A 115,343-nucleotide genomic window follows, 5' to 3' on the forward strand; every position below is an offset into this window, starting at 1 on the left:
TTTATTTTATAATTGAAACTCTAAATCTCTCTATATGCATTGCTAAATATGCAACTTCATCTTCTGATATAGTCGGAATCTCTAAAGTTCTACAGATTATTTTTTTTGTCTCTTCTGCAATTTCATATGATACCCCATATTTTTCTTTTATAATATCAATCAAATCATTTTTTATCGGTGTATCAGTAATTATTCTTTCTATGGCAAATCTTATATGAGTTAGGAACCTTGCATAATCTAAAGATCTTCTATCTATTTCTATATTTAATCTATCTTCAACATGCTCAATTATAGAATTACTTAAAAAGCTATATTTTATAGTATTAGATAACTTTCCATTATTTCTGGCTGAATGAATATGTAAGGCAATAAATCCTTTTTCTCCTTCAGGTATATCTAATTTTAATTCCTCACTTATTCTATTTGCCAATCTACTAGCCATTTCAAACTCTTTATTATATAAGGTTTCTATTTCTACTAAGAAAGGATTTTGTATCTCTTCGTTATCTTCTAGCCTTTTTATTGCATAAAATAAATGATCTACTAATCCTACATGAATATTCTCATTAAGATCCTCTCCCAATTCATCCGTTATTTCAGCAATTACCTCTTCAACTAATGCAATTAATTTTGTATCTACCCTATTTAAGATTTCTTTAAAATTTCTTTGATTTTCCTTATCTTCAATTATGAACACCTTCTCTACTGAAGTCCCTTTTTTTATAATATCTCCTGTTTTTTTGCCAAATCCTATTCCTTTTTGAAAAAGTATCTTTTCCTTTCCTTTTTCCCTTACAAGTAATATGTTGTTATTAAAAGATTTCACTACAGTTGTATTTCTATTTAATATAATCTCTTTCATAAACACCTTCCTCTTATCACGTATAATAATTAATATTATTTTTCTAATATCTTAAAAAAGGTTATATGATCCTTCCAGGCCCCATTTATAAATAAGTATTTTTCATTTAACCCAATTTTTTCAAACCCACATCCATTAAGTACGGCTTTTGATTTTTCATTATTTGTTAAAACAGAAGCTTCTAATCTATGCAACTCTAACTCATCTCTTGCATAATCTATAACTAATCTTAATGCTTCTTTCATGTACCCTCTACCTTGAAAGTCCTTATCAATAGAGTATCCTATTATTCCACTTTTAAAAACTCCATAAACTATATTAGATATCTTAATCTTACCAATTAGTTTTTCACCTATATATATTCCAAAGTCTATTCCAGTACCACTCATTAGATGTTTATAACCTTCTAATAAAATATCTCTTTGAACCTCATATGTGTAAAAGTTATTATCCCTACTTGGCTCAAAATTACTTAAATGATCTTTATTTCTTATGTTATATTCTAATAAAGCTTCTGCACAATCAGGAGTCAAATTTCTTACAGTTACATTTTCTCCAACTAAATTAATTAGGAAACTCCTTTGAGTATTGTTATACTCATTTCTATTTATTCCAAAGCTTAATTCATCTAAAAATACTCCATTAGAAAAAAGATTTTCAGTAAATATCCCTTCTAATGTAAATCCTAAATCTAAAAATACTTTATAATCAATATTTTCATCTACTAAAACATTGGTCTTATATATATTTATATCTTTAAATATAGCTCTTAATATACTTTCTACAGTTTCTTTTAATAACTCATATTTATTTTCTTTATAAAACTTTAGTTTAACGGTACATTTTTTATTGTCCTTATCTAGCTCAACTATAGTAAATCTTCCTATAAATATATTATTTTTATCTTTTATAATATAATCGCTAAATGTCCCTTTAACTAAATCTATACTTATTCCTCTGTTTTCGCTCATAACAAAATCTCCTAAGTTGTATATATTCATACCAATAATTATATTATAACGATAAACGTACATTATGCACAACATATTATATTCGACTAATTAATCAATATTCGAAATTGAATTAATGTTCATTATTACAAATAAACTTTCATATAATTAATTACTATTAAGTATCTTAGGAGTTTATATGCTTATTTTAAAGCTTTTCAAAAAAAATAGAAATAATAATAAAAAGAATAGTGTAAAAAGTTTTTTTAAGTTTTTTCTAATACTATCATTAACCCTACTAGTCTGTAAATTATTTTTAAATTGTAGATCACAAGCAAATAGTTCAAACCATTCAAATATTAATAATATAAAAATAATTTCTGAGGAAAGTTTAGTTAAAGAAATTAAAAATGTCAATAAAATAATTCCTCTAGAAGTAGAACTTTCAAAAACGGTAACAATAGATAAAAGTTGGGGCGAACTTAAAATATTAAAGAAATATAAAAGAATAAGATTCTTTGCTAACTGCTCATATTCTATAGATTTATCCCAAATTACTACTGACGATATAAACATTGATAATAAAAATAAAGAACTAAATATAATATTAACTAAGCCTGAAATCTTTAGCATTAATATTAATAGAAAAAAAACAGAGTATGAAGAATCCTCTAATGGTTTACTTAGATTTGGAGAAATAAAATTAACTTCTGAAGAGTTCGATTTAATTCAAGAAGAAGTGAATAAAGGTTTTGAGGAAACTATGAAAAGTGATGAAATATATAATAAGGTTATCTCTAACACTAAAATTTCTTTAGAAAAACTATTAGATCAAATAACAGAAGACAAAATGAATATCAACATATCTTTTAAATAAATATAGCTTATTTTCTTTATAGATGTATAATATATTTAAATAATTTATACAATTAAATTTATAAAGGAGTGATAAAATGAAGAGAATAGTTTTAGCAGGTGGATGCTTTTGGGGAGTAGAAGAATTTCTATCTAGATTAAATGGTGTAGTATCTACAGAAGTAGGATATGCAAATGGAAGAACTGAAAATCCAACTTATGAGGATGTATGCAATAAAAATACTTATTTTGCTGAAGCTTGTTTAGTTGAATATGATGAAAACAAAACATCATTGGAACATATATTAAATGAATATTGGTCAATAATTGACCCCACTGTATTAAATAGACAAGGACCAGACGTCGGAAGTCAATATAGAACAGGCATGTATTATTTAGATGAAAATGACTTGGATACACTTCTTAAAAGCAAGGAAGAAGAACAAAAAAATATGATAAAAAAATTGTTACAGAGGTAAAACCGTTAGTTAATTATTATAAAGCTGAAGAGTATCATCAAAAATATTTAAAGAAAAATCCAAATGGATATTGTCATATAAAATTATAGTAGGAATATAGTAACAAATAAAACAATAAAAAAACTCAGCTAGAGCTGAGTTTTTTTATTGTTTTATAGAGTAAGAATTATAAAAATTTAAGTTTAGAAAAATACCCCTTGTTAAATTTTTACACCATATTATTTATCATTAATTTTTTATTATATTTGCCCTCATCTTATCTGTAGCTTCTTGTAATGATGTTTGCCAATCTTTAACTGATTTATCTCCAGTCATTACTGAATCAACTGTACCAACATATATATCAGAATATGTTAATCCTTCTACTGGTTCAGTTGCTGCAAAAACTCCAAGTAAAGCTTTAGCACCGTTATCATACATCTTTAATAACTCAACTTGTAATGGCTCTAAATATTGATTTGCAATTTCCATAGATCCCTTAACAGGAACAACTCCCTTAGCATTTTCAGCTATAATCTTAACTGCTTCATCACTATAGATATAAGCCATAAACTCTTCAGCTAATTCTTTATTTTTAGCATCTTTTGGAATATACATTTGTTCTATAAAGCTTACAGAATATTGGTCTCCACCATCCTTAAATGCTGGATAAGCCATGAATCCCCATTCAAAGCCATCTGCCTTTGGAGCATCCTTCATTTCATCTGGTAACCAAGTTCCATTTGGTATAAATAACGCTTTATTATCTAAAACTAACTGTTGATTATTTTTAAAACTTTGATTATTAGCATTTGCTACAACTGTTGGATCTAAGTAATCCTTAAGTTTTCCTACTGTTTCTAATGCTTTAGTTGCTGGTTCAGAAGTCCAGAAACCTTCTTTATAATTCATAGCATCCTTAAATGCCTCTTCTCCACCTGCTGCTGCAAGCATTGGTGGAATCATACAATCTAAATAACCAGCAGTTGGATATGACCATAATGATATTCCATCAGCCTTTGCCTTGTCACCTAAAGCAAACATTTGATCCCAAGTCTTTGGAAGCTCGTACCCTTTTTCAGCAAATAAAGTTTTATTATAGAATAAACCTGTTGGACTATAGAATAATGGCAATAAATATGTCTTTCCATCTCCATATGGATTTGTAGCATAGCTATCTGTAAATCCAGGTAGTAATTTATCCTTTACTGTTACATCTTCTCCTGGAACTTTCATATTTAGTACATTTGATAAATCCTGTAATCCTTGTTCCTTAGTAAATGTTTCAGTTAATGCATCTGGTCTTCCAGTTGCTAAATATATAAAGTCCGGAACATTTCCTGCTTGAATTTGAGGACGAATAACTTCTTCTATATTAGAAGCAACTGTTAATTCAACGGTTACGCCTTCATGGGATTTTTCAAAGTTTTCCTTTAATTTTTCCCAATAAACCTTTCCATATCCACCTTCAAAAGCAGCAATTTTTAAAGTCTTTGTTTCACCAGCAGAGGCTCCTGTACTATCTCCTTTTCCTCCACATCCAGTTAAGCTAGTCATTACCATAAGTGAGCTTAATAATAAGGCTAATGTTCTCTTTTTCATTACATTTCCTCCCTTTCCCCTTTTTAATATACCAATTAATAATTTATATTTTAATTCTATTACTTTGTAAACGTTATTTATATAATATTTTTGCTTATTATTTTATTAATATTGCTTATATTCTCAATATTGTTTTATTGATACTTTTTATTATAGATATATAGTTCTCCTAGAATCCCTGCCATACCTATAAATATTATTAATAATCCTAAATAACCATTAATGGTATTACCTTTAATAACCAAAAACATGGATAGAAAAAATATCACAGTTAAAATTATATTTTTTACCATCTTGCTTCCTCCTTTAAGGATGTGATAAAAACTTTAGCAGAAAATCAACCTACTCATCATTCACATTCAATTTAATATTATTTTATATCAATCCATTTTATTTCTGCAGGATCTAATTCCATAACAATTAATTTACCTTCGCCATCATAAATATTTGATGTTTGCTTTTCATTAGAATTATTTATAACCGCATATCTATTTGATTCCAAATAAGCCGATACTTCGCAATAAGGATTATCTGAATACCATCTCTTCATTTCACTTTCTTTATTTGCTGCATAATAACAAGCTCTTGTTAGAATACGTGTGTTTTGAATTGAATATGGTAATCCAGCTATATATACAGTACGACCTTTTCCATAACTATTTGCAGCCATTAATAAATCGCCATTTGTGTACTTTATTATTTCAGTTGATTCTTTTACTGAATAAATATTTTTTTGACCTTCTCCAAAGTTTAACTCTTCAAATATATCTTCTGTTATAAAATGCTTATCCAACTCTTGCTTGAAGTATTTATCTGTACTTAATGAGAATCCTAATTCCTTATCTATTCCTAAAGCATCTGAAAGTTGGAAGTAATGTCCTCCATTTAGTACAGCAGAAGGCTCTCCAATTCCTATGAATCCTCCGCCGTTATATATCCACTCTCTAATTTTAGTAACAATTTCCTCATCAAGCCATTTTTCTCCACCACTAAATGCAGTGCCTGCATCTCCAGCATTTATAATTACATCAATGCCATCTGGAACTCCTTGATTTTTTATATCATCAAAACTTATAAAGCTTACATCTACACTCATACCACTTAAAGATTCTATCACTCCTAGATATGAATATATTTGCTTATACCATAGGGCATGTGCAACCATATGTGTTTGCCATGTACGTAATTTACCCCAACAATTAAGAACTGCAACTTTTAATCCGCAATGAGGCTTATTTCCATTTATAGTATCATATATTTCTCTAAATTCATTGCATACACTCTCTATATAATCAACAAAATTAGGGAACTTATATGCTAATGATAAATATCCTCCATATCCTATTCTATCTACTGGTTTTCTCATTATTGCACGTCTAGCTGTTATCCAGTTTTCTCTAGCTTCTATAGTAGGATCATTTCCTTCATAAAATGTATCTGGGAAAAAGTATGGTAGAAAACGTCCTTCAGTATATTTAACCCCTGGAATATCTGATATCATTCTAAGAGTAGCACCGCTACCAACAGATCCAACTACTGCATCTAATCCTATATTCTCAAAATATTTACCATAAGGCTCTGTTCCTATCCAGTTATCACCAAGGAACATCATTGCTTCTCTTCCATGTTCATGAGTAATATCAACAAGCTTTTTAACATTATTAGCTACGAATTCTTGTTGAAAATCCATGTAATCTAAGAACTTTTTGCTTGGAACTCTAAATGAACTATTGTAGTATCCTTGGTCTATAATATCCTCTGGTCTTAGCTTATATCCCTTTACTTTTTCAAACTCTCTTAAGGCCTCAGCACTTACACTTGAACTATATCCAAACCAATCAACATACTTTTCCTTTGCTCTATCATTAAATACTAATGTAAAGTGATAAAAAAATGTTGTGAATCTAACTACATCAGTTTCAGGATGCTCATCTAACCATTTATGCATTGCCTCAAAAATATACTTGTTTGTCTTTGGTTTTCTTGCATCAAATGGCATTTCATGAGGTCTATCTCCCCAATTATTAGTTATATGATTATACATTTGGGTAGGATCCCATATGCAATATGCTAAGAATGATACTGTGTATTCATGCCAGGCTTTTGCATCATTTATTATTACTTCTTGTGTTTCTTCGTTATAGCTCCATTTATTTAAATCAACAACTTCTCCAGTTGTCCTATCTATTACTTCCCAAAATTCTTTAACATCATGATAAGAATCCGGCTTTACTTGCTGATCAAAATATCCTTCCATTATTTTTATTACTAATGTTTCACTAGTAGCTAAATGATGCTTAGTCATTAAATAAGTTTGTTGTAATTCTTCCATATTTTGCTCTGCCCACTTATTATCACCACGTGCAACAAAATAAGTAGAATATATCTTTTCTGCTAATCCCTTTATTTCTCTTGGTAGCTTAAATCCATCACAATCACGTATTGCATCTGCCCCCCACTTTTCTGCTATCTCCATTGTCTCTTTTATAAAATTATCATCCGTTGGAATTGTAACTCTCCCTTTATTCATTTTTGTCCTCCTCTATTATTCTTTTATTCCGCCTACTGTCATACCTTCTGTAAGTTTCTTTTGAACTAATATATATAAAATTATTGTTGGAATCATAACTATAACTAAACCAGCATATAGAGCTCCGTAATCAGTTGCTGTTTTTTGAACTTGCATTAAATTTATTAATCCTAATGGTAATGTTTTTGCTTTATTAGGAAGCATAGTTAGTGCAATTATATATTCGTTCCAAAAAGCTAAGAAATTAAATAATATAACTGTTATGATACTAGGCTTGGCCATTGGCATTATAACGTGAATTAAAGTTTTTAAATTACTACATCCATCTACGTAAGCTGCCTCTTCATATGCCTTAGGTAATGATTTAAAAAATGTCATAAGTAAGTATATAGTGAAAGGTAAAGCTGTTGATGCATAAATAATACTAACTACTATTCTGCTATCTAAAAATACTGTCATACTTGCTGGTATTGCAAAGATATTTCTTACTAACTTTTCTCCATCTAATACCAATAAGAATATAGGTACAACAATATAATTTACATTTATAAATAATCCAGCTGAAAATAGTAAATTTAATACCTTTTTGCTTTTAAATTCAAATCTTGATAAAACATAGGCTGCAGGTATAGATACAACCAATAAAATTATTAACGCTAGTCCAGTTACTATTACTGAATTAATAAAATATTCACCCATGTTTGCTTCAATAAATGCTTTACGGAAATTTTCTAAGTAAAATCCTTTTGGTAATGCCCATGGATTACCATAAAACTCCGATTTATGCTTAAATGATGCTAATACAGCCCATCCCAAAGGAATTAATATGCTTAAAGCAAATATAGTTAAACATAAATAAGTAAAAATTTTCATTAACTTTTCTGTTGATGCCTTTTTATATGATTTTTCCATATCAATCCCTCCTTAGAATTCTATTACATCTCTTTTTGTTGCTTTACTTATTACTAGTGATAATCCAAAAGAGAAAATAAATATTATTACTCCTATAGCCATACCGTACCCATATGATGAGTTAGAATACGCCTGCTTGTACATATAACTTAGGAAAACTTCTGATGATCCATCAGGTCCACCAGCAGTCATAACCTTTACAAATAAGAAGCTTAAATTTATTGTACTGATTATAAAGAATGTTAAAGTAGTTCTTATAACATTCCAAATTAAAGGTAATGTTATTTGTAAAAATTGATTCCATCTTGATGCCCCTTCTAATTCTGCTGCTTCATAAAGGCTTTCCGGAATACTACTCATACTTGCCATATACATTACCATATAATAACCTACTGCTTGCCATATCATTGCAATAGCTATACACCATATAACTACCTTTTGATCACCAAGCCACATTCGTTTTAAATTTTCTAAACCGAGCGAACCAAGACTTGCATTTATTATCCCTTTTTCAGGATCTAAAATTGCTGAAAATATAGCTGATATAACTACAACTGATAAAATATTAGGAAAATAGAAAACTACTCTGAAGAAATTTTTGAATTTAGTATCTTTTCTAGTTAATACTGCGGCTGAAGCTATTGCTAAAATCATAGTTACAACCGTTACTATTACTAATAGAAATATTGTATTTTGAAACGCTTTAATAAAATTGCTATCTTTAAATAATATTGTAAAGTTGTCCAATCCTACAAATTTCTTGTTATTTGATAATCCCCCCCATTTAAATAATGACATCCAGAATACATTTATAGTTGGAATTACCATGAATAATATAAAAAGTATTAGTGCCGGGATTACTGAAAATCCTATAAACACTTTATTTACAGTGCTTTTCTTGCGCATTTTTATAATTCCTCCCCTCATTTCTCTCTCTACATATATTTATTCTACCTTCATGAAACCTTTTACACAATAATATTGTTGCTCAGTTTTATTGTAATATTGCTATCTAAATATTATTAAAAATTTATATATATTGTGTTATAATAAATAAAACAATATGTAGATTGGAGGTGTATCATGGGTAATACAAGATATTTAATCAATAAAAAGAACTATGATCCAAATTATGAACTACTTTATATCAGTAAATCAAAATTTGAAAACGATTGGCATAGCACAGCTCATTTTCATCCATTCACAGAAATATTTTTTATAACTGATGGAAAAGGAGCCTTTCATTTAGATGATGCTATTGTTAATGTTAATAAATGGGACCTAATTGTAATTAATCCCAACTGTTTACATACAGAAAAATCATCTTTATCAGATTCCCCTTTAGAATATATCGTTCTCGGGGTAGACAACCTGTTGTTAAATTTTCCTGAATCCTATAGTTTGACTAATAATGAACAACAAATTAATCTATATAAAATAATGAACTTTTCTAAAGATAAAGATTTGATACTTAATTACTTTAATCAATTAATTAATGAAGTAGAAAATAAAGAATTTAATTATGAACATGCATGTAAAAGTATCTTAACACTATTCATAACTCACATCATACGCAGCACAACATCGCTACAATTTATAGAAGAATCTCAAGAAAAATTAAACTTAGAATGTGTAAAAATAAAAAATTATATTGATTCCCACTATGCTCAAAATATAACTTTAGACTTTTTATCTGATTTGTCTTATATGAATAAATTTCATTTAGTTCATACATTCACTAAACATATAGGGGTTTCTCCTATAAACTATGTTATAAACAAGCGTATTCAGGAAGCTAAAAATTTACTAGCCACTACTAGCTATTCAATTAGAGATATTGCTTCCATCGTTGGCTTTGGAAACTCCTCTTACTTCAGCCAAATGTTTAAAAAAGTAACTGGAATTTCTCCTAAAAGTTATAGAGTAAAAAATTCAAAAGATAAAGATATTTAAAAATTCAGGAGTAAGATTCATTATAAAAAATAACAAATCTTACTCCTGAATTTTAAATATTTATTACTTAAATTTTATATAATACAATAAAATACTAGCTTTATTTAAATGATATAAAACAATTTTATTTAACCGCTAGTTCTTTCGTCTTTCACATAACTTATATATCAATTAAATTTCACCTATAATAGATTTTATAACTTCTCCACCAAGGATCATACCTGCAACTGGAGGAACAAATGATATACTTCCTGGTATTTGTCTTTTAATTGCACATTTTTTAGTACCACCTGTACAAACACAACCAGTCTTACAAGTAACCACATCTTCATCTTTCGGTCTTCTTGGCTTTTCTTCTGAATACACAACTTTAAGATTTTTCACACCTTTTTTTCTTAATTCATATCTCATAACCTTAGCTAAAGGACAAACTTTCGTATCATATATGTCAGCAACTTTAAATTGTGTTGGATCAAGCTTGTTTCCTGTTCCCATTGATGCAATTATGTTAATATTCTTTTCGTAGCAGTACTTTGCTAAAGCTATTTTAGCAGATACAGTATCAATTGCATCTATTACATAATCAACATCATCAGGAATTAATTCTGCCAAATTCTCTGGAGTAACAAATACTTGGTGAGTAATAACATTACACTTTCTATTAATAGTAAGTATTCTTTCTTTCATAACTTCAACTTTTACTTTGCTTATAGTTCCATATGTAGCATGTATTTGTCTATTTAAATTAGTTAAGCAAACAGTATCATCATCAACTAATATTAAGGTTCCAACTCCAGCTCTTGTTAACGCTTCAACAGCAAAGCTTCCTACTCCACCAACTCCAAATACCATTACTTTTGAATTTTTTAGTTTTTCTAGTCCATCATTTCCTATAAGTAATTCTGTTCTAGATAATGGATGTTGTAACATTCACTTCTCTCCTTTTTATATCTTATGTATATTTCACCAAAGAATAATTTTAATTTATATCTTATTTTAGACTATTATTTATTTATATACAATAATATTATTTTCCATATAATAAAAATAGTATAACTTAACATAATTTCTAATAATAAAATTATATGTTTTATTTAAACGAATTTTATTATATGATAATATAAGTTATAAATTGCAAGACTATTTAATAATGAAAGAATAAAAAAATGAAAAAGTAAAAGAATTAAGGTTATTTTGCTACGCAAAAATTAAATTATAAGTGCGAAGTACTTTATATTCAAAGATCTACCAAGGATTTTCACCTTAATTTGTTCATTACTTCATTATTTCATTTCTTAATTATTTTGCTTTGCAAATATATTTCAAGGAGGTTAGTCATGATTTTAGGAATTATAAGTGCAATGGCTGAGGAATTAGAATTACTTCTAAAAGATATGTCTATTGAAGAAGAAACAAAGAAAGCAAATATGACTTTTTATAAAGGAACTCTAGGGGATAAAAATATAATTGCAGTTGTTTGTGGTATTGGTAAGGTAAATGCTGCTATTTGTACTCAAATATTAATATCTGAATATAGAGTATCTTCTATAATAAATGTAGGAGTTGCAGGCGGAATTGGTAAAGATATTTATCCTGGAGATGTTGTTGTTGGAACAGACTTAGTTCAACATGATATGGATACAACTGTATTTGGTGATCCCCATGGTCAAATTCCAAGGTTAGATACTTTTTCTTTTAAATGCGACGATAAATTAGTTAACGCTGCTTTAGCTGCATGTGAAGATATTAAAGAAATTAATACATTCTCTGGTAGAATCGTATCTGGAGATCAATTTATATCAAGTGTTGAAAAAATTCAATGGTTTGAAAAGGAATTTAATGCAATATCTTGTGAAATGGAAGGTGCAAGTATTGCCCATGTATGTTATTTAAATAATATTCCATGTGTTGTTATTAGATCAATATCTGATAATGCTAATAATGGAGCTCATATGGATTATGAAAAGTTTATTCCTATAGCAGTTAGAAATTCAACTATAATTTTAAAGAGTATGTTAGAAAAACTATAATAAAATAAAACAGATAGGCAATGGAATTTAATAGTCTATCTGTTTTCATTTTATTATAGAGATTTAATTTTAGGATATAAGCTTTTATCTTCTTTCTCTATTCTATTTTCTAATAGTTTCAATACTTTTTTGCTTTCTATCAAAAATTTATCTTTATCATTTAATATCTTATTTTTAGTATTAAATTGATTTTTAAACTCAGTAAATATTATGTGAATACTTCCCATTTCTTCGCTATATTCTTTAGATATATTTCTTAAATTAGTATTACTACTATTAATTAATTCTGGATACAAAAACTTGTCCTCTGTTTTCATATGAATATTTAACTTTCCAGCAAGTGTGTTTATATCCCAAACTAATTCATCCAAACTATCTTCCATATTTCTTATGCTTAAAATGCTATTAATTTTTTTTAATAATCCTTTTATATCTAAATGTTGTCTTTCTAGGTTATCTATATTCATATATGTAACTCCTATCCTTACTTTTATCTATTTTTAACTTAACTAAATTATAAAACAAACTTGTCCCATTTTATGTGATTGAAGTCACAATTTTACTTATTATAAAAACTAACATAATAGCAAAACATTATAAATAGAATAAATTTTTTATAACCACTAAATAAATAAAAACATACGCAAATAAAATGCATATGTCTTTATTTATCATATAATTATTTGAAATAATTTTGATGTTAGAAAGATTTGAATATATCTTTTTTTGCACCACAAACTGGGCAGTTTTCTACATTATCTCCAATTTCAGTGAATCCACAAATTGGACATACATAAATAGTTTCATCACTTATATCTTTTTGTTGCTTAGCCATATCTTGAGCGTCTTTAAACATTTTAGCATGTATTTTTTCTGCTTCTAAAGCATAATGGAAAGATCTTTGAGCATCACTTTCATTTTGGAATTTTGCAGTTTCTAAATAAACAGGGTACATTTGATCTATTTCGTGTAATTCACCATCGATTGCACCTTGTAGGTTTTCAACTATATTTGTATGACCAAATATAGCTCCAGCTGCAACTGTTTTATCTCCCAACTGCTCATTTAATACATTAAAGTGATTCTTAGCATGACACCATTCTGCATACGCAATTCCTCTAAAAAGTCTTGCTATATTTGGATAACCATCCTTTTCAGCTGAGTCACCCCAAATTGTGTAACGCATATGAGCCATACTTTCTCCACCATATGCCGAACTTAAAAAATCTACTGTCATTGCATTTTTTACTGACATAATTTAAACACATCCCTTCTACTAAATAACATTATTATTATTCCAAATATACAAATAATAATTCATTAAAGTCTTTTAAATATAATAATAAATGCATTTGATGCCCAATTATAAACTATGTCCTCCCCCCTAAAATTATACATATAACTATATAAAAATATTTCGAATCTATATTAATTAATCAATTTTATGGTATTGCGTTCTTAGGCCTTTATATAAACATATTTCTAAATTCAGCTTTTTATTTTCATAAAAAAAGAGTTATAAGCTTAGATATAATCATTTTAATCTTTATATCTTAGATTTTTATAACTCTTTTATCTTATTCTTTAATTAACTTTATATTTATAATGATACTTTTTTTATTCTTTTCTTAATATTTTATTCTAGTAAACCCTAAAATTTATGAATAAAAAGTCCACTTCTAGGCTTTGGCTCAAACCATGTTGATTTTGGAGGCATTATCCTTCCGCTATCTGCTATATCCATAATATCATCAGTAGTCGTAGCATACATAGAAAAACTAACTTTCATATCTGTATCTGCTCTTCTTTCTAGTTCTCTTAATCCTCTAATTCCTCCAACAAATTTAATTCTTTTAGATTTTCTTGGATCATCTATTCCTAATATCGGTTTTAAAAGATTATTTTGAAGTATTGAAACATCTAGTTGATCTACTGGATCATCTGGATTAAATATTCCATTTCTAGCTTCTAGCAAATACCATTGTTTTTCTAAATACATTCCAAAAGTATGCTTTTCTTTTGGTTTAACTTGTTCATTACTTTTAGTAACTATAAAATTTTCACTTACCTTATTTAAAAACTCTTCTTTTGAAAGTCCATTTAAATCTTTAACAGTTCTATTATAGTCCAATACCTCTAACTCGCTATCTGGATATGAAATTGATAAGAAATAATTGAATTCCTCGTCTCCAGTATACTCTTCATTCTCTGCCCTCTTTATATGTCCAACCTTTACTGCTGATGCTGATCTATGATGTCCATCAGCAATATACAAATATTCTACAGATTTAAATAATTCACTTATTTTATTTACTATACATTCATCCTCTATGATCCATACAGTATGTGATACTCCATCTTCTGACTTAAAATCATAGACTGGCTCTTTTTTCATCCATTCATTTATTATATTTGAAATATTTTTGTTTGCCCTATAAGTTAAAAATATAGGACCTGTATGAGCCTCACATTTATAAACATGATTAATTCTATCAATTTCTTTATCTTCTCTTGTTAGCTCATGCTTTTTTATTATATTGTTAGTATAATCATCTATTGAAGCACAACCAACAAGTCCAACTTGACTTCTTCCCTTCATAACTTGTCTATAAATATAAAATTTAGGTTTTTCATCCTCTATATAATATCCCTTTTCAATCATTTTATCTAAATTTTCTTTTGCTTTTTCATAAACCCTATCATCATATGCATCAATATCATTTGGTAAGTCTATCTCAGCTTTATCTACATGTAAAAATGAATAAGGATTACCTTTTACCATCTCTCTAGCTTCATCACTATCCATTACATCATACGGAAGTGCTGCTATTTTATTTGCTAATTCTTTTATAGGTCTTATACCTTTAAAAGGTCTTATGACTGCCATTAAAATTCCTCCTAAATCTATCGCCTAGCTAAAAAACTCCTGTATAACTGAAACTACCTCTTCTCCAATTCTATCTTGTGCTTCCATTGTTGATGCACCAATATGTGGAGTACAGCTAACTCTTGGATGATTAACTAATGCTTCATTTGTATTTGGTTCTACTGCAAACACGTCTATCCCTGCTCCTGCAATTTTACCGCTATCTAATGCTTCTAATAGAGCTTTTTCATCTACTACTTTCCCTCTTGCACAATTTATTATATAAGCCCCATCTTTCATAAGCTCTAACTCTTCTTTTCTAATTAAAGATCCATTTTCTTTATCATAAGGAACATGTAAGGAAATAAAATCTGATTTTTTAAGTAGATCATTTAATTCTAAAAATTCATATTTTATATCATCTTGCTTACCAAATACATCATTATAAACTACATTCATACCTAGAGCTGTAGCTTTATTAGCAAGTGCCTTACCTATTCTACCCATACCTATTATTCCTAATGTTTTACCCCCAAGTTCAATTCCCTCATACTTCTTCTTATTCCATTCACCATTTCTCATAGTGTAATTTGAAGTTCCAACAAATCTTGCTACAGCAAACATATGAGCTAGTGCTAACTCTGCAACAGAGTCTGAACTTGCATTTGGAGTATTTTTAACTGTTATTCCTTTTTCATGAGCTGTATATATATCTATATTATCTATTCCGACCCCAGCTCTTATTATAAGTTTTAATTTTCCGCCTGAAGCTTTTTCTAATACATCTTTAGTTACTTTTGTTGCAGACCTTACTACTAAAGCTTCGAAATCTTTAAGCTTCTCTCCTAAAACTTCTTTATCATAATGTTCATCTATAACTTCAAAACCTAATTCTAATAATTTATTAATTGCATTTTCCTGCAAACCATCACTTACTAATATTCTGAACATCTCTTTGCCCCCTGTTCTCATTGCTCATAATTATTATAAATTACAAATTAAAACTTAATGATATATATTATTTTCCCGATTTTTATATCATTAATAATGACTAATTCATCATAGCCATTATATTCACACTTTATAATTATTACTCTAACCCCAAAATTTCATTTATATTTCTTAAAAGCTCATTTACATCTTCCATTTGGCAATCTGCCATATGAGCTATTCTAAATGTTTTATCTTTTAAACTTCCATATCCATTTGATATTTGAAATCCTCTTTTACCTAATTCTTTATTTAATGCAGAAACATCTATGCCTCTATTGTTCTTAACAGTAGTTAAAGTATTAGATAAATAATTTTCATCAGGGAAAATTTCAAAATATTTTTTTGCCCATTCCCTAACAACTTTAGCCATTTCTATATGCCTTTTAAATCTATTTTCTAGACCTTCTTTATTTAATATATAATCTAATTGATAATCAAGTGCATACATATGTGGTATAGATGGTGTTGATGGATATTGGTAATCCTTCTTTTGAATATATTTATATAAAGATAATAAATCTAAATAAAATCCTCTATTTGGTACCTTTTCTGCTCTTTCCTTTGCTTTATTTGAAAAAGTACATATTGCCATACCTGGTGGCAATCCAATTGCTTTTTGAGTTGAAGTTAAGCAAATGTCTATTCCCCATTTATCAACTTCAATTTTTGTTCCTGCAGCAGAACTAACTGTATCTACTATAAAAACTACATCTGGATATTTCTTTACAACTTTACCAATACTTTCAATTGGATTCATTACCCCTGTAGATGTTTCATTATGAGTTACTGCCACTAAATCATATTTACCTGTTGCTAATGCTTCATCAACCATTTCAGGCTTAATTGCTTTTCCCATTTCTACTTCAAATAAGTCAGCAGGAACGTTATTCGAGGTTGCCATTTCATACCATCTCTTTCCGAATGCCCCAACGGAAAATACAGCAGCCCTCTTTGCTGTACAGCATCTTATAGCTCCCTCCATAAGTCCACTACCTGATGTAGTTGAAAGTAGTATTTCACTTTCTGTGAAAAACAACTTTTTTAAGTTATTACTAATTCTTCTTTGAAGCTCTGAAGCTTCTTTGCTTCTATGACCAATCATAGGCTTTGCCATCTGTTCTAAAACATCTGGTCTTACCTCAACTGGCCCAGGAATAAATAGCTTTTTATGCATCGTTCCACTCCCCCATATAATCTTTATTTTTATTGCTTATTTAATTATTGTTAATTTTACTACTTTTTTACACCATTAACAACTATTTTATTAATCTTTTTATAATAATATTGCTTTGTAGACATAATGCTACTACAATCACTTTTCAATTATTAAAATAATAATTTTTATTATCATATTATGCAATAATAATATTTTTAAACACTATTTTTATTAATAAAATAGGTTATAGCATCATTTATATTCTCTAAAAATGCTATAACCTATAATTTAAATTATATTTATTATGTAAAATATGTAGCAACTATTCTTTTTAAGCCTTTTGTTCATTCTTTAATAAATCTCTTATTTCTGTTAACAGTTCTTGTTCCACTGTTAATTTTTTCTCTTTTTCCTCTTCTTCTTTTTTAGCTTCCTCTTCACTCTTACTATTTAATTTTTTAACTATTTTTATAAATATAAATATTGATAGTGCTATGATTAAAAAATCAACTATATTTTGAATAAACAATCCATAATTCAATGTGACTGGATCACTTCCACCTTCTCCTGGCTTTAATACATATGCAAGCTCTGAAAAGTTAACTCCTCCAGTAATAAGTCCAATTGGCGGCATTATAATATCCTTAACTAATGATGAAACTATTTTATTAAAAGCTCCACCTATAATTACCCCAATTGCTAGATCTAATACATTTCCTTTCATCGCAAAGTCTTTAAATTCACTTATAAACTTCTTTCCTTTTTCCTTCATCTAATCAGTCCCTTCATAATAATTGTCAAATGTTAGAATCGACTCCGTTTCCCTACAATATTTTACACACATACATTGTCCCAAATGCCTAGGACACTTATAGCATAGACATCCTTTATCATCACCATTACAACCCCTTTTATACTCTGGACAATAGTTGCAATTTATTCCATTACCTGCTGGCATAACAATCCCCCCATTAAAATTAATTTATATTTATTTTATCACATGAGTCAATATATAGGCTTAGTAATATTTTGCAAATCAAAAAAATAAAAAAATGAAGGAATAAAAAAATTATAGTAACGAATTTTTACAACCTCCATATACTGATCTCATAAGAGGCTTTTCACTCATAATAGATTGAAAAAAACTTCTAACTCCCATCTATATAAACTTTTGGGAACTATAAGTTCCCTCTCTCATTAAAATAAAAGAGATTCAATTAAAACTGAATCTCTTTCACTTTTATAAAAACATTTGAAATATTACTAAAAATATAACACCAGGAACTCCTAAAAATCCTGCTATCAATGCTGTTATTGCATTTATTCCTATAGAAAATCCAAAATAAGAACCTACAATATTTGTTAGGTATAATAAAACTATTCCTATAACACCATTTATTAAGACTTTTAATGGCCATTTCAAAAATTTTATTAATAAATATAATAAAACTAGCCCTATTAACCCATATAAAATAATATTTAAATCCATATAAATTCCCTCCGATTAATATTATGTATTATCCAACAATAATATTAATTTATTAATATATTAATTTATTCTTTTTAATTCTCTTTTTTTAGCCATAGTTATTAAGTAATTGTATCTAGTCTTGGCCACATCTTCTGCATGGATAGCTAATTCAATTAACTGAGGATCACTTACTGAATTGAATAGTGATCTCGCTACTTCCATTTCTGTTATAGCATCTTTTATAGCACTTAATAATTCTAAGTCGTCCTCACTGTACTCTGTCCTATTTCTTTCTGCACTTTGCATTAATAAATCTAAAATTACCCTCTTATCCATTATTATCCTCCCAAATAATTTATATATTAAATTATTATCCAATTTTTAACATAAATATTCAGGGATAATTAATTTTTCTTACATTAATGGTGCAAAAACTCTTAATATAGCAGTTATAAATTTATTTGACCATTTAATTCTATGGCAATCTTCTATTGTTATTAACTTACAAACTTCTAATGTTTCCATAAAATCATTTTTAATTTCCATCAATGATTTTGTTTTATAAAGTAGAACCCCACATTCAAAATGCAAATAAAGACTTCTATAATCCATATTTATAGTTCCTACAACACCTATTTCATCATCTGATACAAATGTCTTAGAATGTATAAATCCAGGTGTATACTCATATATCTTTACTCCTGCTTCAATAAGCTGAGCATAATATGCTCTTGTAACCATATGAACATACCACTTATCTTCTATATGTGGAGTAACTATTATAACCTCTACACCACTTTTCGCTGCTAAAGTTAAAGCAGTTACTAATTCATTGTCAACTATTAAATATGGAGTGTTTATATAAACATATTCTTTTGCTTTATTTATAATATTTAAGTATACATTTTCTCCTACTGTTTCATCATCAAGAGGGCTATCACCATAAGGTTGAACATATCCATCCCCCTTAAACTCCTTATCGTAATTTACATATGGCTTATATTTTTCATAGTCTTCTTTTTGACCACAATTAAATTGCCATGATTCAAGGAACATCATAGTTAAATTCCAGACAGCCTCTCCTCTTATCATAATCGAAGAATCTTTCCAATGACCAAATCTAACTATTTCATTTATATATTCATCAGCTAAATTTATACCACCTGTAAATGCAGTATGACCATCTATTATTGTAATTTTTCTATGATCTCTATTGTTCATTATAACTGATAAAAATGGTACAAATGGATTAAATGATAAACATCTTATTCCCTTTTGTCTTAATTTTTCATCATACTTATACGGAAGGGTTCTTAAGCATCCCATGTCATCATATATTAATCTTACATCTACGCCTTCTTTTACTTTTTCCTCTAGTATTTCTAATATACTATCCCACATTACTCCTTCTTGAATTATAAAATATTCCATAAAGATATAATGTTTTGCTTTTTTTAATTCTTCCTTTAGTTTTTCAAAAAAATCCTCTCCAGGTGATAAATATTTCGTGGTAGTATTCTTATATATAGGGCTTGCTGCATACTTATTTAAATATTTTACTTGGTTTGCAACACCCTTATCCTCTTTTTCAATCTCATTAAGTATATCTCTATCTTGAGTTAATAATTTAGCAGTTTCATTATGTATATTAATCATTTTTGCCCTAAATTTCTTAGTGGTTTTTCTTAATCCAAATAGTAAATAGAACAATCCACCAAATACAGGAACTAACAATACTGGTATAGTCCATGCAAGCTTGTATGATGGATTATCCTTAGTACTAACAATATAAATAACTGCAAATATACTTATTAGAGAAAATAATACATATAGATATACAAAAGATTCTGTAAGCTTCCATATAGCGAAAATAAGAATTGCTAATTGAAGACAAATAAGAAGTCCAATAATTGCCATTCTACTAAATAGAAATTTTAATATTTTACTCATATATCCACCTTTCAGTTATATTTATATCTCTTTTCTACCTTCTAGTGCCTTTGAAAGCGTTACTTCATCAGCATACTCCAAGTCTCCTCCTACCGGTATTCCTGATGCAATTCTAGTAACTTTAATATCTAAAGGCTTCAAAATTCTTGATATGTACATTGCTGTTGCTTCCCCTTCGATATTAGGATTTGTTGCTATTATTACTTCTTTAACATCAGCACTCATTCTAGCAACTAATTCTCTTATTCTTATATCTTGTGGGCCTCTTCCTTGCATCGGTGATAAATTCCCATGCAATACATGATATGCTCCATTATATTCTTTAACTTTTTCCATAGTCATTATATCTTTAGGCTGTTCTACAACGCAAATTATATCCTTGTCTCTACTTGGATTAGAACATATTGAACAAGGATCCTTGTCTGTAAAATTACCACATATTGAACAATACTTTATTGTTCCTCTTGCCTTAACTAAAGCATCTGCAAATTCTTTAACTTCATCTTCTGGAAGATTTAATACATGCAATGCTAATCTTTGAGCCGTCTTTTGCCCAACACTAGGTAGTTTGGCAAATTCCTCAATAAGCTTCTCTATAGCAACTGGATAAAAATCCATAAAATCATCCTTTCTGTAATTTGAATATATAAAAAGGCGAAATAAATTCGCCCTTTATGTCTTAACTATAATTATGAATTGTTTATAACTAATTAAACATCAATTGTTAATTTATGATTTTTAATTAAAAAGCTAAAAACAATATAAATTATTATTTATTAGAAAAGTCCTGGTATATTCATTCCACCAGTTAATTTCCCCATCTTATTTGCGCTTTCTTCTTCTGCTTTTCTTAATGCTTCATTTACTGCACTAAGAACTAAATCTTCTAGCATTTCAACATCATCTGCATCAACTACTTCTGGTTTTATGTTAATTGAAACTACTTCTTTTTTACCATTTGCTTTTACAACTACAGCACCACCACCAACTGAAGCTTCAAACTCCTTAGTTTCAAGGTCCTTTTGCATTTGCTCCATATCTTTTTGAAGTTTTTGCGCTTGCTTCATTAGGTTGTTCATATTTCCTCCACCAAATCCGCCTGGAAATCCTCCTCTTGCCATAAAAACATCCTCCTTTTATAAAAATCTATTCTTTATTATATAGTATTTTTATTTATTTTACTATATTAAAGCTACTATTTGTATTAATTTTCATTCTTATTATTCTTATTTTTTATTTCGTTTATGTGCATATATTATAACTTACTTTTATTCATCTAAAATATCTACCATATCAGATCCTAAAGTTTCTAAAAGCATATCAGCAGTAGATTTTTCATTGTTTGATACTTCTTCAACTTCAAACGCAATTTTTATATCTTCTCTAAAAATTTCAGCTAATACTTCTTGAATTATAGCCCTATATTCTGGCTTTTCTAATCTATCTTTATTAAATTTAAATTGATCTTCATATTCAATAGTTAAAACACCATTTTTACATTCAACTGGCTTTCCAGTAAGCATTGATGCATATACTATCATAGCCCTTCTTGCTTTAAACCTTTCTAAAATATCCTTCCATGATCTTTGAATATCATTTAAAGTTACCTTAGAATTTTCATTTGCTACAATATCATTACTTCTAAGCTTTGGTTGTTCTCTATTAGGTTTATTAGTAACAACTTCTTTTTTTGAATCGCCCTTATTAGTAGATGCTGCACTTACTACTTTAAGACTACCATTTTTTAATCCTTCTTCAAGCTTATTTATTCTAGTTAAAATGACCTCATTTGAAGTATCATATTCTATTTTGCACATTTTAATAACAGCTAATTCTAAATATAATCTAGCTTGCTTGCTTACCTTTGCATTAGATTCAGTTTCTTGAAGAATTCTTATATATCTCATTACTTCTTCTGCTCTAATTTTGCCAGCTTGCTCTTTTATTAGAGCTATATTTTCCTCTGACATATCTAATACTTCTTCAGGATTATTAGTAACTTTAGCCATTAATATATTTCTATAATGAGCTATTAAATCTTTAATAAATAGATAAATATCTTTTCCTGCATAAACAACTTCATCTATTATACCAATTGATTTTTCTACATTTCTTTGTATTACAGAATTAGTAAGATTAAATAAATGATCATTTGTAACAAGCCCAAGCATATTTATAAGAACATCATATTCTACTGCTCCATTTCCCATTGATATAGCTTGATCCAATATGCTTAAGGCATCTCTCATAGCCCCATCTGATACTCTTGCGATTAAATTTAAACTTTTATCATCTGCAAGAGCATTTTGCTCATTAACTATTTTTCTAAGACGTTCCGTAATTTCATTATTATTTATTCTTTTAAAGTCAAATCTTTGACACCTGGAAAGAATAGTAATAGGAAGTTTTTGAGGATCTGTTGTTGCCAAAATAAATATTACGTTATTTGGAGGCTCTTCTAAGGTCTTTAAAAATGCATTAACAGCACCAGTAGATAACATATGAACCTCATCCATTATATAAACCTTAAATCTAGCTTCTTGAGGAGGATATTTTACATCATCTATAATATCTCTAATTTTATCAACACCATTGTTAGAAGCTGCATCTAATTCAGTAACATCAATTGCTAAACCATCATTTATTTTTCTGCACATCTCGCATTCATTACATGGTTCCCCATCTTTTAAATCTAAACAATTTAAAGCCTTAGCAAATACTTTAGCTGTTGTTGTTTTCCCTGTTCCTCTTGTTCCACAAAAAAGATATGCATGAGCAATTCTGTCATTTAATATTTGATTTTTAACTGTTGTTGTTATATGTTCCTGACCAACAATATCGTAAAAGTTTTGTGGTCTCCATTCTCTATATAAAGCTGTATATCCCATAAAATCATTCCTTAAATTTAATTATTTACTTATATTATAAACTAAAGATGAAAATTAATGAAGGATTGAAAGTTTTAATTTCAAATCCTTCATATTTATTTTTTCAACATGCAAGTCCTGCAATAAAAACTTTCATTTTACTTTTCTACAATCACTCCCATGACATAACTTACAAATGTTGTAATTATTTTTCGTTAAACATTAAACAAACCCATCTTCTTCTAATTTCCACATTATTTTTTCTTTACATAACCTTAAATTAAATAATCTAAATAAATTACTTTTATAATGAATCTTTTATTATGCTCAGTAATATCTATTAACAGATTTAAAAAATAGGTTAAAGTAAATCATATTAACTTACCCTTATGGTATAATATAACTTGTTCATCCCTTGGGGTGAAATTAAGATATAGAGGTGAACCTATGACAACAAATTTTATATCAAAAACAGATAAATTATTTAAAGATACATTAAATGATATTCTTACAAGTGGAGTAAGTACAGAAGGTCATAAAGTAAGACCAAAATATAAAGATGGTACTCCTGCACACACAATATATATAAATCAAGTTGTGGAAAAGTATGATATCTCTAAAGGTGAATTTCCTATTACTACACTAAGACCTGTTGCATGGAAATCAGGCATTAAAGAAATTTTATGGATATATCAAAAAGCTTCAAATGAACTATCAGTACTTGAAGAAATGGGAATTACTTGGTGGGGAGATTGGGAAGTTAATGGTACAGGAACAATTGGTCAAAGATATGGTGCTACTGTAAAAAAATATGATTTAATGAATAAGCTATTAGATGGATTAAAAAATGAGCCTTATACTAGAAGACATATTATAGACTTATATCAATATGCAGACTTTGAAGAAACACCAGGATTAAACCCTTGTGCATTTCTTACTGTTTGGTCTGTTAGAGATAAGTATCTTGATGTAACACTTCATCAAAGAAGCTCAGACTATTGTACAGCTGGACATATAAATAAAACTCAATATGTTGCTTTAATGATGATGGTAGCAAGACATGTTGGCCTAAAGCCTGGAGTGTTTATGCACGTTGTAGATAATTTACATATTTATGATAGACATGTAGAACAAGCAAAAGAATTAATAGAAAGAACTCCTAGTGATAAACAACCTAAATTAATACTTAAAGAAGGTAAAACAAATTTCTATGACTTTACTATTGATGATTTTGAAATGGTGGATTACGAGCCAGTTAAACCACAACTAAAATTTGAATTGGGGATATAATATTATGATAAGTTTAATAGTTGCCATGGATAAAAATAATGGCATTGGAAATAAAAATAAGCTACTTGCTCATATTTCTGAAGACTTAAGGTATTTTAAAAGAGTAACTGATGGTAATACAATAGTTATGGGATATAACACTTATATGTCATTACCTAAAAGGCCATTACCTAATAGAAGGAATATTGTTCTTACTACTAAAGACATAAAATTAGAAGGTGCTGTAGTAGTTAATTCTATAGAGGAATTATTAAAATTATTAAATACTGAAGAAGAAACATTTATATGTGGTGGTTCTAGTATATATAATCAAATGCTTCCATATGCAGATAAGCTTTATATAACTCATATTTTTGATGAATTTGAAGCTGATACATATTTTCCAGAAATTACAGATGAGTGGGAAATATCAGAAAGCTTCTGTCATAAAGAAAATATAAATCATAAGCATCCTCATATATTTACGATTTATACAAAAAGCCTTGATTAAAATAAATTTTACATTTATAAATCCATCTTTTAAAATAAATAGTTATTTACTCAAATAATTATAACTATATTATGAAATAAAGATAAAGAAAACGAGGGTATCCCATAAGGAATGCCCTCGCTTTCTTTGTCCTATTGTATGTTAATCCTATTGAAGAGTAACCTTTGATTAAATAAATATTCTATGTAATACTTAAACATTTATTTTCTACCTTTTACATTAAAAAAACCCTTCTTTTGGTTAGAAAGGCCTAAAATTAAAACCGTGCACCTAGCTTTGACAGTAATCTATAAGCGTTACTATGTAGTTAGCTCTGACAAGATTGATCCATATCACACGCAGTAATCGCTTATCGCTGCTTCCTTCCGGACCTGACGAGGTTCACGCACTTACGTCGTATGGGACCTTGCCATCAACACCACTTGCATAGGCAGACCCTACAGATTAAAGCCTAGGCTAGGAATTCAACCCCGCTATAGCGGATTGCGGGTTACAGGGCACCGCTGACTCCCCATCTAGCACGGCTATGGCGGAGAGAAGGGGATTTGAACCCCTGATAGAGTTTCCCCTATACACGCTTTCCAGGCGTGCTCCTTCGACCACTCGGACATCTCTCCATAAAATAATATATAGCTATTTAATTTTAACTACTGCTATATATTATCACATACTAATTCATATTGCAACATTTAAAACTTGATGTAACTATATTACCTAAGCAGCCTTATTTTTCTTATTTATCCAAACAATTAAAACTAATCCTAGTAATATTCCAAGTAAGCTTACCATTTGAGCTGTTCTTAGTCCCATAAACATTAAACTATCAGTTCTTAATCCTTCTATAAAGAATCTTCCTATTGAATATAAGATCATGTATCCACCAAGAACTATACCATCATTTGCTTCTTTTTTCTTATAAATAATATAAACCAAAATTGCACAAACTAATAAATTCCATATTGATTCATATAAAAATGTTGGATGATAATAAACTCCATTAATATACATCCCTGTTTGTATAAACTCTGGGAACTTACTTATAAACTCTTTAGATACTGGGCCCCCATGAGCTTCTTGATTCATAAAGTTACCCCATCTACCAATTGCTTGAGCTAATATAACTCCTGGCATTATAACATCTACATATCTTAAGAAGTTTATTTTTCTATACCTTGCAAATATGTAACCTGATAATAATGCAGCTATAACTCCTCCATGGATTGCCATTCCACCATTTCTTATGTTAATTACATCCATGAATGAATGATAATTTTGATATTCAAAAGCTACATAGTATAACCTTGCTCCAATTATTGATATTGGAAAAGTTATTAAAAACGCATCTATTATTATATCATAATCTAAGTTTTTCTTCTTCGCTAACATATATATTAACAACATAGCAGCTAATACTCCAAGTGATATTATTATTCCATACCATCTTATTTCTAAGCCAAATAATTCAAAAGCTACTGGATTCATTTTATTTCCTCCTCTTATAGTAATTATTTTTAATTATATAACTTTTTAGATAATTATACCAAATAAATATGAATTATTTATAAAGACATAATTATAAATTTTATATCTTACTTCTTTGTTTTATAAAAAAAGAAGTTAACAGATCACTACATTCTTGATTGTAACACCATTTAACATCTACATGCCAATTAAATATATTATAGTCTATTAAATTTATAGTAGAGCCACAAGCTCCCATATCCTTATTAAAAGTTCCTATAAATAATCTTGATATTCTACTTTGTGCTATTGCTGCCGCACACATAGGACAAGGCTCTAAAGTTACATACATCTCGCAACCTGATAGCCTCCAATTATTTAACTTTTTACAGGCCTCTTCTATTGCTAATATCTCTGCATGAGCTGTTGTTAACTTTAATTTTTCTTTTAAGTTATGTTGACTTGCTATAACTTCTCCATCCTTAACAACAACTACTCCAACCGGAACTTCTCCTATGTTATATGCATTTTTAGCTTCATTTATTGCTAGATCCATATAATCCATAAAATACACCTTCTTATTAAGAATCTTTCCATTATAAAATAAAATGGAGAACTTAATTTTACATAGTTCTCCATCTTATCTTTAAATTAAGTGTATATTCTAACTTTCTTAATTCTATTTTTATCCACTTCTTCAACTACAAATCTGATATTATTAAGATTAACTTCTTCTGATTGCTCAGGAAATCTTCCTAATTCACCAATTACTAATCCTCCTACAGAATCAAACTCTTCTGATTCCATAGTAACACCTATTAAATCACCAATATGATCTAATCTAGCGCTTCCATCAACGATATATTCATCTTCTTTAACAACTATTATATCATTATCTTCTTCATCATCATATTCGTCTTCAATTTCTCCAACTACTTCTTCAATTAAATCTTCTATAGTAACTATACCAACATTTCCACCATATTCATCTAATACAACAGACATGTGATTTCTAGTTTTTTTCATCTCATTAAATAACTCACTAATCTTTTTAAATTCAAAAGTATAATAAGGCTCTCTCATGTAATCTGAAATCTTAAAATTCTCCTTACTTTGAGAAGCTATTATTAAGTCCTTGACATTTAATATTCCTATAACATCATCTATGTTTTGATTATAAACTGGTATTCTTGAGAATTGCTCAGTTTTAATAATATTTATAACTTCATCATAGGTAGCATTTATATCTACCGCCACTACATCAACTCTTTGAACCATAACATCCTTGACTTGAGAATCTGCAAATTCGAAGACATTGAAGATCATTTCTTTTTCCACATCCTCAAGTACTCCCTCTTCTTCACTAACACCTACCATGGTCTTTAGCTCTTCTTCTGTTATAAATGGTTCTGTTGCCTTTGGATCTCCACCTAAAAGTCTTATAAATAATCCAGATATAGCTGTAAATATAGCTATAAATGGTCTAAATAACTTAACTACAATATTTATAATTTTACTAACCTTTAAAGCAACACTTTCTGAATTTTGCTTTGCTATAGATTTTGGAGTTATTTCACCAAATATCAATACTAATATAGTCATTACAATGGTTACAACACCTACTGCACCTTCTCCAAACGCTTTAACAGCAACTGATGTTGCAAGTGCAGATGCCCCTATATTAACAATATTATTTCCTATCAATATTGCTCCTAATAACCTACTTGGATCTTCAGCAAGCTTTTCAACTAGCTTTGCCCCTTTAACTCCTTCTTCTACCATATGTCTTATTCTAATTTTACTTAGTGCCATTAAGGCAGTTTCTGACATAGAGAAAAATCCTGACATCAACAATAATATTACTAATAATACTATCTGCCACGTATAACTCTCCAAATTTATTCACACTCCTAAATTAAATAATTTTTTTATTTTATATTATATCATATCTTAAAATCAATATAATGATTTTAATAAAAAATTTAAATATCTTTCTATAATATATAATATTTACCACATAAGCTTTATATAATTAAAAATTTAAAATTATATAATTATTTATCTTACTTGTACACATAAAAAGGACTATAACTAATTTTATATTCCCTTTTTTGTAGTTACCTTAAAATCTTTCTTGGTAACTACATATTTTAATATATTTCTTAGTAAGCACCCATTTTGTAGTTACTTTAATATATTTCTTAGTAACTACACAATTAGTAGTTACCGTAATTTATTTTTTAGTAACTACACCATATAAATAAACCTTATAAAAATATATCTTACTTTAATACTTTCATTTGTATTCTTAGTATTATAAAAAAACATAAAACCCTCAAGCCTAATAAAATTAAGGCTTGAGGGTTTTACGTGGTATCCCCAACAGGGATCGAACCTGTATCTGTCCCTTAGGAGGGGACTGTTCTATCCATTGAACTATGGAGACATGATTACCAAATAAATTGTATAATAATATTAGGTATATGTCAATATTATCCTACTTCTATAATATCCTCCATAGCAATTATTTATTCTTCCGTTCTTTTAATTATTACACCATTTGGCTTTATAATAAAATCCATAGATACCTCTCTAATCTTAGATTTAATATTAATTTTGACTGATAAGGATACCTCATATATTCTTCCACATCCATCTAATGATTTTATTTCATCAATATCAATTATTTCACATTTTTGAATACAATACCTTATATTTTTTCCATATGCAATACACAACTGATTTTCTATATATGGATTTAAAAGATTAAGTATAACGCCTTCTTCCATGCTAATTTTAAATTTCTTTTTTCTAAGTATTGCAGATCTTGTTTGCTCCATTAATCCACCTTCTTCTGGTGATTTAAGTTCATATTCATCACAATCATCTTCTATATACTTATAATTTTTTAATTTTCCCCAATTCTCAACTTTGTAAAATTCATCAAATCTTGAATTGAATTTTACAAATATGTCTGATTCATTTAATTTAGTGTGTTTTTTTATTAATCCTAAATCCGCCTGCCTTATAGCTGTAATTATCAACGGTAAAGCATCTCTAAATATTCTATTTCTTTGTATTACTTTATTTTTATCTCTTTCATTTCCATCTACATTTAGATAAAGACATAAAACATAATTATTACCATTTTCGCACCATCTACCATATACCTCATCTCTTTTATCAGTCACATGATCCTTATTATAATCTTTCGCAACTGTTATTAATATATCTCCTGTATCATCTGAATGAGTAACTGTATAGTTACGGGGAATTATTGGACCATCTTGAGATATCCCCTTCTTAAAATCAATTATAAGTTTATTTGGGTCTAGTTTATTCAAAACCTTTCACCTCTAAAATACTTTTTATTACTTACTATATGTTTATTTTACTTATATAGTTACTTAAATTATTAATTGCATTTACATATGAATATTATTACATTATATTATAAAACTCCCATATAGCTTCAATTATATATCATCAAACTAATTATCCATATAATTATAGTTATTTAGCCTCTACTGTTTCGTTATCCCTCTATAAATATTAAATTCATCTTTTAAAGTTATCTATTTATATACTTTTATATGCTTTAACTTTGTTATATACTTTATTTATGAAATTTTTAATAAATATTGAAAGGATTTGATTTACATGCTTAGATCCATTGCTTGGTATATAGTCTTCTTTGTAGGGTTACTACTTAGTATGCCTAGTATGATAAAAACTAAAAGACTTGATAAAAAAGGTTTAGAAAATGAAAAGGAAAAACTTGTTCATAAAGCAACTACAGCTTGGGCTAATAGACTTTTAAAAGTTGCCGGAGTTAAGGTTACAGTTCACGGGCTAGAAAATCTGCCTAAGGATCAAAATGTATTGTTTATAGGAAATCATCAAGGGAATTTTGATATTCCAATATATATAACTAAAATTCCTGGATTAAAAGGATTTGTATCTAAAATAGAGGTAAAAAAAATTCCTGGAGTTAGTACATGGATGGAATACATGCATTGTATCTTTATGGATAGAAGTAATTTAAGAAAAGCTGGTGAAGCTATAATTCAAGGCGTTAAAGTATTGAAAAATGGTCATTCATTAGTTATATTCCCAGAAGGTACAAGAAGTAAAGGTGATAAAATGGGCGAATTTAAAGCTGGTAGTTTTAAATTAGCTACAAAATCTAAAGTTCCTATAGTACCTGTTACAATGAGCGGATCTTATAAAATAATGGAATCTAACAAGAAAAAATGGATTGTACAACCTGCTCATGTAGATTTATATATCCACCCAGCTATAGAAACTGCTAATTTAACCAAAGAAGAACAAGATGCTTTACCTAAAAAAGTTTATGAAATAATTAAAAGCAAATTACCTAATTAAAAAAGTGAAAAATGAAAGAATTAAAGAGTTGAAAATTTGAAGAGATAATTCAACTTTGTTGAATTATTAAAATGAAATAGCTAATAAAAAAGATAGTAGATGGATTATGTAAAATAAATCTATCTACTATCCTTTTTATTAAAGGTTCAAAGTACCTTCTATTCAAAAATCCTTTCACTTTTTCCCTTTTCACCATTGATTTTAATTCTCATCTAAGCAGCTAACTCGTTCTCTGCTATTACATTTTTAATCCACTTTCCTGATTTCAATCTTCTTCTCTCAAAACAAATTTTAATAAATTCCTCTGTGCATATTAGTAAGTATACAAATGTTATTGGTAACTTAAAGACTATAGCTGCTAAAAATGCCATTGGAACTGCATAAAACCAAACTGTTCCTAGTTGTACTAATGTGGAATAAAGGGTATCTCCACCACCTCTAAATATACCTACAATCATAACTACATTATAAGATCTTATAGGACATATCAAAGCCATTACTCTTAAAACTGCTACAGTATCATTAAATGTTCCTGCTTCTACATTAAATGGCTTAACTATTTGAGGAGCTAAAACCCAAACTAAAACTCCTATTATTAATCCAAGAACCGGTGCAACTTTTCCTATTTTATGTGAGTAATCAACTGCAACATCTTCTTCATTTGCACCTATCTTATTACCAACCATAATAGCTGCTGCAGAGGCTAGTCCAATGCACAGTACCATAAACATATTATTTAAAGTAGTTGCAATTTGCATTGTGGCAACAGCGCTTGTCCCTATTTGAGCATAAGCAATTGAATATGCAGTCATCCCTAATGACCATAATAATTCGTTTGCTATAACAGCTGTTGATGTATTAAAGTATATTTTCACAAAGTTTATATCAAAAGCAAATAACTCCTTAATCTTTGAGGATATAATATTCTTTTTACCATATATTATTACAATTATATAAATCATTTCTATAGTACGTGCTATAGTTGTAGCTAAAGCAGCTCCTGATACCCCCATTGGTTTTACACCTAAATTTCCAAAAATAAATACCCAGTTTAAAAATGCATTGCTTAATACACCTATTAAACTTGCATACATCGGTGCTTTGGGTTGCTCAGAACTTCTAAGAGCTGAAGAAAAACCTTGCGTAAAATTAGTAAATATAAAGCTTATTGCAATAATTCTTAAATATTGAACGCCTAATTCTATAACTTGAATATCCCTTGATAAAATTTTCATTATTGGTTCCGCTATAATAAATGCAGCTCCTCCAAATATTAATGAAGCTATAAACCCAATAGTAATATCTAATCCCAATACCTTTTTAATGCTAACTATATCTTTTCTTCCCCAATATTGAGACATAAATACACTAGCTCCTGCATTTATCCCAGAAATACATAGCATAAAAATAAAAAAGTACTGATTTGCTAATCCTACAGCTGCAATAGCTTCTTCTCCTAACCTACCAACCATTAAATTATCCACAAGGTTTAATGATGAAGTAATAAAATTTTGAAATGTTATTGGTAAAGCTAGCGTAAGCATGGTCTTTAAAAATGTTTTATCCTTTAGTATCTTTTTCATCTAGTTCCTCCAACTTTTGTTTATTTAATTTAATGCATAAAAAAAGAGCATATGGGTAGTCTGGCCGCCCATCTGCTCTTTAACACTTAATTTTTTCCTTAGTTATTTTCTAATAATTATTTGAATTTGTCAACATTATTCTTCAAAGTTATCCACAATTGTAGATATATCATTCTTGTAATATTCATATCTTTTTCCTGACTTAGCAATCTTAAAAAAACCTAATGTGACTAAATAATTTAAATCGCTTCTAGCAGTTTCATATGAAATATCTAATTTATTTTTATAGTTGTCAATAGTTACAACATTATCCTTAGATGATAAAATGCTGTTTATAAATTTAATATGTCTTTCTTCTAATCTTACATTATTTCTTTCAATTAGTTCCTTTAATATCCTTTTACCAAATTTATAGTTTAATTCATTATTTAAAGCTTCAACCGCCTCTCTTAATGCACTTATGTAAAATCTTATAAAATAAGTTATATCACCATTTGAATATATACTATTTTCGATTGCAGCTTTGTATTTTTTTAATTTTGAATTTATAAGTGTTGATAATGAACAGTATTTTATAACTTCATACCCATTAATCAATAGATATTTATATGATAAAAGCTCTGAAATTATAGAGTTATATCTTCTAAAAGGCTTGTTGACTATTATATACAAATATATTGTTGCAGCTACTATTAATGCATTTTTCCCTTCGTCTTCATTTATTAAGGAAATTAAAGTCTTTATATTACCTGCATTTGACTCATTTCTAACAATTCCTTCTATAGCATTCTTATTATCTTTTATACCTTCTCCATCAACAATACTATATAAATTACATATAAACTCTTCATCTATATTGCAGCCATTACTAATAGCTAATTTTAAATTCTTTAGTATTTCATCTGAAATAACTATATTCTCTAAATTAGCCAATCCTAGTAACTCAGCCTCTTCAGCTGAATTATATATCTTCTCCCTTATCTTTGAAGATATATAATTAAATACCCCTAAATTATTTGCTTCATTAATAAATTCTGTATTACTAATAATATCCTCTGTATTATTAAACCAATAATTTACAAATGGTTTGAAATTAAAATTACTTTCAAAAGATATTTTCATTCTATCATCTTCAATTATTTTCCATATATTTTCCAATTCTTCTTTGTCAAATATTCTTCTTGAAATTTGTTTCTTACTAAAATATAAATTGTTAAAATCTTGAATAATTTGAGCATCCATAACTTTTTCCTCACTTTTATTACTAAATATATTAATATAAAAATACTATTCATTATTTCATTTAAATACTATCATTTTACTAATTATATACTATTGATTTACTTTATAATTATATATTAAAATACTTATAGTTATATTTCAATGATATTTTTATACAAATAAAAAAGGGAGAGGCTTAACCTATCCCATAATATGTAAAATTTATATTTTCCTTTATATTCCTTTTTATTTTCTTTTAATTAAATCTTTTTTCAAATTTAATAAGTTTTTCTTGAATATCTGTATGATTTCCAGCATATCCTATTAACTTTCCATTTTTACCAGCAACTCTATGACAAGGTATTACTATAGGAATAGGATTTGCTCTATTTGCTTGCCCTATTGCTCTTACAGCCTTTTCGTTACCAATTGCTTTTGCTATATAACTATAACTTTTTATTTCTCCATATGGAATTTTTATTAATTCATTCCATACTAGTTTTCTAAATTCAGTTCCTTCTATATCTAATTTTAAATCAAAGTCTCTTCTTTCTCCTGCAAAATATTTATTTAATTGAGTAATTACATCCAAGCATATCTTTTTATCTTCTATTAAATTATTTTTCCCCTTAAATTTGATCCACTCTTCTTCTATTAATTCAATTCCTCTTAATCCTTTTAAACTTTTTACAATATATATAGAACCTATTATGCTATCTATTTTGTAAAAATATAATTTTTCTCTATAATTCTCCATATTATTCCTCCATTCAAACGTTTACTTATTGTTTTTTTAATATTTATTGCAAAATAACTTATTTTACTAATAAATAATACGAGCATATTTCTGAATTATAGTGTATACTAAGTTAGTTAAGAAAAAATAATATTACATTATAGCAAAAATTTAATAGTACTTAAAATCATAATATGACCTGTTATAGTACATACTATAGTTATGATTTAAGATATGTTATTTAAATTATATAGCTAATATAAAATAAAAAATATATTATATATATTTAATTATATATTATTTTAAATACTAAAAGAAAGAGGATTTTGAATGAACGAAATAAAATTTAGTAACTTAGGGCTTAAGGATACCCTTTTGAAATCTATTAATGATTTAGGTTTTGAAAAACCATCACAAATACAAGCTGAGGCAATACCTGTGGCTATACAAGGATATGACCTTATAGGTCAAGCTCAAACTGGTACTGGTAAAACTGCCGCTTTTGGATGTGGAATTATTAATCATATTTCTAAAAAAAGTGGACTTAGCGCTATAATTTTAGCTCCAACAAGAGAACTAGCAATACAAGTTAATGATGAGCTAAAAAGATTATCAAAATATGATGATTTAACAATACTACCTGTTTACGGTGGAGATCCAATAACAAACCAAATAAGAGCATTAAAAAGAAATGTTAATATAGTAGTTGGTACTCCTGGTAGAGTTTTAGATCATATAAAGAGAGGAACTATAAAACTAGATCAAATTAAGTTTTTAGTTTTAGACGAAGCTGATGAAATGTTGAATATGGGCTTCATAGATGACTTAGAAGATATAATAAAACAATTACCAAGTGAAAGACAAACTTTATTATTCTCAGCAACTATGCCTGATCAAATAAGAAAATTAGCTAAAAGATATATGAAACCTGATGCTAAGCATATATCTATAAAGAAAACTTCTATGACTGTATCTACGATAAGTCAAAACTTCTTTGAGGTATCTCATAAGACAAGATTTGAAGCACTTTGTAGAGTTTTAGATTTTGATACTCCATCATCTGCAATTATATTCTGTAGAACTAAAAAGGGCGTAGATGAACTAGTTGAAGGTATGCAATCAAGAGGATATGTAGTTGAAGGTATGCACGGAGATATGTCTCAAGCTCATAGATTAAGAACATTAAAGAAATTTAAAGAAGGTTCTTTAAACTATTTAGTTGCAACTGATGTAGCTGCAAGAGGTATAGATGTAGAGGGTATAACACACGTTATAAACTATGATTTACCTCAAGACGTTGAAAGCTATGTTCATAGAATAGGTAGAACTGGAAGAGCAAATAGAGAAGGTATAGCTTATTCATTAGTTTCTCCAAAAGAGTATTCAATGTTAAAACAAATAAAATCAGTAACTAAAAGCGATATATCTAGAAAAAATATCCCAACAGTTAATGATATATTTAACAGTAAATCAAAATCAATATTAGAAGATGTAACTAATACTATTAATGATTCTGATTACTCAAAGTTTATCCCAGTAGCAACAGAATTAACTCAAAAGTATGATTCTGTAGAAATTATTGCTGCATTAATAAAAAATAAATTCAATGATGATTTATTAGAAACTTATACATCTGATGTTTTAGAAGCTCCTAAATCAGAAGATATCCGTTTATTCTTATCTATAGGAAGAAGAGATGGCATAAACCCTAAAACTCTAGTTAACTTTATTAAGGATACAGCTAGAATAAGAGCTTCTTCAATAGGTGATATAGATATATTAGAAAACTTCTCATTTGTTAATATATCTCCAGACGTTAAGGATAAAGTTCTTGATAAATGTATCGGTGTTAAGCTTAATAAGAGAAAAGTAAACATCGAAGTCGCAAATAAAAATAGAAAAAGAAAATAATTAAATAAAAATAAGGCTATTTTAAGCTTGAGGCAAGCATTAAATAGCCTTTTGTGTTATTTACATTTCTTTTTTATCCCTTCATAAAGATACCTTAAATACTCAATATTTTTACCTTCTTTTTCAAGGATACTTATTCTATCCTCTACTCTCTTAATGGTTTCCTTTGCTTCATCAAAATCCTTATGATTTATACATGTGCTTGTATATTCTAATAAATAATCTATTTTTAATACTAATTCTGCTAAATCTTCTCTATTATCATTTACTAAATCAACTAATAAAGAATATATTTTAGGAGATGTATCCTTTCTTACACTACTTAGTAAATCATTATTTTTACTAGTTTTTCTTCCCATATAATCACCTCTATCTCTAAATCTGTTCTTATTTTATTATTTTTTTATCATTTATAATAATTTATATCATATTTTTATAATATACCCAATACATTTTAAAATATAAAGGAATTTTAGGAGGTTTATATTAATGCAAAAATATATTTGTGTACCTTGTACCTATGTTTATGATCCAGAATACGGTGATCCAGATAACGGAATAGATCCTGATACAGCTTTTGAAGATTTACCTGATGATTGGGTTTGCCCAGTTTGTGGTGCTTCTAAAGATGAATTTGAGCCTTTAGATGAATAATTTATAATAAAAAACAGTCTTACCGACTGTTTTTTATGTTCTCTTAATTAAATCAATTTTAAACTTATTTATATATACTATTGTATCATTAGATAAGTTAGCAGTATCATTAACTATCTCATCTATTTCATTTAATATTTCATTAATATCTTCTTCATTTTTAACTTTATCATATACTGAGCACCCTAAATAAGATAACTTCTCCTTTGCTTCATTGTCAAAGTGTAAAAGTGGTATTCTTGATACATATCCTGATGTTATCATATTGCTTCTATTTAAAACACCTCGAACTAAATAAGTCACTAAAGTAGAGTTTAAATACGCAAGTAACCAAAATGCATCTTTATCATCACATATAATACAAGTATTTACACCAAAGGTGCTTTCTTTGGGTAACTTGCAAGCTGTAAATTGTACCCCCATTGAAGAGCAAATTATTCCTGACTTATATAAAAGTTCTTTATTTCTTACTATAAAATTAGGAATACTTTTAGATATATTTATAAAATCCTTATTTATATACATGATTTTATTTGTATAATATTTATCTTTTCCTGGATTCTTATAAAATGGAACTGTATATGGATCATTCATTTCTTTTGATAAATACAATTTATCATTACCTGTCGATATTCCCGTTATACATTTAAATTGTTCTCCTAATCTATTAAGTGTAAATAAGCTTTTAACCTTTTCAGGACACTCTATTATAAATTCACTATTATCCATTTTATTATTCAATACTATATCATTTAAATTGTATAAATTATTATTAGATGAATCTAAAATATTAATTAGCTCTTCTATGCTTCTACATCTATTGTTTATAATTACATTTTCTTGGTAGCTTAATCCCTTTTGTAATATAACTATACTAGTCCTTACTTCAGCACCTTGCTCAAAAAACAAATCAGTAGGACACATAGTTATTTCATGTATAGAGCAGGTGTTCAATATTTTCTTTCTTAGACCTTGATAACTTTTAGAAGTTAAAAATGAGTCGTGAGTTATTATTCCTATAACAGCACCATCTTTTGCTAAATCTATTACAGCCGAAATAAAAAGTCCATACATATTATGAACACCTACATCATTGAAATGCTTTTTTAATTCCTTTTTATTATCCCTTATATATTGAACTTCATGACAATTATAAGGTGGATTTAAAACATAATAATCATAATTTAAGTTTTTTATTTGATTATTTGCACTAACAAATTCATAATAGTATTTTATAAAATCTGTATTTTTAAAATTACAATTATACTCTTCTTTATACTTAATGATATCTATACCATAAGTTTCTATATTAAACTTATTAAAAGGATTAAGCATTTCTTCTCTTCCACAGCATGGATCTAAAACACTCTTCCCATTATTATTTACTTCCATTACCTTCATTGTAATATAATCACATATAAAACTTGGAGTTGAATAATAACCTATTTGTCTTTTATCTATAGATAAATCATTTATTATTTTTTCTCTTAAAACTTTTTCTTTTCTCCCCATAAATTCCCTCTCCAAATTTGATTTTATGAAATATTACAAAAGCACATATCTTTCATATAATAATCTCTACAATTAAAAAGATTATTATTAAATGGGAAATCTATTTATATAAAATCTTCAAATTAAATAATTCATACTAATTATTTAATAAATTATCAAAATTATTAGCACTTAATACTAAAATATCTCCCTTATTAATAATTGTAGATCCTTTCGGAACTATAACTTCATCTCCACGTTTTATCATTACTATTAATATATCCTCAGGGATATCAGAATCCATAATGGTCTTATTAACCCACTTGCTATCATCAAATATATTAACTTCTAAAAGCTTTGTACTCTTGTCTTCTTTATAGTCATTAAATGTTCTTAATACAGGAGTACTATCATCAACTAAATCTAACTTTTGTGCTACTTTTGGTATTAACGTTCCTTGTATAGCTACAGATAATAATGCTATAAAGAACACTATATGGAATATATCATTTTGTATATTAACTCCATAAGTTATAGAAAATATTGCAAAAACTATTGATGCAGCACCTCTAAGACCTACCCATGATATGAAGATCTTTTCTTTAACAGAATAATTAAACTTACTTAAAATTATAAATGTCGCTAATGGTCTTGCTATTACTATCATAAATATCGATATTGCTATAGATATACCAACTACTTGTGGTAATTTAGATGGGAAAGATAATAAACCTAAAATAAAGAATAAAGCAATTTGCATTATCCAAGATACTCCATCAAAGAAATGGAATAAACTCTTCTTGTGAGGTATCTTACTATTACCTATTATAATCCCTGCCATATATACGCTTAGATATCCATTTCCTCCAAGCCATTCACTTACTGCATAGGATAATATTGCAATGGCAGTTATAAATATTGTATAGAAACCCTCTACTTCAAAATTAGCACGTCTAATTACATAAACAGCCCCTTTAGCTAATATGCTTCCTATTAATATTCCAAATACTATTTGCTTTATTATCATTGGAACCATAGAGCCTACCCCTGTATTAGACATGAAGGTTAAAACTATAAGTGTTAACATATATGCAATAGGGTCATTACTACCACTTTCTATTTCTAACAAAGGTGCCAGTGAGCCCTTTAAGTTAAGTTTTTGAGAACGTAGTATTGAGAATACTGAAGCTGCATCAGTTGAACCAACAACAGATCCTATAAGAAACCCTTCTAATAAACTCGTACCTAATATAAAATAACAAAATAATCCTGTAAGTCCTGCTGTAATTATAACCCCTAAGGTTGACATTAATATAGATGGAACAGCTGATTCCTTAGCTGTTTTCCAATTAGTACCGAACCCTCCATAAAACATTATAAATACTAACCCTAATGAACATAGCTTACTCGTTAATTCATAATCATCAAAGTATATTCCTACAATTCCATCAGAGCCAAATAGCATTCCTAATACTATAAAAATTAAAAGCATTGGAACCCCAAATTTGTATAAAATCTTACTGGATGTTATGCAAATCAATAATATTAATCCGCATATAATCATTAATTCAATCATATTACCTCCTTAAAAATATTTATTTTATCCATTAATTATACACTAAAACTTATAATCATTCCAATCTACCAATTTTGTTCATTCTCATAAAAAAAGTAATGAATAACTATATGTTATCCACTACTTTTGAAATTACTTATTTTATTTTCTCATATATAATTGGATCTACGAATCCAAAAGTAATTTTCCCATTTTTCCTAAAAACCTCACTCACATACATCTTTTCATCTTCAATCTTTTCTTTTAAAGTAAATTCAGTTTCAGGTGTAAAATTACTAACACTTTCTCCCTCAAAAAATCCATCATTTTCTTTATAAACCATTGGAGTAAATTTCTTTGATATCTCTAACTCATTATAATCCATTATTAAATTATCATTATTATTTTTGAATTCTTCTTTACCTATTCCTTTTGGTAACTCATAAGAAGTTAACACTACTTCATTTTCTTCATTTAAATTAAATAAAAATAGATGTGGTAATATATTTGTAAATTTTCCTTGTTCATAATAACTTTCTTCTATAACAAAATATCCATTAAAATTCTTTGGTAAATTCTTTATTTTATTATTACATACACCATTTATATGCTTTGCCTTAGGGTGTATCACTTCACCAGCTGCAAGCTCTCTATCTATTTGTCCATTATTATTAAAGCTTCCACATAAATTTTCTATAAACTGTTCTAACTTTTTCAACGTTACCACTCCCTACATTTAAATAATAAAACTTAATATTTCATTATATCTTTATATATTCTTTTGAAATATATTCTAAACAAAATATTTAACGTTAAATATATCTATTTCTAAATTAATTATACTGCTTATTTTTAAGATTATCTCTTTAGAGAACCTCATTTATATGTAATTATTTATTGTTATATGAATTTATCTTTATTATAATTCACTTTCCGAATTATATGAACGCTATTCATAAAAATAGACTTACCAATAATTTATATTAAAAGTAAGTCTATTATATTTAATTATTATTGACTATTAATTTATTCTAATTACTTCTCCTGGGTATATTAAATTAGGGTCACTTATATTATTTATTTGTGCTAATCTTTCCGTTGTTGTTCCATACCTTTGTGCTATTTCTGATAAAGTGTCTCCCTCTTTTACTATATAAGTTGTAGCTGTTCCCCCTGATGTGTTTCCTGCTGAACTATTTGAACTAATTTTCAAAACTTGTCCTGGGTATATTAAGTTTGGGTTACTTATATTATTTATTTCTGCTAATCTCTCTGTTGTTGTTCCATACCTTTGTGCTATTTCTGATAAAGTGTCTCCCTCTTTTACTGTATAAGTTGTAGCTGTTCCACCCAAGGTGCTTCCTGTTAAACTATTTGAACTAATTCTTAAAACTTGTCCTGGGTATATTAAGTTTGGGTTACTTATATTATTTATTTCTGCTAATCTCTCTGTTGTTGTTCCATACCTTTGTGCTATTTCTGATAAAGTGTCTCCCTCTTTTACTGTATAAGTTGTAGCTGTTCCCCCTGATGTATTCCCTGCTGAACTATTTGAACTAATTTTCAAAACTTGTCCTGGGTATATTAAGTTTGGGTTACTTATATTATTTATTTGTGCTAATCTTTCCGTTGTTGTTCCATACCTTTGTGCTATTTCTGATAAAGTATCTCCCTCTTTTACTGTATAAGTTGTAGTTGTTCCACCTTGATTTATATTTGGAATACTAGTATTTCCTCCTGATATTAATATTCCATCTGTAAATACATCTAAAGGACAGTATCCACTTATTCCTGGTACAGTTCCTGATTCTGAATATTGGAATCCCACCCAACTATTCCATATAGGATTATCTCCAGGTGTTGTAACATCATAATTTGCTATCCATAAAGGATATTTTGATAAGATATTTGTAAGACTTGTCCTAGCAAAGTTAGTATATGTGTATACAACAACATCTTTCCCTGTAAGCCTTTTAACTTCTTCTAAAAAGGTTACGCACATATTAGATATCTCAGCTGCTCCGTATCCATCTGATAATTCAATATCTAAAGCTAATCTACAATTAAAACTTTTTCCCTTTACATAGCTTGAAAAATAATTGGCTTGAGTCTTTGCATCTACTCTTGGCCTAAAGAAATGGTAAAACCCTATTAGCATATTATTACTTCTAGCCCCTGAATAATACTCATCTGCTCTAGGATTTAAATAATAGTCACCTTCTGTTGCCTTTATATATACAACTTGAACTCCACTATTACTAACTTGATTAAAGTTAACCTCTCCTTGCCAACTTGATATGTCTATTCCTTTGTATTTTCCAGCACTTATTGATTGCATATCATCCTCTCCTCTAATGTTAAAATTTAAATATTTTAAGATATAATATAATATGCAATCATTCTCATAAATGTAATTGATACGTCACTTAAATATTTATGAGAATTATAAACATCTACCTAATCTCCTTTATAATCTTTTAAATTTAACCATCCTAATAGCTAGAATTCAGTTATAAAACTTCGATATATAATTTAAATACTCTAGTATTTCATACCATTATATACTTCTAATATTTTATTCCATGTATATTGTCCTATAATTCCATCTAGTGATAAAGCAAATAATTTTTGAAATGCTACAACAGCTTCTCTAGTTGCATTACCAAAAATTCCATCTGCTGCAATAGTAGGTATCCCAATTTGATTAGATATACTTGCTAAATAATATTGTACTTCCTTTACTTTTTCTCCTCTTGAGCCATACTTTAATAAATAACCTGGATACTTTCCATCAAATTCATTATCAGGTACTCCTGGATTACTATTGTCTATATTTTTATAAACTTCAAATACTTTATTCCAAGTAGCTAATCCTACTATTCCATCTGTAGATAACCCAAATAATCTTTGAAATTTTATAATGGCGTCCTTTGTCACATTACCAAATATCCCATCTACTGATACATTAGGTATATTATAAGACTTAGAAATTTCACTTAAATAACCTTGAAGCTCTCTTACCTTTTCTCCTCTTGCCCCATATTTCAATAAGTATCCTGGATACTTACCATCACCCTCTGGTTTTCCAATTCCTCCTCCATTTCCACCTGATTCACCTATTTCTGGCTCTTGATTTAATTCTGCTAATCTCTTTACCCCAACATAAATATTAGATATCTTATACCAAGTAGCTCTACCTACAACCCCATCTGGAGTCAAATTGAATACTCTTTGAAACACTTTAACAGAGTCTTCTGTTTCCTTTCCAAATCTTCCATCTTCAGGATAAATCCTTGGAATAGCTGGAAAATTTTTAGATACTCTATTTAATTGTTCTTGTATTACTTTAACATTTTCATTTACATCACCTATTCTTAATGAATAACCAGGATATGACTCAGGTACTCCTTCAACATATTCTGCTCTAACTAGTACTTTATCATAACCAAAATAATATTTTATTATATCCAAAGCAGACATCCCTGCCTTAGCTAAATCAACAGTACCCCATTGTGATAACCCATCACACTTTACAGTTGTTCCATTACAATATTGAGCAAAAAATGGTGTTTGATTTCCAATTGTTATAATGTACTCGTTAAAAATTTCATCGACTATCTTACTTATATTCTCAAATATATTTCTACCTTTTACAAAATATTGATCATATGCTGTTGAGTTTGTTACTTGAAATGGATATCCCATATTCCTATACCATTCTGTATAAACTCTATTTAATGCAAAGGAAATTTGACAATATACATTAGCTCTTATTGCTTCCTCTGGCCAAGTAGGATATATCTCACTAGAAGCAACATTCTTAATATAATCTATAAATCTTACTGTAACATTTTCTGCATATGAAGTAGGACTTCCTAAATGTACAGTTATAAATTCAGGTACATATACGTTTCTAAGAACAAAAGGAGCCATTGAGAAACCCATTTCTATATTTTCAGTTGACTTCTCAACACCTTGTTGATCTTGAATAATTATTTCCTCCTGGAGATTTTTTTCCCCTGATTCAATACTTGCCTCTTCCATTTCTATATCTTGTATTGAAGTTATTCCATCAAATACACTTACTCCTTCAACAATAACATCTTTATATCCTTCCGCTCTAACCTCTATATTATATAATAAATACGGATTTTCACCTTCTTCATAAGGCTCCTGAGATAACTTCCTATCTAAGGTAACTACTGATATTACTTCACTTCTTCCACTTATATCAAATGCATTTTCTTTTTCATAAACAATATTCCCTATTTTTGAATTACTAATTCTAATGCTACCGTTCGTAATTGGTAACAAATCTTTTATTCTAAACAATCTTACTAATATATTTCCTTCTGCCAATCTAATACCCTCTAAAATTATTCTTACTATATTTTACTCTATCAAATTTTAAATGTGCTATAAAGAATGCTAGTTATAAAGATCATAACTCACTACTCCGCTTATAATTAGCTTAAGTTTAGTATATTTAAAAAGTTATCTATCTCTTCATTTTCTAAATATATTTGTCCTAATGTTCCATGCTTTAAATCAACTTTCTTTAATGAATGAAAGTCAGATCCTGCTGTGTATATTATATTTTTCTTTTTAGCTACATTTATAAAGTACTCTGTCTCATTATCCTTATTTCTATAATACTTTGCTTCTATTCCATCAAAATTTAAATTTATTATTTGTTCAAAAACACCTCTATCAAGTAATGTAGGATGAGCTAAAACTACCTTTACATTATAATGATGTAAAAAGTCTATTCCAGCTGAAGTTGCTATCTTACCTCCCTCTGATTTAAAACTTAGCTTTCCCTTAAAGTAAATTTGACATGCTTTGAATTTTCTTGTACATAAATTATTTAAAATCATTTTAAATTCATCACTTTGATATTTATCATCAGTAAAATACCCTAGTATATGAACTTTATTACCTTTAAATCTAGTTGATAATTCTATCCCAGGTATTACTTTTACACCATGTATTTGACCAACATTAACTGCTTGCTTATTTCCACTTACAGTATTATGATCTGTTAATGCTATAATATCTACTCTTCTTTCTTTTGCTAACAATACTATTTCTCCTGGTTTTAGTTCTCCATCTGACTCTGTTGAATGAATATGAAAATCTCCCTTTCTGTACATTTTCTTAATACCTTTTAATTGATTGTACTTCATAATATCTAAATATATTAGTTTTTGATATACTCTTTATAGAAATTAATATAATCTACATAATAAAATGGCTACAATATAGATATGAATACTTATAGATTTAGAAAGGATTTTTAATGAATTATATAGTTTGTGATTTAGAATTTAATCAAAAATATATACCAAGTAATACTACTGATAAAAATAATAACGAATCAATTGATAGTACTATGAAACAACTTCCTTTTGAAATAATTCAAATTGGAGCTGTAAAAATTAATGAAAATCTAGAAATAACATCAAATTTTAATGAACTAATAAGACCTATCGTCTATACTGATATTAATCCTTATGTAGAAAATATAACTAAAATAAATAAAGATATGTTATCAAGCTGTGAAACCTTTTCTAATGTTTATAAAAGATTTTTAAATTTTCTAGGTGATGATGAAGCAGTTTTATGTGTATGGGGAAAGTCAGATATAAAAGAATTTCTAAGAAATATAAAGTTCAATAACTTATCTACTTCACTATTTCCCAGTAAATATATTGATGTTCAAAAACACACATCAAAACTATTTCATATTCAGAAAGGAAAACAAATTGGATTAAAGACTGCTGTTGAAATGCTAAACATAGATTTTGAAAATAAATTCCATAATGCTTTTTATGATGCGCTTTATACATATAAAGTCTTTAAAAAAATTTATAATCCATCCATAATACCTAAGATATATAATGATAATAATAGAACACATAAAACCAAAGTTAAAATTGATACTGATGCTTTATTTAAGCAATTTAGTAAGATGTATGATAAAGAAATAACAGCTGAAGAAAAATCTATGATAAAAACTGCATATAATATGGGCCGGACTGGACAGTTTGTAAAGTAATTTTATATTAGTGCCTATATTAAATTATAAAAAATAAAAATCTGCTATAATGATTTTATAGCAGATTTTTATTAATTATTAATAATCGCATTAATAGTAGTTTGCATCTTGTTACTTAAATTAATATCCTTTAACAACACCATAGATATTAAATCCAGGAGATACATAGCAGAAAACTGTGTATTAATGAATCTACTCCTATCTACAAAATTAGGATTATACACTATAAACTTTATATCTGAATACTTGCTTACTGTACTTCCCTCAAAGCCTGTAATAGATACTATCTTTGCTCCATTTTCCTTAGACTTTCTTAAAGAGTGTATTACTTCCTGTGTTTCTCCAGATATAGAAATTCCTATCACCAAATCATTTTCTGACACAATTGAACTATTTATAATCATCATATGGGAATCTGAAATACAGTGTACATTAAATCCCATTCTTAAAAGCCTTTGCATCATTTCTTTACATGTTAGTCCAGAACTACCAACCCCATAAATATAAATATTCTTCGCTTTCTTTATTTCATTTACCACTTTGAATATTTCCTCTTTATCTATTAACATTTTAGTTCTTTCTATAACTTCGTTATAATATTGATATGTATATGAGAAAATGCCATCTTCATCATTTATCGGTAATTCTACTTTATTTGATCCAAGCTTTATTTTCATATCTACAAAGCTATCACATCCAATTTTTTTAGCAAACCTTGTTATTGTTGCTCCTGATGTTCCTATTTCTTTAGCTAAATCAGTAATATTTATATTTTTAATTTTATCACCATGCTGCATAATATAATCTGCTATATCCTTTTCCTTATCGGAAAACTCATTATATTTTCTTTGTACCTCACATAAAATATCCACTTAATATCCTCCATAATCTAATATATATTAGCCTTCTTATGCTATAACTTATATTATATTTTAATTAAACATAATTAAGGTAATTACCCCAAACTATAAAATATATGACTTCAATTACATAACTGCATCTAAAGGTATGAAGTAATCAATTTATTTTTGCACTAATAATATTAAAACATTAATTGAAGTATATATATTAGAATAACATTAAAATAAGCTAAATAAAAGAGGTAGAGATTTATGTCTCTACCTCGCAAGTATTATAATGCTTTTAAAATTTCATCATTGAATTTCTTTGTAATTAATTGTGGTCTTGTTATTGCACTACCAACTACAACAGCACAAGCTCCTTTTTCTAAAGCAAGTCTTGCCTTTTCAGGAGTATCGAAGTTTCCTTCTGCTATTACTTCTGATTTACAATCTTTTATTAAAGCTTCTAACACTTCAAAATTATTCATTCCCTTAGAATGTTCTGTATATCCAACTAAAGTAGTTCCAACATAATGGAATCCTAACTCTCCAGCTCTTAAGCCTTCTTCTATAGTTGATATATCTGCCATAAATGTTTGAGAAGGATATTTTTTAAAGATTTCCTTTAAAAATTCTTCATCTTGATTTATTGTAGCATCTAAAGCTATAACATCAACTCCGGCTTCAACAAGCTCATCAACTTCCTTCATTGTTGGAGTTATATATGGCTTCATATTTTCATAATCTATTTTTATTATACCTATTACAGGTAAATCAACTTCTTTCTTTATAGCAACAATATCTTGAACACTATTGGCTCTTATACCTATAGCTCCACCTTCCTTAGCTGCTACAGCCATTCTACTCATTATATAAGAGCTATGTAGTGGTTCATTTGCTAGTGCTTGACATGATACGATTAATCCTCTATCTATTACTTTCACTCTTATTACTCTCTCCCTATAATTTCATTTATTTTTTGCTTTAATGGATCTGCTTTTGCTCCAAATATTGCTTGAATTCCACCTTTAACTTCTAAAACAGCAGTTGCTCCTAAAGCTTTAATTCTATCCTTATCTACTTTACTTACATCTTTTACAGCTACTCTTAATCTTGTTATACATGCATCAACATCATCTAAATTTTCTTCTCCGCCTAATGCTTCTAAAATTTGAGTTGCTGTTTCATTCATACTATCTTTTGTTACAACCTTAACTTCTTCACTATCTGCTTCTCTACCTGGAGTCATAACATTAAACTTAGTTATTAAGAATCTAAATGTGAAGTAGTATAATGCAAACCAAATTACTCCTACTATTAATACATATATCCAATTTGTTTTATCATTACCTTGAAGAACTCCGAATAATGTGAAGTCTATTAATCCACCTGAGAATGTATTACCAATTGATATATTTAGTATATCTGCTATAAAGAATGATAATCCATCAAAGAATGCGTGAACTACATATAACCATGGTGCAACGAATAAGAACATGAACTCGATTGGCTCAGTTATACCTGTAACAAATGATGTTATTGCTGCTCCTAAGAATAATCCACCAACTAATTTTCTCTTTGCTTTAGGTACACAATGATACATAGCTAAGCATGCTGCTGGTAATCCAAACATCATTGTAGCAAAACGTCCTGCAAAGAATCTTGTTCCTTCTGTAAATAATCCAGTATGGTTTGGATCAGCTAATTGTGCAAAGAATATATTCTGAGCTCCTGTAACAGTTTGACCTGCAACTGTTGCAATTCCACCTAATTCTGTGTACCAGAATAATGGGTAAATCATATGATGCAATCCAACGGCTCCTGTTAATCTTAGCAAGAATCCATATAAGAAAGTTCCTATTGGTCCTAATCCAGCTATTGCATTACCTGCTGAAACTAACCAGCCTTGGAATGTTGGCCATATTAAGAAGAATATTGCCCCAATAAAAATTGCTGAGAATGAAGAAACTATTGGTACAAATCTTGACCCTCCAAAGAATCCTAAAACTGCTGGTAATTGAATGTTTCCATATTTATTATGAAGATATGATACCGTTAATCCAATTACTATAGCTCCAACAACACCAGTATCTATTGATTCAACTGCTGGGTTAAAAGCTGTAATCATTCCTTTTATTGAAGCATTCATAACTAAGAATGAAACTGCACCTGCTAGACCAGCAGTACCTTTATCTTTCTTAGCAAGACCCACAGAAAGACCTATACACATAATAAGTGCTAAATTAGAAAATACTACATCTCCTGCAGATGACATAATTGAGAAAATTCCTTGTAACCAAGAAATATTTAAGAATGGATAAGCTTGTACGGTATTAGGGTTTGATAAAGCTCCCCCTATACCAAGTAATAAACCAGCTGCTGGTAATATAGCAATTGGTAACATAAAGGCTTTTCCAATTTTTTGTAACTGTTTAAACATTTATATGCCTCCTCTATTATTGAAAATTATTTTTATATTTTTTTATTATTGAAAACCTTTTTCTTTTGAATACATTTACATATTAACATGAAAATTATTTTTATTCAAGTATTTTTTTTAAAAATTTTTTCACACCTTATTGTGCATATTTTCTCTTTATAATTATATTTTGATATTACACTGTTTATTATTCAAAAAAATAAAACCGCATCACATTTAATGATACGGTTCTAAGTTCTATTTTAAAATATTCCTATAACTACAGAGTTCTATGCCTATAGAATCAATAAACTCCTTAAGCTCTTTAGATGTAAGTATCTTTAGCTCCTCTGCTCTTTTTATGTTATAAGAACTTGTCTCCATAATAAAGCTATCAATATATGCAGGATGACTCATAGTTTCCACAATTTCATATTTATCTAATTTATTTTCTAAGCTTTTAAAAGCCTCTAGACTAACTGTTTTATCATAAAAAATCCCTTCATAAGGAATTACTTTATCATAATCTAATTCATATTGTAGTCCCCCTCTTATAGGAAGATTATATTTTTCTACTAACCTTTCAATTACCGGTTTTAGAAATTCAAATGTATGAACATGATGATGTGAATCTAAATGAGTTATTTCAATTCCTATACTTTTAACTTTTTCAATTTGAGCGCAAAACTCGTTGTATATTTCTTCTAAACTAAACCTCTCCATATCCTTATCTGGATTTATCCTTTTATAAAAAAATCCATTTTCATCTATAATTGTTTTATGTGAATTTAATACAGGTTTATATGCCGACAAAGTTAGATGCACCCCACATCCTAGATCTGGGTATTCCTTTAATAATTCAACTGCATGATCAAATCCTGGCATTCCAGCCATTATTGAAGTACTCCTTACAACCCCATTTCTATATGCATCAATTATTCCATAATTGGCGCCTCTGCTAAGCCCAAAGTCATCGGCATTTATAATTAATCTCATACTATTTCTCCTTTCCCTTTCTATATAAAATAATCTTAACAAATTAAAAGTTAACCTAAATACCTAAACACCTAAATAAATTTATAACTATTATATTCTTTATAAATCATAAAAATAAGTAAATACTTTAATCTCCATTTAACACATATTAACTTAAATAAAAGCATTCTAACTGCAACTAAGTTTTGCAAATTAAAATTATATTTAATTTACGTCTTTCCTTAATTTATTTAATATTTAAAAATAACTATATATTATGCATTATAAATTATAGCATCATTGTATAAATACTTCCAATATTGTATTTATCTTTCTATGCTACCTGATTGCTATTATGAATAAACTAAACTACTGTTACTAATCCTAATATATATCAAATAATAATTGTATATGTGAGGTGTTTACTAATGAAAAAGTCTCTTAAACTTTGTTCCATAATTCTTTTAACTATACTCTACTCACTTGCACACATTAGCTACTATCCTAAGGCATTTTCAGAATTGAATCTAAAAGAAAACTCTGCAAATAATAATACTTTACCTCATCACTTTCGAATGATTTCTGCTGAAACTAATCTAGCAAAAAATCAAGATATTAACTTAAAAGGGTTAGATAAGTTGAATATTTCTGGAAGTGGTCAATTTTCTGAATCTGGCCTTTCTTTAATAAAAAATTCTATACCAAATAAATTTTCTATAATAGATGTTGATTTAAGGCAAGAATCTCATGGATTTATAAATGGAATAGCTGTAAGTTGGGAAAACTCAAATAATAGTGCTAATAAAGGTTTAAGTTTACCCGAAGTCTTATCCGTTGAAAATAAACTTTTAGAATCTATTAAGATCGGTACTCCTATAACTTTTTATAATACTAAAGATACTGTAATTCCTGAATCTGTTCAAAACGAAGAAGAACTTGCTAAATCAAAAGGAATGCAATATATTCGTATTCCTGTAACAGATGGCAATTTACCAACAGATGACATGGTAAAATATTTCATTGATTTTGTTAGTAAGTTACCTAATGATACTTGGCTTCACTTTCATTGCAAAGAAGGAATAGGCAGAACTACTACATTTATGATAATGTACGATATTATGAAAAATTATAAAGACGTAAGCTTGGATGATATTATTAAACGCCAAGTAGTATTATCAACAATAAGTGATAAAAGTGCTCAAGATTTTTATACTGGAAATCATTTTAAGTTTTTAAGTGATTTTTATTATAGTTATACAGCTAAAAATACTTATTCTATGAATTATCAAAATTCTATCAATAGCTTAAATGATTATTACATTAAAAATTGCATTTTACCTAAATATTTATATGTAATTTCTGATACTGATATGAACAAAGAAGAGCAGACTATGATTTCTGCTCTTCAAGGCATTATATCGAGTAAATCTGACTTTCAAATTTATATCCTTCCTTCTAATCAACCTGATTACAAACTGTGGCTAGATGACTTAAATAAAAATTATAATATTAGCTATGAAAATATATCAGACCCTTGGAAGCTATTAAATATCTTTAAACATAATATCAATGGTTACATATTATATAGCAATTCAAATCCTTACTCTATCAACAATGCCTGCTCTCTTGCATCACTAAAAAATTCCCTACCTATTGATGAATCCCTAGAATCTAAAGTTCAAAATTACGAAATAACTAATCTAATTGAAGATTGTAGAAATACAGGTAAACACTGGGCCTATAAAAGTTTATGGAATTCAGGATTAAATCATACTACAGTTATAGAGCTATCTCCCGAAAAATCAATGGCTTTAAGAGACTATGCAATAATGTCAAAATCACTTATATTCTATGAATATGATATAAATGATTTTTCATTAAGAAAGGATATATTCAGCTCTATGGATGATATTGCTCGTTGCCTAGGATGGGGCCCTGATGAGTTTAATAATGTAAGTATAGCTTCAAAATATGGCGTAGATACTATCGCTGCAGATTGGTCCTATAATTTATCCGTATTGAGTTCATTTCCTATTAATGTACAAACTCAAAAGCACCACAATGACGTTCCAGCTGAAGATAATATCCATTATGTGACCTTTATTATGTCTGATGGGGATAATCAGCAATGGCTACTAGGAAGCAATTATAGTTCAGAAAAATGGTATGGATCTAAAAATAGAGGAAACTTTAATTTAGGTTGGACATTAAGCCCATCTCTTTATTATTTAGCACCTACAGTATTTAACAAATACTATGAAAGTGCAAGTTCATCGAAGTATTCTGATTACTACATTGTTTCTCCTTCTGGAAATGGCTATATATATCCTAGTAAATTTCCAAAAACTAAATTGGATAGCTATACACAGAGATTAAATAACTATATGAAGCAAGTTGATCAAAAATATGTATTAATAATCGATGATAATGCTTTATACGATAATTCTTTATGGGACAAATATACTTCCTGTCCAAACATAGAAGGTCTATTTTATCTTGATTATAAAAAAATAATAATTACGAAGGTAAAATAGTTTGGTCCAACGACAAACCTATAGTATCTTGTCGTGATTTACTTTGGAACAACCTAGAAGATGAAAAAGAACTAATTAAAAATATTAATTCTAGAGTTGAATTGGGTTATACAAATATTAAAACCCCAGAATCCTATACCTTTGTTTATGTTCATGTATGGAGTAAAACTATGGATGATGTTCAACATGTAGTTGATAAATTAAATAACAATCCTCAAGTTAGAATTGTTAATCCTGATATTTTTATGAAATTGATTAAAAATAATATACTTGCTACTTATTGATAAATTTATTTTTTAAAGATAATTTAATTAAATCTATAAAGCATCATACTATTTCACTATTATCTCACTTAAATTCAAAATTATATTTTTTATATAATCTTCTAGAATTTTAAAGGACATAACGAAACGCGCCCCCCTTTTAAGCCATTGATTCTACTAGCTTACACGGCAAAAGCCGTATCTATTAACATAGCTACGGCTTTAAACTTTTATTTATATATTGAATTAACTTTACAATATTAATACTAATTATCTTGCATACTTCACAATAATATCCCTTAGTGTAGCAACCACTTCCTTACCAGCTCTATCATTATAGTACTTTGCAAATCTTTCATCTGCTACATACATTTCTGCTAATCCAATATGAGCTTCTTTTGAATAACTAGGCCATGAAAAACTTAGCCAAGCTTTGTGTTTTTCGTAAACACTCTTAGCTTTTTCCGAATCTAAATCTCCTGAATTGAAAACCTCAATTAAATCTTCAAACATATCATTTTCTATACTTTGCATTTTTTTTAAATCTTGTTCAGTCATATTCATAAACTTTTTGTTAGATTCTTCTACAGTCTCTGAACCATACTTTTCTCTAATTTCTTTTCCATATTTAGCTTCATTTTCTTGTAATTTTTGCTTTTTAAAGCCTTCAAACTTCTCCTTATTTGACATATCTATCTCTCCTTTATTATATTCTAATGTCTTTTCTACAATTAAAATCAATTGATCAAGTTGATTCCGTCTAGAAATAAGTCTTTGGCGATGTTCAATTAAAGATTGGCAAATATCAAAATTAGGATTAGATATTATATCATGTATATCTTCCAGCTTCATATCTAACGATCTATACAGTAATATCTGTTGTAATAAATCTACTTCTTTTTGACCATAAATACGATATCCTGAAGAATTAACTCTACAAGGTTTTAGTAAACCTATTTCATCATAATATCTAAGAGTTCTAGTACTTACGCCTGCCAATTCAGCTAGCTTTTTAATTGTATATTTCATCTCATTACCTCCTGACAACTTAATGATAAAGGATTACGTTGCGTTAATGTCAATAAAAATATTATATTTTTTATTTTGTAATCTTAAGCATAAAAAAGCTTAAACTATATAGTTTTAATTTTCACAAAAATATTAAGTTTATTAAGCTTTTATAGTATTTGAATATAACTTTTTATAATGCTAGAATTTATTTAACCGATAAGTATTATTTATTAATATTTACTATTAATATTTTTAGGAAGGTGAATTAATATGTTAGATCAAAAAACAATTGATATAATTAAAAGTACAGTACCAGTATTAAAAACTCATGGAGTTGAAATAACAACAACTTTTTATAAAAATATGTTTGAAAAAAATCCTGAAATCAAACCATTATTCAATATGGATAGACAAGAGTCAGGTGAACAGCCTAAGGCATTAGCTATGGCTATCTTATCATCAGCGCAAAATATAGACAACTTACCAGCAATTATGCCTGTAGTAAATAGAATTGCAGAAATTCACTGTAATGCAGGCGTTAAAGAAGAACATTATCCAATAATAGGAAGCAACTTATTATTTGCAATTAAACAAGTTTTAGGAGATGCTGCAACAGATGAAATTATGGATGCTTGGGAAAAAACTTATGGAGTTCTAGCAGGTATCTTTATAGATGTAGAAAAGAAAATTTATCTTTCAAGACAATAACTTACTCATTTACTTATTTATTATATATTTATATTATGATAAAAGGATTATGGTAGTCCATAATCCTTTTATCTAATTTACTATATAATCCAAGATTAATATACTACCACTCTCTACCTGGATCATCATCCATACTATTAACAGTTCCATGAGGATATAAAACTGAATAGTGATCTAACACTTCCTTTTCATTTTTACTATATGAAAAAACAAATAATAATTTGAAATCATAATTTATCTCATATCCAATTATTCTTTCATTCAACTCTGTTTTAACTTCATATTGTGGTTCTCCAAAATATGATATTATATCTTCTAAATTTAAATCTTTTAATGATTTATCAAAAGATCTTATTTCAAATATTTGATCTCCTTTATTACATCCAAATGCTAAATTTTTACTTTCAAAAGTATAATAAAGTCCTTTAGCTTCAGCTATATAGTTTGAAGTATCTTCCTTGCCATAAGCATTATTAACTTCATCAATAATACCATCTTTTGCTTTAAATTCACTATTTATAACCATTCCACTTTTAGACTTGTCTTTTATATTATTCAATAGGTCACCCTTATAGTTATCTACATTTTCAGTATTAGTTTCACCTAAGTTATCTGTACTCTTAGGTTGAGCCTCTTTAGATGAGTCTTTGCTTGTATCTTTGTCAATCTCTATAGACTCACTGCTATTACTTTTATTATCATTAGATGACTTATTATATCCACATACTGTAAGTGAAATCATAAAAGTTGCTATTATAGTAATAATTAGTACTTTCTTCTTCATTCTATTTACTCCTTATTAAATCATTATCTATTATATTATACTTATTTTTAATATATATTTTCATTTCTATGTAAAACTTAATATTAATGCTATAGTTATTCACTTAAGCTATCACTTGCAAAATTCACTATATTATCATTCCCTCTATTCTTTATCGTCTTAAAATTAAACATATAAACTATTAAAAATTCCATATAATATTCAAATAACTTCCTATTCCGAGAATTTTATGCCTATAAACACAGTATAAATATGACTTTTTATATAACAAAAATGTTCAATTTATAAAGTGTTATATACATCCTAAATTTTAAATGCTATAATAATAATCCATTTATTGATACATACTATTATTTGTAGGTGCTAATAAATGAATTCTTATGGAAAGTGTCAGGTGAAATTTATGATTGATGCAAAATTATTAGTTGAAAAGGCTTATGAAGCTCAAAAATTTGCTTATACTCCTTACTCTAACTTTCATGTTGGTGCTGCATTACTTGGTACAAACGGTAAAATATATTTAGGTTGTAATATAGAAAATGCGGCTTTTACTCCAACAAACTGTGCTGAAAGAACTGCTTTTTTTAAAGCTGTATCTGAAGGACAACATGAATTTCAAGCAATTGCTATAGTAGGTAATATGGCAGATGCTGAAGAAACTGAATACTGTGCTCCTTGTGGAGTATGTAGACAAGTAATTGCAGAATTTTGTGATCCAAAAACTTTTAAAATCTATCTTGCTAAAAATAAAGATGAATTTAAAGAATATACATTAGAAGAACTTTTACCTTTAGGCTTTACTGGAAAAGACTTAAATAAATAAATCATTTGATTAATTTCTATTAAATAAGATTAAGCCATAAACTATAAAATAGTTTATGGCTTAATATCATTTAGACTTTTCTTTTAAGATTATTCTATCTATACTCTTTTTTGATAAGAAATATTTTTCAGCAAGATCCTTCCTGCTTACCCCATCCATATATTCCTTAAAAATATTATAGTTTCTTAAATTAATTTTGTCTCTAGTAGTTGTATTGCTCCCCAATTGCTGGCTATTACATTCCTTCTTTGGAATATAAATATATTCTCCATCTATATATTTTTGAATTAACTCAATTATTTCTAAAGGTAATACCTCTTTTGCCTTTATATAACACATAATGCCCTCCTAAATTTATATGTTATTTAGGTTTAAGCAAAGGCTATTAATTTTATCTTATTACTTAATGCAATAGCCTTGCTATGCATTATTAGCAGGTGTTGTCATAAAAATCCTCCCTTTTATACCACTATATTTATTATTTTACTTTTTAATTATTTAAAATTAAATTTATTAATAAAATTGACCATATTATCTTTATTTTCTTTTAACTGTTTTACTCTATTTACGTTAGCCCCTGAAGGATGTGGAAAATCCTTTAGTATTTGTTCCTCTTTTATAAGTCCCTTATTTTCTAGGTAAAGTAAGACTTCTTCTACCGCCCTACCTAGTGGTATTAATAAAATATCTTTATAGTTATCCAAACTATTAAACTCATCAATAAAATTTTCATAAATATACTTCATTAAAAATTCACTCTTTATTAATTTAGGAGTATGCCCAGAGTAATTTTGTTTTTTAGCAAAAACAGGATAAGGGATTAAAGAAACTGTATGTAGTAAATAATCTTTTTCATTAAATAGCTCACTACAGCTATTAATTCTTAAGGATTTATTTAAATTTATCTCATCTAACATACTTATTATATTTTTTCTTATTACTCCACTAAACCTTCCTGCCACCTTACACTTATATTGAATTTCTTTAATATCACTCCCTAACTCAAATTCCTTTCTAGCTGTTGCAATTGCTGTACTCATTTGTTGAAATCCTGGAGTTATTCCAATAATAAATATCTTTGCCTTTGGATTTAAATACTCATTATGTGGCGCATAATATATCTCTATGCTATTTTCACTATCTACTAAAAAGTCTTTAATTAATAACTCTTCTTTAGTGTATTTATCTTTTAATGGTAACTTCATTATTTTTTCTTTATATTCATATAAGTTCTTTTTCATATATTTTCTCCTAATCAAAATTCTTTGATAAATATATATTTACTCAATTCTTGAGCTTTTCTAAAATACATACTTATTATATATGTTTATCTTGATTCACTATTTATATCAACTATTTCTTATAATTATTTACAGCTATACTTACAATATACAATCTAACCACACAATAATTATTATTAATCCTAGATTTATCTATCAGTTATAATTAATATTATTCTTACTCTGCTATATATAGTGTAGTTACTACAATTTCTAATCAAGTAACTACAACTAAAAACATCGCTACTCAGATTATTAAATTTATTTTCATATGCGTATTCATCATACTCAAACTTTACTTTGTTCATTATCTTGAAATATAAAATACTGCTTTTCTATATTAAATTTTATCATTTAAAATTATTTAATAAAACTCCTTTACTCCCTTGATTTAAAGTTAAGTTTAAGTGTTAATCCTTTTATATTGAAAAGTAAAATATTAGTCACTATAATTTATATCATAGAGAGGTATATATAATATATTGATACAGATAAAATGGGAGCCTTAGGTCTTTGTAAAAGTGGTTTCTATTCAATTAAAGCTGCTCAAATAGAAAATAATAAAGCTCTAAAAATAATTAGTCTAACATAATATAGAATAAACTTTATTAAATATCAAATTCATCTGCTAAAGAGAAGGGACATATTCTGTGCTCTTTATGCAGCAGTATGTGTTTTTATTATTATAATTAATAAAGGAGAGAATTGAATATATGTCATCTAATAGAATAGATTTACTTGTTACCTTTGATAAAAATTATATTCCACCATTTCAGACGATGCTGAAATCGCTAGTGTTAAATAATCCAAGAGAAACATTTCATATTTGGTTACTGCACAGCGAGATTCCACTAGAGATGCTACAGGAAGTTGAAGAATATTGTGCAAAGCAAGGGGCGGCTATGACATCTATAAATGTAGAACGCTCCGTGTTTAAAAATGCTCCTGTTTCAAAGAGATATCCACAAGAAATGTATTATCGCCTACTAGCTCCGCTTATTCTTCCCAAATCAATAAAGAAAATTCTTTATCTTGATCCGGATATCCTTATTATTAATTCAATTCGCCCTTTATGGGAAACTGAACTTGGAAACTACATATTTGCCGCTGCATCTCATGTAGGGGTTACCGGAGTTATAAATGATATTAATCGTGTCCGATTAAGAGTAGATCATGATTACTACAATTCCGGTGTTATGCTTATGGATTTAACAAAGGCACGTTCCATTGTTAATGTAGAAGAAATTTTTCAATGCGTAAGAGAGCATAAGGAAGAACTTTTACTTCCAGACCAGGATATCTTTAATTATTTGTATGGAAAACAAACTCTTCCTTTAGATGATGCTATCTGGAATTATGATGCTCGAAAGTATTCTAATTATCTTCTAAGAAGTGGCGGTAATTATGATATGGATTGGATTACTAGAAATACAGTAGTACTTCATTTCTGCGGTAAGAGTAAACCTTGGAAGCACTCTCAAAATAATCGATTTGCGATGCTATATAAACATTATATGCAGATTTCCATTAGATAAAAATAAAGATCATAACAATAAAATGTTATTTTTTACCCAATACTTATTAATTTTAAAAAATTTTTATTCAACAAATGCTTGTATTTCTTGCAGAAAATGTGAAAATGTTTATCCACTAGGAAACATTCATCTTGAAAATAGAAAGCCAAATTGGGGAAACAATTTTAACCATTGCATGGCACGCATTTGTCGATGTCAAAAAGAGGCTATTGAATATGGTAAAAATACTAATGGCAGGGTAAGATATATTTGCCCAAAATAAATATATCTTTCAAGCTCATTTAAAAATTGCTTTTTTAGAATATATTTAAATGTGATTTTTAAATATTAAGTTACCTATTAAAATAAGGGCTAGTTGAATTGCGTATTAAAATTAAAACTAGCCTTTTACTATGATATTAATTGCTTAAACAGAAATATTAAGCTAATATTATTGCATTTAATTTATTGTTAGAATTCCACTGGTTTATTACTTTTTTCTTGAATCATCTTTGCTAATATGCTGTACTCCAGTAAATATAAAATTTATAAGCTCAGTTAGTGTTTCTTACTGAGACTCCTTTGAATCAAGATAATAATAATTTTTTCTTCCTTCTCTACTTACATTAACAATTTCAGCTTATTTTTATGTAGTACGTCTATATTTTATATCCGGATATACAATTACTAATTTTGTAACTACATGGCCATTAGATATTAAATTTTAAAGCTTTCGTAATTTTGGTGAGTACTTTACTACCTCTGAGAAAAATCCACTATATAATACACCTAGTCCAAAAGACTCTGCCATTAGTGACATATTTAATGCTGAAAGTGAAGCATTAATTTCTTTTTTTGATACTAAATGTATCTTCAATTTCTTTTTTTACTTCTTCAATTGCTTCTGGAACAAGTCATAATAGCTCTTCAATATTATTTCCTCTAATTAAATCATCTATTACTTCTTCTTTACTTGTTTGTTCTATCCAATATTCAACTAATGAGTCCTTATCTATTAAGGAATCAACATGAATTGCATCATCAAGAATCTCATCTAATAATTCTCTTGAAATATCTTTTAGATTAGCTGAACTTTTATAAATTATGCTATAATCATCAATCATTACATAACCTTGTTCATCTAACTCATTACACCAATTAATAACATGCCCTATTGATAATTCTTCTAATCCATTACCTTTTAGATTTTGGTACATAGAAATTATCCTATCATCAACTTCATTTTCTCCAATTTCTTTTGCTATCTTTACTGACATACTCAAATCATTTAGGAATTGCTCCTTTAACTCTTCATTGCTTATACTGTTTATTAATTTTTCTACACTACTTATTTCTTCTGTTGCTATACTCTTATATTTATCTAATACCTTCTTAATTTCTCTTATTATATATTGCTGAATTATTGAAGAAACCTCTTCATTAACTGCAATGAATACATTATCTTTATTAAACATTTATACTCCCTCTTTCTATACTTTTATTTAAATGTAAAAAAGTCTTAATCACTATCTTTATAGCAATTAAGACTTTTAGATTTTATTTATTTCTTGTTTTAATATTTCAATGAAGCCTTCTGAAAATACTTTCTCTCTTATTGCCTCTTTTATTAACTCTATTAGTTCTAGTTCTGTTACATCAATACTTCTTAGAATGTATGTTTCATCACCTCTTCTAGTTGCCTTGTAGACACAGAACCTTACTTCATCTCTCTTTAGTTCTTTTATGTAGATTTTCTCTATTGAGTATGTGTACTCTCCTTCTCCAACTTTTCCTTGGCTTTTTATCTTACAGTATTTAGTTTCCTTGATTATCTTTTCTTCACTTTTCTTACTCACATTATTTCAACCTCCTTATCTTATTCTAGTAGGAATTTAGAAAGTTCTTCTGTTATTACTACTACGATTGAAAAATCACTAGAAAGTAAAAATAGTGAAGAAGTCCAATTAACTCCTTCACTACATTCAATGATATCAGTATATTCTGGTATTAAACCTTGTAACTTATATTGTTTCAGTATTTCGATATCTGCGATATTTTCTTCTATTAATACATATCCACCCAAATCGTTATATATATCTCTATTTGCTCCATAATTATCATCTAGTATTTCTATAGTTTCAGATATACTATCAATAACTTCTATTGGATATTCCTTTAATTCTTTTAATTGATTCTTTAAATAAATCTTCCTCATTATATATTTCCCCCTATAAATATAAAAAACTCTCACCTGTATATTCAATACAAGTAAGAGTTTTAGATTTCCTATATAATAATATATATTTAATTTTATCTTTGTAATAACTTAAGATTCCGAATTAACTCAGCAATAAATTGAAATTTATAGTGCATCAATATAATTCTTTGCCTGTACTAAATCCATAGAAGTAACTTCTCTCAACTTTTTAACAGCTTCAACTTCTTTACCACTGTTTTTCAGATGAACTATATATTCTTTTTCTTCATCAGAAATAAAATATGTAGCTAATTGCTGATTTCCAGTTTCTTTACACAAGTTATCAATCTGTATCTGTTGAGATTTAACTTGTTTCTTTAATTCAGTTATTTTTATATAAAGTAAGATTAAACTAATAAACATTAAAGTTAATATACCATATTCCACAAAGTTCACCCTCACTGCAAATTCATATTTATTGATCAATTTAATAATCAAATAAATCGCTTAATAATATAATTATTAGTCAATTATATTATATTTTGAAAATACCGTTCTATTTAATTTTATTTTCATAAATTTTAAGTTACTAAAAATTCTCTTCTATAAATTAATTACGTATGTAAATATTACTGAAGTTCCTAATAAAATAGCCAAATCAATCAAAGCTAATTTACTCTCTTTCTTTATGATTGCTATTACAAGAGTAATAATACTTACTATAATATTAGTACAAGCTAAAATAATATTAGTAAATAATCCAGTAAAAAGTATAGTTTCTAATAGATATAAACCTGTAATAATAAATAGAATAGTGTGCATTATTTTAACCAATTTACTCCTGTTCGTAAAAGTATTATTAATCATAGTATTTCCCCCCTAATCATATTAATATTTAAAATTATTTAGATATTTATTTACATATTATACTATATAAATACCGTACTATTCAATTTTCAAAGAACAAATTTTATTAATTAATTCGCAATAACTTCAAATTATTCACCTAATTCTATTCACTAAATTGAAACTTACACATAATGTTTTTAGTAAAATAATACCCTATAATTATTCCTAACATATTAAGGATAATATCACATATATAAAAAACACCTCTATTAGTGAATAATTGAATGGCTTCAATTGTAATAACACCTGTAAATAAATATACTGCAACGTATTTAGTTGATTTATTTTTTAATAAATACTCTATAGAAAAAATAATATTGCATTAAAAATGTTTTGAAATAATACTTCAAAGTCTAAAAAGTTAAATAACAGATAAATAGTAATGCTTATGGCAGTATCTCTTATTTCTGTTCCGAATAACAATATAAGCATAATACCTATGTAAAGTGAAAAGAGAAATTTAAATACATAAATATTTACTTTTTTTGTTCTACATAACCTCATTGTAATAAAAATAAATAAAATTTTCATTATTAACACTATTATAGATAATAAAACATATAGGCTATCCATCTCTTGAAAGAACATAGTAACTATGTTACTTGTTATAAAAGAATTTATAACAAATCCTAACAATACACTTAAAATTAAATCAAATAAAAGTAAAATTTTTAATTCACTAATCCACCTCTAATTTTAAATACTAATCCTCTATTAAAATAGTTTAATACATAACTAAATCGTATATTAATTATATCGATAATATTTATTCTTTTATTGTAAATAAAAACCCTTACCTATATATTAAATATAAGTAAAAGTCTTAATCCCTTATAACCCTATTTCTATTTACAATTTTAGTAAAAACCTCACTTATTTATGATACGGTTCTCCGTATCGGTGTTAAGTGAGGTTGTAAACTTGCTCATTACTTTTCTCCTTTTCTAATATACTTTTAAAATTATAATTTAATTATGATCTACATCCCCATATTATTCTATATAGTAATGTTCAAATTCAACATAGTTGCTCCAAAACTTCTTAACCTAAAAGAAGAAGGAGCACCCTTAACTGATACTCCTTCTCAAAACTTACTTTAGTTATCCCTTACCATCTTGCCCCATTACCCTAACATCATAATAACTTTCTCAAGTGAATATCAAGAGTTTTCTAAATTAATCCTTAACAGCTAGTTAATCTTTTAAATATTCTATTAATTCTTCTAATTCATTATCATCTTCATTTAATTTATTAAAGTCTTCTAAATCAGTTTTTATATCTTTTTCTACTTCCCTTTTAACATTTAATTCATTGATAATATATCCCATAGAAAATGTTGCTATTGAATAAAATGCATACGGTAATGATGAATTAATGTAATATGTTATTACCACTAATATACTTTTACTTACCACAATCTTACCTGATGCTACAAGTGATAATATATATACATGTGAATTATATATAGTTAATAATGTATATGCTAATATAATTATTGAAATAACATATAGTACTTTACTTATTAAATTTACATCTTTAAAATGTTTTACTTTCATACTTAATTATTCCTTCTAAAAACTTATTGTTAATAATATAATTTTTATTAATTAATCTGTGTTAGTTTTTTATTTTTTAGAACAAGTACAACATCTACTTTTTTAGCTAATTCCTTACTATGAGTAACCACTATTACACACTTTCCATGTTTATGTGCACTTGTTTTTAATATTTCTATAATTTCATCAGCTGTATCACTATCTAAATTCCCCGTTGGCTCATCTGCTAATATTACTGGTGAATCTGTAACAAGTGTTCTTGCAATGGCAACACGCTGTTGTTGTCCCCCTGATAGTTGTAATACGTTTCTATTAATTTCATCATCAGCTAACCCTAAATTGTTTAATATTTTCTTATTCACCTTGGGATTAACTATTTTTAAATTTTCTAAAGGTGTCATATAATCAATTAAATTATAATTTTGAAATATTAATGAAATATTGCTTTTTCTATGATTCTCATATCCCTTTACTTTTATATTTTGATTATTATATAATATTTCGCCATTTCTAGGTTCATCTAATCCAGCCAATAGTGATAATAACGTTGACTTTCCTGAACCCGAAGCCCCTAAAATAGCGTAAAGTTTTCCTTCTTCAAATTCCATGCTTATATCATTTAAAACTTTTTTTCCATTTTTATATGAATAATTAACTTTATTTAATGCTAAAATTGACATTTATTTTCCTCCTAGCTCATTTTGGATAATATTTCTTTTGGTTTTAATCTAATTATTGATGCTGATGATGCCATTACTGAAAGTATGATAATAACTGTTCCTATAACATATACATAAATTAATTCTTCAAACTCTACTTTTACATCTATTTCATCTACTGTACGAGTTGCTAAAGAACTATTAACATCATTTCCTAATGAAAATCCTCCAAATCCACTTTGAACGTCTTGAACCGCTTGCTTACCTGCTTGTGCAACTATTGTATTTCCTATATTTTGTGAAATTACCTTACTTGAGAAATATGATCCTCCAAAAGCTAATATACTTATAAGTAATAATTCAATTATATATTGATAAATAATATTAAACTTTGAAATTCCTATTGAAAGTAATATACCGGTTTCATGAACTCTTCCTTGAATCCAAAATGCTAACACTAATGAAAGTATTATTACTCCAGCTATTATTGCTCCAATTAAAACCATATTTATAATCTTATCTAAAGAATCAAAAGACTTAGATAAAGCTAAAAATGTATCTTCACTTTTTACTATTGTATACTTATTCCAATCAGTAGAAATATCTTTAAATTTTGATGTTACTTTATCTACATCAGTATCTGTATTGAAAGTAGCATTTGTATATTTTACATTTCCATCTGAATATCCATATAAAGTTTTAATAGTATCTACATCAGTAATTAAAAGATTTTCTGGCATTTCTAATTTATGTCCAGCTCTTTCAGTATTTTCACTTTCAAAAATACCTACAATTTCAAGGTCATAATCACTTTTAGATAAAGTTGATGCATTAAAATCTCCAGCACTCTTTGTTGCTTTTATAGTATCTCCAACTTTTAAATTATTTGCTTCTGCTAAAGCCTTATGAATTAATACCTTGTTTTTATCAGTAGCAACAATATGTCTACCATCAATCAGCTTTAATGATTTACTTATAAACTTAATATCATATTCTGAACTTTTATGTGCTTCTACAGAAAAAAGTTTTTCATATTTATAATCATCATTATATTGAACTACATTTTTTTCAGGTTTTATATAATTTACATTTTCTAAATCTAAACCAGCTCCTTGAATTGCTGCATCATAATTCTTAACACCTTCTACCTTTGAAACCTTATCAATTAAATTTTCTGGAATTGTTCCTTCAAAATTACCCGCAAAATTAGCTTGTAATTCAAAAGTATTTGCCATATCCTTGTTTGAATCTTGTCTTGCTATATTTGCTGCCTTTTTAATTGAAATTCCACTTAAAACTGCCGTTGCTATTCCAAATAATATAAATAACATAATAATACTTTTTATTTTTTTTCTTGTTATATATAATATTGATCTCTTAAATACATTCATATTTATGTCCTCCTTGTTTATTAACTTGAGTACATTCTATCAACCTAATATGAAATATTTATGAAATTTAAAAATTAAGTTTATAAAATTCATTAAGAATCGTATTAATTAAATTATTTTTTATAAAAAAATAAGGATATTATTAATCTAATACCCGTTATTTTTCAACTATTTTATTTTTTATTAAACATGAACAAATTTCAAATAATTAATTAAAATCAACTTCAAAACTCATTCCAGTTAATATTGATTTAAAAGAATAATCTAAATTATACATTTTTAAAATTTGTTGAACTATGTATAATCCTAACCCATTCCCCCCACTACTCTTATTTCTATCAAAATCAACTCTATAAAATGCCTCAAAAATATGTGCTAAATGTTCTTCTGAAATTGGCTTACAATCATTTTCTATAATAAGTTTTTTATCTTTTATATATATTCTTATTTCCTTTCCTTCATCAGTATAATTTACTGCATTAGAAATAATATTAGAAATTGCTTTAGTAAATAATTTTTCATCTACTTTAATATTAAAAGACTCTTTTAAATTCATTTTAATATTAATTTTCTTTGACTTAGCTATTAATTTATATGGTTCTATGTTCTTTTGAACTAAACTACCTAAATCTAATACACTTTCATTTTTATTATTTATTATATTAAGTTTTGAAGTATCTAAAATTTCCTGAACCATTTTACTTAATTCACTAACTATATCCTTACATTTTTCTAAATATATATAATGATTTTTATATTTTCCTATATCATATAGCATATTTTCAATCATTATATACATACTCATTAGTGGTGTCTTAAGCTCATGTGATGCGCTTCTTAAAAAATCCACCTTAATTTTTTCAGATTCACTTACATTTTTTATTTCCTCTTCCAATGATACAATTGTATTTAATAAATTTTCATATAAACTATTTACATTAGCTGCTAATATTCCTATTTCATCTTCAGTTTTTACCTCACAAAAGGCTTCTTTATTTAAATTCTCCATTTTTTTTGTAACATCACAAATTTCTTTTATTGGAGTTGTAATTTTTCTTGCATATATATATGATGCAATAAGTGCTATAAGCAAGCTTATAAAAATAGAATATGGAAGTATTTTTAATATAATATCTCTTGTTTCTGTGAATGATTCTAAATCCATTACTATTTTAGCACTTCCATTTACATCATTACTTTTTTTAAAGTCCCTACTTTTTATTATTGATAAATTATTTATATTAATATATTGACCGAATATTTCTCCATTTTCATCATCAAAACTTTCTATAATATTTTCACCACTTAAATTAGGAATTATTAAAGAGTTTTCTGTAATTTCCTCTTCATTAACATATATATCTACTTTGTGCAAACCTTGAAATACCCTTTTTTCATCTCCTATAGTAAGTAAAACTTGAATATTATATTTTTCAGCAAAATTCTTTGCTATCTTAAATGATTCCTTATTATCAGATTTATTTACTTGTTCAATTAAATCTTCAATAATTTTATCAGCTTCCTTTTGTTTATTATTCACATATACCTTGGGTAATGCTAAATAAATTAAAACATTTGAAATTAAAATTATTACACTTATTATCCCCATGGTAAATATATATGTTTTTGAAAATAGCTTTAACTTATTCATCATTGCTCCTCAAATTTATATCCAATTCCCTTAACTGTTACTATACAATCTAATAACAACTTTTTTCTTATATTTTTAATATATACATCAATAACCCTATCATTTGGTGCTTCTTCAATCCTCCATAAATTATCTAAGATTTGTGCTCTTGTTAAAACCTTTCCCTCATACTTTAATAATAACTCTATTAATTTTATTTCCTTAGGTTTTAAATCAATATTTTCGCCATTCTTTCTTGCTGAATATCCTTCAAAATCAATTTCTATATCTCCATAACACCACTTTTTATTTTCACTAACTTTTACTCCTCTTCTAAGAAGTGCTTCTATTCTTTTATGTAAAACTATTATTGAAAATGGCTTTGTAATATAATCATCTGCCTCTTCATCAAAACTCATAATTTGGGTATAATCATCACTCATTGCTGTTAACATAATTACTGGAACATTGCTTTCTTGTCTAATTTTATTTAAAACAACAAATCCGTTAGCCTTTGGAAGCATTATATCTAAAATTACTAAATCAATTTTATTATTCTTAAATAATTCTATTGCTTGCATTCCATCTTCTGCACTTATAACGCTATATCCAACCTCTGCTAGATATTCACTTACGCCTTCCCTTATTTCTTTTTCATCTTCAACAATTAATATATTAATTTTCATTTATATTTTCCTCCATTTTATATAATATATATCAAAATGAATTTATTTTATAAATACATAATAACATAAAGTTTCAATTATATTATAAATATAAAAGTGCTAATTTCATAAATTAACACTCTTAACATTAAATTAATAATATTATTTATATATCAATTCCACATATAATTTATCACTAAAGTTCTATATATAAAGGCTTACTTAAATGATAATATTCTCAACCCTCCCCTTCTCAAATTCCCTTATTTATTAACCTAATTTCAGTAAAAACCTCATTTACTTATGATACGGTTCTCCGTATCGATGTTAAGTGAGGTTTTTTATCTATTATAAAAAGTTCAAAATTTCGTTTTATTTAAATTATATATACTTTTTCAGCCAATCTGGCATATTAGGGTCATCAATTTTCCAAGATTGTTCAATCTGCTCATCTTCATGCCAATTATTTTCATCACCATCGAAGAACTTCTGCCTGTGACACTTGTACTTAACAACTTCGTCTCCTTCAAGTCTGTACTCATTCCAATAATAATTTTGCTTACCATAACCTTTCCATTCTTTAGTAATGTAAATTGTCATACATACCATCCTTTCATCATTATAATTAGAAATTTATTACTCATATTCTTTATGTTGAATTCCAATTTATATAACTAAAAATTTATTCCTCAATAAAGTAATCTGTATCTATTTTTTTCACTTCATATATTATTTCTGTTGATACTCCAACATTAAATTCAATCATATACTGTGCTAACTGCATTCCATCTATTAAAACTATATTTTTCGTATTTATAGCCTTAACATATTCTCTAGCTTCTTTAGAAAAGGTTGAAGTTGTTATAAAAATCCCCTTACTTGCTCCTGGAGTATCTAATGCTCCAGAAAATTTTTGAATTTCTGGTCTGCCAACTACTGTATCTTTCCACCTCTTGGCTTGAATGTATATACTATCTAGTCCAAGTCTATCTTCATTAATTATTCCATCTATACCCTCATCACCAGTTTTCTTAGTTGCTCTTCCTGCTTCTTCTCTTGAACCTCCATACCCCATCTTTATTAATAGTTCTATTACTAATTTCTCAAAGAAATCAAATGAACATGAGTTAATTTTTTCTAATATTTCATCTGCTAATGAAGTTTTTAAGTTTTCAAAAGCATTTGCAATTTCTTCTGAGGGTGTTTTTTCATTTAATGATACTTCATTAATTGCACTATTTTCTTCATTTCTATTACTAGCATTAATAAAATCATTGAAACTACTATATCTTAATAAATCTTTTGACTTTATCTCTAATGGATTTTCCTGTAGTAACTCTAATCCTAATTGTGTAATCCTAATTGTTCCTCTTCTAGGTGCTTCTACTAATCCTGCTTTTTTCATATATGTTTTTGCCCAATTCACTCTATCATAAAAAACTTTCTTTTTTCCACTTGGCAAAAGTTCTCTTAACTCTTTCTCTGTAATATTTAACTTTTCAGCCAATATATCTATACATTCTTTATTTGTATAAATATTTTTATTTCTTAATATTTCTAATAAAGGAAGCATTAATTGCTCATAAGTAGGTATTGCCATATTTTCTCTCCTTTTATTAAATTGTACATATAATTACTCAAACTTTCTTATTACCATAATTATAACATTTTAACTTATATTGCAATATCTAAATTCAATGTATTTATTCCAACATTTCTTAACCCAAAAGAAGAAGTAGTACCCTTCATAGATACTCCTTCTTCATTGCTTAAATAATTTATTAAGTTTTATTTAAATTAAAATTCTTTATACTAATATTTTTAACATAAAAAATATATATTTAAATTCTACCTAAATCTTGTAACATTTTTTTAAGTGCTTCAAACATCATATACATCTCTTTACAATCTATTAGTGACATTTTTAAAATTTTATAGCTTTTATTATATTCACTGTAAAAAGGATATCTAACTGCATTATACAATCTTGAAAGCTTTACTCCATGCAATATTTGATTTTTAATTTGATTACTGATTTGCTCTCTTAGTAAATTATCATTACCAGCTATAATTTCTATAAGAAAATCTATTGAACTATCTATTGAATGTCCTGTTTCTCTTATTTTATTTGCAAAATATTTATTTGATATATCAACTTTTTTACAAATAAAAAACTTCACATACTTTTCCATAGATTGTATACAAAAATAAACAGATTGATTATAATATCCTTTTTCATATAAAATTTTTGATGTCTTCTCATCTTCTTTAGAAATATTAAAGAAAATATTTGCCATATCTATACCATTGTTAATATATGTAGTTCTTCCTAAATTCATGTTTTCTTTTCTCATTGAGGTTCTCCCTGTAAAATTATATATTTATATCATTAAATTTATATACAACTAATTCTACTATAATATTCAATTTTCTTACTATTATATATAAATTAACTCTATATACTATATATTATAATTTCATCTAATAACAACCTCAATATTACATTCTGGTGATATCTATATAGCAATATCTAAATTCAATGTCTTTATCCCAACATTTCTTAACATAAATGAAGAAGGAGTACCCTTTATAGATACTCCTTCTTCATTACTTAAATAATTTATTAAGTTATCATCTAATTTAATCTTAATTGAATCAATCTCCCTTAATTCATTAATAGTTATTTCTGAAATTATCATATGTAATAACTTCTTCTGTTGCTCTCTTGTTGAACTTTCAGTTAATACCTTACTAAAGTTTTCTAAGATACTTTTAACAAGTTCATATGGCACTTCCTCATTTACATCATCTGAAAGTGTTACTAATAATGGAGCTTTCTCTTCTTCTAAAGTCTTAAATCTCTTCATTAGTTCTTCTTTTCTTAACTTAAACTCTTCCTTAGTTATTATCTCATCCTCATAAGCTTCAAATAACTTAGCCCTTTTTTTATCTAGCTTCTCTAATTCATTATCTATTTTTGATAAGTCTTTCTTTGCAGGATTTACCTTTCTAATTCTTTCCTTATTAACATTATCAACTATTGTTTTCACCATTTTATCATTAGATAATAACTCTGATAACTTACTAAATACATACTCATTAGCCTTATCAACTCTTATTGAATTACTGCTACATATTGCTATACCTTTATTCTTCCAATTTCCACAAGCATAGTAAGCTATTCTTCTTTTACTTCCATCTTTTAATGTGTTTGTTGTTCTCATTATTACCATTCCAGCTCCACATTTAGGACATCTTAGTATTCCTGTTAGTGGATATTCTCCGTCATATATTCTTGAAGGCTTACCCTTCTTGCTTTCTAAAATTGCTTGTACCTTATCCCATAGCTTTTCATCAATAATAGCTTTATGTATTCCATCAGTTATTATTGGATTCGCATTGATGTTTCTTCTCCTTTTTTCTGACCAATTCTGTCTTACATTATATCTTATTTTACCTATATAAACTGGATTAGTTAGTATATCTCTTATTGAACCTACTGAAAAGTTATTACCTTTCTTAGTCTTATAACCTAGCTTATTTAATTGATTAGTAATAGCTTTATATCCTTTACCACTAGCATATTCATTGAATATAAATCTAACTGACTCTGCTTCTCTTTCATTAATAGTGAGTACTGTTTTAGTTCTTTTAGCTCCCTGTTGCTTTTCAAGTGGAACTAGGTCATATCCTAATACTTGACCACCGCACCATTCCCCCGCTTTACTTTTGGCAATCATTCCCATTTTTACATTCTGAGCTATTGTGCCTCTCTCAAATTCTCCAACTAAAGCCATCATCTGAAACTGCATTTTACCAGCTGGAGTACTATTATCAAACTCCTCTGAATATGACTTAAAAGCTATATTGTTCATTTCTAACGTTTCAGCTATTTCTAATACATGAGTTAATTTACGACTAATACGATTTATCTTCCACACAAGTACCATGTCAAACTTTTTTTCTTCTGCATCCTTTAATAACTCCTTTAAGGCTGGTCTATTATTTATAGCTTTTCCACTAATTCCTCTATCTGAATAACACTTGGTTACTATGTAATCCATCTTACTACACCATTCAGTTAATAGCCTTTCTTGTTCAACAATACTGTAACCTTCTTCCGCTTGTTCAACAGTAGAAACTCTACAATATATTGCTATACGCTTTTTTCTTTTTTCCATTATTATATTATGTGCTAAATTTTTAAAATCCATCTTTATACGCCTCCAATTTACTTTTATCTTATCTAATTTATAATATATACTTAACATCTATTTTTATAACGGAAAATATTGTTGCTATTATCATTTCAGCACTTCAATATTTTCCATTTGTTGTTAACTATATAATTTATATGTACTAAATTTAAGCAACTATCTCTATTTCTCCAGTATTATTGAAGTTTTCTACTGTAAATCTAGGATTAACTATTACTATTGAATCATCAAATATGGTTGGTACATCGTCACCTAAACAGCCAATATCAAATGTCCACTCACCAAAGCCTATGCTTTCCACATACTCTAAGAACTCTTCAATTAATCTAATATAATTATTTTCATCAAAAATCATTTGAATATTCATAGCCCACCACTCTATAGTAAAACCCCTTTCAGTTTTAAATATAGCTCTTGGTACTATAGATAAGGCTTTAAGTTTTTTAATTAATTTTGTTATACTTTCAGTAGGTATTTCTATTGATAATCTAACTAGAGTTTGCTCCCCATTATACCTATGCTTTCCCTCTCCTCTCTTAATCATTTCTTTAACTATTTTCATTTCTCTTTCCTTCATGTTAATTACTCCTTTTCATTTTTTATTTTATTAACTTGATACCAATCATAATTTGATTAGTATCAAGTATTATGTACTATTAATTAATTTAGAATTTCTTTATCACCCTCACATTTCTGGATATAATCTAATATTACTTGTGATAAAGCATTAATTATCTCTTCAATTTTCCTTTGGTTGTCCACTTTCATACCTCCCTAAATAAAACTTTTATAAAATATAAATGCTAAAAAAACTGCATCATATACTCCTCACAAAAGTAATATCCTGAAAAATCATTATCCTCATTCTTGCTAACTACTATACTTACATTTTTATAGGTTCTTTTAGTAAAAACTTTAATCCCCCTAATACATAAGTTGGTTCTAATTTTCTTTAATTCTTTTTCAAATATATGCTCTTTTTTATAGCTTTCCAGAAAATTGTACTCGTCACCTACCCTTTCCCTAAACTTAGATAATAAATATATAAAATCTCTTAACGAGCCTTCCCATTTATGACTTGTATCAGTAAATTTAATTATGTACTTCAATAATTGATTACCTTCATTTCTTTTTACATCTCTTACTTGTTCAACATAAGTATCAAAATAATTACTCATTAGTTAACCTCCACTTAATTGATTTTATTTAAAACTAAACTGATAGTATAATCATCTAATCCCACACTCTCATATGCTCTATACTCCTCCTGTTCTTTTATCAACCTTTCCCATTCTGAAATATCATATATACCTTCTACCTTAAGTCTCGTTCCATCTTCATATTCATAGTCATAATCAAGTTCAAATACAACTTCTTCATTCATTAATTCTTCATACTTTGAAACTAAATTCATATTCTCTAATATTACTGAAACACTCTGTTCTTTTAGTAGTCTTCCTTCTATTTCTACCGTCATATTACTTTTAATAAGAACTCTATCATTGTAAATTACATCCTTACTAATGCATTTATAATTAATAACTATTCCTTTATAATATCCTGGTTCTAAATTATTACACTTACTACAATTTTTTATAAACATATTATTTATCTCTCCTTACAACATTTATTTTATGTAGTCGATATCATTCTCATTTTGAATGATATCAACCTTATGTACTAAACTTTATATTCAATTACTCCAAAAAAAAGTTTTCACTCTTTGAATGATATTCTTTCATCCAATCATTAAACCACTTACTATTCATTATTTTTTCTTGTTCTTCTAAACTTACTTCACATTCATAAGCTCCCTCTAATAATGTAAAATCATCTCTCTCATTTAATCTTTTCATATATAATTAATACCTCCTACTTTACTTTTATTATTGCTATAGTAAGTCCATTATGTTGTATATATTCAACATCTGAAAATGTTATAGATGTCCTATTACTAAAATCTAATCCATACTTATCAGTTATCTCTGATACTAGCTCAGAAGAATATATCACCGCCTTTCCATTATCAGTTTTAATATTTAAAGGATTATTATTATTCGGTAATTCTTCCCCTATTGCAAAGCTATCTCTTGAAAGTGATATTGATATATATTTAGGATTATTCATCCTACTCACTGCTTCTCTTGAAATACTAATTTTTTTTACAGATTTAGAATTTACTATTCCAACTACTCCTCCCTTACTTGTACTTCTCGGTATAGTTTTACTTTTAGCTGGCTCAAATCCATCTAAAACATTGTTGTTTAAATGCTCTCGTACTTTAATCTCTGGCTCAGCATCTACTGATTTCACTAAATCATTTTTTTCTTGAAACATATTCAACTCTTCTGTTGTCTTTTTTTTAACTTCAATATCTTTGCTTGTTGGTGGCTTTCTTCTTCTTATTACTGCCATTTTTATCATTCCCCTTTCATTGTTTTTCTTAATTTTAGTGCTCATTCATGGCTCAATCTCAATATACTATAATTACTTATTATTTTCTTATGACTCACTATCAGCTATTTCCGAATAAAAAGGAGGAAGTCCAAGACTTCCTCCCGTGATTTTTAAAATATTATTTTCAATTTAAATTATCTTCATTTTCCTAAGCATTACGCTATATTTTCTCCATATTGCTATCACTATTTAGTAATATAGTTTTTAATATTATATTTCTTCCATATATTTATTGTACTTTGTAGGATTAACCATATTATTAATCTTCTTTTTAACATCTACTATTGATTTAAATTCTCTCTTTTTAAATTCCATAGCTTCCTTAAAAAATATATCATTATCTATTTTATTATCCTTTATAATATCATTAAGTATCTTTTTATCTATTATCTCAAATACTATAGTATCTATTTTCTTAGTTATTAATCTAATATCCTCATCAAAAGTAGTTAAAATAGTAATATTAGCATTTTCTCCATAATATTCGTTAAATTCTTTTATTGTATTATTAATAAATTCCATTTTTTCTAAAATAGTTGATTTTCTATTATTTTTATTATTAGTAATACTAGTATACTTATTATTCCGTCTATCTTTCCCATATGAAATGCTATTATAAACTATATCTTCCTCTGTATATAGAATTCTATAGTGTATATATTCCGCTCCTATAATCATACCTAAATTTACATTTAATATTCTCTTTTTACTTCTTTCATATTTTTTAACCTCAGCTGATGATATTGTTCCCAAGTGAAAATATTTTAAAATTAATTCAAAACTCTTACTTTTGTTACTTATTTCTTTCATCTGTATTATTTCCCTCTCTTATTCCTATAATTATTTCTATTTTAATCAATTTTCAATTAATTTTCACTAAACTTTAATAAAAAAATAAGAGCCTTAATTTACTTCAACAAGTAAATTAAGGCTCTATTATTTCTAATATGCTGGTTCAGTTGGCTTAGCACTTCCTGGGTTAAACATATAAGTATTTCCATTATCTACATAGTCAAATGGAATAGCTGTTTTATTATATTCATTAAACATTTCATCCATTGTTAATGACTTATTTAAATGAGGAACATAGTATCTCTTTACTGATGATTGTTGTTTTTTCTTTTCTTCCTCTGCCTTTTTAGCTTCTTCTTGCTTCTTTTTTTCTTCTGCAATTCTTTGAACTTCTATTTCATTTATCGCTTCATCGGATTTCTTTACTAATTCCTCAGCTTTTACTTTTTGCTCATCTGTTACATATTGTGAACCTATTATCTTATCGTTTATATGATTTTTACATTCAACATATTGTTTATTATTGAACATATTTTCTGCTTCATTTAACAATGCTGTTATATTATCAACTTCTTTCAAGTAATTATCTATCTGACTTTTTAAGTTATCTATATCTTCTTTTATTGCATAGTTTATATAATCACTATTTATTCCATTAGTCATCTCTTTAGCTTCTGTTATTTTATTCTCATCAACTAGTTTTTTAGCTTTCTGATAGCCATCAACTATTGAATATATTTTATTAGCTTCTTCATTGTCTTTATCTTCATCAAGAGCTAGTTGTAATGATGCTAATGCTTTATCATACTCTTTACTTTCTATTGAAGTCTTAGCTTGTTCAATTGATTTCTTTACAACACTATTTCCACATCCAACAAGTATTAATCCTATCATTAATACTCCTACTATTAACAATATCTTCCTTTTCATCTCTTCTCCTCCAATAATTACTTCTTCCTAGTCAATACGATTGCATCTCCATCTATTTCAACATTATATTTCTTAAAATCATCTTTACTTAGAACTTTTCCTGCTAATCCAGCTATCAATAGTGGAAATACAAATATTCCTCCTATTATTGATATATTAGAAAGATTATTTATTGTTTTCTTAACATTACTATTAGCTTCTTTCTTTACTTCCTCTACTATTTCTCCAGTAACTACTATCACATCATACTTTTCATCAATTGCATCTTTCATTGACTTTCTTGTATTTACATATATCTCCTTTTTCATATTTCTCTCCTTTTATATGATAAATTTTCCTATAATTATATTATCATATAATTATATATATTTTTGTAGATTTTTGTAATATAGTATGCTTTTTATGACTTATTTTTTATATTTTCTCTATTGATTATTGCTTGTAACCATCTTTCTGAATAATCAAGCTCTTTAGCTAACTGCCTTACATTGCTTCCATCATACTTCTCCTTTAAATACCTAATCACATATTCTTTTGAATACAATCTTTTAGGAAAATTAAACTGTTGTCCTTTGAAATTACTATGTATTTCTCTTGTAACCTCCTCTCCTATGCTTTCAAAAATTATTGAATATACCCCATTAAAATCCTCTTTTGTAATATTCATATCAATCTCACCTCCCTAAAAAATAATAACCACTTTAAAATGATTATTCATGCGAATAACTCATTGAATAATTCTGTTAAAACTTCATGCTATGTATAGACTCCTTTCTTAATACTATTTAATATATAAAAAGAGTTAATGCTTCTTCCATTAGAAACATTAACTCTCTTATCGGATTTATAATATATATTTGAACATATAAGTAAAAACACTTGATTTAGCCTTTATTCGTAGCTTTTATTTTGATTGCTATTATTTATTCACTCTTTATTAACTCTCTGTTTTCTGATGTGTTATCGTTGCTTTTTTATATATTTATATTGGTTGGTAGATTATATTTTCTTATCTCTATCACCTTGATTATTATTTCATTCATTGATTAGATTTTCTTTATTCTACTATCATTAATTGATATAGTTAGTATTTCTTTATCAGTTACTATCATTACTACATCTGATTAGTTATCTTAGTATTATTACTCTAATTATCTTACTCAATTAACTTATTGAATTATCAATCTTCGATTATTATATTTCTTGATACTATTATAGTTTTTACTTGATTAATTATATTAGTAAATCTTATTATTCTAATTACTTCTATTACTTATTGCTACAATTCTTAATTGATTATACTTTTTTCACTCTATTATCATTACTTGATACTGTTATTATATTTTCTTAATCAATTACTTTTATTATATTATCTGATTAATTATATTATTTTCTTATTCTGATTAGATTTACTTCTTATCAATCTATACTTCTTTATTAATTTATTCTTATTATCTTTTCTTCTATTCTATCTTTATTTTTAATTGAAATAGATTTTTAGTAATCTATTTCAATTCTTATTTTTCTTTAGGTTCTTATCCCCCCTACCCCCCGTCGCTTTTTCCAAGCTCCGTGTTCTCAGTTCCTCTATCCTAGTTCCAAGTTTCATTATTTATATGTTTTACACTCTCAATTCTTTTATTTTTGAGTGGAATTGATTCACCCGATATATATTATGTGTTCCCGATTCCCCTTGATTTCAAGTGGAATTATTGAGCATAGGATTTTCTGTACCTTCAAGCTCATACACCTTTTCTTCCCTTATTATCCTAGCTTCTCAACCTAATACATTTCATTTTCAGTGAAAAAATTCATCAATGACATATTGTATTGTTGAATTGCTCCATCGATTTCAAGTGGAATTAGGAACGGTAGGATTTCCTATGCTTTCAGATTTCGGTATTCCTTCATGCCTTGTTATCTTAGATTGCAAAGTTATCAATCTACTCTCTACTATGAATTTCGGTACCTTTTCATCAGTTCATCTGAAAACCGTCGATTTAGCCTCTATTCACAGCTTTTCAATTTTGGTGCTACTCTTATTCACATTTTTTGAAATCTCTGTTTTCTTATGTACTATCGTAGCTTTTTGAGGTATTCCTCCAACTGAATGACTAGGATTGTCTATTACATTTCTAATCTTTCAAGTAAAAGTATCTATTATTATTTTCTTATGTTTATAACTTCTTATTTCTCTTTTCTTTATTACTCACTTCTTAATTTCTTAACTTATAAGTATTATTACTTATTAACTACTAAAAAAATATATTCTTAACTTCTTATAATAATATCGTTATAATCAAGTTATTATTTCTTAATTATAACGATACTATCTTTCTTAACTTATTACTTCTTTATTTACTACTTCTTATTTATTGCTTCTACAGAAGTTGCTACAACTGTTAATATTGTTCCAACTACTTTGATTACTGCTATAACATCCATTAATTTCTCCTCCTATCTTTTATAAGTATATATATATGAATAGCTATCTAGCACAGGTATTAACTTCACTACATATTTACCTTCTTCAAGCTCTATATATACTAAAGTTTCTTTATCATAGCCTGTACCATTACATAGCTCTACAACTTTACTGAAGTCTTTTATCAATGTAAACTGAATGTAATTTAGTTCTTCTTGTAGTTTCTTTAGGTCTATTTCTTTTCTATCATTCAATTCTATTATTAGATTTTTAGAATTCCATTGATTAGCAAGTACTCTGTCATAGAAGTCAAAACGCATTACTCCTAGAAGCTCTTTACTATCATAATCAAAGGTCTTTTCTTTTCTTATCCTGAAAATCTGTAAGTAATCCAGTTCAACATTTCCTTCATCCTTTAGCTTATCAATCATGCTCCACATTATAAGTTGTAATCTTACATCTACTTCCTCATTTACACCTCTAGTTACATATCTATTGTCTTTCTTGAACATCTTTAATTCTCTCCTTATTATTAGTTTTCATCTTTATCTAAAAAGTAAAAAGGTTATACCTTATTAACTAAGATATAACCTCTTAACAATCTATTTCAGAATATAAATATTTATTATATTCATCTTCATATATGGTTTCTGGAACAAGTCCTAATAATTCTTCAATATTATTTTCTCTAATTAAATCATCTATTACCTCTTCCTTACTTGTTTGCTCTATCCAATATTCAACTAATGAATCTTTATCTATTAATGAATCAACATAAATCGCATCATCAAGCATATCATCTAATAGCTCTCTTGAAATCTCTTTTAGATTAGCTGAACTTTTATAAATTATGCTATAATCATCAATCATTACATAACCTTGTTCAGCTAACTCATTACACCAATTGATAACATGACCTATTGATAATTCTTCTAATCCATTACTTTTTAGGTTTTGGTACATAGAAATTATCCTATCATCAACTTCATTTTCTCCAACTTCTTTTGCTAACTTTACTGACATACTCCAATCATTTAGAAATTCCTCCTTTAACTCTTCATTGCTTATACTTTTTATTAATTTTTCTACACTTCTTACCTCTTCTGTTTTTATACTCTTATATTTATCTAATACCTTCTTAATTTCTCTTATTATATATTGTTGAATTAATGAAGAAACTTCTTCATTAACTGCAATAAACACATTATCTTTATTAAACATTTATACTCCCTCTTTCTATACTTTTATTTAAATGTAAAAAAGTCTTAATCACTATCTTTATAGCAATTAAGACTTTTAGATTTTATTTATTTCTTGTTTTAATATTTCAATGAAGCCTTCTGAAAATACTTTCTCTCTTATTGCCTCTTTTATTAACTCTATTAGTTCTAGTTCTGTTACATCAAGACTTCTTGGAATGTATGTTTCATCACCTCTTCTAGTTGCCTTGTAGACACAGAACCTTACTTCATCTCTCTTTAGCTCCTTGATGTAGATTTTCTCTATTGAGTATGTGTACTCTCCTTCTCCAACTTTTCCTTGGTTTATTATCTTACAGTACTTAGTTTCCTTGATTATCTTTTCTTCACTCTTCTTACTCATGTTTATTCAACCTCCTTATCTTATTCTAGTAGGAACTTAGAAAGTTCTTCTGTTGTTACTACTACAATTGCATAATCGCTTGAAAGCAAAAATAGTGAAGAAGTCCAATTAACTCCTTCACTGCATTCAATTATATCAGTATATTCTGGTATCAACCCTTGTAATTTATCTTGTTTCAGTATTTCGATATCTACGATATTTTCTGCTATAACTATATATCCACCTAAGTCAGATTCTATATCCCTATCAATTCCATATGCTTTGTTTAGTATGGATATTGTTCCTCTAATATTTTCAATAACCTCTATGGGATACTCATTTAATTTTTTAAATTCTTCTTTTAGATAAACCTTTTTCAACTTATTATCCCCTCCTCATAATAGTAAAAGGCTCTTACATGTTTTTACATATAAGAACCCTTATCACCTTTATAATATATATTTATATTATTAATTAATACTTCAATATAAATTCCGAGTTATTAAACATAGCTCTCTCTAATTCTTCAATAGTCATTTCTCCAGACCTTATTTTTTCAGCTCCTAGTAATAAATTTACTACATTAACAGCTGAACCGTTAACCCCAGTAGTCATGCTCAATCTTCTTAATTGTTCTTCAAATTTGCCCTTAAAGGAACCTGATATGAATACAAAATAATACTTTTTGACTTCTTCTGAAAAGTTTTCCCACCACTTATTAGGGTTTACTTCCTCATCTCTATTAGAGTTTTCTCTAACATATCTCTCCATTTCATCAGCTTGACTTATAGGTAAGCTATACCCTTCTGAATAAGCTTTAGTATCTACTATTATTCCAAAATTATCTTCTAAAGTTGTTGAATAAACTATACCATCAGGTTTTCTACTTCCACCTAGATGCCTTCCTTTAAATCCATACTCATTAACTAACAACTCTAAAACTTTCATTTCAAATAACCTATTTTGCTTACTATCAAATGCTAAATCTATTAATGATAAATACTCATGTGAAATATGACTTATTTGCCCTCTTAATTCATCTTTTAATAAGCTAATATTACTCTTTATTCCCTCTGTATCTCCTGTTTTAGGTATAATAAAATCATTAATTGAATCATATATTTTATACCCAGTTGTTTCACTCTTAATATTTATACCTGTATTAATTAATCCATTAATATCGTCTTTAATAGTATTAATAGATTCATTAATACTCGCTAATTTCAACTTTCCTTTTATATCCTCTAAAGTTAATACCTTATTAGATTCAATTAATATTTTTAAAATATATGCTCTTCGAGTTCTTATATAATTTTTATCTATTCCTTTTGTTGCAAGCATTTCCCAAAAAACATTTTTTGAAACCCTCGCAACTTTATTTATTCCTAATAATCTTCTAACAGCTTTTAATCCCCTATCCGTAATCATATAAGCATGTCCTATTGTTTCGCTATATAATTCACCACCAAAATCTACAGTAACCAATTTAGGTCTTTGTACCAATAATCCTAATTTTACTAACCAACCAGAAATCATTCTTGCATATTTATCAGAAGACCCATCCCAGTCTGTTTTAATTTTATTTTTTTCCTTCGGCTCATCTGTAGTAGCTAATGTCATAATTAATACATTCAATGGCAAACTAGTAAAACCAGCTTCCCCTACAAATCCTAATTTCTTACCTATTTCATATTTTGTTAAATGTTCTCCATTGGAAAGCAATGTCAAAACCCTTGCTACTGGTGGATATGATAACATTGCTTCTTCTAAAATTGTACTTTCCTCATTGCTATCATCTTCACTCTGTACATACTTTCTTCCTACATCGGTTATCTCAAATGTATCTGTATCATAATTATATTTAATAAAGCCTAAAGCATGTGCCCATCTTACAAAGTTATCAGATGACCAATCATCTATGAACTCTTTTCTTTGTCCTTTTACTGTGGCTTGTACTATTCCATTACATCTTGCAGAACTTCGTGGAGTAAAAGATGTCCCTACTAAATTACAATACTTTATCTTTAAAGGATTAGCATTTAAAGCATTTAATAGTTCTTTTTGCCCATCTCTTTCGTCTACTAACTTTTTTATTTTCTTATCTTTTAATTCATTATATGTCTTTGATGTATTATCAAATATTGCTACAACTTTTTTTAAGCTTTCAAAATTACTTGGATTCTGAACCCATCCAAAAGTTCTAATAGTTTTATTATTTACGTCAATTATGTTAATCATATATACTCCTCCATAAATCCATATATATTAATTTTATCATATATATGAAAAAAAAGAAGAATATACATTCCAGTATATTCTTACATCTATTACAGTATTAATAATTAGTTATTAATACTTCTTCACTCTTCCCCTTTTTCGTATTGTAACTTGAATTTGAATAATCATGATTTAAGTACTTTACATTATATTTTTTACTCCATTCTTTTAATATCTCATTACTTTTGCCTTTATGTTCAAAAACATTAGATAATGCAAATTTTATTCCTCTTTGGTTTACTCTATCTAAATAATCTAGTAACATTTTTTCTTCTGTTTCCGTCCAATTTTTAAATCCTCTATTTCCATCATTATATGAACCTGTTGTAATTAAATATGGTGGGTCACAATATATAAAACTATTTCCATTAAGATTTTCAAATGATACATCAATAAAATCCTTACATGTAAATATTATATCCTTACTATGCATACTTTCTAGAAACTTAACTAAATTACCTTTTAATACAGATGAGAATTGACTTCTATTTCTTCCAAATGGATTATTATATTCAAAATTTCTATTAAATCTAAATTGATAATTAAAAGAATAGCATACTAATGTATATAAATCTAATGGATGCTTAGTGTTATTATAGTATTCTCTAAACGCTTTAAACCCCTCTTCATTTTCTTTTGATAATTTGAATTCATCTATTCTTCCCTCGATATGTTTTATTATTTTTTCCTCTGTATTATTATTAAATTCATTAAATAAATCAATAATAAAGTTATTATAATCATTGCATATTACTTTATTAGCTTCTACATTTATACCAACATTAAATCCTCCAGCAAATAAGTCAATAAATGTTTCTATTTTGTCTGGAAACATAGGGATAATCTGCTCTAACAATTTATACTTACCCCCAATGTAATTTAATGGACTTTTTATATATTTCTTTTTTTCTTTGCCTTTATACTTACTTATATTACATTCATGTTTTTTATTATTTTTGTTATTAACACTTGGTCTACTCTTTTGTTTTTTCTCAATATAAAATATTAATTCATATAATTCTATAGTTTTTTGTTCATGCTTACTTTTATATTTTCTGTACGGTATTTTATACAATTTGAATGTACTATCTATACCATATTTTTTAAGTATTTTCTCTATTTCATCTACTGTCATTAATCCGTCGGTACTATAACTAACAACTATATGTTTAAAGTTTGCCTCCTTAATTAACATTTCAAATGATTCTTTCACATATCTTTTATTACAATACTTCGATTTTTGCTTATCATAATTTCTTAACCCTGTTACTCCATATATTTCTGGATAATCATTCCTTGCTATAGTTTCTAACACATGATAGTTCGGTACATATTGCCTTGAATTATATGGTGGGTCTAAATACAAAATATCACCCTCAATTTCTTTTATTAATTCATTAGCATCTTTATTGAAACACTTATTCTTTTTATTATTATCTGTTATGTCTAACCTCTTTAGTTCAATAGTATTTAGTGCTCGTTTATCCCACTTTTTTAAATATGCCCCATAAGTTCCTGATATATTAGATACATATGGAATTCCTTCAATTAAACATGCTAATAAATATGAATACTCTTGTTCATCTATAAGATTATCTCTCTTCCATTCATCAAGTTTAATTCTTATAAAATCTATTCTATTTGCATTTTCTTGTGTTACATACATTCTATTACACTTCTCATTTGGAGCATAGTTATTACTTGTAAAATATAATTTATCACTAAAATTAATATAACTAATATCAAATGTCTCTAAATAATTAATAGGGTCATTTATTCCTATCAACTTCAACTTACTAAATTCAGGAACTTTATTATTTTCTATCGTTGCTTTTTGTAATATATATGAAAAATACATCAAATCGTTAGAATACACTTGATAATATTCTTTAAAATATCTAGCTACAGTCCCTGTTCCTGAAAATATATCGCAAAAAATATTAGACTCATCATTAACATTATCATCTATTACTTCCTTTATTTTATCTAACAATAAGACTTTACTTCCTATATATCGCATTTTTTCTCTCCTTTTTTTACATCCCTAGACATCCATAATAATATTACTATAGTTATCTAAAAAATTCAACCTATTTAATTAATTATTATTTTAAATTGAAAAAAGGTTATACTTAAACTTCTTATTAAGTATAACCTTGAAAAACAATTATCCAATTTCAGTAAAAACCTCACTTATTTATGATACGGTTCATTCTTCATTATCCTAAATGCTCTATAAACTTGCTCTAATAACATAACTCTAAATAATTGATGAGGAAAAGTCATCTTAGAGAAGCAAAGCTTATAATTTGCTCTTTTTATAACTCTTTGTGATAGTCCTAAGCTTCCTCCTATTATAAAAGCAATATTAGAGTTGCCCATAACTCCACAATTTTCTATGTAGTTTGCAAATTGCTCTGAAGTTAAATTTTCTCCTTTTAAATCCATTGCAATTACAAACATATTATCTTTTATTTTAGATAATATAAGTTCTCCTTCTTTATCTTTTATTTGTAACTCTTCTTTTTCAGATGCATTATCTGGAGTTTTTTCATCTTGAAGTTCTATTATATCTAATTTACAGTATCTACTTAGTCTTTTTGAGTATTCATCAATAGCTTGCTTTAGGTATTTTTCTTTTAATTTACCTACTGAAATTATCGTTATATTCATTCCATTTTCTCCTCATATGCTATATATTTTATTATTTCAAATCTATATAGGTATCTATCTCTCTAATATCATCTGCATCAGAAAAACTTTCTACGTCTATTATTGTCGTATCCTTATCTACAGCTGGTCTTTTCTTTAAATAAACTCTTAGAACATCTGCATTATAAACAGCTTGAATTTTATTAGCTTCAATATTGGGTACATAAAAGCTCTTTTCTAGATTAGATCCTTCTTGAAAAACTGCAATCATTGAATTTTCATTATTAAAAACTTGATTTCTCTTAACTTTAATTCTTATATGATCCTCTTCATAATCTATATCTATATCTTTCTTATCAAATCCAACTAACTTACCTTCTATTAGGTATCTATCACCATAGTCAATAAAATCTAAATCTAATTCATCATCTATGCTTTCTAAAACAGAATTTACAACGTCATTATTTAAAACTGTGTCAACTATATTATTTATTAAATTTTCATTTGTTATTAGAGTTGTAAAAACTTGATTGAATACACTACTAAATGTTCCTCCAAAAATTCCAACCATATCACTTCCACTATTAAAGCTACTATATTGATAACTATTATTGAAGCCATTATTCATATTATTATTTCTATTATTCACAGCTCCATTGAACATGCCACCCATCATATTGTTAATTAAAAAAGGGAACATCTCAAACATATATATCTCCTGCCTTATAAATTCTTATATAATATAATTATTTAATACAAGAATTTTTGACACAAAAATTAAGAAATGACGGCATTTAAATTTACTTTTTTCAACATACACCTTCACTTCTTAATTTTTCAACTTATTTAATCAATATTTTATAAGCTGTTTAAATAAATATCTTTATTTTTAAATCTCATTGTAAATTCCTAATTTTTAATTATTCTAATATCCTATATTTTCATTAATAAATATCACATGCATTCTATCTTTTTTACCTTGGCTTGCTATAACAGTAAACTCTCTACATATTTTTTCATTACTTTTACAATCCATGCAATATCCTACCTTAGCACATGGTGTCTTCTTATTTAATCTCTTTGCATTAGCTGGTGCACATATTTCTCTGTTTCTTTTAATAGCTTCATCAATATCCTTAACTATCTTATTTACTCCAACTAAAAGAATAACCTTATCAGGTCCATATAACATTGCTGCAACCCTATTTCCATTACCATCAACATTATATAATTTACCATCTTCAGTTACTGCATTACTACTTGCAAAGTATGCATCTGCTAGAAAGCTTTCTTTAAAGATTCTAGTAATCTCCTCTGAAGTTAATCCCTCTTTATATCTATCTAAGAATTCATATCTTCCACTTCTTAAATGATCAATAACTCCATATTCAAAAAGAGACATAGATCCACCACAAGACACTACTGATCCTTCTTTAACAATTTCATTTATTTTTTCTATTAATTCTTCCTTTGTATTTACTAAATATCCGTTCATATTATTATTATTTAATGCTTCTATGGTTCTATTTATCTTTTGCTCATTAACCCATTTCAAATTACTATCCATATATTCCCCCAATATTTATAATATATATTATTCATAATAGATTAAGTGTTTTTTATAACTAATATAAACTTATTAAATAGATATCCAAATATACTTATTTGTAGCAAAAAAAGACCTATTTAAATATAGGCCTCTTTTATTTTTAATTATTTTCCACAGCACTTTTTATATTTCTTTCCACTTCCACATGTACAAGGATCGTTTCTTCCTATCTTATTTTCATTTCTTACTATTATAGATTCTCTATATTTCTTTTGAATTTCTTTTCTCTTTTCAGGTGAGAAGATTCCTTCCCATTGTGGTAAAGTGTATAGATATTCTGCTTTAGCATCTAACATATTGTAATATAATTTCTCTAAATCTACATCTAATGCTATTTCATCAGTAGCTGTTAAAGCTTCTAAATCAAGATCATTCTTTAAACTATCGTTTATTCCGTCAACGAATCCCATAATAAATTCTGGAGTTGTATTATGCTTATTAGCTAAATCATTAATTGTAAAAGTATAATTTTCCTTATGCTTTGATAATATATCTCTGTATATAGCCTTTTCAATTTCCATATACTCATTCCAAAAGGCTTGCTCTCCCTTTGTTTTAACATATTCAACTACCATATCTGTCCATTGTTTATATAAACTCATATGTTCCTTCTCCTTTTTAATGGTTTTATATTAAATTTATTATTTTTTACTCATTCACTTTAATTATGTACTCTGCATTTTCACTACAATAACTACATTTCATATCTTTAGCCTTTTCCATAATAGGAAAGGTTTCTTCATAGTTGATTAAATCATCCATTGCATCATCAATATGAACTTTACATGCATATATTTCCTTACTATTCATAATAACTCATCCTCTTCCTTATAACTAAACTTCTATTATGTTACTTGGACTATGCCTATTAGCCATAGTTAAGTCAATATCCTCTTTAGGTACTATACCATGCTCCTTCAATACAGAACTAACTGTTTCTAAAGCTAAATCTGGATGATTATTAGTTCCACTTAAGTGCCCTAGTATTATTTTTTTATTTGGCTTATATCTAATTAAGTCTACTATTGCTTTGCCACAATCTTCATTAGATAAATGCCCAACTTCACTTAGTATTCTTCTTTTTAAAGTATAAGGATATGGCCCAAACTTTAGCATATTTACATCATGGTTACTTTCTAATAACATAACTTCTGAATCTCTTATATTATCTCGTATTTCTTCTGTATATATTCCAAAGTCTGTTATAACACTAACTTTTTTGCCATTATGATGCATAGTATATCCAACTGGAGCAACAGCATCATGAGGTATATTAAATGATATTATATCTAAATCCTTTATAGATAGTGTTGATCTTCTATCCATTATTCTCATATTATGCTCTTTTATTTTACCTATACTTCCCTCCATAGCCATCCATGTATCTGAATTGCTATATATAGGAATGTCATATTTACGGGATAATACACCTATTCCTTTTATGTGATCTGAGTGTTCATGAGTAACAAATATCCCATCTATATCACTTGGATTTTCTCCAATACTTTTTAACGCATCATCTATTTTTTTCCCTGGTAAACCCGCATCTATTAATATCTTTGCATGTTCTGAAGCAACAAATATACTATTGCCACTGCTCCCACTATATAATGAGCAAAACTTCATTTTACCATCCCCCATGCAGATATTATTCCTCTACTCTCATTATATCTGCACCTAATGCAGTAAACTTATTTTCAATATGCGGATATCCTCTATCTATATGTTCTATTTCTAATATTTCAGTTACGCCCTCTGCAACTAATCCTGCTATTACCATGGCTGCTCCAGCTCTTAAATCAGTAGCTATAACCTTAGCTCCCACTAGATTTTTACATCCTTCTATTATTGCTGTTCTTTCTTCTACTTTTATAGTTGCACCCATTTTCTTTAATTCATCTATATGCTTATGTCTACTTTCCCAAATGCTTTCAGATATTAAACTTTTACCAGGCACTATGCTTAATAGAGCTGACATTGGCTGCTGAACATCTGTTGGAAATCCTGGATATGGAGCAGTCTTTACATTAACTCCTTTTAGGTCTCCTTCAACGTATACTCTAACGCTATCATCGCCTTCTTCAACTATAGCTCCCATTTCTATAAGCTTTGCTGCAATTGATTCTAAGTGCTTTGGTATAACATTCTTTATAGTTACATCACCCTTAGTTGCTGCTGCTGCTATCATAAATGTACCAGCTTCAATTTGATCTGGTATAACGCTATAATTACATCCTGATAATTTTTCGACACCTTTTACTCTAATTACATCCGTTCCAGCACCCTTTATATCTGCTCCCATAGAGTTTAAGAAATTTGCAACATCTACTACATGTGGTTCCTTTGCAACATTTTCAAGCACAGTTGTTCCTTCTGCTAAAGTCGCTGCTATCATAACGTTTATAGTTGCTCCAACTGTAACAACATCAAAAAATATGTTTGCTCCATGAAGGTTCTCAGCCTCAACAATTACTGCACCATGCTCTATAGTAACCTTTGCTCCTAATGCCTCAAATCCTTTTATATGTTGGTCTATTGGTCTAACTCCTATAGGGCATCCCCCAGGAAGTTCTACTCTAGCCTTCTTAAACCTTGATAGTAATGCTCCAATAAAGTAATATGATGCTCTCATTCTTCTTACATCATCAGTGCATGCTTCTACACTTCTAACATCAGTAGCATCTATTTCTAAAGTGTTATTATCTAACTTATTTACTGAGCAACCAAGACTAGTTAATATTCTTTCCAAACAATGTACATCTTCTATATCAGGTACATTATCAATTATGCACTTTCCTTCACTAGCCATTATAGCTGCTGGTAGTATGGCTACAGCTGAATTTTTAGCACCATTTATATCCACTGATCCTTTTAAGACTTTGCCTCCATTTATAACTAATTTTTCCATCCATTTCACCCTTATCATAATTTATATATATTAATCTTTCCTATTATTTCAATTATTATCCATTATTAAACTTATTTACTTAAATTACATTATTAATTTACATTCTTAAAAAACTTACAATACTCATTATAACATAAAAATAATTTTAGGAAATAGAGTTTTTTATTCCAATTAGCATTTTCACTAACCTTTATAATATTTCAACTTTTCTTTATATTATCTTTTTTAATTTATTTTAATATGTTATAATTTATAACAAAGTTTGTATTCATTTAAAATACATAAAATAAAATGAAAATATAGACTAATTTGATATGAGAGGCTAAAGCTATGAAATATTATTTAGTGGCATTATTTGATGAAGAATCTTATAAAAACTTAAATCCTATACAAAGAAATCTATCTAAAAAATTTAGAGCTAATAGGAATTCTCCAACTCCTTATATTCCATTAGAGATAATAGAAAATCCTAATATAGATAAATTGGATGTTGTTGTAGATAAAATAGTTAAACCTTATAAAAATTTTAAGGTTCAGCTATCTACTGAAGTTTCAGTTTCAGAAACAAACAAAACTTTAAATATGAAGATAGAAGATGTAGGGTATATAAAGAGACTTACAAGATTAATGAGTGATACATTAAAACTACATGGATTTAATACACAGAATTGTAATAGCGAACCATCAATGCATATATCTTTAGCTAATCTTAATTACCTACCAAAGGATATGAAAAAATTTGATGGTGAAGTTAACTTTAAATCTAATTGTGAAACTCTTAAAGTTGATAGAATAGAGTTATGGAAATTCTCTACTAACAAAAGAGAAACATTAATAAAGAGTTATCCTTTAAAAAAGAATCTTTATTTATAAATATTAAATATCAGAAAGTGCTTAATTATTCTAAGCACTTTTTTTATTTTCTTAATATATAAAAAATTTATTTTTTTGTATTCGTTTACCACACTTTTCATTTATAAAATATTTTTGTAAAATATATTATAGTAAATCCTTAAAAGCAGGAGGATATTTATGAATATTATATCTTTTTTTGAATCGCAAAAAGAAAAAAATAAAAAAATCATTATTGATAATAACTTAAGCGACTATAAAATCTGGGCTAGAAAACATCTAGAATTACATACAAAATTAAGCTATCTAGCTGATGAAACTAAATGTTATAAATATTGGATATCAGAAGATGAACCAATGGATAAGTCAATATTATTTGAAAGATATTTAGATTGCTTTTCTCATATAATTAATCTTGGTTTAGATAGACATTACGATCATATCGAAGAAATCCTTATTAAACCAAATGATTATTGTTTAAGCGATCAATTCTTAAATCTATTTATAGATTTAAATGATTTAATAATATCACCTTCTGAAGATCATTATATAACACTTGTTGAAGATTTTATTAGCTTAGGAATTACTTTAGGTTATTCAGAATCTAAAATTAAAGAATCATTTATTTAATATATAATTAAAAACTTTCTATAATTAATAGGGAGTTTTTTTCATATTTCTCTTCTTTAAGTGGAATACTACTCCTGAGGTGATTTAATATGCTAGCAATTATATATGCAATAATATCAGGAATATCTATGACACTGCAAGGCGTATTCAATACTAAATTAGAAGAGAAGGTTGGAACCTGGGAAACAAACGTCATAGTTCAAGCCACTGCATTAGCTTTAACATTAATTATTGTAATGTTCTTTGGAAAAGGAAGCTTTAAAGCAGTGAAGGAAGTAAATAAACTCTATTTACTCGGTGGTGTCCTTGGTGTAATAATTATTTTTACTGTTATGAGAAGTATTGGTGCAATGGGAGCAACATTAGGAATTGCTGTAATACTAGTTGCACAGTTAGCTTCTGCTGGAGTTGTAGATGCATTTGGCTTATTTGGAGCCGAAAAAATATCATTCCATCTTAAAGAGTTTATTGGAATAGCTATAATGATATTAGGAATAGTTATATTTAAATGGAGAGGTTAATACTTCTCCTTTTTTTATATAATAAATTATAACATTAACAAAATTGATACTTTTAATATACTATATATTGTAATCAATTTTAGGAGCATAGTATGTTTTCTTCTAATAAAAAGTTAGATACAAATTTAAAGAGTTGTATGTTAGCAAAGCCCTATAATAATTATAGGATACTTATTAAATATAAAAGATTTCAGGATAACCTTATAAAGAAGATTATATCTTATAAAGGGGAAGTTATTAGCAATATAAAGCATTGCAATATAATATCCGCTAGACTAAATACTAGAGGTATTCAAAGATTATTAGAATATCCTGAAGTTGAATATATTTGCTTTGATGAATATTTATTTTTATGTGGCATGAGCGTTAGTACTGCAAATAAAGTAAGACTATCTAGCAAAACTAAAAGTACTGGTCATGGTATAGGTGTTGCAATCATAGATACTGGAGTTTATCCTCATCCTGATTTAGTTACTCCATATAATAGGATATCTATGTTTGTTGACTTGATAAATGGACTAAAATATCCATATGATGATAATGGCCACGGTACTTGTACCGCTGGAATAATTGCAGGAAATGGTGAAAAATCAAATGGTATGTATCGCGGAGTCGCTCCTGGATGTAATATATATTGCTATAAAGCATTTGATAAGAGTGGTAAGGGTTATATATCTGATATACTTCACTCTATGGAAATGATTTTCGAAGAGTCTGAAAAACATAATATTAAACTGTTATGTTTGCCATTTGAGCTTCTACATTATAATGTATTTCTGCAAAAATGTTTTGATATAATGGTTTCGTTAGTAAATAGTAAAAACATAACTTGTATAGTTCCAAGTGGTAGCAATAAAAATTTAGATGGGTCGATTACAGGAATTGCTTTATGTCCTAACTGTATAACAGTTTCAGGATATGACTCTACGTCCAAGGTAAAGCCTTATACTTATTCATCTATAGGATCATTAAAGAAAGATTTAAAACCTAATTTATGTGCAGCATGTGTTGATATAGTTTCTTTAAACTCTAACACTAATTACATTTCTGAAAAAGATGGTACTAAGCTTTATCCATCAAAACTTGATAGCTCATATAAAACATTTAGTGGTACTTCCTTAGCTGCCGCTTATGTAACTGGTGTTTGTGCTTTAATTTATGAAAACAATGAAAATTTAACTCCAAAAGATGTAACTTCACTTTTAAAAGTCTCATGTGAACCACTTGATATGCCAAAGAATTGCCAAGGTGACGGAAAAATAAATATAAACTCTATATTAAAATGAAAGGTACTAATTTAAGCACCTTTCATTTTATAATTTTTTATATTAAACTATTGTACAATATAATTAGTAGGATCTACCGGTTCATTATCTACTCTAAGTTCAAAATGTAAATGAGGTCCAGTACTAAATCCAGTACTTCCAATCGCCCCTATTATATCTCCCTTTTTAACCTTATCTCCTACCTTAACATAAAAGTCACTTAAATGACCATAATATGTAACCATATTATCTTCATGCTTAACTATTATTAAATTTCCATAACCGCCATCATTGTATTGTGCATAAATAACCTCTCCATCCATTGCAACTAATGCATCATCCCCTGTATTACCTGCAATATCTATTCCCTTATGAAAAGAGTTCCATCTCTCTCCATATCCAGAGGTCATGTATCCCCCCCTAGTTGGACTACTTAAAAAAGCAACTCCATAGTCATAGGGATTTTTTGTTCCTCTATATATCTTTTTACTAACTTGTTCCTTTATTACTTCTTCACTAACAACTTTAGTTTTTATTAGTTTGTTATTTTCATAAGTGACTTCTTTAACTTGTTTCTTTAATCCAATCTCTCCATATTCAACCTTACTTTCTCCTAAGTACATTGAATCACTTGGTATTATTATTGTATTAGGCTGAATCTTTATATTTTCCTCGCTAGTATATTTCACATTTAGCTTAATCTTACTCGACGCTTCGTGTGATAATTTATATATATAATTAGCTAGCTCATCATTTGTCTGTAATAAACCTACATCAAATCTACTTTCTTGTAAGTCTATATTACCACCTATTTCAAATGATAATATTGAATCCTCATTGATATTCATTTCATCTATAACTTTCTTCAGAACTAAATCTTTTATGCTAGCTATATTATCTTCCATTGAAGTATATCCTATTACTTTATTGTCTAATTTAACTTCATACCCATCTATCTTACCTGTTAATGCAACAAATAAATTTTCAAATACGTTATCAGATAGAGAATATCTTGAACTATTTAAGTCAATATTATTTAATGCCTCATTTGTATTTGCACTAACTTTAATAGAATTAATATTTATAACTAGAATAATACTAAATACCAGTAATACAACATATCTAGTTATTATTCTCGTGTCTCCTTTGATATCCATAAAATCTCCTTTCAGATTAATAATGTTAAGCAACACATCTATTAGTTTTCCCATATTTAGAAATAATATTCTTTTTATATATTCCGTAGTTTAGTTGAGCCTACTTCAGCACTTTGCTATAATTAACTTATTATACAATTAATCTTAGAAAGGTGGATGTAAATATGAGCACTTTTATGCTTAAATCAAAGCCTTTAAAATTTACTCCTGTCAGCAATGCATTTATTGAAAAATATATGCCTAAAGCTAGAGGGGAATTTATTAAAGTATATCTTCTTATGCTTAAATATAATTTTACAGGCGAAATTGGTGTTAATGCATCAATTTTAGCTACATCATTGAATTTATTAGAGTCTGATATAATAAATGCCCTTAACTACTGGAATGAAGAAGGAGTAATTAAACTAGTTCCAATAGACAAAATGGGAAACTTTGATATAGAATTTATAGATCTTTCATCTGAAAACACTGTTAATAAGAACGAAATTAATATATTAGCTGAGCTTTCAGATGAATCTAACAATGGTATGCTAAAAGATATAGAAAAATTATTAGGCAGACCACTATCCCCTAGCGAGTTCACAACTTATATAAGCTGGAAAAGGGACTTTAATTTTTCTTCAGAGCTTATACTACTACTTATAGAGTACTGTGCTTCTAAGGGAAAAACAAATCATAGATATATAGAAAAGGTTGCCTTGGCTTGGCATGAGATGAGCATAAAAACAATTGATGATGCTCAAAATTATATAAGAAAAACAGAGGATAAATGGGGTACCTATAGAGAAATCTTAAAATTCTTAGGAATTAGAAATACTGATATAATGAAACCTCAAGAAGATATGTTAGAAAAATGGACTACAAATTATAACTTTTCATTAGAAATAATAAAGAAAGCATGCGATATTTGCTTCCAAAGGTTAAACAGGGCTGATTTTAAGTATATAGATGGAATATTATCCAGTTGGAATAAAGATAACTTAAGAACATTAAAAGAAATTGAAGAAAAAGAAGTTTCTTATAAAAATTCATCTTCTAAAAAGAATTTTAACAATCAAAAGTCAAATTCATATGAAAAGCCTAAATTAAGATTCAATAACTTTAAAGGCCGTGACTATGATTATGACGATTTAGAAAAGAAATTATTAGGATGGGATAATGATGATTAAAGGATATGAAAAAGAACTAACATTAATATATGAAAATATACGACTTGAAGAGGAAAAAAACTTAGAAAAAAGACGTAAAGAAATAAAGCAAAAACATCCAGACATATTAGAATTAGATAATTTAATTCAGAAAAAATCCCTTAATTTAGCTATGTCAATTTTAAAGGGTTTAAATGAATTAGAGCTCAAAAATCTAAAAGAAGAAATAGTTGATCTTAGATTTAAAAAATATGAGGCTCTAGTGGCTAACGGATATGATCAAGAATATTTAACACTTCATCATAGATGCCCTAAATGCAAAGATCAAGGATATATCGGTAGTACAAAATGCATTTGCTATAAGAATAAATTAGTTAACCTTTACTATAAGGACTCTGATTTGCAAGATTCATTAAGAATTAATAACTTTAATAATTTTGATTTATCTTTATTTGCTAATTATAAAATAAGCGATGATAAATACACACCTAGAAAAAATATTGAAAATATTCTTGAGTATGTAAATAGAGATTTTATACCAAACTTCTCTAAAAGTGACGACAACATATTATTTTATGGTGATTCAGGAACCGGAAAGACTTTCCTAAGTTGCTGTGTGGCAAAAGAGCTCCTTGATAAAGGTTATTTAGTTGTTTATAGAAGTATAGATGAACTTATTAAAAATTTAAGAGAAATAAGATTTGAAAATAATTATAATTTAGAAGATCTTTTAATAAACTGTGATCTATTAATAATAGATGATTTAGGCGCAGAACAACTTACTGAATTCTCTGCAACAGAATTCTTTAATTTTCTCAATAAGAAACTATTAAGAAAGAAAAAGATGCTAATTTCTACAAACTTATCTTTACCTGATATAAGTAAGAATTATTCTGAAAGAATTTCTTCTAGACTCCTAGGGAATTTTAAGTTATATAAGTTTTATTCTGAAGATATAAGGATTCAATTAAATTTAAAGAAAAAATAAAAAGAGAGATGTATCAAAATAAATTTTGATATTAGCCTATAAAAAGGGAAGTTCGAATTCGAACTTCCCTTTTTGAGCATATATAAATAATAAATAAAACTTCTATTTAATCTTAAAAACATCCTTAAGCAAGTAAAATCAATGGTCTAAAAGAGGCTCACGAAACGTTATACCCTTACAAAAAACAAAAAAGACTCTAGATAATTCTAAAGTCTTCTGGAGCTGGCAATAGGAATCGAACCTACAACCTGCTGATTACAAGTCAGCTGCTCTACCGTTGAGCCATGCCAGCGCATGTTAATTTTTATCGCACTTTAAAGTGGCGACTCAGAAGGGGCTCGAACCCTCGACCTCCGGCGTGACAGGCCGGCACTCTAACCAACTGAGCTACTGAGCCAAATTTTATGGTGGAAACAACAGGGATCGAACCTGTGACCCTCTGCTTGTAAGGCAGATGCTCTCCCAGCTGAGCTATGCTTCCATAATGGTGACTCCTAGGGGAATCGAACCCCTGTTACCACCGTGAAAGGGTGGTGTCTTGACCGCTTGACCAAGGAGCCATGTTTCTTTTTGCTTTTCTCAACCGAGCTGTTCTGTCGGCGAGCACATTAACTATAATACATAAATTTTAATATAGTGTCAACACTTTTTAACAACTTTTTTTTTTATTTTTAAATTACTTTATTTATACGCGCATTTAAGTCAATAATTTAGTACCGTCATTATCGAACTTTACTACATTTATAACCTTTTCATATCTTAATAAATGGGATTGATTTTCTTTTATTTCTTTTTTTATTTTATTCATTTCAAAATTACAAAATTCTAAAAATTCTTCTTTCTTTATTTCTTCTATATTTATATTATAATTACTTTTCCTAAAATTTTGTCCACTAGCAATTATCCTTATAGGAATCTTATTATTTATTATACAGATTATCTCCTTTTCCCATATTCCTCTCTTATTTACTGAGTACTTATCCTTTAATAAGTTTATTTCCTCTACACACTCTTTAAATTGATTCTTAAAACTATCAAATAATATTTTATAAAATTGTACAGATATTCCCCTATTTAATTTTATTTTTAGAAAGTCCTTATTATTTATTAAAAATTCATCTACGTCTGATTCTGGAATGAATCTCAAATCCTTATTTAAAAATATATTAATTCCCTTAGAGTTAGGATAATTTACTACACATTGATCATAGTTCATTCTTCTTAACTTAAATTCTTTATTATAATCTTCATTATCTTCATTAATTACTTTAACTATCATAATTTCACCTCATTACTATATCTCATGTAATTTAAGCTAACCGTATTTCATTTATTCCTTATTTATTTATCTCTTTACTTATTTTATTATTCCATATTTATAAATTTATATTATATATATTTTTTTAATATTACAGTTTTAAAGAACTTATATTATAATGTGTATTAACTCATATTTACTGGTTTATATAATAGAATTTATATCTAAACTTAAGAGCTACTAAAAAATTTTACATATATAGAATATTATTATATTAACCAAAAAATTTATAATATGATAAAATTAAAATTATTAATTTATTAAGGAGATTTATTATGATTCATCATGATTTAATTATAGTTGGTGGTGGTGCTTCTGGCTTATCAGCAGCTATTACTGCTAAAGATTTTGGATTGGATGTTGCCATAGTCGAAGGTACTGATAGGATAGGAAAAAAAATATTAACTACAGGAAATGGTCGTTGTAACATCTCTAATAGAACAATTTCATTTCCTTTCCTTTCCTACCATAGCGAAAATCCTGGCTTTTTTACAAATGTTTTATCAAGTTTTAGTGTAAATGACACTGAAAATTTCTTTTTATCATTAGGACTTCCAATTGTAGAATTAAAAAATGGTAAAATGTATCCTAAATCACTTCAAGCATCTTCAGTTGTAGATATATTAAAATTAGCTTTAGAAGATCGAAGTATTCCTTTATACACAGATTGTAAAGTAAAAGATATCCACAAGAAAAATGTTTTTAAGTTATCCACAAGTAACGAAGAAAATAAGTTATTCACATGTAACAAATTAATTTTAGCTTGTGGAGGAAAATCAGCAGTGAAAACAGGATCTGATGGTTCTGCTTATAACTTAGCAAAATCATTTGGGCATTCAATAATTGAAACCATTCCTGGAATAGTTCAATTAAAGTTGAGTTACCCTTATTTAAAATCCATAACAGGAGTAAAATTTGATGGGTATGCAACATTATTAGTTGATGGTGAACCCATAAGAAAAGAATTTGGAGAAATTCTCTTTACTGATTACGGAATATCAGGCCCTCCAATTCTTCAAATTTCAGGTCATGCATCTAAAGCTTTATTAAAGAAAAAAAACATTGAAATTATTGTAGATATGATGCCTAATCAATCATTATCTGAAATAGAAGATTTTATGGAAAGTCATTTTGCAATGTTTTCTCATAGACCTGTTATAAATTCTTTAATTGGAATAGTAAATAAAAAATTAATTCCAACGTTATTAAAGGAAGCTAAGATAGAAAATTTACATAAGCCTTGCTATGACTTACAGTGGGATGAGAAAAAAAGACTTATTAACTTATTAAAGAATTGGAAATTTAAATGTATTGATACTAATGGATTCAATCAAGCACAAGTTACTATTGGAGGAATAAACACTAAAGAGGTTGATCCAAAAACACTTGAATCTAAGCTAGTTAAAAATTTATATTTTTGTGGAGAAATACTAGATGTAGATGGCGACTGTGGTGGCTTTAATCTCCATTGGGCTTGGAGTTCAGGAAATTTTGTTTCAAAAAATATAGCTAATTCTTAATATAAAAAAAGGAGTAATAAACAATCAGCTTATTACTCCTTTTATAATCTAGCACTTATTCCAACGACCAATTAATCTCGTTAATTCTTTTCCATCAACAGTTTCTATTTTGTGAATAGTAACTATTTCATCTCCCTCTTCTACTCTAACATCTGTAAATACCTTAACTTCTTCGCCATATTTACATTCCTTCTCAAATGTTACCTTAACTTCACTTAATACATAATTATTTACAATATCTTCTGGTAATGTCTCAACAGCCCAATCAATGTATTTAGTATTATTTACATGCTTATTAAAATCTATATCTGTATATCTTATCTTGAAGTTTCTTTGATACTTATGTTCATCAATCTTTTCTAATCTAGGAAGCTTAAATTCCTCTTTCATATCGCCATCCACACCATAAACATTATATTGTTCCTGTGGTATTCTCATCATTCTTCTTTTTTCTAAGTTAACTAATAAAAATATAGCATTAGCAGATACAACTATATTTCCACTACTATCTTTAATTTCATAATTCCTCAAAGCATAAAATTTCTTAAACCCTACTGCTTCAGTTTTCACTGATAATTTTTCTCCATACATTGGATGTCTAAATACTTTTACATGATAGTTATAAAATACCCATGTCATATTATTTTCTAGTAAACTTTCCATACCTGAACCAAGCTCTTCTGATTGCTTTGTACCTATATCAGATAAAATATTTATTATAGTTGACATTGTACATCTTAAATTGCTATCTACATCATAATAATGCAATTCATATTCCTTACTATAACTTTTCCCCATAATATCCTCCTAATCCAAACATCAAAACCTTGTATCTCTACAGAGTTGATGTACTATTATAATTATAGCACTTTTTATATAATTTTGAAAAAACTATACTTAAAGATTCTTATAACTTCATTTTAATAGAATCTATTATAATTCAATTCATTGATTAATCTCTCTATATCTATTCCCTTTTTTATGCACATATCTTCTATTGTAATTCTACTATTACTACTAAAAATTCCACATCCTATCCCAAAGCTTAATAATATTTGTTCAACTTGAGGATTTTCTTGTATAGCCTCTAATACGGTCATATCTTTATTTATCATATACTCACCTCTACTATGTTTTCTTTTTATAGTATTAGTTTTATTTATATTATTATGTATAAGGTCATTTATACATATAAAATAAAAGGCCTATTTAACTAAATATAATCTAGTTAAATAAACCTTTCTCAATTTACATTATAGGATCTATAAAATTTTCTACAATATTACTTCTATCTAATGATAGTATATTTAAATAAGATATTGTATATGCTTGAATTGAATATTGTCCTATTATAGCTATTACTATCCCAACTAAAGGTATTACTTGAATGATAGCTAAAACTAATCCAATACCTATTGTTATTCCAGATATAGCTGCCAATTTCCCTATAGTTGACCAGAAATATCCCTTTTTAAATAGCATAAATGTTTCCCCTATTGCTTCAGTAATAGTTAAATCCCTTACTATTAGCATTGAAGTAAATAAAGATGTTAATGGTGTCACAATAACAATTATTGCAATTATTAAAGGAATTAATATTATTAATCCAATTCCAACAGTTAATAAAGCTAATAGCATTGTTAATAAGGCTATTACTACCACAAATGCAAAAGTCATTAACCAAACTAATATATTTAATCCTAAAATACTCCATTTTCTTTTCCAAACATATTTATTGGCAGATCTCCAACTTACTTCATTTCCTTTATTAGCATCATCTAGTATTTTAGTTATAATTCCATTTGCATATAACATCAATACTGATGATATTAATGCTATTAAAATTATAAGAAATATTGTTCCTATTCCTATGAACGGTATTGCTTCATCAAAATAAGAATATGAATACGAGTATGAGTATGAAATATTTATTAAGCTTGAAAAAACTATCCCTATTATTACTCCAAATAAAACTACAATTGTAGGAACGATAAATATTCCAATAACCTTTAAAATTTCTAACACATTATCTTTACATAAATTAAATGCTCTCGATAACATTTCTGAAACTGATAAATGAATTTTCCTCTCTTCCATAAATTCACCTCCTATATTTAAATCATATTAACATATATATTAATTTTACCACAATTTATTTACAATATTTATTAAATATATTCTTTTTTATACAATATCATAAATAATTAAGGAGAGTATTATAAAAGTTAATACTCTCCTATATATTTTATAATTCTTTTGTTACTCTTATTGTTTGATCTCTTCTTGGACCTACACCAACTATTGATATCTTTGTACCTGTAAGTTCTTCAATTCTTGTTAGATACTTTTTAGCATTTTCAGGCAATTCATCATAACTTCTAGCCTTTGCTACTTCTTCACTCCAACTATCGAACTCTTCATATATAGGTTCGCACTTTGCTAAATCATCTAAACTTGCAGGGAAGTAATCTATAACTTTATCATTAAACTTATATCCTACACAAATTTTAAGTTTTTCTAATCCAGCTAAAGTATCTATCTTAGTCACACATAATGATGTTAATCCTGATACTCTTACTGTTGTCTTTAATATGACAGCATCTAACCATCCACACCTTCTAGATCTTCCTGTAGTTACTCCATACTCATGACCCTTTTCTCTTATCCATCCACCGATTTCATTATCTAATTCAGTTGGAAACGGCCCCTTGCCAACTCTTGTTGTATATGCCTTTGCAATTCCTACTGCATTAGTAACCATGGTTGGTCCAATTCCAGAGCCACTAGCTACACCGCAAGCTGTAGTGTTTGATGATGTAACATATGGATATGTTCCATAATCTATATCTAAAAGCATTCCCTGAGCGCCTTCAAATAAAACTGTTTTATCTTGTTTTATTTCATCATATAACCTTACTGAAGTATCTTGTACATATGGTTTTAATCTTTCTGCAAGTTCTAGATATTCTGAAAGTATCTCATTATAATTTAATTCTTCTCCACCTAAGACATTTACTATATATTTATTTTTAGAATCTATATTTTCCTTTAATTTTTCTTTAAATATATTTTCCTTTATAAGATCACATACTCTTATTCCAGATCTTTCAAACTTATCTGTATAACAAGGTCCTATTCCTTTTCCTGTTGTACCTATGTCATTTTTCCCTCTAGCTTTTTCCTTTAGTTTATCTAAAATCTTATGATATGGCATTATAACATGCGCTCTATCACTTACTATAAGTTTTTCTGGTGTAACTTTAACACCCTCACCTTCTAGGTAATCTATCTCTGTAAATAAAGCCTTAGGATCTACAACAACACCATTTCCTATAATATTTAATTTATTATCATATAATATTCCTGATGGGATTAAATGAAGTTTATATTGCTTATCTCCAACTTCAACTGTATGACCCGCATTATTTCCTCCTTGGAATCTAACTATTACCTCTGCTTCTTCTGCAAGGTAATCCGTCATCTTTCCTTTTCCTTCATCTCCCCATTGAGCTCCTAGAACAACAAATGCTGACATTTACATTGCCTCCTTGTTAAAGGACCTATGAGTCCTTCATTAATAAAATTAATTAATATTAATCTCCACATAACATATTATCAAAGCATAAATGAACTTTCAACTAATTTGCGAATATTTTTTTGCATTAATTTAATATAATTCGTATAATGAAGATAGTAATTACTTATATTTTTGATTAAAATAAATAATTTATTCTATAAAAAGGAGTATTAATATGAATATTTATGAGAAATCCCTAAAATATCATGAAAACTTGAGAGGTAAAATTGAAATAACATCAAGATTTAAAATATCTAATGAAAATGATTTAAGTTTAGCATATACTCCTGGAGTAGCTGAACCATGTAGAAAAATACATAAAGATCCTAATGATGCCTATATCTATACAAGAAAATGGAATACTGTTGCAGTAATATCTGATGGAACAGCTGTGCTTGGATTAGGTGACATTGGTCCTTTAGCATCTCTTCCTGTCATGGAGGGTAAATCTATATTGTTTAAAGAATTTGGAAATGTAGATGCCTTTCCATTAGTTTTAGATACTAAAGATGTTGATGAAATAGTTGAAACAATTATAAGGATATCTAAAGGCCTAGGAGGAATAAATTTAGAAGATATATCTGCTCCTAGATGTTTTGAAATAGAAAAAAGACTTAAAGAAAAATTAGATATACCTGTTTTTCATGATGATCAACATGGTACAGCTATAGTTGTATTAGCAGGCTTAATAAATTCATTAAAATTAGTTAATAAAGATATTAAAAATATAAAAATTGTTATAAATGGTGCTGGCTCTGCTGGAACTGCTATATGCAAGTTATTAGTTTCCTTTGGCGCAAAAAATATAATAGTATGCGATAAGTCAGGAATAATTAGCTCTTATAATCCAAATTTAAATGATTCAATGAAAGAATTAGCCCTAATTACTAACAAAGATAACATAAGTGGCAATTTAAAAGATGCCTTAATTGGTGCTGATGTATTTATAGGGGTTTCTGCTCCTAACTTAATCACACAAGAAATTGCTAATAGCATGAATTCAGACTCAATAATTTTCGCTATGGCAAATCCTATTCCAGAAATATTCCCAGATGATGCAAAGGAAGCTGGGGTAAAAATAATAGGTACAGGAAGATCAGACTTTCCAAATCAAGTTAATAATGTATTAGCCTTTCCTGGGATTTTTAGAGGTGCTTTGGATGTAAGAGCCTCCGATATTAATGAGGAAATGAAAATTTCAGCTGCATATGCTATTGCTAATTCTGTAGATAAGAATGATCTGAATTTTGATTTTATATTACCTAAGGCATTTGATTTAAATGTTCAAAAAGCAGTTGCTGAAGCAGTTAGAAAAGCTGCAATTAAAAGTGGGATTGCTAGAATATAATATTTTATTATTTACTATATAAATTTAGTATTTTTATAATTAAAAATAACAAGAGGAGATTTAATAAATCTCCTCTTGTTATTTCATATTTTTAGATTTTTCGGCACACTTTTCCATTGCCTTTATTACTGCATTTCTAAATCCATTACTTTCTAACTCTGTTACAGCTTCTATAGTTGTTCCTCCTGGAGAACAAACCATATCCTTTAATTCAGCTGGATGCTTACCTGTATCTAAAGCCAATTTTGCCGATCCCAATATACTTTGCTCCGCCATTTTATATGCCTTATTTCTTGGTATTCCAAGTTTTACAGCAGCATCTGCCATAGCTTCTATAAACATAAATACATAAGCTGGAGATGATCCACATAATGCAATAAATCCATCAAAATACTTTTCTTCTAATATTTCATATTTACCAAAATTTTTAAAAATATTGCATATAAGTCTTAATTCTTCTTTATTTACATTTAAATTAGGACAAATAGCTGACATTCCCTCACCAACTAAAGCTGGTGTATTTGGCATAGTTTTTACTATTTTATAATCTTTATCTAACCATTCTTCTAAGTCAGATAGATTTATTCCTGCAGCTATAGATACTATTATAATATCCTTTTTTAAATTTCCTTTTATTTCGTTAATAACCTTTTTATACATATTAGGCTTTATAGCCAAAAATAATATATCAGAAAACTTTGCTACCTCTATATTATCTAATGTACATTTTACCTTAAACTCATCTATTATATTACTCTTTGATTCTTCACTTCTTGTTGATACCATAATATTATCAATATTTATATAATTTGAACTTATAAGTCCATTAAGCATTGCTTTTCCCATATTTCCACAACCTATAAATCCTATCTTTTTATTCATTACTTTCACCTTCTCTTTAATTCATTGTAAATAAATTTCTTAATTAATTATTATTTATAAGTTTCACCATTATACTCATAGGATAGCTTTATATTTTAAACATAAACTAGCTATAAAGGAGGGATAGTTATGACAAATAATTTATTGCTCACAGATAGAGAAAATAAAATAAATAATTTATTAGAGTTTAATCCTTCAAAAGAAAATATAAAACCTATTATTAAAGTAGTAAATAGAGACAAGTTCTACGACATTTATATTTTACTTAGAGGTTTAACTAAGGAAGAAATTTTAATAAAGTATATAAACAACTTTCTTATTTTAAATCTCTCCTTAAAAAATAAATACAATAATAAAGTAAATTTTAAAAGATCATTTTATTTAAAAAATGTAGATATAAACAATACTGAAAATATTGCCTGTGCTAATTTAATTTACTTTAAAATTCCTAAAACTCAAAATTAAATTTAAAAATAAAGCTATGCATAAGCATAGCCTTATTTTATTCTTTATAAACTAGCTCTAAATTGGCAAATTTACTTTGTGATCCTATCCAAGCCATTTTAACAGTTCCCACTGGGCCATTTCTTTGTTTTGCTATAATACATTCACCTATGTTCTTTTCTTCTGTTTCCTTATTATAATACTCATCTCTATATAAGAACATAACAACGTCAGCATCCTGCTCTATTGACCCTGATTCTCTTAAATCCGAAAGCATTGGTCTATGATCAGCTCTTTGCTCTGGGGCACGTGATAACTGAGATAATGCAATTATAGGGCATTCCATTTCTTTTGCAAGAGCCTTTATAGATCTAGATATTTCTGAAACTTCTTGTTGTCTACTTTCACTTCCAGCGCTACCACTCATTAGTTGTAAATAGTCTATAAGAATCATATCTATTCCATGTTCCATTTTTATCTTTCTACATTTAGATCTCATTTCCATTACACTTAAACCAGCCGTATCATCTATATAGATTTTAGCTTTAGATAAAGGACCCGTAGCTCTAGCTATTCTTTCCCAATCATCATCATCTAAATTACCAGTTCTAAGCTTTAACATATCAACATTAGCTTCAGAACAAAGCAATTTATATGCTAATTGCTCCTTAGGCATTTCTAAAGAAAATATAACTACACTTTTTCCTTCCCTTAATGCTGCATTTTCTGCTATATTTAATGAAAATGTAGTTTTTCCCATAGATGGTCTAGCTGCAATAAGAACCATATCTCCTTTTTGGAATCCTGATGTCTTAGCATCTAAATCTCTTATTCCTGAACCAACACCAGTTATTGACCCCTTATTATTAAATAATCTTTCAATTTCTATAAATCCTCTTTCCAAAACTGTAGAAAGTGGTTCATAATCATTTGATCCTTGTTTTTCTGCTAAATCAAAAATCTTTTTTTGAGCTAAATCTAATACATCATCAACTTTATCTTGTTTATTGTAACTTTCTTCTATAATAGCTGTAGATGATTTTATTAACTTTCTTAATAGTGATTTATCTTCTACTATTTTTATATAGGCTTCTAAATTAGCAGTCGTAATTACTGATGAACTTATTTCTGATATATAAGTAACTCCACCAGCCTTATCTAGGTTATCTGTTGATTTTAAATATTCTAATAAGGTTACAAGGTCAACAGCCATATCTTGTGAGAACATTTCTCTAATAGCCTTAAATATAACCTTGTGCCCATCTCTATAAAAGTCTTCATCATTTAATTTTTCTAAAGACTTAGCAATAGCACTTTTATCTATTATCATGGACCCAATTACAGACTGTTCTGCTTCTAAACTTTGAGGTAAACTCCTCATTATTGGTGCTTCCATATGTAACCTCCTTCCTTTTCATAATAATATATTATATCAAACTTTTATATTATATAAAATAAAATTAAGCTTCCAAAAGGAAGCTTAATTAATAATTTACTTTTCAAATACTATTTCCATCAATTCTTCTATATGACTTATAGCTTTAACTTCTATATCTTTTAATTCTAATGGTATTTCTTTTTCATTTGCCTTAGGAATAACAACAAGTTTTATTCCTTTTCTTCTAGCACCATATATCTTCTCAAATATTCCGCCAACAGGTTTAATATTTCCTCTTAATGATATTTCACCTGTTATAGCTATATCTTGTCTTATAGGTTTTTCTAGTAAAGCACTTATTATTGAAATAGTAATTGCTGCTCCTGCTGATGGTCCATCAATTTTTCCTCCACCAACTACATTTACATGTATATCATAATCCTTTATATCTTTGTCAGTAATTCTTCTTATTACTGATGCTGCGTTAAATACAGAATCCTTCGCCATTGAACCTGCTGTATCATTAAACTTTACAGTTCCCATTCCTGGTTTTTTAGATTCAAATACAACAGTTTCTATTTCTAGTGTTGAGCCTAAGAATCCACTTACTCCTAATCCATATGTATGGCCTATTTCAGATTTATCTATATCATCAAATATTTCATAAGGTACATATCTCCCTATAGAAATAACTTCTTCTACATCCTTAAGTGTAATTATATTGCTGCCTTTATCCTTTGATTGATACAATGAATAGCCATAAGCATCTGCTAATATATTAACAGCTTTTCTTCCTTCTATTGTATATCTGCTTATAAGGTCAGCAATTCCATCTTCCAATTGAACATTTAATTTTTTAGATGCATTGTCTATTATTCCTTTAATATCACTAGGTGATAATGGCTCAAAATAAACCTCTGTGCATCTAGATCTTAATGCTGGATTTATTTTCCCTGGTTCTCTTGTAGTTGCACCAATTAAAACAAAGTCTGCTGGGGCACCTTTTTCAAAAAGATATTTTATATATTCAGGTGTGTTTTCATCATCTGGATCATAATAAGATGATGAGTACTCAACTCTTTTATCTTCTAATACTTTTAGCAACTTATTTTGAAGAATTTCATCTAACTCACCAATTTCATCTATAAATAAAACTCCTCCATGAGCTTCAGTTACTAATCCAGTCTTAGGTTCTGGAACACCTATCTCAGCTAAATCCTTCTTACTACCTTGATATATAGGATCATGAACTGATCCTAGTAATGGATTTGTTATTTCTCTTGGATCCCATCTTAACGTAGTTCCATCAACCTCAACAAACTTAGAATCTCCATCAAATGGAGTAGACTGTAACTTCTTAGCTTCTTCTAACGCTAATCTTGCTGCTGAAGTTTTACCAACTCCAGGTGGTCCATATAAAATTATATGCTGAGGATATGGAGATGCCATTTTAGATATAAGTGATTTTATTGCTCTCTCCTGCCCTACTACTTCATCAAAGGTTTCAGGCCTTAAAAGACTCATTACGTTTTTATTAATCTTTTTTGAATCTAGTTCTTCTAATCTTTCTAGCTTCTTAGTAGTTTTTGCACTTTCAGGACCTTTTTGCTTTTTTAATATAGATAATTTAATATCATCCATAAATTTATCTTGTCTTTCTTGAAGTGCCTTTTCAACTTGTGTTTCCACTTTGTTTTGAACATACTTTCTAGCTATGTTTTCTGATATATAATAAATTGTATCTTCTAGTACACCTCTTAATTCCTCATCGCTTGGTACAGATTTTATACCTTTTCCATCTGAGGCAATTACATTTAATGCATATACTCTTTCACATATATTAGGAGAATTCGCATACTTTTGAAGTTTGAATCTTACAATTCTTGCTCTTACCGCTCCCTCATCTAATACATTATTTAATATTTGATTTATAACATTTACTTGTGCATCTAAAGATAACTCACTATCTAATATACTTTCTATATTTGTTTCGTCATAAGTCTTCAAACTTAGTCCTCCTTATGATTGCGGCGTGATTATTACTTTCATCTTAGTTGAAACTTCTGGATATAGCTTTATTTCTATATCGTAACTACCAGCAACCTTTATTGTATCCATAACTATTTTTTTCTTATCCACTGATAATTTAAATTGTTTATTTATTAATTCAGCTACATCTTTACTTGTTATAGCTCCAAATAATCTTCCACCATTTCCACTTTTAGCTTCAATCTTAATTTCCTTGCCCTTTAATTCAGATGCTAACTTTTGTGCGGCTTCAATTTCTGCTAATTTCTTCTTTCTTTCATTTTCCTTCTTAGTGTTTAGGATGTGCATGTTATTGTTATTTGCTTCTTCTGCTAACTTTCTTGGAAATAAAAAGTTTCTTGCATATCCGTCTGATATATCAACAACGTCTCCTTTTTTTCCTACTTTTTTAACATCTTGTAATAATATTACTTTCATGTTATTCACCCACCTTTAAATGTTCTTCTATTGATCGTTTTAGTATTTTTATAGCACTTTCTATTGATGTATTATTTAATTGAGCTCCAGCCATATTCATATGACCACCACCACCTATTGCTTCAAGTATTACTTGAACATTAGTTTCTCCTATAGATCTACCACTAATAGTTATATCTCCATTTATCTCTGCTAATACAAAGCATACATTTATTCCAGATATATTTAGTAGCTCATCGGCAGCTCTAGCTGCCATAAATCCCTTTTTTATTCTTTTAGGAGCAACTGCAATAGCTAAACCATTCTTAACTTCTGCAGACCTTATTGTGTCTGCAATAACTAAATAATCCTCAAGATCATCCATAAACATCTTCTTAACTTCAATTGTATCAGCTCCAAGTCCTCTTAAAAATGATGCAGCATCAAAAGTTCTAACACCAGCTTTAAAGGAAAAGCCCTTTGTATCCATAAATATTCCTGCAAGTAAACCTTCTGCTTCCAATCTATATAAGTTAGGCTTTTGAACCATATACTGAATAATTTCTGTAACCATTTCAGATGTAGATGAGGCATATACTTCTATATAATTTAAAATTGCACCTTCAACTATATCTGGGCTTCTTCTATGATGATCTATAATTATTTTTCTTTGTGCCTTCTCAACAATACTTGTATCTAATATATATCCTTTATTATGAACATCTACTATAATTAATAAAGTTTTTTCATTAATTTGTTCATAAGCTTCTTCTTTAGAAATAAATAAGTTATCATATTTAGGATCACTTTTTAGTTTAGATAAGAAATAATCAATAGCTGTAGTATCTGCTCCTAATATGATTTTACATGGCTTTCCTAACTGTTTTACTACAGATGATATTCCTACAGATGAACCGAAACAATCCATATCAGGATTTTTATGACCTATAATAAAAACATTACTACTCTCATATATTAATTCCTTTAATGCATGAGATATAACTCTTGCCCTTACTCTAGTTCTCTTTTCTATTTCTCTAGTATTTCCACCAAAAAATTTTATTTTTTCATTATTTTTTATAACTACCTGATCCCCGCCTCTACCTAGTGCTAACTCTTTTGCAGTAACAGCAAATGTATTATTTTCTAGAGGACAAGTTCCACCTCTTCCGATACCAATACTTAAAGTAACTTCAAATTTATTTCCCCTATCTATTTTTGATATATCTTCTAATATAGAAAACTTATTATTTATCTCTTCGTCTATATATTTATCTTGTACTGAAAGGACATATTTATTAGAGTCATATTTTGTTATCATTGCCTTAAGTTTTTGAGCATATAAATTTATTGTTTTTTCAATCTCAGCAACTAACATTGGTCTATCGCTATCTAATGTAGTTTCTAAAGCTTCTGCTAGGTTATCTACTTCTATAAGCATTATACTCTCTTTAGTATTATCTATATTTTTCAAATTACTTATATCATTAAAATAAACTATATATAATTCTTCATTTAAATCATATTTTTCTATTTTAGTTGCATATACCTTATATAAAGAATCTAATATTTTTATTTTTTGATGCAAGTCTCTATCACAAGTTAATAGTCTAGATAAATTTAGCCCTCTAGCAATACTAACTACATTTAATCCTATAGGATTTTCATTTGGTACAAATTTTTGGAATTCTTTATTACTCCAAAAAATCTCTCCCGATTCTTTTATTAGGGCTAACGGAAATATTAAATTTAATATATTACTATTTATATCTCTATTTATATTTTCTTTGATTCTTTCTATATTATCATCAGATTTACCTTTTACCATATATTCACTTAAGCTAAATATAATAAATAAAATTAACAATATAGATCCTAAAAGAGTGCTTTTTATATAATAAAACCCTATACATGCGCCTACAAAAATAAGTGGTGTAATTATAGGCTTAATACTTTTAAGCCTTGTTTTTATTAAATCATTCCATATCATAAGATTAATGGTGCTCCTTTAAATGTAATTGAAGTTTACTTAAGCTTCTCCCATCCTTTTCATACTCATGTCCTTCTGCTATACCAACTTGTAATTTCTTTTTCATATCATCATCTACATCTTGACATGAATATCCTAATTTTTGAGCCAATACATATAATACGAGTATAGCACCTGATATGCAATTTAAAATTGCATCTTGAGCTACATTACTTCCCTTAGTAAGTAAATGATAGAATTCACCTATTATACATAATAAATTTGCTTTTAATTTTTCTATCATTTTTATATTAGCCATTATATTTAAATCATCTCTCTTCACCCTGCTCACCCCTATACTAATACCCTTGTATTTATATTTTAATTATAAATTACTTTTATTGCAACAAATTATGAAGTCTTTTACAATTTTTGTAAAATAATAATTGTATTAATATAATAAAAAACCCCTGATATGTCAGGGGTTGATTATACTACTCAGTTGTGAATGGTAATAATGCTATATTTCTTGATCTCTTTATAGCAGTTGTTAATTCTCTTTGGTGCTTAGCGCAAGTTCCAGAAATTCTTCTTGGTAATATCTTACCTCTTTCTGTTACGAACTTTCTTAGCTTAGTAATATCTTTGTAATCTATTGCTTCAGCCTTTTCTACACAAAAAGCACATACTTTTCTCTTAGATCTTCTCATTTTTCCAGATCTCTTCATGTCTTTCATGCTAATTCCCTCCTTCTTATTAGACTAATTAGAAAGGCATATCTCCATCATCTACAGGAGTCATGTCTTCCTCAAAATTCATTCCACCAAAATTATTTGATGAATTTGAATAATCAGAACCAGTATTTGAAGAACCATATCCATTGTTATATGAACCTTGGTCTCTTCCAGCACCCCCATTGTTACCTGATCCTATAAACTCAAATGAATCTACAACTATATCAGTTGTATATCTTTTAGTTCCATCTTTAGCATCATAACTTCCAGTTCTGATGCTTCCAGTAACAGCTAGTTGTCTGCCCTTTGTAAGATATTGTGCTATTGTTTCACCAGTTTTACCAAAAGCTATACAATTGATAAAATCAGTTTCATCCTTTTTAAAAGGTCTTGTTACTGCTAAAGAAAATCTTGTTACAGCAGTACCACTTCCAGCAGCAAAATTAAGCTCTGGATCTTTTGTTAGCCTTCCAATAAGTATTACCTTATTCATGACAATATCACCTCTTACGCTTCTTGTTTAACTATGATGTGTCTTAAAACACCATCAGTAATTCTGAATATTCTGTCTAACTCTTTAGGTAGTTCTGAATCAGCATTAAAGTTGATTAATGTATAGAAACCTTCGTTAACTTTTGCGATTTCGTAAGCAAGCTTTCTTCTACCCCAAACGTCAACATTTTCTATAGTTCCTCCACCGTTTTCTATTACACCCTTAAACTTTTCGATGTTAGCTTTGCAAGCTTCTTCATCTAATGATGGGTGTAGTATGAATATAGTTTCGTACTTTCTCATCATTTTCACCTCCTCCCCTCGGACATTGGCTGTGCTTTGCACAGCAGGGATTACAATTAAATATTGTAACATTATTCATTTTCTTTTGCAAGTTTTAAATTTAATTACTATAAATTAACGATTTTTTTAGCATCTTTTTGAAATTTGCTTCTTGGTAACATTATTATTCTTCCACAACCAGTACACTTAATTTTGATATCTGCTCCAAGTCGTATAACCTCAAATTCCTTACTTCCACACGGATGTTGCTTTTTCATTTCTACTATATCACCTAAATCAAAAGTCTCTATCATAATTAAACCTCCAACCATTTAAATTAAACAAATTTATTATTTACTATTTGAGTCTTTGGATATGGTATCTCTACCCCAGCCTCATCTAATGTCTTCTTTATTTCTTTTCTTAATTCTCTTTCCATCTTCCATTGAGATAAAGGCTTTGATTTTCCAACTACTCTTATTGTAACTCCTGATGCATTTAATGATATAACACCTAATACTTCTATCTCTTCCTTAACTTCATCTTTATTTTTTTCTTCAAAATTTTTACATGTATCTTCGATTAAGCTAATTGCATTATCTACATCTTCTTCATATGCAATTTCTACATCAACCATAAATCTCATATTTCCTCTTGAATGATTAGTTACTTCTAACACAGCTCCATTAGGTAAAACATGAACATCTCCACTAAAATCCTTTAAAACAGTAGATCTTATTCCAATATTTTCTACTATACCACTATAAACACCTATAGTTACGTAATCTCCAACTCCATACTGATCTTCAAAAAGTATAAAAAAACCATTTATTAAATCCTTAACTAAACTTTGTGCTCCTATACCAACTACAAAACCAACCGCACTCAACACAGCTGCTGATACCTTAAATGTACTTCCTATTATTATGGCTGCTCCTGATATGTAAACAGCATATTTAAGTGAACTTTTTAGTATAGCTCCTACAGTAATTGCCTTTTGTCTATTCATTGAAAAGCTTAATTTACTTTCAATCTGATTTTTTACAAACTTATCAATTAACTTATCTCCTATTTTTATAGCAAGATACATAGCAACTATAAGTAATATTAATCTTATTCCTTTATTAAGTATAAATTCCAGAGTACTTACTGCATTTCCCATGACCTCTTCCCAATTCACATTTAAAATAATCTTTCCATTATCATTTATACCAGGACTAACCCATGTTAATAAGTTTTGCATACCTCACCTCTAATACTATTAAATTATTTCTTTAAACTCATTTTGCTCTTTCTCATATATATGTTTATATCTTATACTATCCCTTGATATAATTTCATCTATGTATTTTTTTTCTTCTATTCTAATGCAAATTCCACAGCTTTGTGTAATTGCTGTAGGAGTTGGCATCATCTTAAAGATCATATTTTCTTCCTTTAACACTTTTTCTCCATTCATAGCATCTAGCGTATTTTTAAAAACTATAATATAGTACTTCATAATGTCCTCCCTTTTCAAGTTTATTTATGTTTAATTATATTATATATATGTTTTAATTAAGAATCTATATTAATAACTTTATATAATCTTATTCATTTATAAAAATACTCACTATATTTAAATATATGTATTTTTTATCAAAAGCCAATTTACTTAAGACTTACTCTTCTATTACATTTAAAATCCCCTTATTTTATAAATTTATTATTTTGTAAATACTATTAAAGTATCTTATAATTTTATTATAAGATTAAGCTTATATAAATTAAAAGGAGTAAATTATGAATATATATTTAGATAATTCAAGTACAACATTTCCTAAGCCTAAAAATGTTGTTGATTCTATATGCAACTTTCTAACTAACATTGGAGGAAACCCTGGCCGCTCTAACCATAATAACGCTCTACAAACTAATAGACTTTTATTTGAGGCAAGAGAAATTATATCTGATTTTTTCAAATTTAATTCTATTGAAAATGTAATATTTACTAATAACATAACCACTTCATTAAATATATTAATAAATGGATCACTTGTAGCTGGAGACCATGTAATAACATCTTCTATGGAACATAACTCTGTTTTGAGACCA

The 115,343-nt window shown here is 27.7% G+C and carries 120 protein-coding genes, 6 tRNA genes, 1 other RNA gene and 2 pseudogenes (1 of these 129 cut by a window edge); 24 read left to right on the forward strand and 105 right to left on the reverse strand.

Annotated elements, in window-relative coordinates; translation table 11 throughout:
* Position 1 precedes the first annotated feature (1 nt).
* Positions 2 to 862 carry a PRD domain-containing protein gene (locus CSBG_RS00020; protein ID WP_008675953.1) on the reverse strand — a complete coding sequence of 287 codons (861 nt, stop codon included), beginning with the start codon at positions 860 to 862 and terminating at the stop codon, positions 2 to 4.
* Between the two features lie 35 nt (positions 863 to 897).
* Entirely contained in the window at positions 898 to 1,833 is a 936-nt protein-coding gene (locus CSBG_RS00025; RefSeq protein WP_008675955.1) for a GNAT family protein, read from the reverse strand.
* A gap of 178 nt (positions 1,834 to 2,011) precedes the next feature.
* Here CSBG_RS00025 and CSBG_RS00030 point away from each other — a divergent pair, with 178 nt between their 5' ends.
* Complete coding sequence (locus CSBG_RS00030) at positions 2,012 to 2,689, forward strand: DUF4230 domain-containing protein (protein ID WP_008675957.1); 678 nt, start codon at positions 2,012 to 2,014, stop codon at positions 2,687 to 2,689.
* Positions 2,690 to 2,765: 76 nt separating this feature from the next.
* Positions 2,766 to 3,235: pseudogene (gene msrA, locus CSBG_RS00035) on the forward strand (peptide-methionine (S)-S-oxide reductase MsrA).
* Between the two features lie 139 nt (positions 3,236 to 3,374).
* Here msrA and CSBG_RS00040 read toward each other — a convergent pair.
* The 5 genes from CSBG_RS00040 to CSBG_RS00055 all read right to left on the reverse strand — a co-directional run bounded on the left by CSBG_RS00040 (position 3,375) and on the right by CSBG_RS00055 (position 9,075).
* On the reverse strand, positions 3,375 to 4,727 hold the full coding sequence (locus tag CSBG_RS00040) for a carbohydrate ABC transporter substrate-binding protein (RefSeq protein WP_008675961.1): 1,353 nt from the start codon (positions 4,725 to 4,727) through the stop codon (positions 3,375 to 3,377).
* Positions 4,728 to 4,861: 134 nt separating this feature from the next.
* Positions 4,862 to 5,020 (reverse strand): hypothetical protein, encoded by a 159-nt coding sequence (locus CSBG_RS18430; RefSeq protein WP_165438775.1) that lies wholly within the window; start codon positions 5,018 to 5,020, stop codon positions 4,862 to 4,864.
* Between the two features lie 77 nt (positions 5,021 to 5,097).
* Positions 5,098 to 7,257, reverse strand: a complete 2,160-nt coding sequence (gene gnpA / locus CSBG_RS00045) for a 1,3-beta-galactosyl-N-acetylhexosamine phosphorylase (RefSeq protein ID WP_008675963.1) — start codon at positions 7,255 to 7,257, stop codon at positions 5,098 to 5,100.
* A gap of 15 nt (positions 7,258 to 7,272) precedes the next feature.
* Positions 7,273 to 8,169 carry a carbohydrate ABC transporter permease gene (locus tag CSBG_RS00050; protein ID WP_008675965.1) on the reverse strand — a complete coding sequence of 299 codons (897 nt, stop codon included), beginning with the start codon at positions 8,167 to 8,169 and terminating at the stop codon, positions 7,273 to 7,275.
* Positions 8,170 to 8,181: 12 nt separating this feature from the next.
* The gene (locus CSBG_RS00055) at positions 8,182 to 9,075 is read right to left on the reverse strand and encodes a sugar ABC transporter permease (RefSeq protein WP_008675967.1); all 894 of its coding nucleotides are present in this window, start codon (positions 9,073 to 9,075) and stop codon (positions 8,182 to 8,184) included.
* A gap of 177 nt (positions 9,076 to 9,252) precedes the next feature.
* Between CSBG_RS00055 and CSBG_RS00060 the strand changes: the two genes are divergently transcribed.
* Positions 9,253 to 10,122, forward strand: a complete 870-nt coding sequence (locus CSBG_RS00060) for an AraC family transcriptional regulator (RefSeq protein ID WP_008675968.1) — start codon at positions 9,253 to 9,255, stop codon at positions 10,120 to 10,122.
* A gap of 171 nt (positions 10,123 to 10,293) precedes the next feature.
* Here CSBG_RS00060 and CSBG_RS00065 read toward each other — a convergent pair whose 3' ends face one another.
* Entirely contained in the window at positions 10,294 to 11,052 is a 759-nt protein-coding gene (locus tag CSBG_RS00065) for a tRNA threonylcarbamoyladenosine dehydratase (protein WP_008675970.1), read from the reverse strand.
* A 407-nt stretch (positions 11,053 to 11,459) separates the two neighbouring features.
* On the opposite strand from CSBG_RS00065, the gene CSBG_RS00070 reads away from it, so the two are divergent.
* Entirely contained in the window at positions 11,460 to 12,152 is a 693-nt protein-coding gene (locus CSBG_RS00070; protein WP_008675972.1) for a 5'-methylthioadenosine/adenosylhomocysteine nucleosidase, read from the forward strand.
* 53 nt (positions 12,153 to 12,205) lie between these two features.
* Here CSBG_RS00070 and CSBG_RS00075 read toward each other — a convergent pair whose 3' ends face one another.
* The 13 genes from CSBG_RS00075 to dnaX form a co-directional block, all read right to left on the reverse strand.
* On the reverse strand, positions 12,206 to 12,619 hold the full coding sequence (locus tag CSBG_RS00075; RefSeq protein ID WP_008675974.1) for a hemerythrin domain-containing protein: 414 nt from the start codon (positions 12,617 to 12,619) through the stop codon (positions 12,206 to 12,208).
* A gap of 233 nt (positions 12,620 to 12,852) precedes the next feature.
* Positions 12,853 to 13,407: a rubrerythrin family protein gene (locus CSBG_RS00080; RefSeq protein WP_008675976.1), complete on the reverse strand. Its 555-nt coding sequence runs from the start codon at positions 13,405 to 13,407 to the stop codon at positions 12,853 to 12,855.
* A gap of 396 nt (positions 13,408 to 13,803) precedes the next feature.
* Positions 13,804 to 15,039 carry a DUF1015 family protein gene (locus CSBG_RS00085; RefSeq protein WP_008675977.1) on the reverse strand — a complete coding sequence of 412 codons (1,236 nt, stop codon included), beginning with the start codon at positions 15,037 to 15,039 and terminating at the stop codon, positions 13,804 to 13,806.
* A gap of 24 nt (positions 15,040 to 15,063) precedes the next feature.
* Positions 15,064 to 15,969: a D-2-hydroxyacid dehydrogenase gene (locus CSBG_RS00090; RefSeq protein WP_008675979.1), complete on the reverse strand. Its 906-nt coding sequence runs from the start codon at positions 15,967 to 15,969 to the stop codon at positions 15,064 to 15,066.
* A 139-nt stretch (positions 15,970 to 16,108) separates the two neighbouring features.
* On the reverse strand, positions 16,109 to 17,185 hold the full coding sequence (locus CSBG_RS00095; RefSeq protein ID WP_008675981.1) for an alanine--glyoxylate aminotransferase family protein: 1,077 nt from the start codon (positions 17,183 to 17,185) through the stop codon (positions 16,109 to 16,111).
* 313 nt (positions 17,186 to 17,498) lie between these two features.
* Complete coding sequence (mscL, locus tag CSBG_RS00100) at positions 17,499 to 17,939, reverse strand: large-conductance mechanosensitive channel protein MscL (RefSeq protein ID WP_008675984.1); 441 nt, start codon at positions 17,937 to 17,939, stop codon at positions 17,499 to 17,501.
* A complete protein-coding gene (locus CSBG_RS00105; protein ID WP_008675985.1) occupies positions 17,940 to 18,125 on the reverse strand; it encodes a hypothetical protein in 186 nt (61 codons plus the stop codon). It abuts the gene before it with no gap.
* Positions 18,126 to 18,407: 282 nt separating this feature from the next.
* Positions 18,408 to 18,656: a pro-sigmaK processing inhibitor BofA family protein gene (locus CSBG_RS00110; RefSeq protein ID WP_008675987.1), complete on the reverse strand. Its 249-nt coding sequence runs from the start codon at positions 18,654 to 18,656 to the stop codon at positions 18,408 to 18,410.
* Positions 18,657 to 18,716: 60 nt separating this feature from the next.
* Positions 18,717 to 18,974, reverse strand: coding sequence for a DUF2508 family protein (locus tag CSBG_RS00115; protein ID WP_008675989.1), 258 nt, complete (start codon positions 18,972 to 18,974; stop codon positions 18,717 to 18,719).
* A gap of 78 nt (positions 18,975 to 19,052) precedes the next feature.
* On the reverse strand, positions 19,053 to 20,588 hold the full coding sequence (gene cls, locus CSBG_RS00120) for a cardiolipin synthase (RefSeq protein ID WP_008675991.1): 1,536 nt from the start codon (positions 20,586 to 20,588) through the stop codon (positions 19,053 to 19,055).
* A 21-nt stretch (positions 20,589 to 20,609) separates the two neighbouring features.
* Positions 20,610 to 21,206, reverse strand: a complete 597-nt coding sequence (gene recR, locus CSBG_RS00125; protein ID WP_008675993.1) for a recombination mediator RecR — start codon at positions 21,204 to 21,206, stop codon at positions 20,610 to 20,612.
* Between the two features lie 158 nt (positions 21,207 to 21,364).
* Positions 21,365 to 21,709, reverse strand: a complete 345-nt coding sequence (locus CSBG_RS00130; RefSeq protein ID WP_008675995.1) for a YbaB/EbfC family nucleoid-associated protein — start codon at positions 21,707 to 21,709, stop codon at positions 21,365 to 21,367.
* Between the two features lie 147 nt (positions 21,710 to 21,856).
* Positions 21,857 to 23,476 carry a DNA polymerase III subunit gamma/tau gene (dnaX, locus tag CSBG_RS00135; RefSeq protein WP_008675997.1) on the reverse strand — a complete coding sequence of 540 codons (1,620 nt, stop codon included), beginning with the start codon at positions 23,474 to 23,476 and terminating at the stop codon, positions 21,857 to 21,859.
* A 426-nt stretch (positions 23,477 to 23,902) separates the two neighbouring features.
* Between dnaX and CSBG_RS00140 the strand changes: the two genes are divergently transcribed.
* Positions 23,903 to 24,745 carry a thymidylate synthase gene (locus CSBG_RS00140; RefSeq protein WP_008675999.1) on the forward strand — a complete coding sequence of 281 codons (843 nt, stop codon included), beginning with the start codon at positions 23,903 to 23,905 and terminating at the stop codon, positions 24,743 to 24,745.
* A gap of 4 nt (positions 24,746 to 24,749) precedes the next feature.
* Positions 24,750 to 25,235, forward strand: a complete 486-nt coding sequence (locus CSBG_RS00145; protein ID WP_008676002.1) for a dihydrofolate reductase — start codon at positions 24,750 to 24,752, stop codon at positions 25,233 to 25,235.
* A gap of 262 nt (positions 25,236 to 25,497) precedes the next feature.
* On the opposite strand, the gene ffs is transcribed toward CSBG_RS00145, so the two are convergent.
* From ffs to CSBG_RS00175, 7 genes are all read right to left on the reverse strand, one after another.
* Positions 25,498 to 25,759: signal recognition particle sRNA large type (gene ffs, locus CSBG_RS17855), an RNA gene on the reverse strand.
* Positions 25,760 to 25,762: 3 nt separating this feature from the next.
* Positions 25,763 to 25,852 (reverse strand) — tRNA-Ser (locus CSBG_RS00150).
* Between the two features lie 97 nt (positions 25,853 to 25,949).
* Positions 25,950 to 26,717, reverse strand: a complete 768-nt coding sequence (gene lgt, locus CSBG_RS00155) for a prolipoprotein diacylglyceryl transferase (RefSeq protein ID WP_008676004.1) — start codon at positions 26,715 to 26,717, stop codon at positions 25,950 to 25,952.
* A gap of 100 nt (positions 26,718 to 26,817) precedes the next feature.
* A complete protein-coding gene (locus CSBG_RS00160) occupies positions 26,818 to 27,261 on the reverse strand; it encodes a nucleoside deaminase (RefSeq protein WP_008676006.1) in 444 nt (147 codons plus the stop codon).
* A gap of 86 nt (positions 27,262 to 27,347) precedes the next feature.
* A complete protein-coding gene (locus CSBG_RS00165; protein ID WP_008676007.1) occupies positions 27,348 to 28,592 on the reverse strand; it encodes a hemolysin family protein in 1,245 nt (414 codons plus the stop codon).
* Positions 28,593 to 29,067: 475 nt separating this feature from the next.
* Positions 29,068 to 29,142 (reverse strand) — tRNA-Arg (locus CSBG_RS00170).
* Positions 29,143 to 29,224: 82 nt separating this feature from the next.
* Positions 29,225 to 30,040: a staygreen family protein gene (locus CSBG_RS00175; protein ID WP_008676009.1), complete on the reverse strand. Its 816-nt coding sequence runs from the start codon at positions 30,038 to 30,040 to the stop codon at positions 29,225 to 29,227.
* A 379-nt stretch (positions 30,041 to 30,419) separates the two neighbouring features.
* Here CSBG_RS00175 and CSBG_RS00180 point away from each other — a divergent pair, with 379 nt between their 5' ends.
* On the forward strand, positions 30,420 to 31,082 hold the full coding sequence (locus CSBG_RS00180) for a lysophospholipid acyltransferase family protein (protein WP_334203813.1): 663 nt from the start codon (positions 30,420 to 30,422) through the stop codon (positions 31,080 to 31,082).
* Positions 31,083 to 31,294: 212 nt separating this feature from the next.
* On the opposite strand, the gene CSBG_RS00185 is transcribed toward CSBG_RS00180, so the two are convergent.
* From CSBG_RS00185 to CSBG_RS00195, 3 genes are all read right to left on the reverse strand, one after another.
* Positions 31,295 to 32,665, reverse strand: a complete 1,371-nt coding sequence (locus CSBG_RS00185) for an MATE family efflux transporter (RefSeq protein WP_008676013.1) — start codon at positions 32,663 to 32,665, stop codon at positions 31,295 to 31,297.
* Positions 32,666 to 32,800: 135 nt separating this feature from the next.
* Positions 32,801 to 33,907, reverse strand: a complete 1,107-nt coding sequence (locus CSBG_RS00190; RefSeq protein WP_008676015.1) for a Fic family protein — start codon at positions 33,905 to 33,907, stop codon at positions 32,801 to 32,803.
* 235 nt (positions 33,908 to 34,142) lie between these two features.
* Positions 34,143 to 34,643 (reverse strand): methylated-DNA--[protein]-cysteine S-methyltransferase, encoded by a 501-nt coding sequence (locus CSBG_RS00195; protein ID WP_008676016.1) that lies wholly within the window; start codon positions 34,641 to 34,643, stop codon positions 34,143 to 34,145.
* Between the two features lie 309 nt (positions 34,644 to 34,952).
* Here CSBG_RS00195 and CSBG_RS00200 point away from each other — a divergent pair, with 309 nt between their 5' ends.
* Positions 34,953 to 36,533 carry a DEAD/DEAH box helicase gene (locus CSBG_RS00200; RefSeq protein WP_008676018.1) on the forward strand — a complete coding sequence of 527 codons (1,581 nt, stop codon included), beginning with the start codon at positions 34,953 to 34,955 and terminating at the stop codon, positions 36,531 to 36,533.
* Between the two features lie 56 nt (positions 36,534 to 36,589).
* Here the strand turns inward: CSBG_RS00200 and CSBG_RS00205 are convergent, their stop codons facing one another.
* The gene (locus CSBG_RS00205) at positions 36,590 to 36,892 is read right to left on the reverse strand and encodes a hypothetical protein (protein ID WP_008676020.1); all 303 of its coding nucleotides are present in this window, start codon (positions 36,890 to 36,892) and stop codon (positions 36,590 to 36,592) included.
* A gap of 130 nt (positions 36,893 to 37,022) precedes the next feature.
* On the opposite strand from CSBG_RS00205, the gene rd reads away from it, so the two are divergent.
* Positions 37,023 to 37,187, forward strand: coding sequence for a rubredoxin (gene rd, locus CSBG_RS00210; protein WP_008676021.1), 165 nt, complete (start codon positions 37,023 to 37,025; stop codon positions 37,185 to 37,187).
* 33 nt (positions 37,188 to 37,220) lie between these two features.
* Here the strand turns inward: rd and CSBG_RS00215 are convergent, their stop codons facing one another.
* The 6 genes from CSBG_RS00215 to CSBG_RS00240 all read right to left on the reverse strand — a co-directional run bounded on the left by CSBG_RS00215 (position 37,221) and on the right by CSBG_RS00240 (position 45,419).
* Positions 37,221 to 38,699 carry an N-6 DNA methylase gene (locus CSBG_RS00215; protein WP_008676024.1) on the reverse strand — a complete coding sequence of 493 codons (1,479 nt, stop codon included), beginning with the start codon at positions 38,697 to 38,699 and terminating at the stop codon, positions 37,221 to 37,223.
* Positions 38,700 to 38,835: 136 nt separating this feature from the next.
* The gene (locus CSBG_RS00220; RefSeq protein ID WP_008676026.1) at positions 38,836 to 40,254 is read right to left on the reverse strand and encodes a potassium/proton antiporter; all 1,419 of its coding nucleotides are present in this window, start codon (positions 40,252 to 40,254) and stop codon (positions 38,836 to 38,838) included.
* Between the two features lie 136 nt (positions 40,255 to 40,390).
* Positions 40,391 to 40,951 carry a hypothetical protein gene (locus tag CSBG_RS00225; protein ID WP_008676028.1) on the reverse strand — a complete coding sequence of 187 codons (561 nt, stop codon included), beginning with the start codon at positions 40,949 to 40,951 and terminating at the stop codon, positions 40,391 to 40,393.
* Positions 40,952 to 41,254: 303 nt separating this feature from the next.
* Positions 41,255 to 42,571 carry a LysM peptidoglycan-binding domain-containing protein gene (locus CSBG_RS00230; RefSeq protein ID WP_008676030.1) on the reverse strand — a complete coding sequence of 439 codons (1,317 nt, stop codon included), beginning with the start codon at positions 42,569 to 42,571 and terminating at the stop codon, positions 41,255 to 41,257.
* Positions 42,572 to 42,774: 203 nt separating this feature from the next.
* Positions 42,775 to 44,592: a peptidoglycan-binding protein gene (locus tag CSBG_RS00235; protein ID WP_008676031.1), complete on the reverse strand. Its 1,818-nt coding sequence runs from the start codon at positions 44,590 to 44,592 to the stop codon at positions 42,775 to 42,777.
* 107 nt (positions 44,593 to 44,699) lie between these two features.
* Entirely contained in the window at positions 44,700 to 45,419 is a 720-nt protein-coding gene (locus CSBG_RS00240; protein WP_235840843.1) for a PHP domain-containing protein, read from the reverse strand.
* 113 nt (positions 45,420 to 45,532) lie between these two features.
* On the opposite strand from CSBG_RS00240, the gene CSBG_RS00245 reads away from it, so the two are divergent.
* Positions 45,533 to 46,291 (forward strand): 3'-5' exonuclease, encoded by a 759-nt coding sequence (locus CSBG_RS00245; RefSeq protein WP_008676035.1) that lies wholly within the window; start codon positions 45,533 to 45,535, stop codon positions 46,289 to 46,291.
* 71 nt (positions 46,292 to 46,362) lie between these two features.
* On the opposite strand, the gene CSBG_RS00250 is transcribed toward CSBG_RS00245, so the two are convergent.
* The 4 genes from CSBG_RS00250 to chbG form a co-directional block, all read right to left on the reverse strand.
* Entirely contained in the window at positions 46,363 to 47,163 is an 801-nt protein-coding gene (locus tag CSBG_RS00250; protein WP_008676037.1) for a MurR/RpiR family transcriptional regulator, read from the reverse strand.
* A 260-nt stretch (positions 47,164 to 47,423) separates the two neighbouring features.
* Positions 47,424 to 48,083, reverse strand: coding sequence for an N-acetylmannosamine-6-phosphate 2-epimerase (locus CSBG_RS00255; protein WP_333491689.1), 660 nt, complete (start codon positions 48,081 to 48,083; stop codon positions 47,424 to 47,426).
* On the reverse strand, positions 48,083 to 49,573 hold the full coding sequence (locus tag CSBG_RS00260) for a PTS transporter subunit EIIC (RefSeq protein ID WP_008676039.1): 1,491 nt from the start codon (positions 49,571 to 49,573) through the stop codon (positions 48,083 to 48,085). Before CSBG_RS00260 ends, CSBG_RS00255 begins: the two co-directional genes overlap by 1 nt.
* 237 nt (positions 49,574 to 49,810) lie before the next feature.
* Positions 49,811 to 50,548, reverse strand: a complete 738-nt coding sequence (gene chbG / locus CSBG_RS00265) for a chitin disaccharide deacetylase (protein ID WP_008676041.1) — start codon at positions 50,546 to 50,548, stop codon at positions 49,811 to 49,813.
* Between the two features lie 407 nt (positions 50,549 to 50,955).
* Between chbG and CSBG_RS00270 the strand changes: the two are divergent.
* Positions 50,956 to 53,345: pseudogene (locus CSBG_RS00270) on the forward strand (GxGYxYP domain-containing protein).
* Between the two features lie 249 nt (positions 53,346 to 53,594).
* Here CSBG_RS00270 and CSBG_RS00275 read toward each other — a convergent pair.
* The gene (locus tag CSBG_RS00275) at positions 53,595 to 54,353 is read right to left on the reverse strand and encodes a MerR family transcriptional regulator (protein WP_008676042.1); all 759 of its coding nucleotides are present in this window, start codon (positions 54,351 to 54,353) and stop codon (positions 53,595 to 53,597) included.
* 252 nt (positions 54,354 to 54,605) lie between these two features.
* Between CSBG_RS00275 and CSBG_RS00280 the strand changes: the two genes are divergently transcribed.
* Positions 54,606 to 55,043 (forward strand): globin domain-containing protein, encoded by a 438-nt coding sequence (locus tag CSBG_RS00280; RefSeq protein ID WP_008676044.1) that lies wholly within the window; start codon positions 54,606 to 54,608, stop codon positions 55,041 to 55,043.
* 103 nt (positions 55,044 to 55,146) lie between these two features.
* On the opposite strand, the gene CSBG_RS00285 is transcribed toward CSBG_RS00280, so the two are convergent.
* The gene (locus CSBG_RS00285; protein WP_008676046.1) at positions 55,147 to 55,827 is read right to left on the reverse strand and encodes a YjgB family protein; all 681 of its coding nucleotides are present in this window, start codon (positions 55,825 to 55,827) and stop codon (positions 55,147 to 55,149) included.
* A gap of 403 nt (positions 55,828 to 56,230) precedes the next feature.
* Between CSBG_RS00285 and cdd the strand changes: the two genes are divergently transcribed.
* Complete coding sequence (gene cdd / locus CSBG_RS00290) at positions 56,231 to 56,650, forward strand: cytidine deaminase (protein ID WP_008676047.1); 420 nt, start codon at positions 56,231 to 56,233, stop codon at positions 56,648 to 56,650.
* Positions 56,651 to 56,716: 66 nt separating this feature from the next.
* Here the strand turns inward: cdd and CSBG_RS00295 are convergent, their stop codons facing one another.
* Both CSBG_RS00295 and CSBG_RS00300 read right to left on the reverse strand, forming a co-directional pair.
* Entirely contained in the window at positions 56,717 to 56,989 is a 273-nt protein-coding gene (locus CSBG_RS00295) for a CD3324 family protein (RefSeq protein ID WP_008676049.1), read from the reverse strand.
* A 155-nt stretch (positions 56,990 to 57,144) separates the two neighbouring features.
* Positions 57,145 to 57,891, reverse strand: coding sequence for a hypothetical protein (locus CSBG_RS00300; RefSeq protein ID WP_008676050.1), 747 nt, complete (start codon positions 57,889 to 57,891; stop codon positions 57,145 to 57,147).
* 752 nt (positions 57,892 to 58,643) lie between these two features.
* Between CSBG_RS00300 and CSBG_RS00305 the strand changes: the two genes are divergently transcribed.
* Positions 58,644 to 59,465: a glycosyltransferase family 8 protein gene (locus CSBG_RS00305; RefSeq protein ID WP_008676052.1), complete on the forward strand. Its 822-nt coding sequence runs from the start codon at positions 58,644 to 58,646 to the stop codon at positions 59,463 to 59,465.
* Between the two features lie 703 nt (positions 59,466 to 60,168).
* Here the strand turns inward: CSBG_RS00305 and CSBG_RS18160 are convergent.
* The 37 genes from CSBG_RS18160 to CSBG_RS00475 all read right to left on the reverse strand — a co-directional run bounded on the left by CSBG_RS18160 (position 60,169) and on the right by CSBG_RS00475 (position 90,299).
* A complete protein-coding gene (locus tag CSBG_RS18160) occupies positions 60,169 to 60,321 on the reverse strand; it encodes a hypothetical protein (protein WP_156804375.1) in 153 nt (50 codons plus the stop codon).
* 37 nt (positions 60,322 to 60,358) lie between these two features.
* Positions 60,359 to 60,919 carry a hypothetical protein gene (locus CSBG_RS00310; RefSeq protein ID WP_008676053.1) on the reverse strand — a complete coding sequence of 187 codons (561 nt, stop codon included), beginning with the start codon at positions 60,917 to 60,919 and terminating at the stop codon, positions 60,359 to 60,361.
* A gap of 75 nt (positions 60,920 to 60,994) precedes the next feature.
* Complete coding sequence (locus CSBG_RS00315; RefSeq protein WP_008676054.1) at positions 60,995 to 61,300, reverse strand: hypothetical protein; 306 nt, start codon at positions 61,298 to 61,300, stop codon at positions 60,995 to 60,997.
* 20 nt (positions 61,301 to 61,320) lie between these two features.
* Positions 61,321 to 61,659, reverse strand: a complete 339-nt coding sequence (locus CSBG_RS00320; RefSeq protein WP_008676055.1) for a hypothetical protein — start codon at positions 61,657 to 61,659, stop codon at positions 61,321 to 61,323.
* A 147-nt stretch (positions 61,660 to 61,806) separates the two neighbouring features.
* Entirely contained in the window at positions 61,807 to 62,088 is a 282-nt protein-coding gene (locus CSBG_RS00325; protein ID WP_008676056.1) for a 50S ribosomal protein L7/L12, read from the reverse strand.
* A gap of 156 nt (positions 62,089 to 62,244) precedes the next feature.
* Entirely contained in the window at positions 62,245 to 62,508 is a 264-nt protein-coding gene (locus tag CSBG_RS00330; RefSeq protein WP_008676057.1) for a hypothetical protein, read from the reverse strand.
* 1,235 nt (positions 62,509 to 63,743) lie between these two features.
* The gene (locus CSBG_RS00335) at positions 63,744 to 64,106 is read right to left on the reverse strand and encodes a hypothetical protein (RefSeq protein WP_008676058.1); all 363 of its coding nucleotides are present in this window, start codon (positions 64,104 to 64,106) and stop codon (positions 63,744 to 63,746) included.
* Positions 64,107 to 64,153: 47 nt separating this feature from the next.
* Positions 64,154 to 64,786 carry an ABC transporter ATP-binding protein gene (locus tag CSBG_RS00340; RefSeq protein ID WP_005212002.1) on the reverse strand — a complete coding sequence of 211 codons (633 nt, stop codon included), beginning with the start codon at positions 64,784 to 64,786 and terminating at the stop codon, positions 64,154 to 64,156.
* 11 nt (positions 64,787 to 64,797) lie between these two features.
* The gene (locus CSBG_RS00345) at positions 64,798 to 66,156 is read right to left on the reverse strand and encodes an FtsX-like permease family protein (protein ID WP_008676059.1); all 1,359 of its coding nucleotides are present in this window, start codon (positions 66,154 to 66,156) and stop codon (positions 64,798 to 64,800) included.
* Positions 66,157 to 66,364: 208 nt separating this feature from the next.
* Positions 66,365 to 67,807, reverse strand: a complete 1,443-nt coding sequence (locus CSBG_RS00350; protein ID WP_008676060.1) for a HAMP domain-containing sensor histidine kinase — start codon at positions 67,805 to 67,807, stop codon at positions 66,365 to 66,367.
* A complete protein-coding gene (locus CSBG_RS00355; RefSeq protein WP_005211993.1) occupies positions 67,807 to 68,472 on the reverse strand; it encodes a response regulator transcription factor in 666 nt (221 codons plus the stop codon). Before CSBG_RS00355 ends, CSBG_RS00350 begins: the two co-directional genes overlap by 1 nt.
* Positions 68,473 to 68,832: 360 nt before the next feature.
* Entirely contained in the window at positions 68,833 to 69,060 is a 228-nt protein-coding gene (locus CSBG_RS00360; RefSeq protein WP_147567991.1) for a hypothetical protein, read from the reverse strand.
* A 73-nt stretch (positions 69,061 to 69,133) separates the two neighbouring features.
* Positions 69,134 to 70,051: a restriction endonuclease gene (locus tag CSBG_RS00365; RefSeq protein WP_008676063.1), complete on the reverse strand. Its 918-nt coding sequence runs from the start codon at positions 70,049 to 70,051 to the stop codon at positions 69,134 to 69,136.
* Between the two features lie 241 nt (positions 70,052 to 70,292).
* The gene (locus tag CSBG_RS00370) at positions 70,293 to 70,805 is read right to left on the reverse strand and encodes a HEPN domain-containing protein (protein WP_008676065.1); all 513 of its coding nucleotides are present in this window, start codon (positions 70,803 to 70,805) and stop codon (positions 70,293 to 70,295) included.
* Positions 70,806 to 70,967: 162 nt separating this feature from the next.
* Positions 70,968 to 72,665: a recombinase family protein gene (locus CSBG_RS00375; protein WP_008676067.1), complete on the reverse strand. Its 1,698-nt coding sequence runs from the start codon at positions 72,663 to 72,665 to the stop codon at positions 70,968 to 70,970.
* Positions 72,666 to 72,816: 151 nt separating this feature from the next.
* The gene (locus CSBG_RS00380) at positions 72,817 to 73,245 is read right to left on the reverse strand and encodes a hypothetical protein (protein WP_008676069.1); all 429 of its coding nucleotides are present in this window, start codon (positions 73,243 to 73,245) and stop codon (positions 72,817 to 72,819) included.
* Positions 73,246 to 73,471: 226 nt separating this feature from the next.
* Positions 73,472 to 73,846: a hypothetical protein gene (locus CSBG_RS00385; RefSeq protein WP_008676070.1), complete on the reverse strand. Its 375-nt coding sequence runs from the start codon at positions 73,844 to 73,846 to the stop codon at positions 73,472 to 73,474.
* Between the two features lie 14 nt (positions 73,847 to 73,860).
* Positions 73,861 to 74,271, reverse strand: coding sequence for a hypothetical protein (locus tag CSBG_RS00390; protein ID WP_008676072.1), 411 nt, complete (start codon positions 74,269 to 74,271; stop codon positions 73,861 to 73,863).
* Positions 74,272 to 74,365: 94 nt separating this feature from the next.
* Positions 74,366 to 74,524: a hypothetical protein gene (locus tag CSBG_RS18165; protein WP_008676074.1), complete on the reverse strand. Its 159-nt coding sequence runs from the start codon at positions 74,522 to 74,524 to the stop codon at positions 74,366 to 74,368.
* 16 nt (positions 74,525 to 74,540) lie between these two features.
* Positions 74,541 to 75,083: a hypothetical protein gene (locus CSBG_RS00395; protein ID WP_035284771.1), complete on the reverse strand. Its 543-nt coding sequence runs from the start codon at positions 75,081 to 75,083 to the stop codon at positions 74,541 to 74,543.
* Positions 75,084 to 75,335: 252 nt separating this feature from the next.
* Entirely contained in the window at positions 75,336 to 75,935 is a 600-nt protein-coding gene (locus CSBG_RS00400) for a hypothetical protein (RefSeq protein ID WP_008676077.1), read from the reverse strand.
* A gap of 132 nt (positions 75,936 to 76,067) precedes the next feature.
* Positions 76,068 to 76,847: a hypothetical protein gene (locus CSBG_RS00405; protein ID WP_008676079.1), complete on the reverse strand. Its 780-nt coding sequence runs from the start codon at positions 76,845 to 76,847 to the stop codon at positions 76,068 to 76,070.
* A gap of 17 nt (positions 76,848 to 76,864) precedes the next feature.
* On the reverse strand, positions 76,865 to 77,155 hold the full coding sequence (locus tag CSBG_RS00410) for a hypothetical protein (protein ID WP_008676080.1): 291 nt from the start codon (positions 77,153 to 77,155) through the stop codon (positions 76,865 to 76,867).
* A gap of 92 nt (positions 77,156 to 77,247) precedes the next feature.
* A complete protein-coding gene (locus CSBG_RS00415) occupies positions 77,248 to 77,514 on the reverse strand; it encodes a Mor transcription activator family protein (protein ID WP_008676082.1) in 267 nt (88 codons plus the stop codon).
* A 1,790-nt stretch (positions 77,515 to 79,304) separates the two neighbouring features.
* Positions 79,305 to 79,784, reverse strand: a complete 480-nt coding sequence (locus tag CSBG_RS00420; RefSeq protein ID WP_008676084.1) for a DUF960 family protein — start codon at positions 79,782 to 79,784, stop codon at positions 79,305 to 79,307.
* An 82-nt stretch (positions 79,785 to 79,866) separates the two neighbouring features.
* Positions 79,867 to 80,493, reverse strand: coding sequence for a hypothetical protein (locus CSBG_RS00425; RefSeq protein ID WP_008676086.1), 627 nt, complete (start codon positions 80,491 to 80,493; stop codon positions 79,867 to 79,869).
* A 75-nt stretch (positions 80,494 to 80,568) separates the two neighbouring features.
* On the reverse strand, positions 80,569 to 80,874 hold the full coding sequence (locus tag CSBG_RS00430; RefSeq protein WP_008676088.1) for a hypothetical protein: 306 nt from the start codon (positions 80,872 to 80,874) through the stop codon (positions 80,569 to 80,571).
* Between the two features lie 20 nt (positions 80,875 to 80,894).
* Positions 80,895 to 81,233, reverse strand: a complete 339-nt coding sequence (locus CSBG_RS00435) for a hypothetical protein (protein ID WP_008676090.1) — start codon at positions 81,231 to 81,233, stop codon at positions 80,895 to 80,897.
* A gap of 94 nt (positions 81,234 to 81,327) precedes the next feature.
* Positions 81,328 to 83,091, reverse strand: coding sequence for a restriction endonuclease FokI C-terminal domain-containing protein (locus CSBG_RS00440; protein WP_008676092.1), 1,764 nt, complete (start codon positions 83,089 to 83,091; stop codon positions 81,328 to 81,330).
* A gap of 97 nt (positions 83,092 to 83,188) precedes the next feature.
* Positions 83,189 to 85,150, reverse strand: a complete 1,962-nt coding sequence (locus CSBG_RS17625) for a Dam family site-specific DNA-(adenine-N6)-methyltransferase (protein WP_008676094.1) — start codon at positions 85,148 to 85,150, stop codon at positions 83,189 to 83,191.
* A gap of 173 nt (positions 85,151 to 85,323) precedes the next feature.
* Entirely contained in the window at positions 85,324 to 85,803 is a 480-nt protein-coding gene (rlmH, locus tag CSBG_RS00450) for a 23S rRNA (pseudouridine(1915)-N(3))-methyltransferase RlmH (RefSeq protein WP_008676096.1), read from the reverse strand.
* Positions 85,804 to 85,834: 31 nt separating this feature from the next.
* Entirely contained in the window at positions 85,835 to 86,491 is a 657-nt protein-coding gene (locus CSBG_RS00455) for an Hsp20/alpha crystallin family protein (protein WP_008676098.1), read from the reverse strand.
* Positions 86,492 to 86,707: 216 nt separating this feature from the next.
* Entirely contained in the window at positions 86,708 to 87,349 is a 642-nt protein-coding gene (locus CSBG_RS00460; RefSeq protein WP_008676100.1) for a lactate utilization protein, read from the reverse strand.
* Positions 87,350 to 87,495: 146 nt separating this feature from the next.
* On the reverse strand, positions 87,496 to 87,993 hold the full coding sequence (locus CSBG_RS00465) for an SEC-C metal-binding domain-containing protein (RefSeq protein WP_008676102.1): 498 nt from the start codon (positions 87,991 to 87,993) through the stop codon (positions 87,496 to 87,498).
* A gap of 46 nt (positions 87,994 to 88,039) precedes the next feature.
* Complete coding sequence (locus CSBG_RS17870) at positions 88,040 to 88,201, reverse strand: CxxH/CxxC protein (protein WP_008676103.1); 162 nt, start codon at positions 88,199 to 88,201, stop codon at positions 88,040 to 88,042.
* 24 nt (positions 88,202 to 88,225) lie between these two features.
* On the reverse strand, positions 88,226 to 89,017 hold the full coding sequence (locus CSBG_RS00470; protein ID WP_008676104.1) for an MBL fold metallo-hydrolase: 792 nt from the start codon (positions 89,015 to 89,017) through the stop codon (positions 88,226 to 88,228).
* A gap of 22 nt (positions 89,018 to 89,039) precedes the next feature.
* Positions 89,040 to 90,299: a UDP-N-acetylglucosamine 1-carboxyvinyltransferase gene (locus CSBG_RS00475; protein ID WP_008676105.1), complete on the reverse strand. Its 1,260-nt coding sequence runs from the start codon at positions 90,297 to 90,299 to the stop codon at positions 89,040 to 89,042.
* A 330-nt stretch (positions 90,300 to 90,629) separates the two neighbouring features.
* On the opposite strand from CSBG_RS00475, the gene CSBG_RS00480 reads away from it, so the two are divergent.
* From CSBG_RS00480 to CSBG_RS00495, 4 genes are all read left to right on the forward strand, one after another.
* Entirely contained in the window at positions 90,630 to 91,172 is a 543-nt protein-coding gene (locus tag CSBG_RS00480) for a hypothetical protein (RefSeq protein WP_008676106.1), read from the forward strand.
* Positions 91,173 to 91,331: 159 nt separating this feature from the next.
* On the forward strand, positions 91,332 to 91,781 hold the full coding sequence (locus CSBG_RS00485; protein WP_008676107.1) for a dUTP diphosphatase: 450 nt from the start codon (positions 91,332 to 91,334) through the stop codon (positions 91,779 to 91,781).
* Between the two features lie 89 nt (positions 91,782 to 91,870).
* Positions 91,871 to 92,302 (forward strand): DMT family transporter, encoded by a 432-nt coding sequence (locus CSBG_RS00490; RefSeq protein ID WP_008676108.1) that lies wholly within the window; start codon positions 91,871 to 91,873, stop codon positions 92,300 to 92,302.
* 92 nt (positions 92,303 to 92,394) lie between these two features.
* Entirely contained in the window at positions 92,395 to 93,588 is a 1,194-nt protein-coding gene (locus CSBG_RS00495) for a S8 family serine peptidase (RefSeq protein WP_008676109.1), read from the forward strand.
* 47 nt (positions 93,589 to 93,635) lie between these two features.
* On the opposite strand, the gene CSBG_RS00500 is transcribed toward CSBG_RS00495, so the two are convergent.
* Entirely contained in the window at positions 93,636 to 94,724 is a 1,089-nt protein-coding gene (locus CSBG_RS00500) for a peptidoglycan DD-metalloendopeptidase family protein (protein WP_008676110.1), read from the reverse strand.
* 164 nt (positions 94,725 to 94,888) lie between these two features.
* Here CSBG_RS00500 and CSBG_RS00505 point away from each other — a divergent pair, with 164 nt between their 5' ends.
* Complete coding sequence (locus CSBG_RS00505; RefSeq protein WP_008676111.1) at positions 94,889 to 95,893, forward strand: DnaD domain protein; 1,005 nt, start codon at positions 94,889 to 94,891, stop codon at positions 95,891 to 95,893.
* Positions 95,886 to 96,860 (forward strand): ATP-binding protein, encoded by a 975-nt coding sequence (locus CSBG_RS00510; RefSeq protein ID WP_008676112.1) that lies wholly within the window; start codon positions 95,886 to 95,888, stop codon positions 96,858 to 96,860. The genes CSBG_RS00505 and CSBG_RS00510 overlap by 8 nt, the downstream gene beginning before the upstream one ends.
* A gap of 217 nt (positions 96,861 to 97,077) precedes the next feature.
* Here the strand turns inward: CSBG_RS00510 and CSBG_RS00515 are convergent.
* The 5 genes from CSBG_RS00515 to CSBG_RS00535 form a co-directional block, all read right to left on the reverse strand.
* Positions 97,078 to 97,152, reverse strand: a tRNA-Thr gene (locus tag CSBG_RS00515).
* 28 nt (positions 97,153 to 97,180) lie between these two features.
* Positions 97,181 to 97,257 (reverse strand) — tRNA-Asp (locus tag CSBG_RS00520).
* 8 nt (positions 97,258 to 97,265) lie between these two features.
* Positions 97,266 to 97,341, reverse strand: a tRNA-Val gene (locus CSBG_RS00525).
* A 4-nt stretch (positions 97,342 to 97,345) separates the two neighbouring features.
* Positions 97,346 to 97,420 (reverse strand) — tRNA-Glu (locus CSBG_RS00530).
* A 137-nt stretch (positions 97,421 to 97,557) separates the two neighbouring features.
* Complete coding sequence (locus tag CSBG_RS00535) at positions 97,558 to 98,139, reverse strand: hypothetical protein (RefSeq protein ID WP_008676113.1); 582 nt, start codon at positions 98,137 to 98,139, stop codon at positions 97,558 to 97,560.
* A 314-nt stretch (positions 98,140 to 98,453) separates the two neighbouring features.
* On the opposite strand from CSBG_RS00535, the gene CSBG_RS00540 reads away from it, so the two are divergent.
* Complete coding sequence (locus CSBG_RS00540) at positions 98,454 to 99,698, forward strand: NAD(P)/FAD-dependent oxidoreductase (RefSeq protein ID WP_008676115.1); 1,245 nt, start codon at positions 98,454 to 98,456, stop codon at positions 99,696 to 99,698.
* Between the two features lie 48 nt (positions 99,699 to 99,746).
* Here CSBG_RS00540 and CSBG_RS00545 read toward each other — a convergent pair whose 3' ends face one another.
* The 4 genes from CSBG_RS00545 to CSBG_RS00560 all read right to left on the reverse strand — a co-directional run bounded on the left by CSBG_RS00545 (position 99,747) and on the right by CSBG_RS00560 (position 103,233).
* A complete protein-coding gene (locus CSBG_RS00545) occupies positions 99,747 to 100,496 on the reverse strand; it encodes an acyl-ACP thioesterase domain-containing protein (protein WP_008676117.1) in 750 nt (249 codons plus the stop codon).
* 122 nt (positions 100,497 to 100,618) lie between these two features.
* Positions 100,619 to 100,813: a DUF1858 domain-containing protein gene (locus CSBG_RS00550; protein WP_008676118.1), complete on the reverse strand. Its 195-nt coding sequence runs from the start codon at positions 100,811 to 100,813 to the stop codon at positions 100,619 to 100,621.
* A 133-nt stretch (positions 100,814 to 100,946) separates the two neighbouring features.
* Entirely contained in the window at positions 100,947 to 101,795 is an 849-nt protein-coding gene (locus CSBG_RS00555) for a hypothetical protein (RefSeq protein WP_008676120.1), read from the reverse strand.
* A 148-nt stretch (positions 101,796 to 101,943) separates the two neighbouring features.
* Positions 101,944 to 103,233 carry an adenylosuccinate synthase gene (locus CSBG_RS00560; protein WP_008676122.1) on the reverse strand — a complete coding sequence of 430 codons (1,290 nt, stop codon included), beginning with the start codon at positions 103,231 to 103,233 and terminating at the stop codon, positions 101,944 to 101,946.
* 217 nt (positions 103,234 to 103,450) lie between these two features.
* Here CSBG_RS00560 and CSBG_RS00565 point away from each other — a divergent pair, with 217 nt between their 5' ends.
* Positions 103,451 to 104,623: a malic enzyme-like NAD(P)-binding protein gene (locus tag CSBG_RS00565; RefSeq protein ID WP_008676124.1), complete on the forward strand. Its 1,173-nt coding sequence runs from the start codon at positions 103,451 to 103,453 to the stop codon at positions 104,621 to 104,623.
* 78 nt (positions 104,624 to 104,701) lie between these two features.
* Here the strand turns inward: CSBG_RS00565 and proC are convergent, their stop codons facing one another.
* Positions 104,702 to 105,505 (reverse strand): pyrroline-5-carboxylate reductase, encoded by an 804-nt coding sequence (gene proC / locus CSBG_RS00570; protein WP_008676126.1) that lies wholly within the window; start codon positions 105,503 to 105,505, stop codon positions 104,702 to 104,704.
* Between the two features lie 129 nt (positions 105,506 to 105,634).
* Here proC and CSBG_RS00575 point away from each other — a divergent pair, with 129 nt between their 5' ends.
* Positions 105,635 to 105,970, forward strand: a complete 336-nt coding sequence (locus tag CSBG_RS00575) for a hypothetical protein (protein ID WP_008676128.1) — start codon at positions 105,635 to 105,637, stop codon at positions 105,968 to 105,970.
* Positions 105,971 to 106,007: 37 nt separating this feature from the next.
* Here CSBG_RS00575 and CSBG_RS00580 read toward each other — a convergent pair whose 3' ends face one another.
* From CSBG_RS00580 to CSBG_RS00630, 11 genes are all read right to left on the reverse strand, one after another.
* Positions 106,008 to 107,345 carry a replicative DNA helicase gene (locus tag CSBG_RS00580; protein WP_008676131.1) on the reverse strand — a complete coding sequence of 446 codons (1,338 nt, stop codon included), beginning with the start codon at positions 107,343 to 107,345 and terminating at the stop codon, positions 106,008 to 106,010.
* Positions 107,346 to 107,441: 96 nt separating this feature from the next.
* On the reverse strand, positions 107,442 to 109,334 hold the full coding sequence (gene lonC, locus CSBG_RS00585; protein ID WP_008676133.1) for a Lon family ATP-dependent protease: 1,893 nt from the start codon (positions 109,332 to 109,334) through the stop codon (positions 107,442 to 107,444).
* Positions 109,335 to 109,346: 12 nt separating this feature from the next.
* Positions 109,347 to 109,793, reverse strand: coding sequence for a 50S ribosomal protein L9 (gene rplI, locus CSBG_RS00590; protein WP_008676135.1), 447 nt, complete (start codon positions 109,791 to 109,793; stop codon positions 109,347 to 109,349).
* Position 109,794: 1 nt separating this feature from the next.
* Positions 109,795 to 111,762: a DHH family phosphoesterase gene (locus CSBG_RS00595; protein WP_008676137.1), complete on the reverse strand. Its 1,968-nt coding sequence runs from the start codon at positions 111,760 to 111,762 to the stop codon at positions 109,795 to 109,797.
* A 4-nt stretch (positions 111,763 to 111,766) separates the two neighbouring features.
* Positions 111,767 to 112,084, reverse strand: a complete 318-nt coding sequence (locus CSBG_RS00600) for a MazG-like family protein (protein ID WP_008676140.1) — start codon at positions 112,082 to 112,084, stop codon at positions 111,767 to 111,769.
* A gap of 151 nt (positions 112,085 to 112,235) precedes the next feature.
* Entirely contained in the window at positions 112,236 to 112,478 is a 243-nt protein-coding gene (rpsR, locus tag CSBG_RS00605; RefSeq protein ID WP_008676141.1) for a 30S ribosomal protein S18, read from the reverse strand.
* 28 nt (positions 112,479 to 112,506) lie between these two features.
* The gene (locus CSBG_RS00610) at positions 112,507 to 112,968 is read right to left on the reverse strand and encodes a single-stranded DNA-binding protein (protein WP_008676144.1); all 462 of its coding nucleotides are present in this window, start codon (positions 112,966 to 112,968) and stop codon (positions 112,507 to 112,509) included.
* Between the two features lie 14 nt (positions 112,969 to 112,982).
* A complete protein-coding gene (gene rpsF, locus CSBG_RS00615; RefSeq protein ID WP_035284774.1) occupies positions 112,983 to 113,270 on the reverse strand; it encodes a 30S ribosomal protein S6 in 288 nt (95 codons plus the stop codon).
* A gap of 107 nt (positions 113,271 to 113,377) precedes the next feature.
* Complete coding sequence (locus CSBG_RS00620) at positions 113,378 to 113,563, reverse strand: DUF951 domain-containing protein (protein ID WP_008676147.1); 186 nt, start codon at positions 113,561 to 113,563, stop codon at positions 113,378 to 113,380.
* Positions 113,564 to 113,586: 23 nt separating this feature from the next.
* On the reverse strand, positions 113,587 to 114,492 hold the full coding sequence (locus tag CSBG_RS00625) for a mechanosensitive ion channel family protein (protein WP_008676150.1): 906 nt from the start codon (positions 114,490 to 114,492) through the stop codon (positions 113,587 to 113,589).
* Positions 114,493 to 114,510: 18 nt separating this feature from the next.
* The gene (locus tag CSBG_RS00630; RefSeq protein WP_008676152.1) at positions 114,511 to 114,750 is read right to left on the reverse strand and encodes a DUF3343 domain-containing protein; all 240 of its coding nucleotides are present in this window, start codon (positions 114,748 to 114,750) and stop codon (positions 114,511 to 114,513) included.
* A gap of 281 nt (positions 114,751 to 115,031) precedes the next feature.
* On the opposite strand from CSBG_RS00630, the gene CSBG_RS00635 reads away from it, so the two are divergent.
* Positions 115,032 to 115,343 carry the 5' end (the start) of an aminotransferase class V-fold PLP-dependent enzyme gene (locus CSBG_RS00635; protein ID WP_008676153.1) on the forward strand. Its footprint extends 843 nt past the window's final position, so 312 of the gene's 1,155 nt are visible here — the first part of the coding sequence; its start codon is at positions 115,032 to 115,034; the stop codon falls past the right edge of the window.

Source organism: Clostridium sp. 7_2_43FAA (assembly GCF_000158375.2).
In the GTDB taxonomy this organism is placed as follows: domain Bacteria; phylum Bacillota; class Clostridia; order Clostridiales; family Clostridiaceae; genus Clostridium; species Clostridium tertium.

Bases quoted from the DNA above. Each gene is read 5' to 3' on its own strand.
- CSBG_RS00020 (WP_008675953.1), bottom strand. From the start codon at position 862: ATGAAAGAGATTATATTAAATAGAAATACAACTGTAGTGAAATCTTTT.
- CSBG_RS00025 (WP_008675955.1), bottom strand. From the start codon at position 1,833: ATGAGCGAAAACAGAGGAATAAGTATAGATTTAGTTAAAGGGACATTT.
- CSBG_RS00030 (WP_008675957.1), top strand. From the start codon at position 2,012: ATGCTTATTTTAAAGCTTTTCAAAAAAAATAGAAATAATAATAAAAAG.
- CSBG_RS00040 (WP_008675961.1), bottom strand. From the start codon at position 4,727: ATGAAAAAGAGAACATTAGCCTTATTATTAAGCTCACTTATGGTAATG.
- CSBG_RS18430 (WP_165438775.1), bottom strand. From the start codon at position 5,020: ATGGTAAAAAATATAATTTTAACTGTGATATTTTTTCTATCCATGTTT.
- gnpA (WP_008675963.1), bottom strand. From the start codon at position 7,257: ATGAATAAAGGGAGAGTTACAATTCCAACGGATGATAATTTTATAAAA.
- CSBG_RS00050 (WP_008675965.1), bottom strand. From the start codon at position 8,169: ATGGAAAAATCATATAAAAAGGCATCAACAGAAAAGTTAATGAAAATT.
- CSBG_RS00055 (WP_008675967.1), bottom strand. From the start codon at position 9,075: ATGCGCAAGAAAAGCACTGTAAATAAAGTGTTTATAGGATTTTCAGTA.
- CSBG_RS00060 (WP_008675968.1), top strand. From the start codon at position 9,253: ATGGGTAATACAAGATATTTAATCAATAAAAAGAACTATGATCCAAAT.
- CSBG_RS00065 (WP_008675970.1), bottom strand. From the start codon at position 11,052: ATGTTACAACATCCATTATCTAGAACAGAATTACTTATAGGAAATGAT.
- CSBG_RS00070 (WP_008675972.1), top strand. From the start codon at position 11,460: ATGATTTTAGGAATTATAAGTGCAATGGCTGAGGAATTAGAATTACTT.
- CSBG_RS00075 (WP_008675974.1), bottom strand. From the start codon at position 12,619: ATGAATATAGATAACCTAGAAAGACAACATTTAGATATAAAAGGATTA.
- CSBG_RS00080 (WP_008675976.1), bottom strand. From the start codon at position 13,407: ATGTCAGTAAAAAATGCAATGACAGTAGATTTTTTAAGTTCGGCATAT.
- CSBG_RS00085 (WP_008675977.1), bottom strand. From the start codon at position 15,039: ATGGCAGTCATAAGACCTTTTAAAGGTATAAGACCTATAAAAGAATTA.
- CSBG_RS00090 (WP_008675979.1), bottom strand. From the start codon at position 15,969: ATGTTCAGAATATTAGTAAGTGATGGTTTGCAGGAAAATGCAATTAAT.
- CSBG_RS00095 (WP_008675981.1), bottom strand. From the start codon at position 17,185: ATGCATAAAAAGCTATTTATTCCTGGGCCAGTTGAGGTAAGACCAGAT.
- mscL (WP_008675984.1), bottom strand. From the start codon at position 17,939: ATGAAGGAAAAAGGAAAGAAGTTTATAAGTGAATTTAAAGACTTTGCG.
- CSBG_RS00105 (WP_008675985.1), bottom strand. From the start codon at position 18,125: ATGCCAGCAGGTAATGGAATAAATTGCAACTATTGTCCAGAGTATAAA.
- CSBG_RS00110 (WP_008675987.1), bottom strand. From the start codon at position 18,656: ATGGATTTAAATATTATTTTATATGGGTTAATAGGGCTAGTTTTATTA.
- CSBG_RS00115 (WP_008675989.1), bottom strand. From the start codon at position 18,974: ATGGATAAGAGGGTAATTTTAGATTTATTAATGCAAAGTGCAGAAAGA.
- cls (WP_008675991.1), bottom strand. From the start codon at position 20,588: ATGAGTAAAATATTAAAATTTCTATTTAGTAGAATGGCAATTATTGGA.
- recR (WP_008675993.1), bottom strand. From the start codon at position 21,206: ATGGATTTTTATCCAGTTGCTATAGAGAAGCTTATTGAGGAATTTGCC.
- CSBG_RS00130 (WP_008675995.1), bottom strand. From the start codon at position 21,709: ATGGCAAGAGGAGGATTTCCAGGCGGATTTGGTGGAGGAAATATGAAC.
- dnaX (WP_008675997.1), bottom strand. From the start codon at position 23,476: ATGGGATATACAGCTTTATATAGAGAATGGAGACCACAAAACTTTTAC.
- CSBG_RS00140 (WP_008675999.1), top strand. From the start codon at position 23,903: ATGACAACAAATTTTATATCAAAAACAGATAAATTATTTAAAGATACA.
- CSBG_RS00145 (WP_008676002.1), top strand. From the start codon at position 24,750: ATGATAAGTTTAATAGTTGCCATGGATAAAAATAATGGCATTGGAAAT.
- lgt (WP_008676004.1), bottom strand. From the start codon at position 26,717: ATGAATCCAGTAGCTTTTGAATTATTTGGCTTAGAAATAAGATGGTAT.
- CSBG_RS00160 (WP_008676006.1), bottom strand. From the start codon at position 27,261: ATGGATTATATGGATCTAGCAATAAATGAAGCTAAAAATGCATATAAC.
- CSBG_RS00180 (WP_334203813.1), top strand. From the start codon at position 30,420: ATGATAAAAACTAAAAGACTTGATAAAAAAGGTTTAGAAAATGAAAAG.
- CSBG_RS00185 (WP_008676013.1), bottom strand. From the start codon at position 32,665: ATGAAAAAGATACTAAAGGATAAAACATTTTTAAAGACCATGCTTACG.
- CSBG_RS00190 (WP_008676015.1), bottom strand. From the start codon at position 33,907: ATGGATGCTCAAATTATTCAAGATTTTAACAATTTATATTTTAGTAAG.
- CSBG_RS00195 (WP_008676016.1), bottom strand. From the start codon at position 34,643: ATGGAGAATTATAGAGAAAAATTATATTTTTACAAAATAGATAGCATA.
- CSBG_RS00200 (WP_008676018.1), top strand. From the start codon at position 34,953: ATGAACGAAATAAAATTTAGTAACTTAGGGCTTAAGGATACCCTTTTG.
- CSBG_RS00205 (WP_008676020.1), bottom strand. From the start codon at position 36,892: ATGGGAAGAAAAACTAGTAAAAATAATGATTTACTAAGTAGTGTAAGA.
- rd (WP_008676021.1), top strand. From the start codon at position 37,023: ATGCAAAAATATATTTGTGTACCTTGTACCTATGTTTATGATCCAGAA.
- CSBG_RS00215 (WP_008676024.1), bottom strand. From the start codon at position 38,699: ATGGGGAGAAAAGAAAAAGTTTTAAGAGAAAAAATAATAAATGATTTA.
- CSBG_RS00220 (WP_008676026.1), bottom strand. From the start codon at position 40,254: ATGATTGAATTAATGATTATATGCGGATTAATATTATTGATTTGCATA.
- CSBG_RS00230 (WP_008676030.1), bottom strand. From the start codon at position 42,571: ATGCAATCAATAAGTGCTGGAAAATACAAAGGAATAGACATATCAAGT.
- CSBG_RS00240 (WP_235840843.1), bottom strand. From the start codon at position 45,419: ATGAAGTACAATCAATTAAAAGGTATTAAGAAAATGTACAGAAAGGGA.
- CSBG_RS00245 (WP_008676035.1), top strand. From the start codon at position 45,533: ATGAATTATATAGTTTGTGATTTAGAATTTAATCAAAAATATATACCA.
- CSBG_RS00260 (WP_008676039.1), bottom strand. From the start codon at position 49,573: ATGTTTAAACAGTTACAAAAAATTGGAAAAGCCTTTATGTTACCAATT.
- chbG (WP_008676041.1), bottom strand. From the start codon at position 50,548: ATGAGATTAATTATAAATGCCGATGACTTTGGGCTTAGCAGAGGCGCC.
- CSBG_RS00275 (WP_008676042.1), bottom strand. From the start codon at position 54,353: ATGAAATATACAATTAAAAAGCTAGCTGAATTGGCAGGCGTAAGTACT.
- CSBG_RS00280 (WP_008676044.1), top strand. From the start codon at position 54,606: ATGTTAGATCAAAAAACAATTGATATAATTAAAAGTACAGTACCAGTA.
- CSBG_RS00285 (WP_008676046.1), bottom strand. From the start codon at position 55,827: ATGAAGAAGAAAGTACTAATTATTACTATAATAGCAACTTTTATGATT.
- cdd (WP_008676047.1), top strand. From the start codon at position 56,231: ATGATTGATGCAAAATTATTAGTTGAAAAGGCTTATGAAGCTCAAAAA.
- CSBG_RS00295 (WP_008676049.1), bottom strand. From the start codon at position 56,989: ATGTGTTATATAAAGGCAAAAGAGGTATTACCTTTAGAAATAATTGAG.
- CSBG_RS00300 (WP_008676050.1), bottom strand. From the start codon at position 57,891: ATGAAAAAGAACTTATATGAATATAAAGAAAAAATAATGAAGTTACCA.
- CSBG_RS00305 (WP_008676052.1), top strand. From the start codon at position 58,644: ATGTCATCTAATAGAATAGATTTACTTGTTACCTTTGATAAAAATTAT.
- CSBG_RS00310 (WP_008676053.1), bottom strand. From the start codon at position 60,919: ATGTTTAATAAAGATAATGTATTCATTGCAGTTAATGAAGAGGTTTCT.
- CSBG_RS00320 (WP_008676055.1), bottom strand. From the start codon at position 61,659: ATGAGGAAGATTTATTTAAAGAATCAATTAAAAGAATTAAAGGAATAT.
- CSBG_RS00330 (WP_008676057.1), bottom strand. From the start codon at position 62,508: ATGATTAATAATACTTTTACGAACAGGAGTAAATTGGTTAAAATAATG.
- CSBG_RS00335 (WP_008676058.1), bottom strand. From the start codon at position 64,106: ATGAAAGTAAAACATTTTAAAGATGTAAATTTAATAAGTAAAGTACTA.
- CSBG_RS00340 (WP_005212002.1), bottom strand. From the start codon at position 64,786: ATGTCAATTTTAGCATTAAATAAAGTTAATTATTCATATAAAAATGGA.
- CSBG_RS00345 (WP_008676059.1), bottom strand. From the start codon at position 66,156: ATGAATGTATTTAAGAGATCAATATTATATATAACAAGAAAAAAAATA.
- CSBG_RS00350 (WP_008676060.1), bottom strand. From the start codon at position 67,807: ATGAATAAGTTAAAGCTATTTTCAAAAACATATATATTTACCATGGGG.
- CSBG_RS00355 (WP_005211993.1), bottom strand. From the start codon at position 68,472: ATGAAAATTAATATATTAATTGTTGAAGATGAAAAAGAAATAAGGGAA.
- CSBG_RS00360 (WP_147567991.1), bottom strand. From the start codon at position 69,060: ATGGTATGTATGACAATTTACATTACTAAAGAATGGAAAGGTTATGGT.
- CSBG_RS00365 (WP_008676063.1), bottom strand. From the start codon at position 70,051: ATGGCAATACCTACTTATGAGCAATTAATGCTTCCTTTATTAGAAATA.
- CSBG_RS00370 (WP_008676065.1), bottom strand. From the start codon at position 70,805: ATGAGAAAAGAAAACATGAATTTAGGAAGAACTACATATATTAACAAT.
- CSBG_RS00375 (WP_008676067.1), bottom strand. From the start codon at position 72,665: ATGGATTTTAAAAATTTAGCACATAATATAATAATGGAAAAAAGAAAA.
- CSBG_RS00380 (WP_008676069.1), bottom strand. From the start codon at position 73,245: ATGAAGGAAAGAGAAATGAAAATAGTTAAAGAAATGATTAAGAGAGGA.
- CSBG_RS00385 (WP_008676070.1), bottom strand. From the start codon at position 73,846: ATGAGTAATTATTTTGATACTTATGTTGAACAAGTAAGAGATGTAAAA.
- CSBG_RS00390 (WP_008676072.1), bottom strand. From the start codon at position 74,271: ATGTTTATAAAAAATTGTAGTAAGTGTAATAATTTAGAACCAGGATAT.
- CSBG_RS18165 (WP_008676074.1), bottom strand. From the start codon at position 74,524: ATGAAAAGATTAAATGAGAGAGATGATTTTACATTATTAGAGGGAGCT.
- CSBG_RS00395 (WP_035284771.1), bottom strand. From the start codon at position 75,083: ATGGCAGTAATAAGAAGAAGAAAGCCACCAACAAGCAAAGATATTGAA.
- CSBG_RS00400 (WP_008676077.1), bottom strand. From the start codon at position 75,935: ATGAAAGAAATAAGTAACAAAAGTAAGAGTTTTGAATTAATTTTAAAA.
- CSBG_RS00405 (WP_008676079.1), bottom strand. From the start codon at position 76,847: ATGAAAAGGAAGATATTGTTAATAGTAGGAGTATTAATGATAGGATTA.
- CSBG_RS00410 (WP_008676080.1), bottom strand. From the start codon at position 77,155: ATGAAAAAGGAGATATATGTAAATACAAGAAAGTCAATGAAAGATGCA.
- CSBG_RS00415 (WP_008676082.1), bottom strand. From the start codon at position 77,514: ATGAATATTACAAAAGAGGATTTTAATGGGGTATATTCAATAATTTTT.
- CSBG_RS00420 (WP_008676084.1), bottom strand. From the start codon at position 79,784: ATGTTCAAGAAAGACAATAGATATGTAACTAGAGGTGTAAATGAGGAA.
- CSBG_RS00425 (WP_008676086.1), bottom strand. From the start codon at position 80,493: ATGTTTAATAAAGATAATGTGTTTATTGCAGTTAATGAAGAAGTTTCT.
- CSBG_RS00430 (WP_008676088.1), bottom strand. From the start codon at position 80,874: ATGAGTAAGAAGAGTGAAGAAAAGATAATCAAGGAAACTAAGTACTGT.
- CSBG_RS00440 (WP_008676092.1), bottom strand. From the start codon at position 83,091: ATGATTAACATAATTGACGTAAATAATAAAACTATTAGAACTTTTGGA.
- CSBG_RS17625 (WP_008676094.1), bottom strand. From the start codon at position 85,150: ATGCGATATATAGGAAGTAAAGTCTTATTGTTAGATAAAATAAAGGAA.
- rlmH (WP_008676096.1), bottom strand. From the start codon at position 85,803: ATGAATATAACGATAATTTCAGTAGGTAAATTAAAAGAAAAATACCTA.
- CSBG_RS00455 (WP_008676098.1), bottom strand. From the start codon at position 86,491: ATGTTTGAGATGTTCCCTTTTTTAATTAACAATATGATGGGTGGCATG.
- CSBG_RS00460 (WP_008676100.1), bottom strand. From the start codon at position 87,349: ATGGATAGTAATTTGAAATGGGTTAATGAGCAAAAGATAAATAGAACC.
- CSBG_RS00465 (WP_008676102.1), bottom strand. From the start codon at position 87,993: ATGAGTTTATATAAACAATGGACAGATATGGTAGTTGAATATGTTAAA.
- CSBG_RS17870 (WP_008676103.1), bottom strand. From the start codon at position 88,201: ATGAATAGTAAGGAAATATATGCATGTAAAGTTCATATTGATGATGCA.
- CSBG_RS00470 (WP_008676104.1), bottom strand. From the start codon at position 89,017: ATGAAGTTTTGCTCATTATATAGTGGGAGCAGTGGCAATAGTATATTT.
- CSBG_RS00475 (WP_008676105.1), bottom strand. From the start codon at position 90,299: ATGGAAAAATTAGTTATAAATGGAGGCAAAGTCTTAAAAGGATCAGTG.
- CSBG_RS00480 (WP_008676106.1), top strand. From the start codon at position 90,630: ATGAAATATTATTTAGTGGCATTATTTGATGAAGAATCTTATAAAAAC.
- CSBG_RS00485 (WP_008676107.1), top strand. From the start codon at position 91,332: ATGAATATTATATCTTTTTTTGAATCGCAAAAAGAAAAAAATAAAAAA.
- CSBG_RS00490 (WP_008676108.1), top strand. From the start codon at position 91,871: ATGCTAGCAATTATATATGCAATAATATCAGGAATATCTATGACACTG.
- CSBG_RS00495 (WP_008676109.1), top strand. From the start codon at position 92,395: ATGTTTTCTTCTAATAAAAAGTTAGATACAAATTTAAAGAGTTGTATG.
- CSBG_RS00500 (WP_008676110.1), bottom strand. From the start codon at position 94,724: ATGGATATCAAAGGAGACACGAGAATAATAACTAGATATGTTGTATTA.
- CSBG_RS00505 (WP_008676111.1), top strand. From the start codon at position 94,889: ATGAGCACTTTTATGCTTAAATCAAAGCCTTTAAAATTTACTCCTGTC.
- CSBG_RS00510 (WP_008676112.1), top strand. From the start codon at position 95,886: ATGATTAAAGGATATGAAAAAGAACTAACATTAATATATGAAAATATA.
- CSBG_RS00535 (WP_008676113.1), bottom strand. From the start codon at position 98,139: ATGATAGTTAAAGTAATTAATGAAGATAATGAAGATTATAATAAAGAA.
- CSBG_RS00540 (WP_008676115.1), top strand. From the start codon at position 98,454: ATGATTCATCATGATTTAATTATAGTTGGTGGTGGTGCTTCTGGCTTA.
- CSBG_RS00545 (WP_008676117.1), bottom strand. From the start codon at position 100,496: ATGGGGAAAAGTTATAGTAAGGAATATGAATTGCATTATTATGATGTA.
- CSBG_RS00550 (WP_008676118.1), bottom strand. From the start codon at position 100,813: ATGATAAATAAAGATATGACCGTATTAGAGGCTATACAAGAAAATCCT.
- CSBG_RS00555 (WP_008676120.1), bottom strand. From the start codon at position 101,795: ATGGAAGAGAGGAAAATTCATTTATCAGTTTCAGAAATGTTATCGAGA.
- CSBG_RS00560 (WP_008676122.1), bottom strand. From the start codon at position 103,233: ATGTCAGCATTTGTTGTTCTAGGAGCTCAATGGGGAGATGAAGGAAAA.
- CSBG_RS00565 (WP_008676124.1), top strand. From the start codon at position 103,451: ATGAATATTTATGAGAAATCCCTAAAATATCATGAAAACTTGAGAGGT.
- proC (WP_008676126.1), bottom strand. From the start codon at position 105,505: ATGAATAAAAAGATAGGATTTATAGGTTGTGGAAATATGGGAAAAGCA.
- CSBG_RS00575 (WP_008676128.1), top strand. From the start codon at position 105,635: ATGACAAATAATTTATTGCTCACAGATAGAGAAAATAAAATAAATAAT.
- CSBG_RS00580 (WP_008676131.1), bottom strand. From the start codon at position 107,345: ATGGAAGCACCAATAATGAGGAGTTTACCTCAAAGTTTAGAAGCAGAA.
- rplI (WP_008676135.1), bottom strand. From the start codon at position 109,793: ATGAAAGTAATATTATTACAAGATGTTAAAAAAGTAGGAAAAAAAGGA.
- CSBG_RS00595 (WP_008676137.1), bottom strand. From the start codon at position 111,762: ATGATATGGAATGATTTAATAAAAACAAGGCTTAAAAGTATTAAGCCT.
- rpsR (WP_008676141.1), bottom strand. From the start codon at position 112,478: ATGAAAGACATGAAGAGATCTGGAAAAATGAGAAGATCTAAGAGAAAA.
- CSBG_RS00610 (WP_008676144.1), bottom strand. From the start codon at position 112,968: ATGAATAAGGTAATACTTATTGGAAGGCTAACAAAAGATCCAGAGCTT.
- rpsF (WP_035284774.1), bottom strand. From the start codon at position 113,270: ATGAGAAAGTACGAAACTATATTCATACTACACCCATCATTAGATGAA.
- CSBG_RS00620 (WP_008676147.1), bottom strand. From the start codon at position 113,563: ATGATAGAGACTTTTGATTTAGGTGATATAGTAGAAATGAAAAAGCAA.
- CSBG_RS00625 (WP_008676150.1), bottom strand. From the start codon at position 114,492: ATGCAAAACTTATTAACATGGGTTAGTCCTGGTATAAATGATAATGGA.
- CSBG_RS00630 (WP_008676152.1), bottom strand. From the start codon at position 114,750: ATGAAGTACTATATTATAGTTTTTAAAAATACGCTAGATGCTATGAAT.